The following is a 115,343-nucleotide window of genomic DNA, read 5'->3' on the forward strand; positions in this document are numbered from 1 at the left end:
CAGAAGCAGGGTATCCGTTGCGGAGTTTATCACGCCGGATTGTCCACTCAACAAAGAGACGAGACGCAGGATGATTTTATCAATGACCGGATTCAGGTGGTATGTGCCACGATTGCTTTCGGAATGGGTATCGACAAGTCGAATGTCCGTTGGGTAATGCACTATAACCTGCCTAAAAGTATAGAAAGTTTTTATCAGGAGATAGGACGCGCCGGACGTGACGGTCTGCCGAGTGACACTGTCTTGTTTTATTCATTGGGAGATTTAATATTGCTGACCAAGTTTGCCACAGAGAGCAGCCAGCAAAACATCAATCTTGAAAAGCTGCAACGTATGCAGCAGTATGCGGAAGCGGACATTTGCCGGAGAAGAATCCTGCTAAGTTATTTCGGGGAAACAACTACCGAAGACTGCGGCAATTGCGATGTTTGTAAAAATCCCCCTCAACGGTTTGACGGCACAGTCATCGTGCAAAAAGCGTTAAGTGCCATCGCACGTGCGGAACAGCAAATCAGTACAGGTGTATTGATTGATATTCTTCGTGGAAACTACTCCGCGGAAGTGACCGGAAAAGGATACCAGGAACTTAAGACTTTTGGTGCCGGGCGCGACATTCCACCTCGTGACTGGCAGGATTATCTGCTCCAAATGCTCCAACTCGGCTATTTCGAGATTGCTTATAATGAGAATAACCATCTCAAGATAACGTCAAGCGGAAGTGATATCCTTTTCGGAAGGACTCAAGCTACATTGGCAGTTATCCACCATGAGGAAACAGCTACCCGAAAAGGAAAAAAGAAAAAAGTGGTTATCGCCAAAGAGCTTCCTTTCGGTGCGGCAGGCGGCGAAAGCGAAGATTTGTTCGAAGCATTGCGCGGATTGAGAAAACAGCTTGCCGACCAGGAAGGCTTGCCCGCCTATATTGTATTGTCGGACAAGGTCTTGCATCTGCTCAGCATTTCACGTCCTACCACTATTGAAGAATTCGGAGAAATCAGCGGTATCGGGGAATATAAAAAGAGGAAATACGGAAAAGATTTCGTCAAGCTGATTAAGCAGTTCGTGGAATAAAAGAATAACATCACTTACACTGTTGAAGTTGCCCATGCAAATCGGCAGGTGGCACTCCCAAAGATATTGCTTTCTCAAAATCCGTTTTTGCCAATGCTTTCTTCTTTTGAGCCAGATAGATATTCCCGCGCAACAGATAGGCATCTGCCGATGACGCATCCAGCCGGATAGCTTCTTCCAAATCCACCAATGCCAAATCGTCGTGCTTCATCTCACGCTCCACGTCGGCACGGGCAATGTAAAGTGTTGCATCGTCAGGGCTTTCCACAATCATCTTGTTCAGAATCTCAAGAGCTTCACGGAATTTCCCTTCTTTCTGATCCAAGGTGGCCAGTCCGAGCCGACCGCTATAACTCTGAGGAGCAATCTCCAACAAACGGTTATAATCGATCCGTGCAGCCGGATAATCCCTGCGAACCACATAAATATATGCGCGCATCAACAACGCTTCCTTGTTCTTTTTATCCTCATCAAGCACCTGGCAGTAATCCGTGTAAGCCCTATCCGTCTTTCCCATCTCCATATAAATAGCGGCACGGTCAAGCAAAATAGGAACTGCCAACGGAGCAAAGTTCAGTGCAAAAGAATAAGATTCGAGCGCTTTGTCGAACTCTCCCATCCGACGCTGCACCAAGCCCAGATTAGAAAAAAGCAACGCATTCTTTGCATTCTTCGGTTCCATCTTCAAAGCCTTGATCAGAAGCTCTTCGGCTTGGGGAAGACTATCGTTCTCAATACATTCGATTGCTTTTTCAGACAACTGCTGATAAGTCTGCGCACAGATGGCAACCGGAAAACAAAAGAGTAATGCTATAATAATTCTTACCATATAATTCGGGGTATAATTAATGAATCAGTCCAACGGATACGCGTCAAATGCAAACAACTCGGTAGACAGATAACGCTCTCCCGTATCAGGTAACAACGCTACGATTTTTTTGTTCTTGAATTCCGGACGCTGTGCCAACTGGCGGGCTGCATACACCGCCGCACCCGAAGATATTCCGGCCAGCAAACCTTCCGTAGTTGACAGTTCACGTCCCGTACGAATCGCTTCATCATCGGGCACACCGATTACTTCATCCACCACAGAAGCATCATACAGTTTCGGAATAAAATTCGCCCCGATTCCCTGAATATGGTGTGGAGCTGCCTGCCCCCCTTCCAATATAGGAGATGCTGCCGGTTCCACCGCTACTATATAGACATTCGGGTTATGTCTCTTCAATGCACGGGCCACACCGCAAACCGTTCCGCCCGTACCTACTCCGGCAACAAAAACCGCCACTTCACCATCCGTATCCCGCCATATTTCTTCCCCCGTCGTACGCTCATGCGCAGCGGCATTGGCAGGATTCTCAAACTGTTGCAGAATCACCGATCCGGGAATACTGTCGCGCAACTCCTCTGCCTTGGCAATGGAAGCAGCCATCCCGCCCGGTCCGTCCGTCAACACAATTTCCGCACCGAGTGCTTTCAACAGGTTCCGGCGTTCCAGGCTCATCGTCTCAGGCATGGTCAATATCAGATGATACCCTTTGATGGTAGCCACCATCGCCAGTCCGACACCCGTATTTCCACTTGTCGGTTCAATAATTGTTGCACCGGGCTTCAATGCTCCGCGTGCTTCAGCATCCTCAATCATCGAAAGAGCCACCCTGTCCTTCACACTTCCCGCCGGATTGAAAGACTCCAGTTTGGCAATAATATTTTGTTCGAGACCATACTTTTCGCTATAACCGGAAAGTTCCATCAAAGGGGTATTCCCCACTAAATCTGTCAGTTTCTTTGCAATCTTTGCCATTTCACTACTTCATTTTTGTCACATATCGGGCAAAGATATGGAAAAAAAGGTATGTTTTACATCACATCATAAGAAAGATAAAGAAAAGTATAGTAACTTTGTATCCGTTCAATCTTTTTAAGTTTACAGATATGAAAAAGAGAATCATACAATTTCTCACGACCTATTTTTTATTTGTTCTTCTATTCGTTCTTCAAAAACCGTTCTTCATGGTTTACTACCATGACCTATATAATGAGGTGTCTTTCGGCGATTATTTCAGTGTCATGTGGCACGGCCTGCCGTTGGACTTATCCCTCGCAGGCTATCTCACCGCCATTCCGGGACTGATACTCATAGCTTCCGCCTGGACCCAATCGCCCATCCTGCGGCGCATCCGCCAAGGCTACTTCGGATTAATCGCTTTCGTCATGGCTTGCCTCTTTATCATCGACCTGGGATTGTACGGTTTCTGGGGATTCCGTCTCGACGCCACCCCCATTTTCTACTTCTTCTCTTCGCCCAAAGACGCTATGGCAAGTGTCAGCTTCTGGTTTGTCCTGCTAGGCATACTGGCAATGCTTATCTATGCCGCCCTCTTATACTACATATTCTATATGGTACTTATCCGTGAAAGAAAACCGTTGAAAATACCTTACCGGCGACAAAATGTCTCTCTCGCACTCCTGTTGCTGACAGCCGCCCTTTTCATCCCTATCCGTGGCGGTTTCACCGTATCGACCATGAATCTGAGCAAGGTATATTTCAGTCAGGACCAGCGGATGAACCATGCTGCCATCAATCCGATATTCAGCTTTATGTATTCCGCCACCCATCAGACCAACTTCGACAAACAATACCGCTTCATGGATCCGAAAGTGGCGGACGAACTATTTGCAGAAATGACCGACAAACCTGTCGCAGCGACAGACAGCATCCCACAATTATTAAATACCCAACGCCCTAATATCATCTTTATCATTCTCGAAAGTTTCTCCACACACTTGATGGAAACTTTCGGCGGACAGCCCAACGTAGCTGTCAACATGGATAAATTCGCCAAAGAAGGCATCCTATTCAGTAATTTCTATGCCAACAGCTTCCGCACCGACCGCGGACTGGCATCTATCATCAGCGCTTACCCCGGACAGCCGAGCACCAGTATTATGAAGTATCCCGAAAAGACGGACAAACTTCCCTCTATCCCGCGCAGCCTGAAAAACGCCGGATATAGCCTGGATTATTATTACGGCGGAGACGCGGATTTCACCAATATGCGCTCTTATCTGATGTCTTCCGGCATCGAAAAGATTGTTTGCGACAAAGATTTCCCGCTATCCGAACGTACAGGCAAATGGGGAGCACATGACCATGTCTTGTTCCAACGCCTGCTGAAAGACATGAAGGAAGAAGAACAAAAAGAACCCTTCCTGAAATTTGTACAGACTTCAAGCAGCCATGAACCTTTTGAAGTTCCGTTTCACCGGCTGGATGATAAAGGGCTCAACGCCTTCGCATACGCCGACAGTTGCGTAGGCGACTTTGTCAAACAGTACAAGGAACTTCCACAGTGGAAAAATACCGTATTTGTACTCGTTCCGGATCATCAAGGAGTTTATCCGTATCCGATAGAAAATCCATTGGACGGACAGACTATTCCTCTCATTCTAATTGGAGGTGCAATCAAGGAACCCCGTGTTATAGATACTTACGCCTCACAAATAGATATTGCCGCCACCCTGCTTTCCCAACTGGGATTGCCGCACGATGAATTTACTTTCAGCAAGGATATCATGAATCCGGCATCTCCGCATTTCGGATACTTCACCCGCCCGAACTTCTTCGGTATGGTGACTCCCGAAAACCAGTTGGTATATAATCTGGATGCCAATACCGTACAACTCGATGAAGGCACGGAAAAAGGAGCAAACCTGGAAAAAGGGAAAGCCTTTCTGCAGAAGCTCTATGATGACCTTGCCAAACGATAGGAACAGTGAATAATAGAAGATTTATAAGGTAATATAGGACAATTTCCTATTCTTTATTGTATATTTGCGACGTCTAAAATTTAACAATAAAGCATGATGGTAAATACCGGCCTCATTAAAATCCTGTCAGAGATAGATACAAATATCTTCCTGTTTTTCAATGGTATCCACTCCCCTTTTTGGGATTACTTTATGACCTCCTTCACCGGAAAGATAATCTGGGTACCTATGTACGCTACCATCCTGTATATCCTACTAAAGAACTTTCACTGGAAAGCAGTCCTGTGTTATGTAATAGCTATCGCACTTACCATCACCTTTGCCGACCAAGTGTGCAGCAGCCTTATCCGCCCGGTTGTAGCCCGTCTGCGCCCCGCCAATCTCGAAAATCCGATTGTCGATATGGTATATATCGTAAACGGTTACCGCGGCGGAAGTTACGGATTCCCCTCCTGTCATGCTGCAAATTCATTCGGACTAGCCTTGTATGTGGTATTCACATTCCGCAAACGCTGGCTAAGTCTTTTCATCATAGCGTGGGCTGTCCTTAATTGCTATACCCGCATTTACCTGGGCGTACACTATCCCGGCGATTTACTTGTCGGCGGTATCATCGGCGGATTCGGCGGATGGATGTTCAGTACCATTGCTTATAAAGCGGCTGTATATTTAGAACCATCCACCCGCACAAGAAGGAATGAAATCAAGCAAACGTCAGTCACCATTTATGCAGGACTGTTGACGGTGCTCGGAATCCTTATCTATTCCACGATTAAAAGCTGGTAAAACATAGAGCTATCCTCAAACAGAAAGCCCGGCACCATTTCCGATGCCGGGCTTTCTGTTTTGCTTTATAAGACTTTCTCGATTACCAAAGTTTTATCAAGCCTTTTTGATATAGTCAACAATCCACTGTCCTACTTCTTTCGTACCGTACTTGGCACCACCGGCAACCTGAATTTCCGGTGTACGCACATTCTCGTCCAAAGAAGCATCTACCGCCTTACGAATCAACGCACCCTCTTCCTTCAGGTCGAAATACTCGAACAACATAGCCACGGAAAGAATCTGCGCCAACGGATTAGCAATGTTCAATCCCTTAGCCTGCGGCCATGACCCGTGAATCGGTTCGAATACCGGCGTACTTTCACCCGTAGAAGCGGACGGAAGCAATCCCATAGAACCGCTGATTACAGAACCCTCGTCCGTCAGAATATCACCAAATGTATTCTCGGTAACCATCACATCGAAGAATGCCGGTTCCTGAATCATCTTCATGGCAGCATTGTCCACAAACATATAATCAGTAGTTACTTCCGGATAATCGGGAGCCATTTCCTGTGCAATCTGACGCCACAGGCGCGAAGAAGCAAGCACATTCGCCTTATCCACCACGGTCAGATGTTTCCTGCGTTTCATTGCATATTCAAAAGCCACTTTCAGGATACGTTCGATTTCCGGACGGGTATAGTAATTAGTGTCATAAGCCTTGTCGTTATCCTGATACTTCTCTCCGAAATACATACCACCGGTCAATTCGCGGATACAGATAAAATCAGCATTCTCTACCAGTTCCGCCCGCAACGGAGATTTGTGAATCAGGCATTTGAATGTCTGTACGGGGCGGATATTAGCGAAAAGTCCCAGTTTCTTACGCATAGCCAGCAAGCCTTGTTCCGGTCGTACCTTTGCGGTAGGATCATTGTCAAATTTCGGGTCACCTACGGCAGAGAACAAAACCGCATCCGCGTTCTTACAAGCCTGATATGTTTCTTCCGGAAACGGATCTCCTACCTCATCAATGGCATTTGCGCCACAAATAGCATATTCATAACTTACTTTGTGACCAAACTTCTCGCAAACGGCACTCATCACATCTACACCTTGCACAGAAATCTCCGGTCCGATACCGTCGCCTGCTAATACAGCAATTTTAAAATCCATGTTATTTAATGTTTAGTTTATTAGTGATTAGTGATAAACCGAAGACCGTAGTACAATTCGCTCTCCGTCAATCATTAATCGTTAATCATTAATCGTTATTTTTCTCATATTCATCTTCTATGAGATTCAGCATCTTCATAGTAGCTTTGATGGCGGCTTCCGTCTGGTCGGCATCCAGTCCGCGGGTACGGAACACCTGTTCGTCGTAGCTCCATGTGATTACCGTCTGCACAAACGCATCCGTACGCCCACCGGGCGGGATTGTAACCGCATAATTGGTCAGCATCGGGAATTTACGTCCCAGCGTCACCTTATATATCTTGCGCAACGCACGAACGAAAGCGTCATACTGACCGTCCCCTCCCGAACTCTCTTCATATTCTTTTCCGTTGATTTCTATCTTCAACGTTGCCATCGGCTTCAAGCCGTGAGCAAGATTTACAAAATAACTCTTCAGCCTGACCTTCTCGCCTATCGAACCATGCTTCAACACATCGGAAACAATATACGGCAAATCTTCCTGAGTCACCAATTCCTTCTTGTCACCCAGTTCGATAATCCGCTCCGTCACCTTGCGCATAGCCTCTTCGTCCAGTTGCAGCCCGAGGTCTTCGAGGTTCTTTCGGATATTCGCCTTGCCGCTTGTCTTTCCCAACGCATATTCGCGCTTCCGCCCGAACCGTTCGGGAAGCAGGTCATTATAATACAGGTTGTTCTTATTGTCACCGTCAGCGTGTACGCCTGCCACTTGCGTAAAGACATTCTCGCCCACAATCGGCTTGTTGGCAGGTATCACGATACCTGAATACGACTCCACCACCCGACTGACATCGTTCAGACGGCTTTCGTCGATATTGGTCACCGCATTGAAATGATCTTTCAGAATAGCCTGCACGCTTGCGAGAGGAGCATTGCCCGCCCGTTCGCCCAGTCCGTTGATGGTAGTATGCAGCCCTTTGACACCACTCAATACCGCTGCCAGCACATTGCTCACAGCCAAATCGTAGTCATTGTGCGCATGAAAATCGAAATGAGTATTCGGATAGCGTTTCTTCATCTTCCGCATATACTCTATCACTTGCAACGGATTCAGGATTCCCAGTGTATCGGGCAACATGAAACGCTTGATGCTCGTCTCTTTCAGTCCGTCCATCAACTGGAACACATATTCGGGAGAATCCTTTATACCGTTACTCCAATCTTCCAGGTAGACATTGACAGTGATATCCTGTTCATCGGCATAATGCACCACATCGATAACGTCCGCCAGATGTTCTTCCGGTGTCTTTTTCAGTTGTTGCGTACAATGTTTCAGCGAACCTTTGCAAAGAAGATTGATGACACGGCAGCCGGCACGCTGTATCCAGTCCACCGAAGTATGACCGTCTACAAATCCCAGCACTTCCACTTTTTGAAGCAGATTACGCCGGGCCGCCCAGTCGCAAATCATCTTCACAGCTTCAAACTCGCCTTCCGATACTCGCGCCGAGGCAACTTCTACCCGGTCTACCTTCAAATCTTCCAATAGCAAACGGGCGATCATTAGTTTCTCATGAGGCACAAAAGATACTCCGCTGGTCTGTTCACCATCACGGAGCGTCGTGTCCATGACTTCTATTTTCACGCCTTCTTTTCCCATTCTTCTATTTTGTCTTTATTGCTCAGCAGAAAATCTATATCATCCAATCCGTTCATCAGACAATGTTTCTTGTAAGCATTGATTTCGAAATGTTCACTTTTACCTGTCGCCTTATTGGTGATAGTCTGTTCGGGAAGATTCACTTCCACTTCCATCTTCGGATCCGCTTCAATCGAATCGAACAATTCCTGCAGGAACCCCTCGGAAACAACCACCGGAAGCACAAAATTGTTCAACTCGTTATTCTTATGAATATCGGCGAAGAAGCTGGACACCACCACACGGAAACCATATCCGGCAATCGCCCAGGCTGCGTGTTCGCGGCTCGAACCGGAACCGAAGTTCTTTCCTGCCACCAATACCTGTCCGCCATAAGTAGGATTATTCAACACAAAATCCTTATTCAGAGTACCGTCGGCATTGTAACGCCAGTCACGGAAAAGGTTATCACCGAAGAATTTCTCTTCACGGGTGGTCGCTTTCAGGAAACGTGCCGGAATAATCTGGTCAGTATCTACATTTTCTAAAGGAAGGGGTACACAAGTACTTGTTATGATATTAAATTTTGTCTTAGCCATCTTGATATTTACTATTTAAAGATTTACTATTTACGATTGGAATCACATCAGTTCTCTCGGATCAGTAATCACACCCGTCACTGCCGCAGCAGCCGCTACGAGCGGACTTGCCAGCAATGTGCGGGCCCCCGGTCCCTGACGGCCTTCAAAGTTACGGTTACTCGTAGATACCGAATACTTCCCTGCCGGAATCTTGTCATCATTCATCGCCAGACAAGCGGAACATCCCGGCTGGCGGATAGCAAAACCGGCTTCCGTCAATATCTTATCAATACCCTCTTTGCGAATCTGCGCATCTACCATCCAAGAACCCGGAACCAGCCACGCAATCACATTTTCCGCTTTCCTGCGACCTTTCACCAAAGAAGCGAACGCGCGGAAATCTTCGATACGACCGTTCGTACAAGCACCCAGGAATACATAGTCAATCTTCTTGCCCAGCAAAGACTCGCCCGGCTCGAACCCCATATAATCCAGTGATTTCTTGAAAGAAATCTGTGCGGCTTCTCCCATACCCTCAGTAGTAGGGATATGCTGAGTGATGCCCATACCCATTCCCGGATTCGTTCCGTAAGTAATCATCGGCTCGATGTCGGCCGCATCGAAACGGACTTCCTTATCAAATACAGCATTATCGTCACTCTTCAATGTTTTCCAATATGCTACCGCCTTTTCCCATTCTTCTCCCTTCGGAGCATTCTCACGACCTCTGATATACTCAAAAGTCACTTCGTCGGGAGCAACCATGCCACCACGCGCACCCATTTCAATAGACAAGTTACAGAGAGTAAGACGTCCTTCCATTGTCAGATTGCGGATAGCCGAACCGGCATATTCCACAAAGTATCCGGTGGCACCGCTTGTAGTCATCTTAGACATCATATACAAAGCCACATCCTTTGCAGTCACTCCCTTGCCCAATTCACCGTCCACAGTGATACGCATCGTTTTCGGCCGAGACTGGAGAATGCATTGTGATGCCAGCACCATTTCCACCTCACTCGTTCCGATACCGAAAGCGATTGCTCCCATAGCACCGTGAGTGGAAGTATGCGAGTCACCGCAAACGATTGTCATTCCCGGCAGTGTCAGACCACGTTCCGGACCTACCACATGGATAATGCCATTCTTGGGATGCATCATGCCGTAGTGTGTCAGGCCGAAGTCTTTCGCATTCTGCGTCAGCGTATCCACCTGAGTCTTGGAAACCGGATCTTCAATCGGTTTGTCCTGATCGTGAGTGGGCGTATTGTGGTCGGGCATACAGAATACCTTTTCCGGGCGTAACACCCCGATTCCGCGTTCACGCAATCCGGCAAAGGCTTGCGGGCTCGTTACTTCATGACAATATAAACGGTCGATGTAAAGCTGTGTAGGACCATCTTCCACGGTAGTCACCACGTGGGCATCCCATATCTTATCAAATAATGTATTCATCTGTTTATTTACTATTTTACTAATTACTATTTTCTGTTTTAACCAATCTCTGTAATGTTGATACGAGTGTCAACCTCTTTTTTTTTACGACTTGAATTTGTTGATACAGTCAATATAAGCTTCTACGGAAGCGGCGATAATATCCGTATTCGCACCAAATCCATAATAAATCTGGTTATCGTATTCCACCTGCATATGAACCTTACCTACATCATCGCTTCCCTTGCTGATAGCCTGAATAGTAAATTCTTTCAATGTCATGTGGCGGTCTACAATCTTCTTCAATGCTTTGATAGCGGCATCTACCGGACCGTTACCACTGGCGCAACCTTCAAACTTCTCACCGGCGATATTCAATCCCAGGCTGGCTACCGAACGAACACCGACACCACTTGTCACCTGCAAGTATTCCAGTTTGATGCGATGGTTCTGACTGCGGTCTGCACCTGCCAATACCAGAATATCATCATCATTGATGTCTTTCTTCTTATCAGCCAGTTTCAAGAACTCCTCGTAAACTTTATCCAGTTTCTCCTGGTCTAATTGGACACCTAAGATAGTCAGGCGGTTCTTCAGAGCAGCACGTCCGCTACGGGCAGTCAATACGATTGAATTATCATCAATACCTACATCGTGCGGGTCGATAATCTCGTATGTCTGCACATTCTTCAATACACCATCCTGATGGATACCCGAAGAGTGAGCAAAAGCATTGCGGCCTACAATAGCCTTATTCGGCTGTACCGGCATATTCATCAGGCTGGATACCATACGGCTGGTCGGATAAATCTTCTGAGTATTGATATTTGTCTGAATATCGATCTCGTGGTGACTCTTAATAATCATAGCGATTTCTTCGAGCGCAGTGTTACCGGCACGTTCGCCAATACCGTTGATTGTAACTTCCACCTGACGGGCACCATTCAAGACACCTGCAATTGTGTTTGCAGTTGCCATACCCAAATCGTTGTGGCAGTGAGTAGATATAATTGCATTATCAATGCCGTCTACATGGTCAATCAGGTATTTAATCTTGGCACCATATTCCGAAGGCAGACAGTAACCGGTCGTATCCGGAATGTTCACCACCGTAGCACCGGCTTTAATAACAGCCTCCACCACACGTGCCAGATATTCATTATCCGTACGGCCTGCATCTTCTGCATAAAACTCTACATCATCGACAAAACGGCGGGCATATTTCACAGCAGCTACCGCACGTTCGATAATCTCCTCACGGTTTGAATTGAATTTATATTTAATATGTGAATCGGAAGTACCGATACCGGTATGAATCCGTTTATGCTTTGCAAATTTCAATGCATCTACAGCCACATCAATATCTTTTTGAACGGCACGGGTCAGGGCGCAGATAGTAGGCCAGGTCACTGCTTTAGAAATTTCAATTACTGAGTTAAAGTCACCCGGGCTTGAAATAGGGAATCCGGCTTCAATCACGTCTACTCCCAGCGCTTCCAATGCCTTTGCTACCTGAATCTTTTCCACTGTGTTCAACTGGCATCCCGGAACCTGCTCGCCATCCCTGAGGGTGGTATCAAAAATAAATAACCTATTGTCCATATTCTTATTATATTATGTAATTATTAGCATTAAAAAAAGCCTTTCACACTTGGAAGTGAGAAAGGCTTTCGTATATCTTCATTATACACATTTACGCGCAGCACTCACTTCCACTAACCTTTGATAGTAGAATAATAATACCGCATAGTAGAATATGTATAAACATCTGATTCATTTCTTGTCTCTTTTTATAGGTTGACGGTGCAAAGGTAGAGATTATTTCGTTACCACCAAATAAAACGTTACTTTTTTATCGGATAAAATTTCATTTCATAAGCTAAACCCTGCTATAATCTAAAATATATCACTAACAGAAGAGTGTATTCCATCAAACAAAAAGAGGGAACAGAGTGTTTGATTCACTCTGCCCCCTCTTGTCTTATTGGTCTAAATCAATAGATTACTTCTTATTGCAGCATTCTTTCTTTTCTGCGCAATCAGCTTTCTTACCGCAATCTGCTTTTTTATCACAAGCAGCAGCACAAGAATCTTTAGCCTGGCAGCAAGAATCAGCTTCTACGACAGCAGCAGCTTCTACAGTTTCTACTGTTGTTGCTTCGCCTTCAGCAGCAGCGTTAGTGGTTTTGTTACCAGTACAAGACATCATTGCAAAAGAAAATGTTACGGCTACAGCAGCCAAAAATAATTTAGTTTTCATACCTTCAAATTTGCTTTAAACGTTTAATAAAATAATTGTCGGTGACAAATATAGCTAAATTTTCTCAGACTACCAAAAAACAGAAATCCCCTTGACTCTTAATGAATCAAGGGGACTCTTCAAAAAACGGCGGCTACCTACTCTCCCACTGTTACGCAGTACCATCGGCGTGACGAGGCTTAACTTCTCTGTTCGGAATGGGAAGAGGTGGAACCCTCGTGCTATAACCACCTGAATAAGGTTATGACATGATGAAAAAGTAAAATTAGCAATAGCTAAACGTATATATCGCGACCCGTACAGGTCCGAAAGAAAGTGAACGGGCAATTAGTAATGCTCGGCTATGATGTTACCACCTTTACACCTGCATCCTATCAACGTCATCGTCTTTGACGACCCTAAGAAATCTAATCTTGTGGCTGGCTTCGTACTTAGATGCTTTCAGCACTTATCCAATCCCGACTTAGATACCCAGCGATGCACCTGGCGGCACAACTGGTAAACCAGCGGTCAGTCCAACACGGTCCTCTCGTACTAGTGTCAGAGCCACGCAAATTTCATACGCCCACGATAGATAGAGACCGAACTGTCTCACGACGTTCTGAACCCAGCTCGCGTGCCACTTTAATGGGCGAACAGCCCAACCCTTGGGACCTTCTCCAGCCCCAGGATGTGACGAGCCGACATCGAGGTGCCAAACCCCTCCGTCGATATGAGCTCTTGGGAGGGATCAGCCTGTTATCCCCGGAGTACCTTTTATCCTTTGAGCGATGTCCCTTCCATGCGGAAACACCGGATCACTATGCTCTAGTTTCCTACCTGATCGACTTGTATGTCTCCCAGTCAAGCGCCCTTATGCCATTACACTCTACGGACGGTTACCAATCGTCCTGAGGGCACCTTTAGAAGCCTCCGTTACACTTTTGGAGGCGACCACCCCAGTCAAACTACCCACCAAACAGTGTCCTCCTTTTTAGGAGTTAGAACTCAAATAATCAAAGGGCCGTATTTCAACAGCGACTCCACACAAACTGGCGTCTGCGCTTCAAAGTCTCCGGCCTATCCTACACATCAATTACCCAAATTCAATGTTAAGCTATAGTAAAGGTTCACGGGGTCTTTTCGTCCCATCGCGGGTAATCGGCATCTTCACCGATACTACAATTTCACTGAGCTCACGGTTGAGACAGTGTCCAGATCATTACACCATTCGTGCAGGTCGGAACTTACCCGACAAGGAATTTCGCTACCTTAGGACCGTTATAGTTACGGCCGCCGTTTACTGGGGCTTCAATTCAATGCTTCTCTTGCGATGACATCTCCTCTTAACCTTCCAGCACCGGGCAGGTGTCAGGCTGTATACGTAATCTTTCAATTTTGCACAGCCCTGTGTTTTTGTTAAACAGTTGCCTGGACCTATTCTCTGCGCCCAACTCTCGTTGGGACCCTTTATCCCGAAGTTACAGGGTCAATTTGCCTAGTTCCTTAACCGTGAATCACTCAAGCGCCTTAGTATATTCAACCCGACTACGTGTGTCCGTTTGCGGTACGGGTACCTTAAAGATTAAGTTTAGCGGATTTTCTTGGAAGTATGTTTACACGCACTATTGGATTGTTCCGAAGAACGTTCCATACTATCAGGTTCGACTCTTGCGGTGGATTTGCCTGCCACAATCAACATCTACACCCTTCAACGGACTATTCCGTCAGTCCGCGGCGCTGTCACTGCTCCGTCTCCACGTCACTCCTTAAGGTAGTACAGGAATATTAACCTGTTCTGCCATCGGCATCACCGTTCGGCTGAGCCTTAGGACCCGACTAACCCTGATCCGATTAGCGTTGATCAGGAAACCTTAGTCTTTCGGCGAGGGGGTTTCTCACCCCCTTTATCGTTACTTATACCTACATTTGCTTTTCCACACGCTCCAGCAAAGCTCACGCTTCACCTTCGACGCAGAGTGGAATGCTCCCCTACCGATCATTACTGATCCCATAGCTTCGGTAAATTGCTTGATGCCCGATTATTATCCACGCCAAACTCCTCGACTAGTGAGCTGTTACGCACTCTTTAAATGAATGGCTGCTTCCAAGCCAACATCCTAGCTGTCTTAGCAATCTGACTTCGTTAGTTCAACTTAGCAATTATTTCGGGACCTTAGCTGATGGTCTGGATTCTTCTCCTTTAGGACATGGACCTTAGCACCCATGCCCTCACTCCTGGGATCGAACTACTGCGCATTCGGAGTTTATCAAGACTTGATAGGCGGTGAAGCCCTCGCATCTTATCAGTCGCTCTACCTCACAGTAGTAATTCCCAAGGCTGCACCTAAATGCATTTCGGGGAGTACGAGCTATCTCCAAGTTTGATTAGCCTTTCACCCCCACCCTCAGTTCATCCGGAAGCTTTTCAACGCTTATCGGTTCGGTCCTCCAGTTAGTGTTACCTAACCTTCAACCTGACCAAGGGTAGATCACTTGGTTTCGCGTCTACTCCTTCCGACTAATCGCCCTGTTCAGACTCGCTTTCGCTTCGGCTACACATTTTAAAATGCTTAACCTTGCCGGAAAAAGTAACTCGTAGGTTCATTATGCAAAAGGCACGCCGTCACTTCTTACGAAGCTCCGACCGCTTGTAGGCGCATGGTTTCAGGGACTATTTCACTCTTCTGTTCGAAGTTCTTTTCACCTTTCCTTCACAGTACTGGTTCGCTATCGGTCTCTCGGGAGTATTTAGCCTTACCGGATGGTCCCGGCGGATTCACGCAAGATTCCTCGTGTCCCGCGCTACTCAGGATACCACTACGCTTCGTTTAGCTTCGAATACCGGACTATCACCGTCTATGGTTTCATTTTCCAAAGAATTCTTCTCACTAAATGTCTTGCGACAACGTGGTCCTACAACCCCATATATGCCGTAACATACATGGTTTGGGCTAATCCCCGTTCGCTCGCCACTACTAGGGGAATCATTATTATTTTCTTTTCCTACAGGTACTAAGATGTTTCAGTTCCCTGTGTTAGCCTCTTGCTATGCAAGATGTCATTCCTTCAGAATGACGGGTTATCCCATTCGGAAATCTCCGGATCAAAGGTTATTTGCACCTACCCGAAGCTTATCGCAGCTTATCACGTCCTTCATCGCCTCCGAGAGCCAAGGCATCCGCCATGCGCCCTTGCTTACTTTCTTTCAAACTGACTTCTTTCCAACTTGGCACTGCCTGGGCAATGTTGATGAGGAAAGAACGTACGGTTCGATATATACTTTTAGCTCTTTACTAAAATTTTACTTTTTGTTATCATCATGTCAAAGATCGTTTTCTCTTTTCAGAGAGAGTGGAGAATAACGGATTCGAACCGTTGACCCTCTGCGTGCAAGGCAGATGCTCTAGCCAGCTGAGCTAATCCCCCAAGAGGTTATCAAGAATCTGGTTTTTGGCTTTCGCTTTTCCTCCTTCTTGAGCTTGGTAGTCCCAGGCAGAGTTGAACTGCCGACCTCTACATTATCAGTGTAGCGCTCTAACCAACTGAGCTATAGGACTAGTTCAACCTTGTCTACCTGATGTTAGACTCGGCTTCTTTTTTCTCTTGTTTATCTCTATCTATAATTCTATAGATGGTTGATCTATATTCTATAAATAAACAAGTACCAGTAGTACAAAAAACAGAACCTCAATAAAGTCATTTGTTACGACATCGCTCCAGAAAGGAGGTGTTCCAGCCGCACCTTCCGGTACGGCTACCTTGTTACGACTTAGCCCCAATTACCAGTTTTACCCTAGGACGCTCCTTGCGGTTACGTACTTCAGGTACCCCCGGCTTTCATGGCTTGACGGGCGGTGTGTACAAGGCCCGGGAACGTATTCACCGCGCCATGGCTGATGCGCGATTACTAGCGAATCCAGCTTCACGAAGTCGGGTTGCAGACTTCGATCCGAACTGAGAGAGGTTTTTGGGATTGGCATCCTGTCACCAGGTAGCGGCCTTCTGTACCCCCCATTGTAACACGTGTGTAGCCCCGGACGTAAGGGCCGTGCTGATTTGACGTCATCCCCACCTTCCTCACATCTTACGACGGCAGTCTCTCCAGAGTCCTCAGCATGACCTGTTAGTAACTGAAGATAAGGGTTGCGCTCGTTATGGCACTTAAGCCGACACCTCACGGCACGAGCTGACGACAACCATGCAGCACCTTCACATTTGCCTTGCGGCTATAATGTTTCCACTATATTCAAATGCAATTTAAGCCCGGGTAAGGTTCCTCGCGTATCATCGAATTAAACCACATGTTCCTCCGCTTGTGCGGGCCCCCGTCAATTCCTTTGAGTTTCACCGTTGCCGGCGTACTCCCCAGGTGGAATACTTAATGCTTTCGCTTGGCCGCTTGCTGTATATCGCAAACAGCGAGTATTCATCGTTTACTGTGTGGACTACCAGGGTATCTAATCCTGTTTGATACCCACACTTTCGAGCCTCAGTGTCAGTGACCAGTCTAGTGAGCTGCCTTCGCAATCGGAGTTCTTCGTGATATCTAAGCATTTCACCGCTACACCACGAATTCCGCCCACCTCTACTGTACTCAAGACTGCCAGTTTCAACTGCAATTTTACGGTTGAGCCGCAAACTTTCACAACTGACTTAACAATCCACCTACGCTCCCTTTAAACCCAATAAATCCGGATAACGCTCGGATCCTCCGTATTACCGCGGCTGCTGGCACGGAGTTAGCCGATCCTTATTCATATGGTACATACAAAATCCCACACGTGGAACATTTTATTCCCATATAAAAGAAGTTTACAACCCATAGGGCAGTCATCCTTCACGCTACTTGGCTGGTTCAGACTCTCGTCCATTGACCAATATTCCTCACTGCTGCCTCCCGTAGGAGTTTGGACCGTGTCTCAGTTCCAATGTGGGGGACCTTCCTCTCAGAACCCCTATCCATCGTAGTCTTGGTGGGCCGTTACCCCGCCAACAAACTAATGGAACGCATCCCCATCGATAACCGAAATTCTTTAATATTTCTCTCATGCGGGAGAAATATGCCATCGGATATTAATCTTTCTTTCGAAAGGCTATCCCCGAGTTATCGGCAGGTTGGATACGTGTTACTCACCCGTGCGCCGGTCGCCATCTCCAGTTTGCAAGCAAACTGAAATGCTGCCCCTCGACTTGCATGTGTTAAGCCTGTAGCTAGCGTTCATCCTGAGCCAGGATCAAACTCTTCATTGTAAAAGTATTGTTAATCAGCATTACTGCTGTTTTTTGCTCTGTTCAGGATGCCGTACAATTTATTGACTCTATTTCAAATACCTGTGTCTCACTTATATTACTATAGTTGAAAACAAGCATTGACGGTTCTATTTTTTAACTTGTACTACTTGTATTGTTTATCAATATTTCAAAGAACTTGTCGCTTTCGTTTCAAAAGCGGGTGCAAAGGTAAGAGGTTTTATTTTAACTACCAAACTTTTTCGGAAGTTTTTTTGTTTTTTCTTTTTAAACTCATTTCTCAGGCTCTCTTGCGAAAGGGAAAGAATAATTAAAAAAGAAGGACTAAAACCGTTTTCTTTGCGATTCGGACTGCAAAGATAAGAACTTTTATTTCTATTATCCAAACTTTTCTGGAAGTTTTTTTGTTCTTATTTTTAAGCCGGAGCTCGCTTTATCACTAAGTCATTGTTGCAAGGCTTTCTTCTCTTGGAAAGCGGGTGCAAAAATACTCCCTTTTAGTATATACTCCAAATATATCACACTCTTTTTTCTAATTATTTTTGCATATTTATGCTAACTCGCTGATTAATAATGATGTTGTAGAACATATTTTTTAGAATACGAGAAGGCGGGGGCGGGAAAGGGAAAGGAAGTACACCTTATTATATTCACGTGCGTGTATACGTGCGTACGTCATGCGCGCGAGAAGATTAAAAAAAGTATTTCTCATATTCTCATGGTTTATATAGTAATCACATACAAATCAATCAGAACACACAAAGCAGACATCAAGATGTCATCCCACTATTGTCCGGACATCTTTCCTTAGCCATCTGTACATCTTCCCTTAGTCATGTGAAAGGGCTCACTCCAGTAAACAAATAAGCTGACAGCCGTAGATAGATACGACCACATATATGAACAAAAAAGCCCACAATTGTGAGCCCCTACACATGATGAAGGGAAAACATTAGGATAACAAAGGATTGACATACAACATACAAAGAATGACATATAATATATAAGGAGATTACATATGATATATAAGGAACCGACATATAATATATAAGGGCTTTACGTATGATATATAGGAGAAAAAGAAGAAAAACGGGTACTTGAAACCGAAACAGGCATAAGATTAGAAGCAATATGAAGCAAATCAGGTACAAAAAGCAGGCGGCATGGGGTATACAGACTTAGCACAAGGAAATATATATCACACTGATTACAAACCAATTACTTATCAAAAGTAAAAAATCAGTATGAGGGCAAAAGTTACTATCAGGGGGATAAAACGACCTGACACCATAGAGGAAACAACGATGAACAAGGCGATTCAAGATATTTATGAGGGTATGAGGGCAAAAATGAATAAAAACTTTTTTAGGAGTTGAATATCTCGCATACTACTATTGAGCAAAATCTATCTTTAATTGTTATTCACACATAAAGATAATATATACACTAAAAGCCAATATCATGGAGAAGAATATTTTTAAGTTAGATAATGAGCAGCTCAAAGAGATTGCCTGCTCATTCAAAGAAAAAGTAGAAGAAGGATTGAATACAGAAAATGCTGAAATACAATGTATTCCTACTTTTATTACACCCCAAGCAAGTAGTATTAACGGCAAATCGTTAGTTCTCGATTTAGGTGGAACCAACTATCGGGTAGCACTTGTTGACTTCAATAAATCAATACCCGCCATTCACCCGGACAATGGTTGGAAGAAAGATATGTCGATTATGAAATCACCCGGTTATACCCGTGAAGAGTTATTCAAAGAGTTGGCGGATATGATCTTCGGAATAAAGCGAGAGGAAGAAATACCTATCGGTTATTGTTTTTCTTATCCGGCAGAATCCACTCCGAATGGAGACGCCAAGTTGCTGCGTTGGACAAAGGGAGTTGATATTAAAGAGATGATCGGAGAATATATAGGAAAGCCCCTACTCGACTATCTGAACGAAAGGAACAAAATCAAATTTACGGATATAAAAGTACTCAATGACACCGTAGCGAGTTTATTTGCCGGACTCACCGATAATGGTTACGATGCCTATATAGGTCTGATTGTAGGGACAGGTACTAATATGGCGACTTTCATCCCTGCCGACAAAATCAAAAAACTTAATCCGGCAGACAACATCCAAGGCTTGATTCCGGTCAACCTGGAATCCGGGAATTTCCATCCACCATTCCTTACGGCAGTAGACAACACTGTTGATGCTATCTCCGGTACTCCGGGAAAACAACGTTTTGAGAAAGCAGTATCCGGTATGTATCTGGGGGATATTCTAAAGGCAACATTCCCATTAGAAGAGTTTGAAGGGAAATTTGACGCGCAAAAACTTACCGCCATCATGAATTACCCGAATATTTATAAGGATGTATATGTACAAGTGGCGCAATGGATTTATGGCAGGTCGGCACAGTTGGTAGCTGCTTCACTTACCGGACTTATCATGCTGTTGAAATCATATAATAAAGATATACGGAAGATTTGTCTGGTTGCCGAAGGCAGTCTTTTTTGGAGCGAACACAGAAATGGTCAGGATTATAACGTTATCGTTGCAGAGAAACTACGGGAACTTTTCAAATTGTTCAGCTTGGAAGATGTCGAGGTCGATATTAAAAGTATGAATAATGCAAATCTGATAGGAACAGGAATTGCGGCATTATCCTGATAAAACAAATTCGATGCTGCATCAAAATCGTTGATACAGCATCGAATCGATTGACAATATGACACAAAATGTAATTAATATCCCCAAAGACACCCCGACAAGAAAGAATTATAAAAAAACTTCCTCGCCGAATTACGACATATGGAATAAAAAGTTATTTTTGCACCGTTTTTTTTAAATTTCATCTTAAGCTAGTATTATGTACAAGATTTTTCATGGCTTCCATCTGGTGGAAGCTTACCAGGAATTGAAAAAGGCCAAACGGTTGGCAAAGAATCAGACAGTGGGCCGATGTATAAAGTTAACCGTAGCTATTGCAATCTCCCTTATCTTATGGTTCCTCCCTATTGAAACATTTGGAATAGAAGGGCTGACTGTTATAGAACAAAGGCTTATTTCCATCTTTATTTTTGCCACGCTCATGTGGGTATTCGAAGCCGTCCCTGCATGGACTACTTCCGTATTGATTGTCGTATTATTGTTACTTACCGTTTCCGACAGTAGTTTATGGTTTCTCACTCAAGGTATTTCTACTGAAGAATTAGGGCAGACAGTCAAATATAAGTCCATTATGCATTGCTTTGCCGATCCTATCATTATGCTATTTATCGGTGGGTTCATACTCGCCATTGCAGCAACCAAAAGCGGACTGGACGTATTGTTGGCACGCGTCATGCTGAGACCTTTCGGCACACAATCACGCTATGTATTATTAGGATTCATTCTTGTTACGGCTGCATTTTCAATGTTCCTCAGCAATACGGCTACAGCAGCGATGATGCTTACTTTCCTCACTCCTGTGTTAAAGGCGCTTCCGGCAGACGGTAAAGGAAAAATCGGTCTGGCCATGGCTATTCCTGTGGCTGCCAATGTAGGCGGTATGGGAACTCCTATCGGTACACCGCCCAATGCCATTGCTTTAAAATATCTGAATGACCCGGAAGGACTGAACCTGAACATCGGTTTCGGAGAATGGATGAGCTTTATGTTGCCTTATACCGTTATCGTACTGTTTATTGCATGGTTTATTCTCTTACGGCTGTTCCCCTTCAAACAAAAGAATATTGAACTGAAAATTGAAGGTGAAGCAAAGAAAGACTGGCGTTCCATTGTGGTTTATATCACTTTTGCCGTCACAGTCATATTATGGATGTTTGACAAGGTGACGGGAGTCAATTCCAATGTGGTAGCCATGATTCCGGTAGCCGTATTCTGTATAACAGGAGTTATTACCAAGCGCGACCTGGAAGAAATCAGTTGGAGCGTACTCTGGATGGTAGCCGGTGGTTTCGCACTGGGTGTTGCCTTACAGGAAACAGGGCTCGCCAAGCATATGATTGAGGCTATCCCATTCAATACATGGCCTCCCGTACTAATGATTGTCGGCTCCGGACTGATTTGCTATGCTATGGCAAACTTCATTTCACATACCGCTACTGCGGCATTGCTCGTCCCTATCCTTGCCATTGCAGGAAGCAGCATGCGTGAGAACCTGTCGTCACTGGGTGGTGTGGAAACTTTATTGATCGGAGTAGCAATCGGCTCATCATTAGCAATGATATTGCCTATCAGTACTCCTCCCAACGCATTGGCACATGCCACGGGCATGATTCAGCAAAAGGACATGGAGAAGGTCGGCATAATCATGGGAATTATCGGACTGATACTGGGATATACCATGTTGATCATACTCGGCTCCAACAAGTTATTATAAAGAATCCCCTTTCCATACAAACAAGCCCTGTGAGAACAAGTCATTCTTACAGGGCTTTTTGTTAGCCAGCCTTATCTTGAAGACTGAAAAGTGTCTTTTTCGACATCTCTATCCGCTGTTTCAGATAGCGGCGGACTTCTTCCCACCGATAATATGGAAAACAAGATGTTGCCACCGGAATAGACACTTCTTTCTCATTCAAAAGTATTTTGACCCAGACCCGGTGTTTATTATCATGACAAAGAATCCATTGCACATTGGCAGCCATAGGAGCAATCTCATAATCTTTCCAATAAGTGGATACAGAATCAGGCGACGCTATCTGCATGTCAGTTTTCCCTATCCCCATCAGAGTCACAAAAGGAATGACTGTTTCCGCATGTGCAAAACGAAGATTCGCCCTGTTGTCCGATTGTCCGTTAATAGCTTTCTCCGTAGTTTGGATAAATTCCGAAAGTAACGGCCATGCAATCGCAACCGGCAACATTTTGCCGACCGGTGCCGCACTTTTGGTCATATATTGCCGCAAGTTCTGTGTTTGCCAATAACCGTACCATTCTTCATTAGTGAAAAAATCTTTCATAGCGAAAGGCAATCCCGTATCGGGTAATATGGCCGCTATCGAGAACAAAGCCATGACAAATTCCCGGCTTTCCTGACCTGTTTCGGGACTCGAGGAAAGAAAAATCCTTTTCATGACAGGCGTGACCGGCATCTTATCCTGTACAAATGACTCATACAATGGAATCCAACCGCCTTTCTCCTTATAATAGACATAAGGCTTGTTTACCGTAAAAAAACGGAGAAGAGTATCATATTGCTTTCCTGCACTTTGCCGTATGACCAATGAAGAATCCTGTTTCTTCATACCGGAAAGAAAAGCATCCATACTGTTAATACAACGGGGAACATAAGTGGCTATGGCTTCAATCCGCGCCGAATCAGCAAACATTTCAGGATAACGTGACAACATACGTTCCGCTATTTCCTTTTGCTCCTGTTCTCCTACCGCCGACAACTCTCCCCAGTGTCCTTCGAAAGCCTCGGATAACTGTAATACCGTAGCAAGCAGCTCCCGACCTTTCGCTGTCAACCTTTTCTCCTGTTCTGCCAATATAAGCACACCTTTAACTTTGTCCAATGCTTTTTCGGAAGTCGGGAACCGTGCTCCGTGCCTTCCCAAATGATTGATATAAAAAGGAACCATACCTTCATGGTTCAAGACAGGTGTATCCTTTATTGAAGGATATGGCATAGCCGTTCCCGCATACTTCTGAGTGGTACTTTGTCCAAGCAGAGAAGTAACAGGAAAAAGCAGAACGGCCCAAAATATCAATATTGATTTCATCCGGTTGAATATGTTTTTTGTTTACAGGACATAACAACCGAAGAGAGAACAATGTTTATTTGCGCTGCCTGCTATTCCTTCGCTTTCACATTAATTGCCGAAAAAGATATCTCCCTTCCCGACTCGGCATACTTACTCGGACTTACATCATAATATTTTTTAAATACCTCGCGGAAGTATTTTGCATCCGAGAACCCGACCATATCAGCAACCTCGGCTACTGTATGTTCACCTTGCTTTAGCAATTGCGCAGCATGTTGCAAACGTATCAGCCGGATATAGTCTGCCGGAGCATAACCGGTCAGCGCCTTTAGTTTGTTGAAAAAACTCGTACGGCTCATATGCTGCCGGCTGCTGAGTGTCTCCACATTAAAGTCCGGATCTCCCATATTCTGCTCTATACATTCTTTGACGGAAGCTATGAATTTCCAATCCAGGGTACTTGCACAATTGGCAGACAAATGCTGTTCTTCATCTTCGATACTATTATAAATCTGACGGAGCAAAGCGCGATTTGCAAGTAAGTTCTTAACCGTTGCTTTGAGTATACCCACACTGAAAGGTTTGGTTATATAAGCATCCGCACCGATTTCCAGTCCTTCAAGCATATTCTTTTCATCTCCAAGTGCAGTCAGCAGGATAATCGGGATATGGGACATCTCAAGATCACTTTTTATAGCCGAACACAGCTCATCTCCGCCCATCTCAGGCATCATGATATCGGATATGACAAGATCTGGGTTAAATTCCCGTATTATGACAAGTGCATCCTTTCCGTTCGGACAGGACTGGATATTATAGTCCGCCCTAAGCATATCAACAAGATAATTACGCAAATCATCATTATCCTCCACTATCAGAATACGTTGCAGGGAATCATTGCTCCGGGATGTCTCCATAGCCGAAAAATCCGGAATACCACCCGGTATGATAACCTCCGGACGTTTATCCGGTGCCTTGGGAGAAATAAATTTTGCTTTATGGAAATGGCTGTTTCCTTTCTGGAAAGTAACCTTTACACAAGTGCCCTGTTGTTCAGTACTTTGAATCTGAATCTTACCTTTATGCAACTTGACCAGTTTGTATACCAGCATCAACCCGATCCCGCTGCCCGTCACTTTCAGGTTGACGACATTACTTCCTCAAATATAAAGTATATTGATAATCAGTTAGTTACTGTTATCAAGATACAAATGATATGCAAATGTAAGTATAAAACCATATAGAAAAAGTACAAATGGACATTACTTTGTATGATAACATCCTTTTCTACAGATTAAGGGTTAACACAATGTTATACTACTGATATTCAGCATATTGAAGCTATTCTTCCTTGCATTCAACAAAGAGTGTTAAATTATATTAAATCCTACAGGGCAATTATGATTCGTGCAAAGATAATATTTTGCAGTCAAAGGAAGAAAGACTTCTTGAACCACTTCTATGGTTCTATACTTCTGTTTCTGACGTAAGCTGACCCGTACGGTTTTCGGGTTTTAGACGGACATATATACAGTTTACTTTAGGTTAGCATATATATAAGAGCTAACCAAGGTAAACTAAAGTGTTTTTGTCCTGTAGATACTGCACTTTGTGGACTCTTTTCTCCTTTGACTGCAAAAACCTCTTATAGCCTTATCTCCACCTATAACGTCACTTCACACTGCTGTACCATGCAGTCTGCCATGTACCACCCCATCGGGCTTTGATAAGAATTGTGTTGCAAAGGTACCTGTCATGGCGTTCATCCTGCAAGGTCGGTGCCTGTGGTTTGTCCGTGAAATCTCCACGCTCTGATTGTGGCAGAGGTAGTATTTGACGGCAAAACCTTGCATTGATGAGCCATAACACCTTTTGGGGCAACATAATTCTTTAATCAATCCCGATGGTAGTTGGTTCTACATAAGGGAAGAAAATAAAAATTTTATCTTATGGCTAACATTTGCGACACTCAGTACAAGGTGACAGGCTCACGCAAAGCCGTGGCAGACCTTTGGAACACACTCCAAGAGTTGGAGGTGAACAGTAATAATGTGTATCTGTATCTCTTGGCAGAACACTATGGCATTGACTACGAGAAGAAAGGCATCTCGGTGAGAGGACACATCTATTGGGCAGAGTATGAGGAGAACGTGGAAGACGATTATGCCCTCTTGTCCTTTGACACCGAAAGTGCTTGGTCTTCATGCGACTTGTTCTTTGAGGAGGTGAACAAGGCACTTGGCGATGAACTTTCAATCAGTTGGCGAGAGGTTGAGCCAGGTTGCGACATCTTCTATACGCACGATGAGAACGACTTCTTCCCCGAAGAGTGCTACGTCACTGCATACGGAGAACTCTTTGAGGATTGTGAGGGTGCTTACTCCACCTTTGGTGATGCTATCAAGTTGTGGTGTGAGAAGACTGGTGTCTCACAGGACGGAAGAAGCGAACAGAAGATGATTGACTTCATCAATGAATACGAGTATGAGGCAGAGGACACGAATTTCTGCATCAATCCAATCACATTCGGCTAACAAGGAGGAACGGATATGGCAACGATAGACATGGAGCAGTTGGACGGCGTTGTAGGGTGTTTCTGCACCTTGCTTTATCCCCGAAGAGGTCAGACAGAGGGAACGATTGTCGAGGACTTGGGTTGTGAGGTCATTGTCCAGCTCATCAACGGCAAGGAAGTGACGGAGTACAAGGATGATGTTGTCATCTGTGAATAATCAGGAGAGAGTCTGTTGGCTATGTGGCTTGCAGACTCTTTCTTCCTTTGACTGCAAAAACTCTTTTAGGACAATCCTCCAATGAGGTTATGGCTGTTGTAACTGAAATACCTTGGGAGCAAGTTGTGCGGTTTGCTCACTTGCTCCAGTCCTGTTATAGAAGCGATGCTTCGACACCTGTATAGCGATACGTCGCCAAAGTCCCTTCGCCGTTTTAAGCGTCTCTGTACCTTGTTATAGGAATGGTCATTTCGCCTTTTGGTTTTACTCGTCTGTCTTTTGCGACTCTTCCTTGTCGGACACAGAACTTGGTCTTAGCATGATGACAGTGCTATCGCCAATCCTCTGATGTCTGTCCTCTTTTGGCTTGATGCCTCTATTGCTAAGCTGACCCTTAGGCTTGTCGTTCATCGTGCATCAGTGTTCATGCTCCTCACTCTTCTGATGATACAGCTGTAAGGTCGGATTTCCCGCTTCGTTTCTCCAGGCATACAGCCATAGCAGTGCCCCTGTCTGTTGCATACGGATTGCCTCCTTGCTTACAACCTTTGTTCCATTGTTTGGCCCCGTCTTTTTCTGAATTGAGCTATTTGAAAGCCACTTATTTTTACCATGCAAAGGTAGCGTGATGCTGCGAAGGACTTCCTCCTTCTTGTGTGGCCGCTATCGCTGTGACCAATAAAATAGTGCGTAATCTTCCTTTTTCTCCCTTACCGCCAACGACAAAAAGAGTATTGCGAACGATTTTCATGGTGCTTCCCACATGGTGCCACATCCCTGCTTTTGAATGCATGTAAAAATTAAGTTTCACTTTTAAATTCAATTCAAAATGAAAAAGATCGAGAACAACTTCACAGTTTCAGGTTTCGTAGGTAAGGATGCAGAAATCCGTCAGTTCGCAAACGCCAGCGTAGCACGCTTCTCATTGGCAGTAGGCCGTCAGGAGAAGAACGGCGAGGAAACCAACCGCGTATCGGCTTTCATGAATATGGAGGCATGGCGCAAGAACGAGCACACCGAATCATTCGACAAGCTCACCAAGGGCACGTTGCTCACCGTCGAGGGTTTCTTCAAGCCAGAGGAGTGGACAGACAAGGATGGCGTGAAGCACTCCAGAATCATCATGGTTGCAACCAAGTTCTACGAGTGTCCCGACAAGGAGGAGACTCCTGCGGAAGAGCCGGCCAAGCCAGCAACCAAGAAAGGCAAGAAATAGCCTTTCCTCTCCATAACAAGGCGACCTTCGGGTCGCTTTTGTTTTGCTCAGGGACATCAATCTGCTGTTATAGCGTGTGATAATCTTCTCTAATAACAACCATGTGCATTTATTAACCATAACGGCAACGCCGTCTTCCTTTATTCTAACCACTTCGTCCCTCACCATTTGCGAAACGTCACCAAGATGGTTGGCATACAGATATTCCCGGCTGATGGCGACAAAGTCGCTATTAGCCAAGAAAGACAGTATGCCAAGGTCTGAACGCGAGAGGACTGCCATCTATGCCACAAGATGCCGAAGCCGAGGCTTCTGATAATTGTGTCCTTTACTGGCTATCCACTCGCCTTGATATTCAGACCGTCAATCTTGCGACAGCTTCACTACCCACCCACACCTGCTTTACTATTCTTCTTCTCTTTGACTGCAAAATATTTTCTGTTATAAGCGGTGGTTTCGTCCAAGTGCGTTGTATCGCTTCGCCCCACACCTTCAGAACGGCATTACTGTACGGACACCGCACGAATCCCATGTGACAGGCAGCCAACAATGTCACTATCAGAAACTGACACTTCTGATAACTGCCTTTATTGCTGTCTGGCTGTCCCATTATCGGGCTTCGGCAATGTCCGTGTAATGCCATTCTGCCCACCCATACCACCTTTACCACTAATCAACTGTTTTACAATTTCTCTTCTGCTATACAAGAGGCAGTTCTTGTCCACTCAGGCATATTGAATGTGGCAGACATGTCTGCTACGTCCAATCTGCCTCAGTGTCCTGCGGCAAGGACAAGGCACATTTGTCATGCTGACAGGAGTGCCCGATTTGTCCGTTGCGCAACTGTCTCTTCTTGCCTGATATACGTTACTATCTACTTCTAAATTATACTGCTTTGCCCCACGCCTTTGCGAAGCGTTACATGGTCTGTCGTCATACAGACATCCTTGGCTGATGGCAACACGTTGCTATTAGCCAAAGCTGACAGTATGCCGAAGTACCGACGCGAGAGAATTGTCTGTCCGTGCTACAAGCTATCAAGGCTGAAGCTTTGATGACTTGCATCCCGGTCAGCCAACACACTCGCTTTATGTCGGTACAGCAGACCTGCAAACACTTCACTGCCCACCCTTACTGTTTCAATCTTTCTTCTTACCTCTTTATATATAACACATCATTCCTCTTGCAGCCAATATCAATAATCTTCTTCCAATCAGCGCAGTGGTAGGCATATTTCCTGCAAAGTTAGCCGCGTCTGAGACAATCGTCAAATTCTGCTTGAGGTCTTGTGACTGTGAACAATCTTCCTTTTCCTCGGAAAAGAGTATTCTTCACACATAATTTGTCTTTATGTCTTTTCTTGCGGCTTGTGGGAGCAGAAAATATCCCTCCACAGGCTGAAAGGTCTCGAAAGGAGGGAAGAGAAAGAAACGGTTAAGCGAACGCAGAGGGAATTTATTCACTATGCTGAGCGTAAGTTTCTTCAACGTAGTTAAACAAGTCCAGCGACATGGGCGACAAACTTATTTGTATCACTAAAAATAGAAAGGCAATGAAGATTATCATCCTGCATGATGCTGACGCACGCATCGAGTATCTTGACGTAGCCGACCACCTTCTCGGCTCAGACATCGAGGAGTTCCTCACCAGACAGGGCTTCTCAGTGAACAACATCACATGGCTTGTCACATCGGCAGACCATATCCCAGTGGTTTACCACAAGTATGACATCGACTGCAAGACCGGCGAGGCAACCCACACCAAACGAGAGGCAGAACTGCAAGACCTCACTATCCACGGACAACTCCAGGCATTGCAGCACCGGGAGCAGGACGAGCTGAAAGCGGCTCTTCGCAAGTACGGCACGGAGGTGGACGGAGGCTTTGAGGTGCATTTCGAGGGAGAGCAGCCCATCGTGGCAGGTTATCTCTTTGACGAGCCTCGTGACATCGTCATAGACGCAGCACGTTTGGATGCCGACGGAAACTTGTCGCTTCTTGGAGAGGACAAGGAAGTGAGGGATGGACAATACGACATAGAGCCAAGCGACATATTTGGCGGTCAGTTGGACTATGTCACGTCGAGTATAGGTGCATGGATGAAGTAGGAGCATGTATGACCCAGTGCATCGTATATGACGAGACGACCAAGGAGAGCGAGACCTTTTGCTCATTGACCGCAGCCAAGAAGTGGATGCGAGAGCGCATCAAACAGAAGCATGAGGTAAGCGGACAGAAGTACAGAGTCTATTCCGACGGAGAGTTTGTTAATTGCGGCTCTATCAGTCTCACAGGCAGCAACAAGTCTTTTGTCGCCAATACAAGGCAGACGAAGAAAGGATATTAATAACAAGGTAACGGCAAGCCTAACCAACTTGCCACACATATATTGATATGGAAAAGCAAATATTGAGTTTTAATGACTTGCCATCAGCATTGTCATTAGTAATAAACAAGCTGGAGATTTTAGAAGAAAAGTTTTCCACACTAATGACTCAAATTCAGCCCGATAAGGGATTGGAATGGCTTAGTGTTTCCGAATTGAGTGAGTATCTCCCTACCCATCCAGTTGAACACACAATCTATTGTTGGACAAGCAATAAACAAATACCATTCCATAAGAAGGGGAAACGTATCATGTTCCTCAAATCTGAAATTGATGAGTGGATGCAAGATAACAAGAGTAGGTCACGAGCAGAAATTATGAATGAAGCAATAGCTTATGTTCAATCAACAAGAAAAGTCATTTAAATAACAAGGTAACGGCAAGTCTAACCAACTTGCCACTATAACATTTTCACATTATGATTTACACTCACACTATCGGACGCATCGGAGCAAAGGATTGCCGCGTCATCACAGGTACACACGGAACATTCATGGCTGTTGACATCGCAGTGGACGACTACAGTAAGGGCAAGCAAATCACCACTTGGGTAAGGGTGAAGAGCAGCAAGGAGAACCATATCCGTTTGGCTGAATACCTCACCAAGGGTCGTATGGTGCTTGTGGAAGGCACACTGACTTCTTCCATTTGGACAGACCGCAACGGAGAGAACCACATACAGCATAGCATCATAGCTGACTCCATCGCCTTTGTCAATGCAGGGAAGAAGGATGCAACCGACACACCTGCAACAAAGGCACGCAAGGCAGCCAAGGCAGAGGGCGAGGCTCCCGTACCGCCAGCCGATGCACCGCAGGACAAGAGCGAAGACCTTCCCTTCTGAGGGTAGTATCAACTGAGAGTAGTACGTACTAATCGTAGTAAATCCGCTTTTACTATGGTTAGTATGTACTATCAGTAGTAGAATAGTAAAGTAGTATTCACTAATAGTAGTATCATGTTATGACACAGATAATTGCAGTATTAAATCACAAGGGTGGTGTAGGGAAAAGTACGACCGCAGTAAGCCTTGCGGCAGCTCTGCAACTGAGTAAGAAGAACGTCTTGGCTATTGACATGGATGGACAAGCCAACCTCACGGAAGCCTTGGGATTGTCCATCGAGGAAGAACAGACAGTCTATGGCGCAATGTGTGGACAGTACACCTTGCCGTTGGTCAAGTTGCACAACGGCATCACCGTCTCACCCTCATGCCTTGACCTGTCTGCGGCTGAGTTAGAGCTTATCAGCGAGCCGGGACGGGAGCTTATCTTGAAGGGACTTATCACCAAAGCCATCGCCAAAGAGCATTTCGACTACATCATCATCGACTGTCCACCGTCATTGGGCTTGCTGACCTTGAATGCCCTCACCGCAGCCGACTACATCATCATCCCTGTTCAAGCGCAATACCTTGCCATGAGAGGTATGGCAAAGTTGATGGACATCATCCGCATCGTTCAGGAGCGGCTCAACTCCAACCTTAAAGTGGGCGGCATCGTCATCACCCAGTTCGATCGCCGCAAGACGTTGAACCGAAGCGTGAGGGAAATCGTCAATGACAGTTTTCACGAGAAGGTTTTCAAGACCGTCATCCGTGATAATGTGGCTTTGGCAGAAGCACCCATCAACGGCAAGACTATCTTTGAGTATAATCCCAAATCCAATGGTGCCAGTGATTATATGTCTTTGGCAAAAGAAGTGTTAAACTTAAAATAGCATAGCCATGAGCAAGAGCAGTATGTTGAAAGAGGGAATGAAAGGCGGTCTCAACGGACTCCTTTCTTCCACAAAGAAGCCGAGTAAGGAGCAGATAGTCACAGAAACTACACCAGCACCACCTGTGTCTGTTTCTGAGACTACCGAAGTGCCGGTGCATTGCAATTTCCTTATCAACAAGAGCATCCACACGAGGATGAAGTACCTCGCCATCAAGAAAGGGATGTCCTTGCGTGATATTGTCAATGAGGCAATGACAGAATACCTAAAGCGGCATGACACATGAGTGCCGCGCGGTATCATCGCCGAACAGACGATGATACCGCTATCTCTTCTATAAACAGACTTTACTATCCGTAGTATGGTAGTAAAAACTATTCGACTATTATACTATTCGTAGTCGATACTACTTTTAGAAAATACTATCCAACTCATTTTTAGGGCAATAGTTTTCTCTGCTTGTAGGACTGTCTCCATGCTGATAAAAGGCAATGTCGTTCCCTATTACAAGATTTTCTCTTTTTCCCTCATATCAACTATCGTCCTTCCCCATATACAGCTTCGCCCCACGCCATCCCGCCCGTTTCCTCTTTTACATAACAGATTTCTTTTCGCCTGCCTTGCCGCTGCGGATATTGTTTTGCAAAGGTAATGCTGGCGATTGTTCAAACACCAAATCGTCCATTGCATTTGACCGAAAAATCTTCCTCTGCGTGCAGAGCGTATTTTTCGCTCCCGATTTGGCTTTTTGATCGCCATCACTCTTGGAAAGCAAAAAATATCCCTTGGGCAGGCAGGAAAAGCCTCCGAAATAAGGGAAGAAAAAACATAAGAGCAATGGCACACAAGAATGACTATCAAATCCAAAAGCAGTTAGACAAGCCTCAGACTTGGTTCTGCAAATACTATCCCGCACGCATCCGCAATGTGGGTGAGAAGGAGATTGCCGACAGACAATTAGTGTTTGACTTCAAGGACGGAAGAGCCTACGAGGAAGTGGCGCAGCGCACCGCAGAGAATATGCTGACACTCTACGGCAAGGGTTGCGTGAACATCGTCTTCGCCCCCGTTCCAGCATCCACAAGCGAGAGCAACGAACTCCGCTACAAGGCTTTCTGCCACAGGGTGTGTGAATTGACAGGAGCGGAAAACGGCTACGAGCACGTGAGGGTATGCGGAGAGCGTAAGACCATCCACGATAACCGCAAGAACGAGGATGAAGTCCGCAAGGCGAATGTCGTTGAGTTTGATGAGCCGTTCTTCGACAACAAAATGGTGTTGGTCTTTGACGATGTGATAACCAAGGGTCTCAGCTATGCCAAGTATGCCAACCAACTCGAAAGGCTCGGGGCATGTGTTATTGGCGGTATGTTCCTCGCACGCACACATTATAAAGTAAGGTAAAGTATGACAAAGTACGACAAGGCAGTGTCCGTATGCTTCAGCGGACACCGCAGCGTACCTTTCGCCAAGCGGAGGGAGTTGAAGCAATGTCTCAAATCGGAGATAGCCAAGGCGTATGCCGACGGCTACCGGTATTTCTATTGTGGCATGGCAATGGGATTTGACCTGCTGGCGGCAGAAGCCGCCCTTTCGTTGCAATGCGAGTTGAAGGACTTGCAGGTGATAGCCGTTGTGCCGTTCCGTGGTCAGTCTGACCGGTGGAGCAAGGAAGAGCAAGCCAAGTATGATGCCATCCTGCGCATCGTGGATGACGTGGTCGTATTGAGCGAGCAATACTACAATGGCTGCCTTCTGAGGCGCAACGACTATATGGTCAACCGCAGTTCACGTCTCATAGCCTACTTCGATGGCAATCCCAAGGGCGGCACGTTCTACACCGTCAGAGAAGCCAAGAGGCAGGGATTGGACATAGTGAATCTTCATAATAGTGTATAACCCATAAAACAGAAAATGCTTATGGACGATATTGTTGCAATCATCGTTTGCTACTTCGTGTTCGGAGCTTTGGGCAATGTGCTCAGAGCTTTGTTCGGCGGAGAGAGACGAAACGACTTCCGCCGTGACCGCTAAGCGTCTTTAAACCAAGATACGCTGACAGCCATACGTCTGCACCTTACCCCAAAAAGATGCAGCGGATAATTGTGTCCGTAGGCAAGGATATTCAGATTCCTCACCTTAACATTTTGATAAAAATAAAGATACTGCTGCCTATATTTCAAGACAGCAGTATAAACCTTACTCTGCAGGTGCCCATTTGCAACGCACAGGAGAGACGATTGCACCCTCTGCTTTCAGCTGCTTCATGGCTGCATCTACCTCTTTGCGGTCGAGACCGCTGAGTTCTGCGATTTTACCTGCGTTGAGAGGCTGACCAGCCTCTTTCATTGTTGCCAATACTTTTTCTTTTGCGTCCATTGTTTTGATGATTTGATGTTTTGTTTATAATCTTGTTATTAACTCTTGTATTTTGTCTTCCCTTATAATCTTCGGTTGTGCCTTACCTGCCAGAACGAGAATTTTCTTCCCGTTTCTGTAGATGTGCAGCTGTCTGCTTCGTACCACTGCTGTCAAGGTCTCATCATCCTGCATGGCTTGCCATATAGGATAATACACACCTTCTGGTTCAAACAACTTCTTCTGAAGGTGTGAGCACATGTTGGTTGTATCTATTGTCATATCGTTACGTCATATCATTAACATGATTCTGCCAGCTTCTTTTGTGAACATTTCAGGGAAACGGCAGATTGTTGCATACACCTGCTTGCTTGTCACAGGCTGACCGTCCTTTCTCAGGTGCAGCCTATGACGATTGATGGCATCGGCAATCTGGTCGGTTGTCATGCCGCCATTTCGCTTTACCATCACATATACTATGGCTTCTTCTATCTTCATCCTTTATTCATCTGTTTTTCAATCCATGCCATCAATACGGCAACAGCATATTCCTGTTCTTCCTTGGTCAGTGCCCTGCCTGCTGAGATGTGATGCCACTTGAAGAAGCATCCCCGGCAACAACAGCCAGTGGCATGTTGAGCCAGGAAAACAGGATGCCCACGCATGGGAGTCTGCTTGCCGTCGTTCGGTATGACAGCCGGAGCAAGTCTTTTTGCCACAAAGTCCTCTGCGTGTTTTCGTATCGTCGGCAATCCCTTTTCCATTACATACTCCCTGTCTTGCTTGGACAGATGGAACCGGCTGCGAAAATCAGACTTTGCCAATCTCTCAAAGAGATTCGTCAGGTCATACTCTTTCTTATCACCAGGAACGCTTTCTTGCGGCTCTTCCTCTTGGAACAACGATGGATATATGTATTTCTGTGACATCATTATCTGTTGCTTCTGATTTCTAATGTTATATCCATATATGACCGCTTGCCGTCTATATAGTCTGCATAGAGTATTTCTTCGCTTCTGCCTTTCAGAATATGGCACTTACCGCACAGCTCACAGTTGTGCAGACATCTCCATTCATTCAGAACGTAATCCAAACGTTCCTCTCGTGTAGATGATTCAATAGAGGGTGTGCTCATAATCAGTGTCTCCCACAGCGTGGTCAATCAGTGCCTGAAACTCTTCTTCCGTATAGTCTTCTTCCCAACCATACGTTACGTCCTTTATGCCCAAAGTAAACCCTAATGCCTCAGAATAGGATATGCCAATTTCAGCTGCAAGGTCTCTTGCCGCTTGAAAAATCTGCTCTTCTTTGCTTAAGGGCAGTTGTTTCGCTTTCTTATGTTTTTTCTTTGGTTTCCCCATTTGAGTATATTCGTTTAATAATCAGCGTTGATGGGCATCTTGAAATTCCTGTATTTCTTTCGGAGTTCCTCATTTTGCGCCTTCATTTCCTCATACATATCATTCAGTGCGTCAGGAAATCCCCATCCACAAGGGCTTGCCCAACGAAGGCATTGCTTGATTCGGGAATCATACTTGTCCCAAAGGTCATAAAGCACGATGTGGCGCAATGTCTTGTCGAAATTACTCTCAACAGAATCATAGAATTGCTCCCACATGTCTCCATAGTCATAAGTGAACTGACAGGCATTCTCCATATAGAACACCATCAATTCTGCGACTGAATCTTCCGAAGGCTTCAGTTTCTTGAAGTCGGACAATGCCTTGCGGCACACTGAGAAGCGTGTCTTTGGCTCTCTGTTTCTGCTCGGATAGAACTCTTCCCGTATGATGTGCTTATACTCTTCCAGCTTCTGGCCCTCATTCGGCTCTGCATAGAAGTCAAGATATTCCTTTGCCTCTTTCCGTGCAGAATAAAGTTCCAATACCATTTTTATTATTTCACTCTTGTCCATGGACATGAGGACAGACTTTAATTTAGATTTTGACATTTCTGCTCTTTTATCTTAAAAACGGGTCAATCGTTGCCAGCAACTCTGATTTCTGCATCACACCGCTCGTCCTCCACAACACTTCGCCGCGTCTGAACAGCATCAATGTGGGCACAGACTGTATGCCATACTGACTTGCAGTCACCCCATACTTGTCCACATCTACCTTGATGATGCGGATTCTGTCACCCAACACTTCCTTCACCTGCTCAAGGATGGGGTGCATCATCTTGCATGGCTGGCACCAGGTGGCGAAGAAATCGACCAAGACAAGTTGGTCACTTGATATAACGTCTTTGAATGTTTCCATTACGATTTTCTGTAAAATTATGCTATTTTCTTTCCTGTTATCTTACAATACTGCCCTGCAAATGTTAAAATCGAGAAGAATTCAATGAAAAACCTTCGTTATTTCAAAGAATATTCGTACCTTTGCAGCGCTCATCTATAGATAGAAGGAGTTTCGAGACCCGGTTGCCTTTGATGCAATTCGGGTCTTGCGTTTTATAGTGGTGTCTGCAATCTCTTTTTCATCTTCTTTTCCAAAGCCTTTAGTCCATACTCTTTGTTAAGATGGTATGCTGTCAACAGATAGAATCCGTTGCTACGTTGTTGTTCCAAGACAATAACATACTTTTCCACTTTATCATAGATGTATGTTTTCTTGACCTTACGCTTTTTGCCGTCCCTCTCTTCTATGGTAAATACATCCAGATTGTCTGGTGTCAATTCTCTCACATGGTGATTTATCCAATGAAGCCTTTGTGAACGAGCCATCTCGAATACTCGCTTTGGATAAGTCGTACCGTCTTCGTTCTCAACCATGATTTCTTCACAGGTAAGATGCTTGAACAATCTTGCCATGTCAATCTCGCCATCTGTCTTTATAGGATAGATGCGCCACCCTCTGAATGAGAATTGACAGTTATCTTCTATATCACGCTTGAATATTGCATGAAGATCATGCTCTCTTTCTCGTTCACTGAGATATGCCAGTTCCAGCAGCTCAGGGTATTTCTTGATAATATTCAAACTGCTCATTGGCTATTTCAGTGCGATAAAAAACAAATTAAACTTCTTTCTAAATTTGGGAGTTGTGGTGTTGAGACTGATATTACTGTGTTTTTTTATCTTTTCAATCAGCTTCATTTTGGCTCTCACCCTTCCTTCAACTTCTCCCTTTTCATATCTAAGGTTGTAGTTGATGGCTCCCATTAGAACATCTGCCAATTGGATGAAGACACTTTCGTGTGAACGTATAAACTGAAACCTGCCAATGGAAGAGTTGTATTCCATTATTTTTCTGAGCCTCTCCAGCTTATCGCTACTGCATGTGTCCTTGATATCCATATATATGTTATATGTATAATCCATGTCCATCTTGTGATGCAGCAATTGGTAGTACATGCGAAAGTAGAAATCATTAAACGTATAGTCTTCTCGTTTCTCGTCAATCTGACTCTTGTCAACAACCACAGCCCTAAATTCCATGTCATTCATAAAGAACCAGTCTATAAGCTCTGCATAGACTTTATACGTGGCCTCGTGGACATTTGTCCATTTCAGCTCATCACTATAGCCGTGCTTCTTCTTAATATCTTTTATGGCATCTTTTGCCATGCGGATTTGTGTGTATGCTATACTTGTACATCCCAAAAGCATGTAGGGATGACCGTCATGCACCATGTGGGTGCTTTCATCACAGTAGATGTTGAATGTCTTATTCATTGTATCTGTTTTTTGTTTATTCTTTATTCCTTTTCTTCAGCGGTCCACTATGAGGTCCACGGTTCAGCGTCACACCATGCTTGTTGAGTATGCGGAACACGGAACTTCGGCTTGTGAAGCCGCTGATGGCAAAGATGTCATCTATGCTGTGCCCCTCGTTGTACATGTTCACGATATTCTTCTCACGCTCCAGTTTCGACAGTGCCCTTTCCGACTTCTTGGGCGGCCGGATATTCTGTTGCAGATGGATGATGTGTGCCGATGCCTTGCGCAGCACGGCACACTCCTCAGAGAGTGACCCGAACATACGGATGACCTGTGAGGGCTTGGTGTCGGGGAAAAGTTCGTCAAACGTATCGATGCGGTCTTGGATGGAGATGATGCGAACCACCTTCACACGGCAGTATTCTATGAATGTAGCCAGTTCACGGGTGCCACGCAGTGCGTTACTGAACCTCGACACCACCAGCTCGTCGCCGCGCTCCAGACTCGATATGAGCTGCTTCCACATCGGGCGCAGCCTCTCGTGTTCGGACAGTTCCTCTATCACCTGAACACAGCCGTATTGCTGCATCCAAGCCTTGTCTTCTGCATACTCTTCGCCATTGGTGGCGATAAAGATGTAACCTACTTTTGCCATACTGTTGTACGCTATTAAATGAAATCAAGTGCAAAGGTACACTATTTTTCCGAGAAACAATCATACTTGAACGAAAAATCATACTTAAACACGATAATTTGCCATTTTCTTTTCACTTGATTTCATTGAAAATCATACTCGCAAGTATGATACACAAATAAGATTAAACTTACTGTCATTCTTGCAAATATATCGCTGAAACGCATTAACTTTGCACCGTCAATTTCAAAATCAGACTCAAAATAATGACAACAATGAAATATGAAACCCAACTTTTCGGAGGACAAACCAACCTCCATTGCATGAAGCAAATATTGCATAATGCAAAATCAAACTCGCATGGCTGTATCAGACTTGCCATTTGTATTGCCACTGCGTTTGCCGTAGTCATGCTGACAGCATGTTCAGACGGAAACGGCACGAAGTCGTTCCATTCGAGCGATGAAGCCATCAGAGAGTATCATGGCTTTCTGACCACTCTTCGACAGAACGGCAAGGTCTCAATTCAGACATTAGTTAAGATTGTCAACGAATGGCGCGTGTTGGACGATTCCGTGACATCGTGCATCTCACGTGACACTGTCAGGAAAGCCCACTCATACCCGTTCACGGTATATCATGAGTTGAACGACTCCATCCACATCGAGCTGTGCCGTATGGCGATGTCTAAGCAACGCACCTTTCACGACCTGCTCTATCTCAGAGAACAGACCTCTTCCCATGTTGGTGATGAGGAACTACAGCAAGCCGTGAAGGAAGCACAGCCATTCTTCGCTTCCTTGGATAGCCTGCCTATATATAATAAAGGTGGTAAACAGGCGGTACTGAAGCGTTACCTGCTGTTCCTGCAAAAATCCGCCAAGCAAGGCATTCACGGCAAGGAAGACCTGCTCGCTTTCATCAAGGAAGAGCATTTGTATTTCAAATCCTTCCTGCAATACCTGCCGGATTTTGCTGACGATGACATCGGTGACATCAGACGAAACACCGAACACTGCTGTCGGGAGATACTCCGTGCCGCCGACCGCAAGGATTTGTCCCACAAGGATGCAATGATATACCTCTCCATGCGCACCAACCACCGTCTGCTGCGCAACGCACAAGCGGCTATCGAGGATCTGAATAGTGGCAGGGTAAAGGACGAGCACACCATGCACGCCTACCTCCTGATGATGATGCAGCCGTTCATGACGATGGATGACCTTTCCGTGAGCGTGCTCTCCGACAAGGACAAGGCAGACCTCTACAAAATAGCCGATGCGCTCCCCAAGGAGATGGACGGTCTGGCCAAGAAACTGCACCTCGACAAGCAACGCCTGTCGGATATGCCCATGCTCATGATGAAGATTTATGTCACAAGATTATAAACACCCCAAACAGAGAATACGATTATGTTAGAACAGTTTTGCGATGATTTCCTTGCCGTCGTGCCTTTGCAGTTGCCAGAACTGCTGGACAAGCGCAAGATGGAGAAGCCTGTCAAGTATGACGATTACGTGCTTCTTACTTTCCAGTTGAACACCCCTTTCACGATAGAGGAGGTGATGGATATGCTCGAAGACGAGATGGAAATGATAATCCTCTATCACCACATTCCAAGCCGTCATACGGAGTTCGGACACAGCTGCTGTGCCTATTCCAACCCTTCTTTCGGACGGATGTTCAAGGTCAACGGCTCCACAGATGAGCGTGGCATGGTCAGCCAGATAAAAGTGACCATCTATGACTCGCTGGAGCACATGTCGGCAGATGTATGCCTCGACCTCAGTCTGCATTGCAAGAACGGGTTCTTCAAATACATGAAGCCCAAGGAGGAAGTCCTGCTCGACTTCATTTGAAAGTTACATTTGCCAGATGACAGTCCTGTTCTACCGCAACAACGCTCCATTCTGTTGTCCACAACAAAGGCCAAAGTCATGCCACAAGCTCCCGACCATCTGATGAAGGAAACGCTTTACATGAAGATTATCCATCTTCTCGACCGTCACCGCACATGGCTGGAGATTGAGAGCATCGCCACTGTCCGCAACCACACGATAGTCAGGAACGGCAGAATGACCGACATCCTCAGCCGTGTGCTTGTGGTCAAGGCCATCCACCATCATTTCCCCTACACGAGAGGGCAAGTGTGGCAGATAGCCGAGTACGACTTGGAACAGGCTATCAAGAGCCTTCGGACAACCGACGGAGCTTTCCGTCAGAGAATAATCAAGGGAGAACTGACACTGGAGGATGTGGAGCGTATCATATCCACTGCCACACACGGTGTCGTCCAGCCCGACCTGAGTCCACTTCCATTATTCACATGCTATACATATTATGACAAGTAAGATACTGTTTCTCATCCTGATGTCAGCGTTCTTCTTTGTGACGATGATTCTGCACAGAAGCCGCAGACAGTTTATGACACGGTTCTATCTGCGCATGACCGCGCTTGTGACAGCAAGGAAGCTCTACCGGTTGATGCTGCTCATCCTGCTGTACGTGTTCCACTTCCTCTACCTCTGTGTACACTATAACGACATAGGCGTAGTGGCTTCCACCATAGCGTTTGCCATATTCTTTGTCTTTATGGATGTGGAGAGGTGGCTACAGCGTCTGCACGAGGAGCGGACACCCTTCTGCATCGCCGCGTTGGCGGCAGTGGTGTTTGTCTTCACTCCTCATCTGTTCACGCTTGCTGTCACCATCTCCTTTGTCCTTCTGGCATCACTGTTCTATCCCTCGCGCATAGTCATATCGCTGTGGAAGAACAAGGCTGACCGCAAGATGCTCCTCGAAGACACAGAAATGCTCATCATATACTACTATTAAGTATCACCTGTATCATGCCGTTCCTTTTGTATAATGGAGCTGGCGACAAACAACAGTATTCACCAAACAGATTATTGAAATGAAGAAACAGAAACATAGAACGAGTTCCGGCAAGATGTCTGAACGGATGTCCCTGTTGGAGTTCTTGAAAGAGAGGTCCGGGATAAGGCTGTCGAAGCTCGAAGCCTACCTTGACCTTGTAGACAAGGCTTCTGTACAGTACATCCCCAAGGATCTGTGCAAGCAGGAGTTCAGCCTGTCCAACGGGCAGTTTGTAATCACCATTACCGAACTGGCAGGATGCTGGCATTGGCACCGCGCCACTGTCCGCACCTTCATCGAGCAGTTGGAGAAGATGAACCAGATTTCCGTCACCCGTCTCACGAAGAGCCAAATCATCACCATCCCGATGTTGGCTGAGACACCTGCCGTTTCTCCGATTGACGCAGCCTTGGATGTGTTCCGCCAGAAGATGTGTACCGCATTGGACGAATGGCGAAGCGGCAAGATGTCCGCATCGGCTTGCGCCTCGGAATGTGAACAACTCTACGAAGATGCAACAGAGGAAGTAGCCATTATCTTGCAGAAAGCCGACAATGGCAATTCAATTGGCAAGGTGCCATGCGGAAGAAACATTCCCGAATCTGTAGGACACGCCTTTTGTATGACTGCACTCACAGCTGTCTGCGAAGCCACCTTCCATCAGGTGCTTTCGCAGGAAACAGATAACGCCCTCGTTACCTCCCTTCTTCCCTTCTTTTACAAAGACCTGGGAGGAGACTGGCTCTCATTCATCGAGGCGGCAAAGGCAATATCAGAATTGGCATTGGATGGCAGCTCACCAGCCTTGCATCAGGAAAGCGCAGCCATCAAGTCACAGTTTCAGTCACTCTGCCGACCGTTCCTTGCCATTGTAGCCAACCAAGAGGGCTCCTGTCCATCAAAAGGCTGTATTAACCTCTAATAATCACCGTACAACGCTTCTTCTTTTCTACTGGCACAGTGTTTACACGTCTGCCATTGCTGTAAAATAATCGGGCTTGCCCGTTGGTCGGAAATGAGGGAATTTGGGTAGCCTAATACCCCTCTTGGTCTCCGACCATCGGGAGGCTGTCCTTACAAGCAGCAAGCTGGAGACAGGAGAGTTGTACACACATAAAAGGAAATAGGTTATGGCAACACCAAAACAGGTTATGGATTTCCGACCATCTAAGGGAATCACCACAGCACAGAGCAACGAGCACCAACGCCGTTGGACGGAAAAGGGTTGGGGATCCGCTGAATCAACAGGCAACTACGACCGCAGCCGTGAGCGGCTCAACTTCGAGGTTCGGGGCGGCAAGGTTTGTCCTATAGACAAGAGCCGAAGCATCCCGGAGCGCATGGCAGACATCCTGCGGAGCCGTGGAATCAAAGACCCCAACGAGGGACTGGCAGAGCCACGCTTCCGCACAGTGGTCAATTTCATCTTCGGAGGCTCACGAGAACGTATGACAGAATTGGCATTCGGTGACCAGAAGGTGAATCTCACTCACGGAGCGGACAATTCGCATCTAACCCGATGCAAGGACATTGAGGAATGGGCAAAGGATGTTTACCGCTTTGTTGCGGACAAATACGGTGAGGAGAACATCGTCGCTTTCATCTTACACTTGGACGAAACCAATCCGCACGTTCACTGCACCCTCTTGCCAATCAAGGACGGCAAGTTTGCATACAAACAGATATTCGCCGGAAAGGACAAGTACGAGTTTTCTGCCAGGATGAAAGCCCTGCACAGCGAATTTGCCGATGTCAACAAGCGTTGGGGCATGGAGCGCGGAACTTCCGTCTCAGAGACGGGAGCACGCCACCGCACCACCGAAGAATACCGCCGCCAGCTGTCAGAACAGTGCACCACCATTGAGCAGTCCGTCGCCACCCATCAGCGGACACTCGCCTCGCTCCAATCGGACATCCGTCTGGCAGAGCGGAGAGTAAAAGGACTCACCTCAATGGTCAACAACCTCTTGCAGGAGAAGGCTGAGAAGGAGGCGGCACTTGCTGAATTGCATCGGCAGATTCTTGCAGGTCACGACAATCCTGATGCTCTCCGTCAGCAAGTCCAAGAGCTGGAGCAGGAACTGTCCGCTATCCAGTCGAAACTGGACGACAAGCAGGAGAAGCTCTCAGAGGCTGACCGCAAGCTCGATGCCCTGCGTGAGGAGATGACCGCCATGAAGGAGCGCACGGAGGAGTTGCGGCAGGAGGCACACAGATATTCCGATACTATCCGACAAGGTGCGGACACCGTTCTCAGAAATGCCCTTCTCGAAAACATGGTCAGCGAGTTCTCCGAACGTGTGGCACGGCTTTCCAATGAGGGCAAGGACGTGTTTGACGGTTCCCTGCTTCAGGCCTTTGCGGAGAATGGAACGGAGGTGATGTACTGTGCCACGCTTCTATTCCTCGGCTACGTCGATGATGCCACCACCTTTGCCGAAGGTCATGGCGGTGGCGGCAGTTCGTCCGACCTCAAATGGGGACGTGACGATGACGAGGATGAACGCGCTTGGGCACGCCGTTGCATGATGAAAGCTGCACGCATGATGCGCCCCTCTTCCGGCAAAAGGAAGAAACGATAAGCGGCACTGTCACGTATCACCTGTTATAGTATTCACCAGATTAAATTGAACAACATGAGAAAAATACTTATTCTATCCCTTGGCTTCGCCCTTTCATTGGGTGCGCAAGCCAAAGACTATCACCGCACGGCGGACACCACCACCGTTGTATGCAGACTTTCGGCAGACGGTATGCTTCGTCCGCTTAAACCTTCCTACATGAAAGGGGCATTGGTAGCTTCGCCATGGACGGACAACTGGTTTGTCCAAGCGGCAGGAGGAACTACGGTCTTCCTCGGCAAACCGCTCGGATGCAACGACCTATTCGGTCGCATGAAACCGGCATTCTCCGTGTCGATCGGCAAATGGTTCACACCTTCCGTCGGCGGTCGTCTGAACTATGGCGGTATGCAGTTCAACGACTGCAACAACTCCTCGCAGGACTACCAGTACCTGCGTGCTGATTTCATGTGGAATGTCCTCGGCAACCTCTACAAGGACGATGTACACACTCTTGCCAGATGGAGTGTCATTCCATACGTGGGCGTGGGTATGCTGCACAACAAGGTGAATGCCCACAAGCCCTTTGCCATTTCCTACGGCATACAGGGGCAGTATCATCTCTCCCCACGCATTGCTGTTACGGCAGAGATAGGCAACATGACCACCATGCAGGATTTTGACGGCTATGGCAAGGCACACCGCCTTGGCGACCATCTGCTGTCCGCATCCCTCGGCCTCTCTGTCCGCATCGGCAAGACTGGCTGGAAGCGAGTGATAGACGCTCGCCCGTACATCGCACAGAACGAATGGCTTTCGGCATACGCCTCATCCCTTTCTGACAGCAACAGCCGCTATCACGCCCAGCACGATCGAGATTGTCAGACTCTGGAGCAGCTGCGCAAGATTCTTGCCATCGAGGGACTTCTGGACAAGTACGGCCACCTCTTTTCTGACGATGCCGCTTCTTCCGTCACAAATGGCTATCCTCGAAACGACTACAGCGGTCTCAACTCGCTGCGTGCAAGAATGAGAGACAAGTATGGTAATGGTCAAAAGACAAAGGTCATGGAGTCCGCCTCTTGTACAGAAGAATATGGCAATGCTGAAGGTGAGCCGGAAGACGATTACCTATCGCTCATCCACTCAGGAAAGGCTTGCATAGGTGCGCCCATCTATTTCTTCTTTGAACTTGGCACTGACAGGTTGCTCAACAGGTCACAGCTCGTCAATCTCGACGAAGTAGCACGCATCGCCAAGAAATATGGCTTGAAAGTTAAGGTCATCGGCGCTGCCGACAGTGCCACAGGCAGTGAAGCCATCAATGATAACCTCAGCCGTTCCCGTGCCAGATTCATTGCAGAGGAACTGATGAAACGTGGTATGGAAAATGGCACCATCTCTCAGATTTTCGATGGCGGCATTGACGATTACTCGCCCAATGAGGCGAACCGCCATACCAGAATCCTGCTGTATCTATAGCCAGACATACAGCTCCGAACAAGAGCACTAAAACTTTTTTTTCATTGATAAATTTTAGAAAGGGAGGGCTTGTCCGTGATGGATAGGCCCTCCCTTAATCATATATGTATTAACGCATATTCTATGCGCATATCTTTTTTTTATCCGTGTTTCTCAGTACTTGACCAGTCAAGCAGGAAGTCATATATACTCATTATCTGTATGCCGTTTTCGTCGCTCCACTGCTTGGTATGTTCTCCCACGATCAGCAGTTTGCGGAAAGAGTCATCTACAAGACGCAACGACCGTTTCTCCTGTTCCATCTTTTCTGCATCGGGCATACGCCACGCCGACTGGATGTAGATCCGCTCGCTCCCTTTGTTGCAGACAAAATCCACTTCCAATGTCACCCTCTGCTGCTTTCCTTCCGTATTCCTCACTCGATGATAGACGTTACCCACATCCACGAGCCATCCTCGCATACGCATCTCATTGTAGATGACGTTCTCCATGATATGTGTCGGCTCGCTCTGACGGAACGACAGAATAGCATTCCTCAGACCTACGTCCTGGTAATAATACTTGGACAACGAACCTATGTATTTCCGTCCTTTGATGTCGAACCTTTCGGATTTTTCGATAAGGAAAGCATCCTGCATATATTCCAGATAAGCCGACACTGTCTTGTCGGTTATGCTCTGCACATTGCTTACGGACTTGAACGTATTGGCTATATTCAGTGCATTGACAGGTGCTCCTATACTGGATGCTACGGTCTTCGACAATTCTTCAAATTCAGGTCTCAGTTCTATGTTGTTCCGCTCGTAGATGTCACGTAGATATACCGTGCGATAAAGGCGACGCAGGAAATCAGCCTTCTTCTCATCCCCAACCTGTGTAAGTAGTTGCGGCAAACCTCCGTACAGTCTGTATTCAGCCCAACCGTCTTCTTTCGAACCATCATACACCGTCATGAACTCCTTGAAGGATAGTGGCCACACATGTATCTCGTCACCTCTGCCTCGGAATTCCGTCACCAGGTCAGAGGACAGGAAACGCGAGTTGGAGCCTGTGACATACACATCCGCCCCTTCGGTAACTGACAAGGAAGAGAGCACCTCTACAAAGTCTTCCACCTCCTGCACCTCGTCGATGATGATATAATAAGTCTCATAGTCAATCATCATCTTTTCCACCCAGTCCAACAGGTAGTCCGGGTTCTTGAACTCTCTGTTCTTCCTACTCTCCATGTCGATGACGAGAATATGGTCTTCTCTCACGCCCTCATCCAATAGATGCTGATGAAAGAGTTTCTTCAGAAGGAACGACTTGCCTGAACGTCGCAATCCTGTGATTATCTTTATGAGCCCGTTGTTCTTTGAACGGCTCAACTGTTCTATGTATCTATATCTGTTTACTATCATATTTTACGAAAAACTGTCACTTGTGACACTTTTTCGGAGGCAAAGTTATATATTTTATCCTAAATCAAAGAAAGAAATAAAGAAAAATGCACTAAAAATCAATGATTTTCCTGTTTTGTAGTGTCTATTCCACTTGCCGATGCCCATTTTTCTTTGCAAAGTTACTGCCCGGGCGAATGGTCAAGTACCGCCATGCTAACAGGCAGAGGACTGAACGACAGCTTTCCGCAAATCAAAGATTTGGGTATTTCATTAACTCCTCCGTCTGTTTTCTTGCCTTATCGCCCTCATTCCGCAGTCTTTTGATGCACGAAAAATCAGTTCCCGACAAGAGGAGCCGAAAGGCTTCAAAAGGAGGGAAGAAAAACAAGTTGAACAAATAATTTCTTTGCGTATGGAATTACACAGATTATCAGAAAACGAGCAGGCATTTGTCGAGTGCTTCTCACGGTTCGTAAACGGTCAGATGGGGTCAGCCGCCAAGGTAGGCAATGCCCTTGCAGATGACCATCGCTATCTTATCAACGAAAAGGGCAAGGTGGTGTTTGCCTTCTTGGAACGCCTTGCCAACGACTATCAAAAAGGTCGTTATGACCAGCGTGACGAGTGGGTGTGCCGATTGGCAGCAGAGGCCATCGAACACCTTGTAGAGAACAGAATGTATTACAGAACACTTAACAACGATTGACTATGGCAAGCAGATTGATTACACCCGTATTGGAGGAGATACTGAAATCCTATCCTCTGTATTCACAGGACGGCAAAGGCAAGGATGCCGTTTGTGTGGCAATATTCTTCATCGGACACGTCCGTTGGTTCGTACTTGAAGGACAGCCGGAAGGTAACGACACCACGTTGTTCACCATCGTATGCGGTCTGCATGAAACGGAGTATGGCTATACCTCCGTCAATGAAATGGAGAGCGTAAAGGTGGATGGCTCCAAATATGGAGTGGACGAGATATTTCAAGTGGAGCAGTTGGACGGCTTCAAGCCGGTGAAACTGAAGAGCATTCCAGACGAGGATTTACAAGCATTCCTTCATAATATGGAATGACCCCAAATTAAATCAGCCGCAGGGACATTACTCCTTGCGGCTGACTATTGTTAGTACCTACTATGAGTAGTAAAGCCTACGATTAGTATATACTACGATACTACTCTCATCTTCGGAAAGCGGACTTGGCAACGTGCTCCTCTTGTACCTCTTCCTTCTGGTACTCCTCCATGTCAAGCAGTTGCTCATACGCAGAGCTGATGTTTGCGTCCATAGAATGGTTGTGGCTGAAAGGGAAGGTATGCTTCACAGAGAGTCCTGCATTGGTCACAGTCCCCACATCCAGGCTATCCTTATCCTTGTTATATTGCAGGTTCAGCAAACCACCATTCGGCATTTGGAATATCGGCATTTTTCGCTGCGCCAATTCCGAAAACTCTTCGGCGGTCATCTCCCTCGCCACAGCCTTCACGTCCTCACTGGCACGTCCTATGCCATAGCGAGTGATATGGTCACGCACTTCTTGCTCCGTATGCTTCAGGAACACCTCATACGTACCGCCGACACTCCCGTTATAGACCACTGCAAAGTCCTTGTCCTCTATTAGCAGGTCATCGCCTCTGTTCTGGCACGGCTTCCTGTAGGTCTGCTCCTCGTCCATGCCGTTCCCGTCATAGTATTCCTTGGCAAGCGTCAGCAGTCCTTGATAGTCACCTTTCTCCTTTAGCTTATCCAGTTCCGATGTGTCATCCGTTGATTGGAGATAGGCGATGGAGGCATAATAGACGTTTTCTTTCGATTGTGAAGGCTCTGTCAGGCTTTTGTACTGGGCAAAAGCCTCCTGATAATTGGTGTCAAGGTCTTTGCCGTGGTCGTAAGGAACAGAGAGTTTCACTTCCAGACCGTTACTCGTCGGCACAGCAATCTTTACAGAGTCCTCCTTCTCATGATGCTGGATATATACAGCAGAACCATTATATGCCAAGACTGCATGGTCGCCGTCATCTATGGATAGATAACTTTTCCCTTGCCCGTTTTCCTGCTCAGCCTTTTTCTCCTGGTCTATCTCCATAGCAATCTTGTCGATATGCTGCGTGAGCATTGAGGTAGCTTTTTTCACATCGAGTAGCGTGGTCTTGATGAACTGCGGCGACTCCTTCAGCGAATCCAGCCAAGACTTCAAATAGGCAGCCGAATCTCCTTTCAGATGCTTTGTCATGCCATACCGCTGAGCGGTCAGCGCAGCCGTCAGTTCTGCCACCAGTTCCTCGCGTGCATACTCTGCCGAGCCGAAGGTAGCGGGCTTGATGCGGTCTAACTGTCCCTCCGCACCCGTGGAGTGTCCCATCTCGTGGAAAAGGTTCGAGTAGAAAGACTCCCCATCCTTGAACTGCCTTTTCTCAGGCATCACAATCTCATTCTTGCTGATGGAGAAATAGGCGGAATCACCGAACATCGGTTTGATGGGACATATCCAACGGTTGTCCGCTATCATCCTATCCACGGGTTCAAAGGCAAACTGCTCGTCCTTCTCTACCTTGGGCATCGAGTATTCCTGTTCCAGTTTCTCCCAAAACTCTGGTCTGACCTCCTTCAGGTTGGTCTGCGCCACATTGAAGACATGGTAAGTCTGAAGCTTTGGATATACATTGTACTTTTCGCGCTCTTCCTGAGAGAGCAGTTTGTAGTCCTCCCACTTGATGTGTTCCTTTGTTTCCTTATTGACCACCGTAAACGTGGTGAGCATCACGGGGAAAGAATGCTCACCTTTCAGTACTGACACACGGGGCTTCTGTTCCTCGTCTTTCTTGCCAGTTTTGTTAAACTGCTGTATGCGGTCGAAGGTACAGAAGCGAGGAATCTTGTAACCCTCCTTCTCGCAATGCAGGAGCAACATCATAGCGTTCATGCCATTATATTCTCGTCCGTTCAGGTTTTTCGGCCATTGCAACGCACCTTCAGTAAACCAGGGCTTTTTCCATCCGTCTTTGCCCGACAGCGACTGAATACGCTCAATCATCATATCGGCAAACAGGTCGAGTGCCTTGTCTTCGGCACTCGGACCTTCCTTAGCATAAGGCTTTCCCATAGTCAATTAACCATTATAGGGCTGCGGAACATATTCGCTCATTTCAGACACTCGGCAGGAGAAGTCCAGTTTGTCATTGAAGACACTGACAGACAATGCCCCTTTGATGTTCGCTTTCACGCCTGGTTGCAGCCATGCCTCGCATTTGCCATCGAATAGGAAGAAACTTACCCAGATGTATTCAAATCCGTCCTGTACTTTCTCTGCGCTGAAAGCGGAGAACTGGCAGTACGGCACACCATTCTTGTCCGTCTTGTCCTCAATGCTCTTGCCCACCTTGCCGCGGAACTCCATCACGCCCTTGATGCAGTCCTCTGCCTCGTCAGGCTGGTGGCTGATGCTGCTTGCCGACAGGTTGAAATAAAGGACATCGCCCCATTTTCTTGGTACCAATACACCGGCTACCTCAATGCGTTCGCCGATGTTGCAGCTGCCCACCTCCGTCAGTGTCCCATCTTTGATGACCGACACCTCGATGGTCTTGTTAATCCCGCTCTTCGCTGGAATGACTACGTTCATGGCAAAGCTCACGAATGCCTTGCCCTCCTTGTTCGTGCGGCAGGTCGCAGCCTTGCTGACCGTTCCGCACACTGTTACATTACATTTGATCATTGCTCGATACTATTTGAATTATACATATCCATCGTCCAAGTGAAATGTCTTAGCAATGACAATAATCTCTTTTCAATCATCATATACTAGCGCACGTATCAGTTCATAGACTATCCACGCTGCTATGATAAGTTGGAAGCCGAGATAGATGATGGCCACGGTCTGACCGAAAAGCCATTGGGTAAGCATGAAGTGTCCTGCCACAGCTACCATACCCACCAGCAATGTACACAGATGACTTGCTATCCTTTTCATTTCCTTTGCAGATTTTGTTGTTGACTCTCAGCCTCCATCCCTTGCTCGAAGTTCTGCGAAGCCTGCTGTGTCGCCACGATGCCTGTCACCATTCCCGCAATCTTCGTCCGTTTGCTTTCTTCCGACAGATTGGCATTGCCCAAAATGAGCGACAGGCGGTTCATCTCCGAGGAGGTCAGTTCACGGTCAATCTTCACCGTACCGCTCTCTGCATGAAGCACAGTCTTGCCGTTCTCACCCACAGTAATGGTGCATTGCCTCATGCCTGGAAGAAGCGAGGTCAAATCTACGAGCCGGTTGGCTGCCATGGCAGAGATAAGTCCTTTTTGTCGTTCCTCATCATTGCTGTCAATCTGCGCTGCCAACATCATCAGCGACATGAAGGTGGTCATCGCCATGTCGAGTATAGGGTCATTCGTTCCCGAAATGCCCACGCCGCTGTCCTCCGAGGAAAGGATTTTCTTCATCCAGTCCTCCGACGAAACCTTCTGCTCCTGTGGCGCATTGCTCTTGTATTTTGCCAACAGGTCATTGCCGTTATGCAGGGCCTGTAGCTTGATGTTGCCTTTCTGTCCGATTTCTGCCAGATAAGCGGCTGGATCCATATCCCTTTTTGAGCCGTCAGCCGATACACTCTTCACTCCGAAATGCAGATGCTCGCCAGTGGTTCTGGTGCCGGTATTTCCCGACACCCCCAACTTCTGACTGGCATTAACCACGTCACCTACCTTTACTGCTATGTCAGACAGATGCAGGTAGGAGCATTGCACCTTGCTGCCATCCTCACGGCTGTATTCCACGGTGACGGATTTCCCTCCTGCCGTGTTCGCATTATGGTTCACCGCCACCACCTTGCCGCCGTTCTCCGTGGCCAACACCGCCTCATGGTTCGTCTTGATGTCAATGCCCTTGTGCATCTGCTGCTTGGTGGCATCCATCGGATCCTGGCGATTGCCGAAAGGCGAGGTGATGAAGAGAAACTCCTCTCGCTCCACAGGAAAGGAATACCCGGCAGACTGCGGTACATGGGCAGCAGGCATTTCTCTACGAGGATTATTCTCCACCCCGAACGACCGACCTTCTGCCCGCATCTCAGCCATCACCTCACTGTCATACTTGTCCAGTCCGTTGGCTTCAATGATGCGCTGCAGACTTGCAGCATAACCGCCGCCCGTGGCATAGCCGGCACGCTCAATGCCCTTCGTCCATCCCTTGTAGTCGTCAGGCGACAGCGTGAAGCACTGCGCATAACGCTTGTTCTGCTTCAGGAACTGCGAGTGATGCTCATAACTGTCACCCACGCTTTTGTACTTACAGAATTTCTCGTTGGGCCTATCATCCGTATAGACTCCATACTCTCCGCCATTCTTCAACCACGATGCCGTAGCCTTGATGCCAAAGTGGTTGTTGCATTCGCGCGACAGTTGGCTCTGTCCGTTGCTGCTCTCCAGTATGGCTTGCGCCAAGATGACGGAGGCAGGAATCCCATACATCCGCATCTGTTCTTTGGCTTCCTCCGCATATTGTGCGGCATACGCTGCGTTCTTTCCCATAAGCCTATCTCCTTAGACTGGTGTGTTGTTCTGTTTCTTGACTTTCCTGTGCCATCTGCTTTCCTGTCTCTTTTCCAGGTGACACCATCTCCGTAATTCCACGCTTCGATGATGTTGTCTGCTTCGGCATTTCCAACTGGTCACAGATGGACACCCGTTCACCAGCACGAATGAGCTTCGGCAGATAGGTGTCGAGGGCATGATATGGGAATCCTGCCATTGCCAACGGCTTGCCTTCATCATCCTTGCGCCCATTGCTCTTTGTCAGCGTAATACCCAATATTTTGGATGCCTTCACCGCATCATCCTTGTAGGTCTCATAGAAGTCACCGCAGCGAAACAAAAGAATGGCATCAGGATGCTTCTTCTTCAAGTCAAGATATTGTTGGACAAGGGGAGAGACAGCAGCCTTGACAGCCTTTTCATCCTTCTTTTCTTCTTTCTTTTCCTCTTGTTTCTTCTCTTCCCTTTGTTCAGAGCTTTTATCTTCCTTAAGTACCACTTCCTTCTGTTCATCATGCTTATCGACAATTGCCGTCTCCGCTTGCTTCACCTCCGTCGCTTCTTCCTGCTTCTCTTGTGTACTTTGCTCGACATTGTTGTCTTTCTGCAATACATCAGCAAACAGCGAGGCGGCAAGGTTCTGCTTGTAGGAATCCCTGTCAGGAGCCACCCACAATCGTTGCCATTGTGACGGACTGACACTTCTCGGCTGCAACTTCTTGCCGTCAATAGTGGCTGCACACAGGCATTCGCCCGATTTGGCACGGAATACTGCCACACGCTGGATGCGGTTCAAATCAACCTCCTGCTCATTACCTCCGAAGATGTCCACCTTCAGGTCGGGTTTCGCCTCTGCCATAGCATAATACTTCTGTGCCAGTTCCTCACGCACACGCTCGATGTTGTCCATCGACTGCTTCAAGGTGGTGAAGAAATGATTGAGGTCTCCTTTGTCGGGATAGACGGCAAAGCCCTCCTTACCTTCGGGCTTGATGTACAATGCCCACCGCTCCTTGTCATCCTTTACCAACTGCACATTGTCGAAACCGATGTCACGGCTGTGGGTTACGGCCTCAGAAGCATCCAACGAGGATAGGTCTTCGATAGACCAGTTGCGCAGTCTTGATACCGTGATTTTCTTGTCGGCGAAATAACTGTCGTCGGGACGGAAGCCCAAGGCTCCGTCGGGATTGTAGAAACGCACGTTGTCATAACCCTCTTTCTGCAAGGCATTGGTGAAGCGTTGCTTGTTCATGCCCTTGATCTCGTTGTTCACCTCCAACGATGCACCCTGTGGCAGCACCACATCGGCGGTCTTGCTGGCATCATCACGCACGATGACCACAGTACGCTGCTCCTCGTTGGGATGCTGCTTGATTTCGTCTGCTACGAAGTAGTGGTTGGGCAACTGCACCTGTATCTGCGCCGTCTCTCGCTGATGCTGGTCGGTGGCATACTCCACCTTTTCACCCAGTTCGGCTTTCTTCAACACCTTCAGCGCACCGTTCACCTCACTCTCGATGGCATCAATCAGACAAGGGTCTTCCTTCAGTTCCCTCGTCCAATAGTCCACCATGCTAAGGCTGTCCTTTGACAGACGGGCAGGCAGTCCCAGTTCGAGCATCTTCACGCCCGAAGCTATCTCAGTGATGAGTCGTTCCTTCTTCACGGCATCCTCCGACGGGGCTTTGCCGTTCTTCATGACCATGCCCTCACGTGCCAACCGCTGCTGATGACCGGTGGCAGACACCAACTGACGCATCATCTCCTGTACATAGTCATTGTAGTGCTCGAAGTCACGCTGCCGTGGCAGGTAGATGACATCCTTCTCGGTGTCGTAGTGCGCCACACCCGTGCCGTCCTGACGTACATTCACGAGGTTGTCCTTCATCTTCTGAAGGAATCCGTTGACGCACCCATGCAGCTGCTTGTCCTCCTTGTCGCCATAACCTCTATCCTCCACCGTGCCATCCTTCTTCAATGCCGTAGTGTAGGCTGTTTCGTTAGCCATAGGCAGTAGCGTCTGGTCGATATTGAACAGCACACGGATCTCACGGTTTTTCACTCCCTTGTACTGCTGTTTGTCCTGTTCCGACAGTTCTGCGTATGCCTCCTTGGTGATGACATCGTCGGGATTGTTGCGGTTGACGTACTTATTCCAATTGTAATACAGGAACGGCACACCTTTCTCATGCTCCCTCACGCTCTCACCCCGTGCCTTCGCTTCGGAGAACTGCGTAAACAGATTGCTCTTGCAACCCTTGGCATCGGAGTCAAGGGCAAGGACAAGGGCATTGAACGGACTGACCGAAAAGCCCTTGGGATAGAGCTTCGGATAGAGTTTGCCGCTTGCATTCAACCAATGTCCCTTGGCATCCACCGCACTCGTCAGTGCCTCAGTGAGCAGCGACACCTGCTTCTCCGCCGTCCGCTTCTCAAATTCTGATTTCTCTTTCATGCTTTTATCTTTTTGTTTATCTCAATCACATTCTATAATTGGCTTACCAAGCCACCGTTCCCGACAATTTTGTTGTCGGGCTTCACTGTATTCCCCTCGGTCGCACCACGCTCTCCCGTGCCTGCTCTTCGTACTGCATTGCTGCCATCTGTCGCATCTGGTCGTTCTTGGCAAGTATGGCGTTAGCCAATGTATTCAGCGGCAATGCCCCCGACTGATGCGCCCCAATCACACTGTCAGGCAGTTGAATGGTACAAGGCACATGGTCAATGTTGGCAACGAGACACCGCCCTTGCAGCATCGGGTTGCTGATACGAGGATTGAGTGGTTCATCAGGATATTGGCGGTACTGAATGCGAGATGCAGCAGGACTAACTGTAGGTGCAATGCCTTCCTGCTGTTTCCTGCCCAGCACCTCATGTCCCGCTTTGTTGAGCAGATTGGCACCTCCCATACCCATCAACAGCATCTTCAGTATAGGATTCTTCACGAACATTCCAGCCACGATAGAGGCCAAAGGAAGGAGGCTATTGTCCATATTCAGCGATTTTGTCTTGCCAGTGAACAGTCCCACCAGTACATCGGGCAGCATCGCCAACACATAACCAAGGTTCTTGCCGATGTCTGAAAAGCCGTTCAGTCCAAAACTCTGCAACAGCCCGTCCCATCCATTTTCGTTTGTTTGTAAGGCTGTTTCCTCCTGCTGGACTACAGATGGTGTTGCCTCTTCAGTCGATGAATCAGGAGTTTCTTTCGGTTCTGCCTTCTTCTCCTTCTCAGCCTCTGCATCCAGTCTCGCCTTAACCTCCAGATACTCGTCTTCCTGTCCAGGCGCAACTATCAAGGGCACATCCTTGTACTTGCCTGTACGTTTGGTTGCTTCGTTTCTCTGAGGGTCAAGGAACGTACCTTTGTTCCAAGGAAAAGAGGTCTGCTCGGTTTGTTTCGTCCAATCCATAAAAGTGATATTGCTCGTGGGAATCTTGTTCTTGAAATGGCTGTTGGTAGCCTTGATATAGCTGTTCTCGTGGTTCTTGATGACTTTTGCCTGTTTGCGGAATGAGGCGAAGACGTTGGTGCCCGTACCGAAAACTCCCTTGCTGATACACTCCTCGACACAGACCTCTTGGCTGCTACCTTTCTTGCTTAGGTGCTCCATGCCGACATTCATCACCATATCGATACCGACAAACTTGGCGAAGGTTGCCCATGAGCCAATCCCTCCCATGGCCACGACATCGGCACCCGCTCCGGCTGCCCATCCCGCTGCCTTCTCTGTTCGAGAGGGCTTATAGGCTGCCTCTCCTTTGGCTTCTATCTCTGCGGCAAGGGGTGACTTGTTCAGTTCGTAGGGCAGACCGAACAGACTGCTTTGTGCCGCCTTGCGGATGATATAGTCGGCAGAAGATGTTGGCATACGGTCTTTCACCATTTTTTCTATCATCAGCTGCTCCATGCGGTGATCGATATAGGCGTATGCCAAATCACAACCGAGTTGTTTAGAGAGTGCATCGTACCGCTCTCGTCCTATCTCCGTCACCACCGCCTTGCGCCATTCCTCAGCCATCACGGCAAGGTCACGCTGCATATCCTTGTTGCCGACAATAGCCTCCTTGCACATCGCCAGATAGTCTTCGGTGGTCTTGCTGTTCCACTTGCCTGTAATCTTCAGCGTGGCGTATGGGTCATCACCAGGCATATTGGCAGTGGCCAATGAGCGTAGGATGCCAGCCGTACTGTTGGAGTAGGCTCGCATCTCGTCTGCCTGTCTGTTGGACAAGTCCCGTTGCACCCTGCCCATCACGGGGGCAAGGTGACACCCGAAGTAGTCGCCCATCAGACGCTCTATCTCTGCGAATCGCTGACTGTTCTTAACTGCCATATACCTTGTTTATATATTATACTGCTGTAATATCTGTTCCTTTGTCTGCTCGATGGCATTGTGATATATCTCCATCTGCTTAGGATAGTGTTCCTCCAACCATGCGTCCTTGTCCACTTGGCAGTGGATGAACTGCACGGCCATACGTTCCTCAATCTCCACGGAGGGTTCCCCCTCTTCCTTACCATTGAACCATGCCTTTGTCCACCATCTCACGCCAGCCCGGTCGGGATAGACGCTCACTATCCTCGGAATGTCGAAGCTCTGGATATCCACGTCCAAGTCGGCAAGAGGGTCGATGATGCCGTCATGCGTCAGGGCTTGCTCTTGGAGTTTTTTTTTAACACCTCGTCCATCGTGGAGAGATATACCTGATGTCGCATGGCAAGATAGTTGAGAAAGTCGGCAATGAGCAGGTTCTGCACCTTAGTCGCCAAAGGCATACAGCGGTTGCCGATGCCCAAGGGATTAGCCATGCTCGGCATGGTCTCGTAGAAATAATGCTTGCTCGCTCCCAACGAGAAGATGTTTCTCAACGACTGCTCCGTATGTTCGGGCAGAGAGTATGCTCCTTGTTGAAGGTCCTCGAAGTAGGAGGGAAGGAAGCGGAGCATCAATGCCTCTATCTCCTGACGGTCGGTGTCGTAGGGTGAAGGGATGTTCATGTCCAGTTCATTGATGCCCATTTGGGAATTGTGCTCCAATGCCTTGATATTGCCGTAGAGCATGGTGAGGAACTCCAACGGATTGATTTCCTCTCCGTCAAACCTCACCTCCATGTGCAGCAGGTCGCCACTGATGGCGATGGTCTGACCGGCCTTGACGCTTTGGGAGAAGTTGGCGAAGACATTGGAGAGATGCCTGTAAGTCACTTCGTATTTGCCGTAGCGGATGGTCTGGTAGATGCCATGCTCCGCGTCCGACCCAATGGCAGAGACGGTTCCCGTTGCCACCGCCGACAGCAGGTAATGGTTCACTGAGAAGTCTATGCCGTGATGGAAGAATGTTTCTCCCGTCACGGGATTTTTCTGCTCTCCGTAACCCAAGGACATCTGCACGTCCTGCTTTATAGGCTCCTCAAACGGCATACAGTAGCCGCTCGATGAGCGCAGTATCATTTCTTCTGTATATCTCATATCACTGTATATTGGTTATCGTTTCATCCCTCTGCTTTGGGTCTCTGCTTCTTTCATGTTCTGCCCATGTGAAGACGTACCGCCTCTGTTAGGCAGAGTTTGCGCCACCTTAGAATTGTTCCCGATGATCATCGCTCCAAGCAGGGCACCCGCAATCTTGCTCATCCAACCAAAGCGTCCGAATACCATGAAGGCGGCAGCCACCAGTCCGACGATGCTCATACCCGACACGTTGCCCTTGCCGATATTGCCAAAGAGATTGCCTATCATGTCGCATCCTACGCCTCCGAACATATTCCTAAAGAAATCACTGATGCCGCTGAACTGGGTGTCCATCTTTCCGGCTACAGTGTTCACCGCATCAACGGCTTCACCAGCCTTGCCCGTCAGACGTTGCACATCGTTGGCGGTTTGTGCCACCGCTTCCGTGGCATTCTCGCCGATGACAGCATCACCTACGATGCGTGCCACGCTCTTGTCTGTGGTCAGCTTCTCCCATGTCACATAGCCTGCGGCACTACCCACTGCGGCCGTCTGCATAGCCTTGCCGGCTCCCATAAGGGTGCGTTGCGGGTGGAGTGCCGCACTGCCTAAGGTCTTTCCAGTTACTCCGATGACATGGCCAGTACCTCGTGCCGCCTTGCCACCATATTTCAATAATGAACTCCAAAATCCCATATCTTATCGTTTTTTAATCACGGTTTGACTTCGTCTTCTTCTGTCACGACTCGGCATAGCTCGAACAAGTTCGGCTCTGCTCTCGCTGCTCCATCAGTTTACGTTCTTGCCCACCTGCTTCCACCGCCTCTTGGCAGCCGCTGCTATCTCGGCTTTGTTCGCTTTGGTGGGTCTTGCCCCTTCGTCTATCTCCATCCAAACATCGCCCATGGTGGTGTATTTCACCGCCCTCGTCAGTCGCTTCAACTGCTTGTTCATCTTCTTCAGTTTGGGTCGGATGCCGAAGACTATCTCCACACGCTCCTTCTCGGTCATCTTGTTGCCCGACAGGCATACCGTGCGTATGTCATTAACTATCTCGATGCTGTTCATAATCAGCTCGCGGTATATCTTGTTGCGCTTGGCTGACAGGGCTACGGCAAGTCCGTTGGCAGGATGGGCATCCAACTGCGCCACCAATCCACCCATATTGTCCACCAACTGACCTATCTCGTGATAGAAACCATATATCTGTGCGGCATAGCTGACGATGGAACGGAAGGAGTCCAGATAGTTGTTGAACTCCCGCTGCAGGTCGGTAGTGGCTTCCACTTCCTCCTTGGTCCAGATATGGCCGGTGGATTGTAGCAGCATCACTTTCTCCTGATTCTTCAGTTCTTTCTCCGCCTTGTTGGTGTACATCAGAATCATCCCCGCAAGAGTCGGGTCGTTCTGCGCCCGCACTCCTGCAAAAGATGATATAAACATAAAAATGGCAATTGATATGAAATACTTCATGACTGATTCCTTTATCGTTAATCACTGATGGTCATACGTCCTGCTCTGCGCCATCTGCTAAGGGCTTGGGTGGCTATCTCTCCATTGCTTCGGTCTATCATCCCTGCCGTCACGCCGTTCCACACATCGGTCATGGTGTAATATCGTATAGACAGATAAAGACGATGCAGCTTCTTGCTGAAGGCACTCAGCTTGTCGTTCAGTGCCCACAGCGTCTTGCTCCTTTCCGCACCAGTCAGCATGTTCTCTTTGCCTCCTTTGGCGACTGCATCTTTCAGCAGTGTGAAGACGGACACCAATTCCGTGGCGGTCTCCATATACAGGTTGTTCATCGAGAGGGTGGCAACGATGCCTTGCGGATTATTGTTGATGGCCTTGCGCATCTTACACAAGGTGATGAATATCTTCACTCCATCGTCGTACAGATAGGTACAGGCTTTGAGGGAAGAGGCATAACCACTGGCGGTTTTCAGATAACTGTTGTACTTCTTCTCCCATTCGTGTATCTTGGTGAACTCTGCGGCGATGGTATTCTGCAACAGGGCAGTCTTGGTCTGACCTTTGATTTCCTTCTCTATCTCACCGTTGATGGCTTCGTTGCCCTCTGCTAATGCCATCCATTCCAAAGGGTTGGCAGTCACAATCTGTGCATGGGCTGACGGCACGCTCAGTACCAATGCCACGACAATGAACCAAATCTTATCTATTCGTAATCTCATATACGCCCTTTCTTCGTTTGTTCGTTTCTACTCTTGTTCGTATCACACTCACCACGTCATAGCTGTTGCTGATGCCGGTCATTTCCAGTTTCGGTGTCGTTCTATCCATCGACAACACGGTCACGCTTTTCAGTCCGCATAACTGTTGTATCAATGTCTGATGCTCGGCAAAGTCCACCACTCGGTACAACTCCATGTAGTTCACGCTCCGCTGAAACACTCCGTGCTCACAGATGAGTTGCTCGCTCCCGATATGGTAGCGGATACTCCTCAGATAGATGAATCGGTAGAGTAAACAGAGGGAGAACAGGAGGCTGAAGACAAGCAACAGGGTACTATATGCACAACCGGGCAATCCTCCGATTAGGAGCATTGCCACGCACAACAGCAACAGAGGCAGTTCGTTGATGAAAAACTGTCCGATGCTGGGGCACAAGGTGATGATGCTATTATCTTCTTGTCTCATACGCTTCTATGATATGTGTTCTTTTCTTCTTTTTCCCTTTGTTTCTCTGCCTTGCCGGCTGCGATAAACTCGGCATAGTCGAAGGTATCTGGTTCGCCCTTGGCAATCAGTTCTGCTGATTTCTTGTTGAGCAGCGCATCGTTCCAGTCCTTGTAGCAACCCAATGGATGATAGGCTTGCACATGCTCGTGACGGAAGCCCATCTCTGCTGCCACCTTCCTGAAGTTTGCAACAAACTGCCGCCCTGCATCGTCCTTGTCAAAACCCAAATAGTGCCGTGCGTTGGGAGTAACGGACAGAAGTCCTCGCATCTGTCCCTCGGTGGGTGTGCCGCCCGTAGATACATACACCATCTTTACAGGATTTATCTGATACTCTGCCATGGCATCGTAGGCACTCTCAAACCATACAATTTCGCTTGCTTTATCCAACGGCTCGCCCGTGAGGTTGGCAATCCACAGTCCTTCACTGCTGTTGCTTCCTTCTGCCTTGCCCTTGTAACCGCCGCTACCGTCCATCTTCGGTCGTCCTCGTTCCTCAAAGCCCACAGTCTTGTCGGGTGTCTTGGGCAGTACAAGCGGAAAGGCAAGGTTGGCAAAGGTAAGTCCATCCGTCCGATGCTTAGTAGCCAGACAGAAATGCCGATGAAAAGCATACTGCGTATAGAGGTCGATGCCTCGGAACTTAAAATAGGGATAAAACCTTTTCTGCGTTTCCCTGTCCTGCGGATTGAACTTGTGGATGTCGTAGTCATTCAGGTTGAATGGCTTTCCGTCCTTTCTTGGTTCTGTAATCTTCGATGGTCTGTCCTCTATGGGTTGGTTGAGCAGTCGGTTGCAGACGAGGTTGACGAGTCGGTCAGGAGACATTCCCACCTTGTTCTCTGAAAACATTTCTGGATGCTCCTTGATGAACGAAATGACATTATACACCTTCTGCTGCGGTGGTTGGAAGCAACATTTCCCATTCTGCGTGACAATGAACTTATCACCACGCACCCGTCTGCCCTCACTGTCAGTACGCACATACGACGGATAACGCAAGCCATCTCTCTTGTTCAGATGATACCCTGCGTCCACCAGTACTTCCTGTATGCTCAACCTGTCCAGAAAGTCATCGTATGTCAGTTCACTACTCATTATAAATTATAAATTGTAAATTATACATTGTTAATATCCTCTCCTTATCTCCGTGGCAACATGATTTGCTTCTGCCTCAAAGTACCTTGCCGCAATCTCCTGTGGCGAATCCACTCCCGGTTTGAAGTAAGGACGTGGACCGCCATGATGCTCTGCATAGAACTCCGGGGCTGGATGGTGATGATGGTGGCTTATGTCATGCGCCACCTCTGCTGTAACGACTGCTCCTGCCGTCAGAGCCGCCAATATCTTCGTGCCCAGTCCGGCGTTGGTTTCGGGGCGTGTCTTCATATCCACTTCACTGAAAACCTTGGAGAAGAGTTTCATGCGATGGTAGTCATCCACCGCCAAGAACTTGTCGTAGTCCTTCTGCTTGATTTCGTGCGTGATGGCTTCTCCATTGATAATGGCGGTCATGCGATACTTATCTTCGCCTTTCTTATCTCCCTCCATCGGAGGCACTTTCTCCACCATGATGTCACCGACTTTCACTTCACGCCCATGCGCTCCCTCACGATACCAACCCTTGTTCTCATTAATCAAGGCAAGGTCTTCACCTCTCACCATGGCATCGCCTTGCAACACGTCACGTCTGACAGTCTCGTCCTCTTCCAACGGAAGCAACCGTTCCTCGTCTTGTTGCTGACGCTGCTGCAACTCCTGTTCAAGTTCGGGATGCAGATGCAGGTCGATGCGCTCCTTGCTATTCAGTGTGTCCATCAGGATTTTGTCAGCAAAGTCGTCCTTGATGATGCCATTCAGCAGTTCCAAGCGTTGAACGACGGGCACTTCCTTGATGGAGTTGGAGGTGAGTTTCTTCAGTTCCTCATCTGTCAGGTCATACACCATGTCGGCATTGACGCTGTTCGACTGAATGGTCAGCGTCTTCGCATTCTCATCAATGATGATGCCATGCGATGCCAGACACTCCTGCCACTTCTCATTGGTGAAATAGACAGGCGAGGTAATCAGTTCCTTATAAGGCTTGGCTGGCTCCGTGCTTCTCGTGCGGCTGATGGAAGGCATTATGATTCCCTCCAAATCTTTCAGCACATCCTGTTGCTGAGGGCTATAACTCTGTTGCTGTCCCTTATAATAGAACCCATAACCGCCGCTCTGCAATTCGCCAGGCTTCATTCTGCCGTCCCAACGTTCAGGCACAATCGGGGCTTCGGGGAAGAACAATCGTCCTCCAACTCTGCGAAGATGGAATCCCTCCTGACTGCGTGGTGTCCAACCTAAAAAGGGTGGTGGCATATCGATGCGCCCCATCCGTCCATACTCGCCGATACCAACACGATAGCCGTGCAGCCCCATAGCTACACGACCGTTGGCATTGCGTGCATGAACGAAGTTCTTGGGCATATAGAAGTCGTTGCCCACAATGCCCGTAAAGGTATTGTAGGCTAACTTGTTGGCATGATTCGTACCCCAGTCGGTCAGAGCCAACATCTGCTTCTCGGTGATGTTATAGGTAAGCAGCGGACTGTCATGCCCTTGCACCACAAGCTGATAGCCGCTGCCATTACTCACCACATGAGCCTGCATACCATTGCGCATGAGCAAGTCACGCATCTCTGGTTGCAGGTCCATCTGTTGGGGATTCGTATTCTTTCTTATCGCCATACTTATTCTTCACTCTTCATTCTTCACTCTTCATTTATCATGCTTCACCGTTCTCTATTGCCTTCTCCAGTTCCTCATCTTTGTGATGGACAAACTGCTCCGCACTCTCTTCACAAATGCAGAGTCCGTTGTTCAGACAATAGCTCTCATATTCTTCCTGCCATTCAGCAGAATGATGGTTGACATACTCCAACCAACCGTACTCGCCGCTCTGTATCTTCTCGACGAGCACATCCTTTGGATAATATTTATTTGATGCCATATACTTATTATATTATGTGTAGATTATTTGTGCATGGAAAAAGAGGCGCGGTTGCGCTCTCCATTCTTCTTCTGCTCATTCCAAAGTTCTTCCGTGTATTCCTCTTCAGGCACATAGTCAAGATTACCGTCATCGCCCATTACCCAACAGCCATAGCACCCGAAGGTGTATTTGTCCCACTCTCGCTTGGTGTTCTCCTTCCACTTCTGACTGTCGCCTTGATTAATCCTTATGCCGGTCTTATCGTTCAGGTCAATACCCACCGTCACCTGTTCGTCCTCCATGATGAGCGTGAGCGGCTCACCCTTCTGCATCACGGTCAGTTCTGCCGAACTCAGTTTCAGTTCATCCTTCAGCACCTCCAAGTTGCGCCCGATGACAGGCGTAGGTACCGACATCACCTGATTGGTCTCCGTGTCAATCTGCACGAAAGCCTTGCTGCTCCTGCCATCAGCATCCTTAACATCGGCAAGGATAGCCTTTCCAGCCAGCAAGTCCTCCTGCTGTTCCTGAGTAAAAGCCTCCAATGGTGATTTCTCCAACTGCGGATAGAAGACCACATCCACCTTGCCGTCCTCCATACGGACCAACGCAAATCGGGTGCGGCTCTTCAATGTCTCGCCCTCATCATTATTCACCTGAATGGGCAGCAACGGTGAACGTCGTCCCTGACCAATATCTTCCAACGCCCACATGGGCAGGTCTTCAATCTTCTCTTGTGTGAGACCAAAACGAGCCAGTGTCTGATAAGGCACCTCGCTCTCTTCAAATCGTACTTGCTTCATACTTTAACTTTGAATTTGAAATTAAACTCATGCAAAGTTATATACCTATTCAGAGACAAGCAGAATTGCATAAGATAATGCGTGTTATTTTTGACGATTATTATTATTTGAGTTTGATTTCTGCTCAAAAATCAAACTCGATTGCTATATTATGTTACAATCTTCTTGTCTTCCCTTTGTTCTTTATGCCAGTCAAAGAATTGCTTGTTACTTTTGCACCATGAAACGATTTCTACTCATCACAATAGCAGCAATATTCTGTTCATCAGCAACAGTATGCGCTCAGTTCAATACCGTCACACAGACTAAGGTACACCGCAAGGCTGTGCCAAAAACGACGCAGTCCGCAACATCCGAACAACTGCCTCCGTGCTCGCCGCATCAGCGGCGAGACTCTCTTGCCTTTGCCCCATTACAAACCCAAACGGAGCAGACCGACCGCCACACGGCACTTGTCAGTCCACTCCGTCATATCTCTGTCACCAGCCCTTTCGGCTACCGCAGAGACCCATTTACAAAAAGAAAAGCCCTACACAACGGGCTTGATTTGAAGGCAAATTACGAACCCACATACGCCATGATGCACGGCGAGGTCATCAAGGTAGGCAAGGACAAACGTTCAGGCCTCTATGTCACCCTCCGTCACGGCGACTTCACCGTCAGCTATTGCCACCTCTCCCAAACTCTCGTCACCAAAGGCACCCACGTCCGTCCCGGCATCATCATCGCGCTGACAGGCAACAGTGGTCGCAGTACTGGTCCCCACCTGCACCTCACACTCAAAGACACAAAAAAAGGACGAGCCATCGACCCGTCCATTCTTCTCAATCTTATCAAGCATCCACTCTAATAGAACGCCTTGTCTTTTGTCGTTCACATCACCCCTTCCGCATTGCAATAATGTCTTAAATATCTAATCCTCAACAATTTCTATTCTTGAAAAACAAGTGTTTTATTCACGAATATAATATGATTTCGTGAAAGATGTCATAAGATGATACTAATATCTATGCTATTTGTCAATAAAGAACCCGTTTCTATGCAGATATTCTGAAACGGTTAGTGTTCCAATCCCTATCTGCTCACACAACAAAGGAAGTTTCTTGAACAACTTACCGTCATTCTGCTGCCTTGTTTCCTCCGTCATTACTTGCATCTCTTCCAGATGGATAGCGTCCGAGTGTCGTACATTCAGTGCATAAATGATAATCTTAGCATCACCTGTTTTAAGGTATTCTTCCTTTTGCTCTATGTATTCTTCTTCAGTCAGTTCCTGCTTCTTCAGTCTTACACAGAAATTGTTGTCTATCATGTTGCTGAATCTCTCTGGGGCACATGGAAATAGATCCTTTGTCGGAATGACCAATTTCTTGTCTTTGAGGAAAGGCATCTTTTCAACTGCAATTCCTTTGGAGGTGCGTTTTGATTCATCCAGAATCACATCAAGTAGCATCAAATCCTTGCGGGAGAACGCCTCTTCCAGGAATGAGTACAACTGTCCGTCCTTATCCAAGGGAAGATAATTCTTGGCAATCATCACCAATGAGCATGTATCAACAACTATCGCCATAACTCCCTCTCAAAATTTGCTGGTTTGACATTGAGTCTCGAACAGAAAGTGGTCTCGTTGACCACTCCATTGAAATAGGCATATTGCATGGTTTTCAAGAATAGCGGAGAAATGATGGGCTTTGGTGTTCGCCCGCCTCTCTTCTCAGAGTTTTTCAACTTTTCCTGTTCCTCTCTTCTTCTGTATTCCTCTGCCAATTCACTCTTGACATTGCTGTAGCTCGAATAGCTGATTTTCCTGTCGATATACATCCTTGTATATAAGGCAAGACGGCTAATGTGCGTCCGTGCACTGATAGCCTTGAAGAGGTCAATGCAGTAGTCGTTACGGGAATCTACACATGCTATGTTAGCAAGTGTTTCTGCTTCTTGTCCCATAATGAACTGATATGCAAAATCATTGCACCATCTTTCGACATCACTGTATGAAGTCTGTGCCGAGATGTCCATCATGTCCACCGACTCCACTTCTTCAATCCCCAATAGACAATGCCCCAATTCATGCGCCAGAGTGAATATTTCTCGCTTGTAATGCTTATGATGCTTAAGCACTATCACATTGGGCTTAAGGTAAAAACCGTCAATGTTGGTTTTCTCTTTCTTGTTCCATGTCTCTATGTATTCAAAGACAAAAATGCCATGATCGGCGATTTTTTCTATCATCTTCACAAGAAACTGCCTATGATTGACAGTTTCCCCGGGATAAAAAAAATCTCTTGCACGTACGGCTACTGTCTTAGGGTCATCTTGTAGGGTGTAGTGTTCTATGTCAAACTTCACATCCAGTTGCGACAGTTTGTTGTATGCATCCAAAGCGTTTTTCAGACTCTCGAATCGGTTTACAGTACGGATCGACTCCAAGTTCAGCTCTGTTCCGAATGAGGTCTTGCGGAAGAAGATACTGCTGCTTGCATTGGTTGACAACTTAGAATAGTCTTGAAAGAAACTGACTTCTTTGTCGAATATCTCACCTATACGCTTCAACACCCCCAAATCAATAGAATCTCCACTGATGTCTGCGGCTCCTGTTATCCGTTTCCTGCCTTTGTTCAGAAGAGACAACAAGTCATCCACCGACATCTTGTATAATGCCAGCAGGTATTCTAAACGTTTCTTGTTAATCTCTACTTTCATATCAGCCTCGATTGAACTATTGTTGTTTTGATGCAAATGCTTAGGCACAATTTTGCGTTGCAAAATTACACATTTTCACTTAAATGGGCGAATTTTCATGCTGAATATCACTGGAATTTATGTTTATTTTGCTAAATCGCTACATTTCGCCACCAAAAAGACACAAAAATAGGACGAATCATCGACCCGTCCTTTTGTTTTTAGCCTTTTTCGTTCTAACCACAGCCTGCAATGTTATTCATCAACTGGTTCATCACTCGCATGTCTCATTTCGTAAACTGTCCATAAGGCTAACACACATTCAATGGCTATCACGGTAATGGCCGCAGTCATGCCCCACCAGTGGGCAATAAGCATAAAGATGCCAGCCTCAATGCACAACGCAAAGAGGATGGTAACAATAAGTGATAATATTCTATTCATTCTACGGTAACTGATTTAGCAAGGTTTCTTGGCTGGTCAACATTCCTATCCTTGTTGATGGCGATGTAATAGGCCAGCAACTGCAATGGGACGGAAACAACGAGAGGTGTAAGGCATTCGGGTACGTCGGGCACTTCAAGGCAATGGTCGGCGATGTCCTTCATTGCGTCATTGCCCTTGGTAATGATGGCGACAACCGTACCGCCACGCGCCTTCACCTGCCTTACATTACTGATTATCTTGTCATACAGCGAGTCCGTTGGAGCAATGACCACCGTGGGCATCTCGCTATCTACAAGTGCAATCGGTCCATGCTTCATTTCCGCAGCAGGATAACCCTCCGCATGGATATAGGATATTTCTTTCAGCTTCAACGCACCTTCAAGGGCGGTGGGGTAGTTGTACCCACGACCGAGATAAAGGAAGTTGCGGGCATAGGTGTATATCTTCGACAAGTTCTTGATTTTGTCAGCAAGTCCCAACACATCTTTTATATACCTTAATTCCGCAACACTATTATAAATATAACTTTTTAAGTACCTGAGCAACAAAAAGTTGCTCAGGATTTTGTCATGTCAGATTTTTCACCTATCTTAGTGTTGCAAATCAAAATATGTATCAAACCCGACAGACATGGCAAAGAAAGCAATAAAATCTGAGAAACTCACTCCTTTTGGAGGAATATTTGCAATGATGGAGCAATTTGACTCCACATTGTCATATGTAATTGACACAACCCTCGGTCTAAGATGCAGGCTGTATGGTTATCAATACAGCGAAATCATCCGTTCTCTCATGAGCATCTACTTCTGTGGCGGCTCATGTATTGAGGATGTCACAACTCATTTGATGCCCCATCTCTCGCTTCATCCGACACTTCGTACCTGCAGCTCTGACACTATCCTCAGAGCGATAAAGGAACTGACGCAGGAGAACATTTCATACACGTCAGATACGGGTAAGAACTACGATTTCAATACGGCTGACACCCTCAATACCTTACTGCTCAATTGTATGTGTGCAGCTGGTCAGCTGAAAGAGGGTGAGATGTATGATGTTGATTTCGACCACCAGTTCATAGAAACAGAGAAATATGATGCAAAGCATACATACAAGAAGTTCCTTGGTTATCGACCAGGTGTGGCGGTTATTGGAGATTTGATTGTCGGCATTGAGAACAGCGACGGCAACACAAACGTCCGTTTCCATCAGAAGGACACGCTGAAGAGATTCTTCGAAAGGTTTGAACAGAACAATCTTGTTATCAATCGTTTCAGAGCTGATTGCGGCTCGTGCTCTGAAGAGATCGTGGAAGAGGTTGCCACCCACTGCAAGACCTTCTATATCCGTGCCAACCGCTGTAGTTCGCTCTACAATGACCTCTTCGCTCTCAGAGGCTGGAAGAGGGGAGAAATCAACGGCATTGAGTTTGAGCTGAATTCCATTCTTGTAGAGAAGTGGAAAGGCAAGACATACCGGCTTGTGATTCAAAGGCGGAAACGGATGGACGGTGAGCTTGACCTCTGGGAAGGAGAATACACATACCGCTGCATCCTGACCAACGACTACGAGCCTTCCGTAAGAGAGATTGTCGAGTTCTATAACCTCCGCGGAGGAAAGGAGCGCATCTTCGATGACATGAACAATGGTTTCGGATGGTCCAGATTGCCCAAATCCTTCATGGCAGAGAACACAGTGTTCCTTCTTCTTACAGCACTTATCCGTAACTTCTACAAGGTCATTATCCAAAGACTTGACGTAAAGAGGTTCGGACCCAATAAAACAAGTCGCATAAAAGCGTTTGTCTTCAGATTTGTCTCTGTACCAGCCAAATGGATCAGAACATCAAGGTGGTATGTGCTGAATATCTATACCTGTAATAATGCTTACGCAGATGTATTCCAGACTGATTTTGGATGACGACTACAACTTATGGGTATGATACTGCGTATTGTCTCAAGTCGCATTGTGGGGTAAGGGGGTATTGTAGGCAGAAGTGGGTATTTCAGCCTCAATTTATCTAATAATTCAGTAATGAGAGAACGTGTACACGTAAATAGGACGATGAAGGACTTAGTTGCGGATTTGAGGCTTATGAAAAGCGTATTGCTTTCTCAATACATGCCGTTCCTCTTCGCTCAGCGACAGGAAATAGGCTTTCCATCCCGGACAGAAATTGATGTGCCATCGCCAAAAACGACCCAACAATGACTTGGGTGAACGGTCGTATCGCCGCCTCAGTGGGCACTGCTGACAGTTATGTTTCTTTTCCAATACTTTATCTATTTATCTTTCGTAAAACTCTCGTGGCAAAAATAAGGATTATTTTCAGTGATCAAGCACACAGTTCATTAAAAAAGAGAGGATTTGCTAAGATTCAGAATAACGACGAGCCATCGACCCCAACGGGAGTCGAACTTCAAGTAACCGCACATGATACAATGTGCGGGTCGAAGTGCCTTCCCAATCCACGACCCCAACGGAGGTCGAACCTTTCTACAGATTATATGGTTCGACCCCGTTGGGGTCGGATGTATAGGAGTCATCTGGCCATCCGCAAGTCTTTGACATTGCGGTTAACGGGGGTGAGACCCTTTTCAGGGTCTGTTTGTTTGCACACCTTCATTCTACATAAACGGCTAAATTCAAATATTAAAAGCGTTTACATATTGCAACGTATTTATCTGTTATGCTCCTATTAAATTGTTCTATATCCTTATACTTTTCAACTAAATCCTTTATCACAGGCGCATTTAAATCGACGTTTAGGGTATATTGAACAAAAGCACGTAGCATCTCATAATTATAATTTACTCAAGTTTCGGATTTAGGTTGAGAGGATAGATTTGGGCATAAAAAAGGCTTTGAGGATTTCCGTATGTCACGGAAATTTAGTAATTTAGAGGTGCCCAAACAACTAATTACAATCACTCAAAGCCATGAGCAAAATTACAAAAATTCCATCGGAGATCCGCAACTTTTTCACGGGAAAACGAATCAATCCCGCATTTTCCAAGTTTATGACCCTCCTTGAGGGGATGAGGATTTCAGACAAAGATCTCGGAGGGAAAAAACGTGAGAACTGTCAGCTTACCAACCTTCAACTTTTCCAGATCATATTGATTCTGCCGTTTATGGCCGTCCCGGGTTTTTCTCATTATGCCGGATCGTCAATCTCGAAACTGTTCGGGGGTAAGAAGGACCTACTCTATTCGTTTATGGCCAAGGACAATATAGACTAGCAACATCATCTGGCACATCGCCTGTCATCTCATCAAGGCCGTGACCATAAGGAAAGACTATCAAAAGAGCCATCTTCCGGCAGTGCTTATTGTGGATGATTCCGACCTGCCGAAGACCGGATTGAGGATGGAGTGTATTGGCAAGATATTCTCGCACGTGTTTCAGCGGTGCATTCTCGGCTACAAGCTGCTGGCCCTGTGCTGGAGCGACGGCCGCTCTCAATTTGTCGTGGACTTCTCGATTCACGGCGAGAGAGGGAAGGTCGATGGCAAGGAACAAGGTCTTACGGCCCGGCAGCGCGAGAGGCGCTACAACCGCAAGCGTGACAGAGACTGCCAGACCGAAAAACGCAAGGAAGAGTATTTCGTATCCAAGCTTGAGCGCCTGAAGAGCATGGTGAAGAGACCATTGGAGGATTGTTCGCCGATATATATGAAGGCGTACACGAGCTCACCGTCGTGGAAAAGATCTGGTCAATCATTATTGATGTAATAGCAATCGTGGCTGAGATTTTTACCATTGACGAGAACGAATTGATGGAGCAAATTATACGGGATAACCGCAGGTTCAAGGCCATGCAACTGATCGCTCAGACTGCATAAAACCTAAATCCGAAACTTGAGTAAAATACATAACTGTAATAATCTACTACTAATCTAAAATAAAGCGATTATAAGCTATCCTTTTTCCTGTGTTTGTTTTAAAGTTTTCACCTATACACTTTTTTATCTTTTCCTGTTCTTTTTCTTTATCCATAACCGTTAAATTTTCAAGCAAATCAGCTTCCCATTGTATTTGAAAATCAAGTCCATCAATTTTAGATGGAGTATGATGGTTGCCTATTATAAAGCATATTCTATCAATATTTTTGTTATAGCCTACCTTTTTTAATATTTCTTTCGCTACTGCTGGTCCTTCCTTTTCTTGATAGACACCATCAATAGAACCGTATTTTTTTTGTGCTTCAACCGCACCAATATCATGTAGTATAGCAATAATACTGATGAATTCTTTTTCTTCCTCTCCGATATTTTCTCCGTTCATTATATCTTCTGCATTTTTCAAAACTTTAAGAGTATGCTCTATGCCAAAAGGAATTTCTTTGAACACTTCTTTCATCTCTATAATAATTTTTTCTTTAAACATAAATTGCCTCCATTTATACCTTATAGGTGTTTTAGTTCTATCTATCCATTTTTTTGTTGGCCGATACAATCAGCATCATGGGACGGCGCATTTCATCCTGCATCCCCGGAATATCCATCATGTTTTCCGGCGGCTGCGGCTCCACAATCTGATTTATTATAAAACCATTTGAAAGCAGTGTATTTAGATATGTGGTCAGTGTTCTATGATATTTTGTAACCTTTTCTCCCAAAAACACAGCTGTCCGTTTGCCCTCATAATAATAATTATCCACCGGAAAATGCAGTATTTCTCCTTTTTCGTTATAATGCCAGTCTTGTGTTCCATAGGCAGTAAAAACAGGATGTTCAACCGTAAAAACTAGCTTGCCACCAGACTTCAGTATTCTATATATCTTTTTTACTAAAATCTCATAATCTGCTACATAGTGAAACGCAAGTGAACTTAATATTACATCAAAACTCTCCTCTGGGAATTCCACATCTTCTATAGCACAGCATTTATATTCAACCTGGGGAAAATGTGTTTTTTCTTTGGCTACCTCGAGCATTTTATGAGAAATATCAACACCTACAACAGAAGAAGCACCGTGTTCCATCGCATAAATACAGTGCCATCCATAGCCGCATCCTAAATCAAGCACACGCTTATCTTTAAAATCCGGCAGCAGCTTTCTCAATGTTTCCCATTCTCCTGCACCGGCTAGTCCCTGCTGTGAGCGACTCATTTGACTGTATTTTTGAAAAAATATATTATCATCATATTTGTTTTCTTTCATCTGAATTCCCCTCGTTTAAAAAGTTATTTATCTCCGTTGCAATTTTTTTCACTTCTTTATAAAGCTTCTCGGTCATATCGTAGCATTCAAAAAGTGAAAGACCGAGTACTTCAAAAATATGATTAACCCTTTCGGCATATTTTTCAGGTTTATATTCAAAAGTTTCAAGCAGTTTTATAGCTTTCTTTTCGTTAATGCAATAAGCATTATTGCATGCAAATAGTACTTGATTTAAGCATGAAATAATACGAAAAACATGGCCTGCAATATAATATTTATCCTCTGCTCCCGCATTTGCTTTTACAAACATTAAAGAGAACTCTGCTTCAAATATAAAAAAGTTTATCAAGCTCTTCTTTAGAGCACCAGGGTAAATTTCTGCCTGATTTTTTAATTCGCATAAGCTTTCATTCTTAGCATATTGTATCTTGCTGATCGCCAATTCTCCACGATACATAGCACTTATATAACCATGGGGATGCCCAGTCTGATAATTGGCAGTAACAATTCCTTGCTCCGTATCTTTGATTATTTGTTCCACCCGTTTTATATCACGTAAAATCAAGTCAACATGATACCCGTTTATAACTAACCATCCGCCGCCATTAACCCAATCACCCCACGCTCGGGGAGGTACAACAAGGTCGTTTCTATTCTCATCATCCAATTCTGTAGCAATTTGATTAATCGCTGTCAGGTCAAATGATTCTGAATTGTAATAGATTCCGATATCTATATCAGAATCCTCTGTATGGGTGCCTCTTGCACGTGAGCCCCCTAATACAATGCCTTCTATGCAAGGCAAAGAAGATAATTTCTCTGTTACTATTTGAATTACATTATCTACCATACGAACACACTCCTTTTATCGATTAAAGACAAAATACTTTCTTTCCGTAGTTCTTCGGGAAGTAATCCTTCCCGATCTGCCAAACATACTGGTCGATTTGCTTCAAGCTAAATTTATCCAAGCCATAGAAGGCACGGAAATCAATCAGTATATAAGTCTGAGCTGCTTCTTTCATAACCTCATTTGCAAATACAACCTTAATCCCGGGTCGTTCAAAGCCTACATCCATGCCACCGGCTTCGGTAAACAGGGAAACGGCTATAAGTTTTTTACTCATTTTCAGACTTCTCCTCATCGTGGATTTTAAATATTAAGCAATGCTCTTTTGAGTCCAAATAAATATCAAACTTTGTTTTTCCTTTTACGACCCCTAAATTGGAGATTACCGACTTCGGCAAGCGAACTCGCATGTCCTGCTGCAAAAGATAGGTGTCTAAGTATATTCTCTCATCCATATCCCATTCTCCTTCTAGTGATTGACTAATTTTACCCTATTTTTAGTCTAAGGTCAATCGGTTTGCTACTCTGGACAGTATAATAATATCAAGCCATCTGTACCAAAAAACGGACTTTAACCTGACAATAGTCCTATTGTCTCAATCGTCAAAAAAGTAATTTCTTGTCTCAACCTATCAAAAGGCAGACTATGACGCTATTGTCAAAACACGAAAAAAGGGTTCCCAGGAGACTGCCAAAATCGGCAAATCTCTCGGAATCCCTTATTTTAAGCCTATTTCTGTACTTTTTTACTTGTTCCGTGACAGTAGACATACCGTCTCCACATGGCTCGAGAGGACAGAATGAATGTCATTTGAGCGTATCCGTTCTCGGAAACATATCCACTACGTTTTTGGCACTATCGGTAGGCGGGAACATATCCAATCTCTCTCTGGAATGTATACCATACTTTTAAAAGGCAGAATAGCATTTTAACTTATGCTACCCTACCTATAACTAAACATTTACAGTTGCATGTGGCCTATTGTTTTTAGCCGTTAAATATTTTATAACTATTAAATAGCGATACAAATTGTTCGAAACTAATATTGTTTATATCATATATTCTCGCATATTTTAAAGCTTTATTAAATTGATTTTTTGTAAACAGTTTTTTATACTCTTTGTTAACCCATTTCATTACAAAAGTTTCATATTTTTTTCTCTCTTTAAATGCCATTTTTGCTGGCTTTCTTTTTAATACAATTAATGCGCTATCCACTTTAGGTTTTGGATGGAAATAATACCTGGGAATTTTTGCTAATATAGAAATATCTACCTCTGCCATTAACAGCAATGCTAGTGATCTGTTTGTATCTAATAACATTTTAGCAAAACCATATTCCACTATTAAATAACTTATTGTGGCTGAACTTTCAAAAACAATTTTTCGAATTATATTTGTGCTTATGTTGTAAGGTATGTTGCCAAATATTTTATATGGATTGTGGCTAGGAAATGTAAATTTTAGTATATCATCATTTACTATTTGATAGTTAGGATAATTTAAGAGCTTATTACGAGTTACCTCACATAATTTAGAATCAATTTCTATCGCCGTAACAAAATTACATCTCTTTACCAATTCAGCAGTAAAATGACCTTTCCCTGCACCTATTTCAAAGATGTTATCTTTTTCATCTAAACTTATGCAATTCATTATTTTTTCTATGTGATATTTTGAAGTAATAAAATTTTGACTATCTTTTATATTTACTTTGTTCATTATAACCCCTCCTTAATTTATTTCATCTCTTTTCGAATATTTATTCATTAATTCCTCTAACCCTGCTTCGGATGTTAGATTAATTTGTTTTTGCATACTAAATTACTTATTTATAAGTTTATGACGACTGAAATATAAAAATTACACAACATGGTTCAGTATTAGGTTATAATTCTTGTAAAGTTACATTCCTCCTCCCAACGCATGGTAAAGTTTAATTATACTTTGTATGCGTTCAAAACGAGTTTGTAACTGTTGCACTTCCGCTTCGAGAAGAGACTGTTTGGCGGTCAGCACTTCCAGATAGGTGGTATTGGAATGACGCATCAGCGATTCTGTCTTTCGCACAGCGTCGCATAATGTTTCAACCTGCCGAGCATTGATTTCAATTTGCGATTTTGCCGTCTGCCATGCGGTCAGAGCATCGTTCACTTCCTTTCCTGCGTTCAGTAATGATTGCCGGAACAACAGTTTGGCTTCTTCCTGACGGCTTTTGGCTATCTTCAAGTTGGCGATGTTTACGCCCCGGTTGAATAACGGCTGTGTCAGGGAACCGATGGCATTAAGTAACCATTGTCCGGGATTTACGATTACGCCACCGCCGTTATTAGTCCATCCAAGAATTCCCGAGAGGGTAATATTGGGATAGAAGGCGGCACGGGCCGCATTGGTGGCGTAGAATGCTTGCGCCAGTTCCATTTCAGCCTGACGCACGTCGGGACGGTTGGAAAGCAGTTGCAAAGGGACTCCGATCGAGACAGTATCGGGGAAAGCAGCCTCGGCCAGATCACTTCGTCCAATCGAGTGTGACGGCATGGCAAGTATCGCAGACAGGGCGTTTTCTGTTTCGGAAATACTCTTGCGTATGGATAACAGGGATGCTTCGAGTCGCATCACGTTCGCCTTTGCCTGCAATACGCCAGCCTCGTTTGATTTCCCCACTTTTTTCAACGCTTCAAGAGTGCGTACGGTAGTCCGCCAGTTCTCCAAAGTCCGGTTACTTATTGTCATTTGTGCGTCAAGCATGGCAAGGGTGTAGTAACTGTCTGCAATAGTGGCGACAAGCTGTGTCTGTACGGCCTGCCGGTAGGCACGGCTTCCTTGTAATGCGGCGGCTGCGCCACGCTTTGCCGCCGTAAGTTTGCCGAAGATGTCCAGTTCCCAGCTTGCCGACGCTCCCACATTATATGTCTTTGCCGTTGCTCCGTCATGTTTATTGGCATTACCTTCGGCAGTCAGTCCCAGTGATGGAAGATATGATAGTCTGGCAGTCATCAGGACGGCTTCTGCCGCTTCCACGCGTAACCGTGCCACATTGAGGTCTGCGTTCCGTTCAAGTCCGGTTTCAATCAAGGACTGGAGTTTCGGGTCGGTAAACATTTCCCGCCACGACAGGGACGCGATGGTCATTGTATCAATGTCCGCCGGCATGTCCCGATACAGATTCTCCGTTGAGAGGTCAGGGCGATGATACCGGCTGTATGTGCCACAGCCGGCAAGCATCCATCCCGACAATATGATATATATTACTGTCTTCTTCATTTAATTATGCTTAACACGTTCTTGGATATATTGGAATACAATAAACAATGACGGCACAAGGAACAACAGAGCCAAAGTACCTACAATCATTCCACCGATTACACCTGTGGCAAGCGAACGGCTGCCGTTGGCACCCACTCCGTGCGCCATCATCAGCGGGACAAGACCGAACACCATGGACAACACAGTCATCAATATGGGGCGCAGGCGGACTTTTGCCGCACTGTATGCCGCCTGTGCCAGCGTCATGCCTTCCGACCGCCGTTTACCGGCGTATTCGGTAAGCAGGATCGCTGTCTTGGCAAGCAGGCCTATAATCATGATAAGTCCGGTCTGCATGTAGATGTTGTTCTCCAGACCGAAGAGCCACGCAAACAGGAAACTGCCCATCAGTCCGCAAGGCACCGACAACAGAACCGCGAAGGGTATGAACACGCTCTCATACAAGGCGCACAGAATCAGATAGACCAGAACCATGCAGAGCAGGAATATAAGCGTGGCATTGTTGGTCGTCTTGCTTTCCTCACGCGAAATGCCGCCAAACTCGTATGTGTAATTTGACGGAAGCACTTCACGTGCCGTCTCGCCGATGGCTTCGAGCACCTGCCCCGAACTGTAGCCCTGAGCCGGAGACCCGCTAATCGAGATGGCGTTGAACAGGTTGAAACGGGTGAGGTCTGACGGGCCGTTGGTCTTGGTCAGGCGCACGAACCGGCTCAAAGGCGACATGCCGCCATCGGTGGCACGCACATACATGTGGTGCAGGGATTCCGCATTCACACGATATTCCGCCGGAGCCTGCATGGTCACATGGTAGAGCTTGGAGAACCGGTTGAAGTCGGAAACATATTGTCCGGTATAATAGCCCGACAATGTGGAAAGCACATCTGCGGGCGACACACCCGACTGTTCGCATTTGGCGGCATCGATATCCACCCAGTATTGCGGATAATCCGTGGCAAAGGAGGAATAGACTTCGCCGATTTCGGGTCGCTGCGACAAGGCTTCGACAAACTTGTCTGCCTCTTCCTTGAAGGCGGCGATGTTTCCGCCCGCCTTGTCCTGCAAATAAAGCTCGAAACCGTTTCCCATGCCGTACCCGGCAATCATCGGAGGCGACATGGCGAACACCGTGGCATCGGGAATATCCGAAGTGGCGGCATAAATCTTTCCGATGACATCATTGACCGACTGCCCCTCTCCCTTACGCTGCTCCCAGTCTTTGAGTGTCACGAAATACATCGCCTGCGAGGGACCGGAACCGCTGAAAGAGAAACCGGCGACCGCACCGCTGTATTCAATCTCGCCGATGCTGTCGAGACGGCTGTTGATACGCTCCATCACCTTACTTGTCTGAGCCATGGATGTGCCGGGCTTCGTGTTCATGCTCACCATGACCGTCCCGGTGTCCTCTTCGGGAATAAGTCCCGTCTTTGTGACATTGACCAGCAGCACCAGCAACCCGAAAGAAATGCCTATGATGCTCCACAACAGCCATCGGCGATGGATAATGAACATCACTCCACGTACATAGCGTCGGCTCAGACGGTCGAAGACGGCATTGAACGCTTTACGGAAACGGGCTGCAAAATTGTTCTTGGTGTTGCCCTGCTCATCGATATAGGGTTTCAGCAGCAGCGCGCAAAGTGCCGGTGAGAGTGTGAAGGCATTGACTGCCGAGATTCCCACGGCAACAGCCATCGTGATACCGAACTGCGTGTAGAACGCTCCCGAAGTCCCGCCCATCATGGCAACGGGGAAAAACACTGCCATAAAGATGATGGTAGAGGTCAGGATAGCCGACGAAACGCCTTTCATGGCATCATCAGCCGCGAGAACCGCAGACTGATAGCCCTCGTCGAACTTCGCCTGCACCGCTTCCACCACCACAATGGCATCATCGACCACAGTTCCGATGGCAAGCACAAGCGCGAACAGGGTGAGCAGGTTGACGGAGAAGCCGATCATGGACATCACGGCGAACGTACCGATAATGGAGACGAAAATGGATATCGTAGGAATAAGCGTGGACTTAATATCTTGCAAAAATACATATACCACCACGATAACCAGAAGTATCGCTTCAATAAGTGTCCGGATAACAGAATTGATGGAAGCATACAGGAACTTGTTGGTATCGGTAAGCACCACGAATTCCGTCCCTTCGGGCAAGTCCCGGCTGAGGTCGTCAAGCACTTCGTGAATCTCCTTGATGGTGCTTGAAGCATTGGACCCGGCTTTCTGGTTGATGAGCATCATGGCTGCCGGATGCCCGTTCACTTCGGAGGAATAGTTGTAGTATTCATCGCCCAGTTCCACATCGGCAACCTCCTTCAGCCGAAGCACATTGCCGCCCGGCAGTGACTTGATGACCAACTCACCGAACTCTTCCGCGCCGGACAAGCGTCCGCGGTATTTCATCGTGTATTCATTGGCGGTAGGATGATTGGCACCGAAGGAGCCGGTGGCGGCCTCGATGTTCTGTCGTGCGAGTACGGTGGATATGTCATCGGGGATAAGCCCGTATTGCGCCATCTTGTCGGGACGCAGCCAAAGTCGCATGCTGTAGTTGGAACCGAACAACTGTGCCTTTCCCACGCCGCTGATACGTTTCAGCCTCGGCTCGACATTGATTTTCACGTAATTGTTCAGGAAGGTCTGGTCGAAGCGGTCATCGGGCGAATAGAGCGCGAAAGTCATCAGTTCGGCATTCTGCTGCTTTTCAGTGGTGACACCGGTCTTGGTGGCTTCCGCCGGAAGCTGGCTCAGCGCGCCGTTCACGCGGTTCTGCACGTTTACCGCCGCCATGTCCGCGTTGGTTCCCTGCTTGAAATAGATGTTGATGGAAGCATCGCCCGTATTCGATGCCGTGGAAGTCATATAGGTCATGTCTTCCACGCCGTTGATGGCTTCTTCCAGAGGGGTTATCACTGCCTTCTGCACAGTTTCAGCGTTTGCTCCAGGATAAGTTGCGAATACGTTGATGGTCGGAGGTGCGATGTCGGGGTATTGTTCCACCGGCAAGGAAAACATGGAAATCATGCCCAACAGTACAATCACCACCGAGATAACGCCCGAAAACACCGGGCGGTCTATAAAAAATCGCAGGTTCATTTCGTTTCGTTTTTAGGGGTTATGCTCATGCCTTCTCTCACCAGTCCCACGCCTTCGGCGACAATGGTGTCACCGACCGAAAGACCTTCTTTTACGATAAACCGGTTGCCGTCGTTCAGGCGGTCCACCGTGAGATAGGCGGCTTCCGCCTGTCCGTTTTTCAGACGGTAAGCGATAATCTTGTCCTGCAGTTCCACGGTGGCGGTCATGGGAATGGTTACGGCCTCCGTTTTCGGGTTTTGAAGGATGACATTGCCGATGCTGCCACTCAACAGTTCGCGGTCGGGATTGGGGAACAGGGCTTTGATTTGTACCGTTCCGGTAACAGGATCCACCACGCCGCTTACGGTTTCAATACGTCCTTTCGCCTTGTACAGGCTGCCGTCGTTGAGTTGCAGGCCCACTTCCGGCATCCCGGCTATCATGCTGTCAATCGAGCCATAGCGAGCCAAATATCGCCGTAGCATATTCTCCGAAATGGAGAAATAGGCATACATCTCCGCATTGTCGGACACGACCGTGAAAGGCTGTGCCATATTGGGACCGACAAGCGCACCGATGCGATAGGGCAATGTGCCTACTACTCCGTTGCTCGGGCTTTTGATTTCCGTATAGGAGAGATTGTTGCGTGCATCCGATTCTTGTGCCTTTGCCTGTTCGAGTTCAGCACACGCCACTGCCAGTTGGTTCCGGGCGAGAGAAAGCTCGTAGTCGGATATGACCTTCTCGTCAAACAATGCCTGCTTGCCCCGCAGCTCGATTCTTGCCGTTTCCACTTTTGCCTGTGCCGCGCTGACATTGGCCTGCGCCGTGCGTAATGCCGCCCGATAGGGCACTTGGTCAATTACAGCCAATACTTGACCGGTCTTCACCCGTTCACCCTCTTTCACTTTCAGACGGATAATGCGCCCGGATATTTGCGGCAGGATGTCCACATCCTGCCGTCCGCGTATGGCGGCGGAATAGGACTCGGAGATTTCCACCGGACTTGCCGCGACCTTTATGACCCGATAACTCTGCACCGCATCCTGCTTGCCGTCCGCCTGCCTGCATCCGGTCGGCAGGAACAGCATGAGAGCAAATGCGGCGAAATTCGTGATAATGAATTGCTTGTTCATATTTTCTTCTTGTTTTGTATTAATTCATAATAGGTTTGGTGTGTCACCACTGACGGATGGTATTCCACTCTTTTTCGAGAATGGCATAAACACAGGTATCTTCATATTTTGGGGAGCCGTCAGGATTGTTTACGAATGTCACAAACTCTTTGAAACATCCTTCGCGGCGCATACCAAGACGTTCGCATAAGCGTTTGGAGCGGATATTGTCATCTTCCACAAATCCATAGATACGCCGTGCGCCCGCCTCTCGGAAAAGATAATCCAACAATCCGGCTGCCGCTTCACAAGCGAATCCTTTGCCTTCAAAACGTTTGTTGAAATGCCACCCCACATTATAAGTGTCTTCATTCTCACGCAAAGCGAACACGTCACCGATAATAAAGTCATCTTTTTTCAGACTCACCGCATAGCGCAGCATGTCTTTCGGGGAATACTGCATATATGCCCATGCCGCCTCTCTGGAACAAAGGCGGTCTCCGGCAAAGCAATTCACACGCGGATGGGAAAGATACTCCAACAACCCTTCGGCATCCTTCTGTTTGAAATTTCGAATGATAATTCGTTCGGTTTCGATATATATTTCCTTGTAATAATAAAATGGTATGAGTACGCCCAAAGTAGCGAAGGCAAGCATGGCATAGAGATACTGGTGGAACCAGATGAAGGTCATCCCGTAGAACAGGAAGGCAATGCTGCACAGCCCAGAGGCCAGTCCGTCGATGCCGTCGATGAGGTTGATGGCATTGATGATGAAAACCGTAACGAAAACGGTGAGAGGGATGCTAATCCACGACGGCATGGAATGGATGAACAGCATTCCGTGAAGGTCGGACAGTTCCACTCCGCCAGCCACCAGCATGATGCCGCAGACTATCTGGATAAAGAACTTGGCACGGTAGCGCACACCGATAAGGTCATCGGCAATGCCGACAAGGTACAACATGATGATGGCGCAGAAGGCGTATGCCAATGGCAACGCTTCTGCGCCTATTTCCTTAAGCAGCTCATCATGTCCGGTTGAGACATTGACCGCCAAAAGCAGGACAAAGGAGAAGAACACTACGGGCTTGAAGGCCATACCGCCAAGGCGAGGCACTACACACTGATGTATCTTCCGCTCGTCCGGCTCGTCGAACAGTCGCCTGCGGAAGGCGATGAGCAGAATCTGCGGTATCACGATTCCTGCGAAAAACACGCACAGGAAGAATACCGACAGGATGTTGACAATCCAAATTAAACTCATTCTCTATCTAACTTTAATAGGCCGTTTGTGTCGGTCTGTCCTGTACTAATCCCTCTGTATCAATCAATTCGGGGGGGGTAATTCGTGTTTCCATAATCTCAGTCTATGATTTGAATATATTCCGGCTTCACCTCAGCTGAAACCGCCAGTAGGTCGGGAATAATGACGACAAGCTGCCGACCTCTCTTTTTTGCCACTTTTATGAAGTAGCCCTCCACCTGGTCGAACGGTCCGCCATGTACCCTTACTCTTTTACCTTTTTCAATGTTGATTTTATCTTTTTCCTTGTTGATTTCGCTGATTTTGTAGAAGTGTACCTCTTCATCTGCCTGCTTGCACACCTTGATGAAGTTGGTCATGTCTTCATCAGGTACAGTCAGATAGACAAGTTCTCCGCCACTTTTCCATGTGACAAACTGTAGGTCGTAATAATAATTGTGTTTGAAATCAACAATCTTCTGATGACTTGCATGCACAAACACCAGACTATGGATGACGGGTACCATGAAAAAGACTTTCTTGCCCTTGACAGTGCGAAGGACTTTCTGCTTGGGTATGAAATACTCTAAGCCATACGTTTCATTAGAGAGCCGATCTTCGGCAGTATTCTCGTTCTTGTAGACCCGCATGACATACCACAGTATCTTATCCTTGTCCAATACATTCACCATACTGTTTTGACATGTGTTTTTTGAGAAAAGAACGTACTCATAGTTCATCCCGATATGCGTATCGGTCTGTATATCAGCAACTTTCTATGTGTTTCAACTACAATAGTCATCTATTCTCATCTTTCTGAGTCCACCCCCTGCAAAGCCCCTCTTTACGACATAAAAATTCGGTCGGAAAAGGTATGCAAAAGATGTTTCTCTCTTTAAGAGAAATATCGTTTTGCTAAACAGTTGATATTGAGGTATCATTTTATCGTAAAAGACATATTTGCTCAACAATTGCTTGACGGAAATCAACAAATTTTAGCATTTTTGTAAAAAAGTCGCTATATAATTTGGTGAATTGGAGTTATTTTCATATTTTTGCATCCCGAAGAGTTTCTCTTAAAGAGAGAAACACCTTTTTGCTCAACAATCCCCGACTTTTTTATTATAGTTGCGGTATCACACCGCAATACAATAGTTATAAATATTGAAATAAAGGTGCAGTGAGACGCTGCACCTCCTAAAGAGAATTGATGATGAGATTGTTGGCGTTGTCAACGACAGAGGTGTCCAATGAGGAGAGGTATATCTGTGTGGTTTTCTCGGAGTCATGCCCCAATGCCTCGCTGATAGTAGATACGGGCACGTTCTTGCTCTTGGCTATGCTTGCCCAGGAGTGGCGGGCTACGTAGGTGGTCAGGGGTACGGACAGGCCTATCATTTCTCCGATTTTCTTCAACTGCTTGGTGATACGGCTATAGGCATTCTTGTACTGTCTCCAGAATATGGCTCCCTCTCCTTTTGCTATAGGGAGCAGGTAGGGAGAATCATCTGTTTTGTACTTCGCCACTATCTCCTGCATGGCAGGTTCCCATTTGATGTGCAACTGTTGTGAGGTCTTCTGACGGCGGTAAATGAGCGTACTGCCATGCAGATTGCTTGGTGTAAGTTGTGCCATATCGATGAACGACATCCCACGGGTATAGAAACTGAACAGGAACATATCCCTTGCAAGCTCCAAACGGGGGTTCAGACTCAAGTCCAGCTCTTTCAGTTGCTTGATGATTTCCAAGGGGAGTGCCCGCTTGACGGTCTTGTCGATGCCGGTATATACATGCTTGAACGGTGAGGAAGAGATGACCAGTCCGTCATCTACGGCATGATTGTAGATGGTGCGCAGGTTGCGGATGTAGAAAGAGGTGGTGTTGCGGCACAGTCCGCTGTCTTTCAGCCACTGTTCATAGCCTTGTATCGTTGTCCCATCGACTTCCTCCAATGGCACATCGCCTCCTTTCAGGTAACGCTGGAGGCTGTTGAGGGTGGTTTTGTACCTTGCTACCATCCGCTTCTTGCCGATGCGTCTCAGTTTTTCGTTCAACTCCAGCGTATAGCCGATAATGCCATGTAATTCTTTTCCCTCATGGAAGTTGTCAACGACGGTGTCTGCTGTATATGACTGCCCTTCCTTGTCCAACCGTGCAATGACCAACAGCAGTTTCTTCCTGTCAGCATCCAATGTATCTTTCAAGGAAAGAAGATAGGCTTGACGTTGTGGAGTGACGGAAGTTGGCAAAATGATGTTTGAATGGTCCGCATCCCACTCTGAGGAATAGATTCTGTACTCTGTATGGATCTGACGTGCCACACGATTGTGTATCACCTGATAATACAGGCGACCCTCTTTCTCTTGAACAGATGATGTTCTGAACTTTAATTTGATGGATGCCATAATGCTCTGACTTTAACATTGAAATTGCAATTATTACCTTTATATATAATATAAGTGACAGACAAACAGGTATAGGAGGGATGGTGCCTCACCGCTCGGCATACAACAGCTGATATTCCACCCACCTCCGTTTCCTAATGGATGCCACTGCTTTTCCCCTCCATTTGCAATAGCTCAGATAGAGTGGCAGGATGTCCCTGTCGCCACGTTCCAATCGGGTGAGCAGGGACGCTTTCGGGTATCGTCCATTGCCTAACAACTTGGCTGGTCCAATCTGGTACGAGAGGGTGGCAAGCAGATAAGCATCCCTGCCATAACGGGCATATAGGCGCAGGTGCCGGAGGAGGTCTGTCCGTAACAGCAAATCTGCACGCTGACGTGTCAGTGTTTTCGGGAAACGCTCTCCCTTCTGTAGCTGGTGACCATAGCCCACATAGCCCGGTGTGGTCTTTGGGTCGTGCCAACCCTCGAAGTGTTTGGTAATGGCTACCATCCGTTCAAACAGTGCCCTGTCAATGGTTTGGCTTTGACAGGGCACGCTACAGATGGCCAACATGCTCAATAGTACGATGATGTATCTTCTCATTACATTATTTTATATAGGAGGTGCGATGTCTCACCGCACTCTAATCAATATCACTACATCATAGTGCGGAACTGCTGAATCTCTTTAATCATGGCTTTCACGTCCTCCCCAACCTGAACGAAGTTCTTGTAGAGGATGCGCTCTCGCTCTTCTTTCGACTTGAACTTATAGAACTTAGGGAGAGGGACATACTCCGATTCCTCCTTCTTTATTTCCGTCATATCGAAGTCGGTCTTGCAGTAGAACTTGGATGTCTTGAACTCCTCGCTCTCCTGGATGTTCATGCTTCCGTTCATCCCGGTCTTGGTGACTACGAAGTCACGGGCGGTCTGTCCACATATCCAACCTGTGGGCATATCGGAGATTTTGCTTGCAGGCACCAGGCTGTCCATATTCTCATTGAGGTTGATGGAGGTCTTGTCACGGTCGATGGTCACGCCCTTTTTGAGTTGCACTACTTTACCGAAGATGTCACTCGACAGCCATTCGAGGGTTTCCTTGGCTCTTGCCGAACCGCTCACCACATTGCCCACGGTGGTGATGATTTTCTGCATACCCACCTTGCCATAATCGGCTTCCAACTGCGGAAGTTCCTGAAAGCCAAGTGCCACGCTCACCTTGTTGCTTCGGGCTGTGCCTATCAGTCGGTCTATCTTGTGGAAATACAAGGTCGGCAACTCATCGACGATGATGCTGACAGGAACGTTCTTGCCCTGTCCTGTATTCACCCTCGTTACAAGGCGGTTGAGAATCAAGGCATTCAGTGCACCGATGATGCTCTCCATCTCGGGGTCGTTGGCAATGAGCAGATAACTTGGATTCTTCGGGTCACTGACCTTCAGGTCGAAGTCATCGCCGTCCTTGTGGAATATCCAGTAAGATTCCTTGGTGGCGAGACGGGAGGTATAGACACGTAGCGTGCCAATCATACCTTCCAACTGCTCCATGGCTTTGTTGGCAAAGGCAGTCTGGAACGGGCCAAGCAAGGGGGCTACCTCGTTGTCGGTCTGAAGTACCTCGAAGATGGTCTGATAACTCTCATTGAGGAACGATAGGATATGTGGCATGTCGCTGTACTTGCCCAACCAATAAGCGGGCTGCACCTCCGCGCCCGAATGGTCGAACACCCGTCCTGTGGGTATCAGCCTTTTCGTCTTTGGGTCTTCACGCCGCTCGGCAATCAGCATCTTTCCGTCCTTGTCGTAGGGCTCCTTGCCGTAGTTGCAGAAGAAATAGATGCAGGCGGCAAGGAAGTTGACGGCAGAGGTCTGGAAGAACTGGTCGCTGCCACCGCCGCCTTCCTTCTTGCCTTTTTGCAGGGATTCAAGCAGGGTCTCGGCGGTCTCGCTCGCTGCGGCAAGGTTGTTGATGTACTTCAACTGGATGGGGTTCACACGGCGCGAATACTCCACATCCACAAAGTTGATGATGTTGAACTTCATGCCATGGGGCATCTTGCTGTCCTTGGCATTCTTGTTCTTCAAGTAATGATAGTAGAGTTTGGTGGCGAGAGTGGGAAACTTATAGTCGTACACCACCATGGCAAAGCCCTTCTCGCTGTGCTGCCTGATAAACGGCTCGATGATGGAGAAGGTCTTACCAGAACCAGGAGTACCCACAACCCATGTGCCACGGAACGGATTGACGATGTTCACCCATCCCTTGCGGAACTTGCCCTTGTAATAATAGCGCATAGGGATGTTCACGCTGTACTTGTTCTCCTGCAACTCCCTGCATTGCTCAAAGCTCTCATTCTCGAAGTTGAAGCGGTCTTTCAGCAGCCCTTCCTTCAGGAACTTAGAGATATTGTCGAGGGCGATATGCACCAATACGACACCGACGATGGAAGTGAGCATATAGAGCCAAGTGTTCAAACGGAGGGTATAGAAACAGGGCATTATCGAATGACCGAACAGCCATACGGACTGCACAATCAGCAGCACTCCCGACAGCAGCGGATAGAGCACCTGCCTGCGAGCGTCAAACTCCAGATGCTTCTTGTTGCGCGTTCCCACACAGGTGATACATATCAGCAGGAACGTAGCCACCTTGCTATACACGAGGTTGCCGTCATGGTAAATCATCCACCGCTTGATGCGAGTGTGGATATCCGTCACTACGCCGCCCAAGAAGTCCAACTGCTCCGGCTCCAGTGCGTAGGCGAAGAACTCCATCAGGATGGAGACATAAATCACCGCCCTGAATATCTTGTAAAAACCCTGTAACTCTTTGCTTTCTTCCATTTACTTTACGATGATGTTGGGTGATAATGAGAAAAGATGAAGGATGCCACGGTGGACACCCTCCAATCCTCTTATGAGTTTTATTCGTAGCCGTTGATGGTCTTCTCAGACTCTACTGTCCACGGAGAAATAGTTGCAGATATGACCTCCAAGGTGTTGCGTACAGGCTTCAATGAATAGCTGTAGGAATGACCCGCTTTCCACGTGTCGTTTGTGAGGAATACGAAGTTCTCCCCATTGCTGAGTTGCAATGTCATGTCTGGCATAACCTGTGCAGGAACATAAAGCGTATATTCCATGTGGTCACTTTGTGGGTCGCCGAAATAATAGGTCGTCACCGACTCGTCACTGCATTCTACCTTTCCGGTCTTGATGTTGAAAGTACCGCTGTCAAAATAACCGACGAACGTGAGTAGGCTTCCTGCAAAATCATTGGTGGTGAAACCGTATTCTGGTGAGGTATAGACCTTGATGATGACACGCACCATCTGATGGGTGAAGTTCAATGTAAGGCTCGGATTGGCGTATGATGCCGCTCCACTGGCAAACAGAAAATCATTGACCTTCTGCTCACTCTGTACAGCTGCCTCCGGCACTTGGAACTCTATGAGGTCGTTGGTAGGATTTGCCGTATAGGGATAGTAGGCATTGAAGGTGTGAGTGTCTGTGTCCGTGAAAAACACCTTGTTGGCTGACACAAACTGATTCGTGCCGCCGCTTCGGGTGAACTTCATATTGTTGATCATCCCTGTGGAAGAGATGCCAATCATATCATTGAGTTCCCACTGGTTGTCAACGGCTCGTGTGGAAACGGCAGGTTGCAGCATCTCCAGATTGGTGAATACCTGAAGCTGCTTGGTTGATGTGCTGTCGGTCACGACCACAGAACCTCCGCCACCGGGCAGGTAAATCTCATTGACGATGTCTTGGTCACAGGACGTGAGGAGCATGGCTCCAAGTCCCAACATTAGAAACAAATTCTTTTTCATGCTTTTTCTTTTTTAATTGTTGTACTTTGATGATGATACGGGTGATACTCGATGTCTGTATATGGGCTAATCCATAATCGTGATGATGGGTCTCGCCTTATGCGGCTGCCACTTGGGAGTCTCCTGTATGGCACCGCTTCCCAGTGAGTAAAGCCATGCCTTGGCGGTCGCTTGTCCTTCTACCTCCGTTGAAGTCCAATACCAACAGTCATCATCCTCATCGGGGATAGGTGTGCCGCCGCATTTCAGGATGTATGGGTTGATGATGTCCTTGGCATGATAGAGCAGACGCATCTGTGCCACACTGGGGATATAGGCACTTTGCCCGTAACGCCACATGTCGAAGACACGCTCAGCCAAAGGCGACTTCACATCGGTCGTGCCATAAAGGGCAAAAGTGTTCTTGTTGCCGTCGTAGGCGGTGAGGTCACAGGATGTGTCCTGTTCCACACCGATACTGTCAGCAAAGGCTTCGGGAGCGATGTCCCACAGATAGACGGCATATCCGTTTCCCTCCATTTCTTCCCTCTGATTGACGTTGAACACCACTGCAATGGCTTGCTTGCACGATTGCTCGTAGGTTTCGTAGGGCATCACCTTGCCGTCAGTGGTCAAGATATGGGTGACCTTCATGGCTGTGTCGGGAAAGTCCTGATGCTCGTCACAGGCAGTCAGCAACACCGTTGCCGCAACTGCCAAGATTGAAAACAGTTTCTTCATACGCATAGTCATTTTACAGGAAGTTTCACACCCAGGACAATACCCGTTCTGAACAGGTCTTCACCCTTGATCATCACATCGGTCTTCACCTGCCAGAAGAGCTTCCAGCCGTGTCTGAGTGTATAGTTTTGCTCATAGCCGAGGTGGATGCCACCCAAGAACCTGTCAGTATCGCTACCTGCCGATGCTCCTATGCGCATGTTGCCATGGTGGTTGCGTCCTCTTGCCACACAGGGCTTATAGGCAAAGCCGAAACCATAACTGCGGTAGTTGTTCCAAAAACTCTCAGGACAGACATGACCGCACGATGCGCACTCGTTCCACTTGATATATCCGTTTGCAAAATACTCCCACGCATTGTGGTACTTCGTCTCATACTCGTAGGACAGCGTCACGTCCAGTCCTCGCTCATACAGGCATCCGAACCCCAAGGATATGCGGTCGCTATTCTGCTGCGCCATTGCCGGAGTCATGCTTGCCATAAAACAGATGACAACGAGTAAGGTATGCACAAGCCAATTCCTCACTCCTAATTCCTCATTCCTAATTCTCATTATTCCTCCTCCAACAGTATATGGTTAAACGAATCGGCAGACAGCACATCCTCATAGTCGATGCTGAGCGAGATGGTGCGTCCACTTATCTGTTTTTCCGACAGCTCGATGGTCAGCACCTTGTCGTTGGGGAAGGTCATCTTCTTCACCACAATCACGTTGCGATAGCCATACTTGAAGGTCTTCGCATCGTCCAACACAAGAGATGGGGTCAGTTCCACTATCTGCGCATTGGTAGCCTTGCTCTGCTTCTTGTCCGATAGTTTGATGCGCATCTCGTCGATGTCGAAGCGGATGTTGGTCTTGTTCTCCACGGAGAAGTCGATGAAGAAATATTCGCCCACGCTGTAGATGTTGTTCAGGCGCATTACCATGCGGTGCATCTTCGTCGCCACGTTGCGGTATTTGGCAGACGATGACCATATCTGACGTGCATACTTGGTCATGTCGGCAGTGGACAGGCTTACAGCGGGATTGTTGTAGGCATTGCGCTCCGAGCATTCTATTTCCTTATCGGTTACTGCCTCCTGCATCCTCGTGGTATAGAGCAGTGCATACTGCGTGCGGTAGCGTTCCGTCACGATTGTCACTATCGCCAACACCTCACCGTCGGCATACACGTTGTCCTTCGGCTTCAGGCGGATGGTGTTGTTGATGGGTTGGTCGCCCACCACCTTGTCTGTGGATATATCGACAAAGCGGATGGGTTCGGAGGCGGTGATGACGGTGGTCACTTGGTCGTTGACCGTCAGCTGCTCCATCTCCATGTAGGTGGTCTGCGCCTTGGCTGAAAGCACGCTCAGCGAAAGCAATGCACAGACATTCATTTTCTGAAAACAATTCATATTAGTTGATTTTTTGATGTTTATACTCTATGAGCCACCGTTCCCGACAATTCCGTTGTCGGGCAGTGTCTATTTCCTTTTCTCTTTCCCATTTACAAGGTAAACAAACGTCCCATACTTCAGCTTCACTTTGTTCTTCTTGATAGCCTTGCTGATGGCATTGCTTGTCTTCTGGTAGGCATTGGTCACGGCTTGCATTCCCCATTGCGAGAAACTGTTGTTCGCTCCACTCTGGTCGATGTTCATGTTGCTCTGCATAGCACCGCTCGCCACATCTTTCGTGGTCTCACGGAACTGGCTGCCGGGGACATACAGTCCCTCCAGTCCGTCCGTGTCATAAAGCGAAAGCGAAACCTTTATCAGCTCGTCATCCACAAGGATGGAGTTGATGCTACCCTTCACTCGCTGCGAACCGAAACCGCTCATGGTGGCATAGAGGTACGACCCTTTCTTCACCACGGTCTCACCAATCTCAATATCGTCCAACAGTCTCAGCCGCACCCTCGACCCGTCCGTAGCCTTCACGTCCTCGTCAATGATGGCCTTGATGAGCTTTGGCTCATGCTCGTTCTGCGTCAGGGTGTTGAAATAGTCCGAAGTCACCTTCACCTTCTTCACCACCTCCTGTGCCTTGTCCTCCTCGTCCAGTGCCTTCACCGCCTTGCTGTCCTCGGCAATCTGACCTTTCACCTCAATCTGCTCCTTGGGAGGCCCAGCCTGTGTGGTATCCTGGGCCACGGGGGCAACTGCCGCCTGTCCTCTCAGCCTCGCTTCGGCGAGTGCCTTGTTGAGTGCTTCGAGTGCTTCCGCTTCTCGCGCCTTGGCATCGGCCACTTCGGCTGCATCGTCCTTCTCTTCTGCCTGACGGACGAGTTCCGCAAGGTCTTCTTCTGTGTACTTGGATTCATACGCTTCTTTCTCTTCTTCGTTGTCACGCTCAATGTTATCAACAGCCGAATAGTCTGCTATGCGACCATACGACTTCGCCATGTTCTCATACTTGCCACCGATGCCGTCACCATTCTTAATCTGCGCTCCGGGCAGGTTGGGGTTCAGAAACTCGGTGGTCTGCAGGTTCTTGTCCTGCGTTTCCGCCACCTCCGTATTGAACATGTCAAAGACAAAATAGCCTGTGGCAATCAACGGGATGTACACGATGGCTGGCAGCATGTACTTCGGCTGACGGAAGTTTATCTTATCTGTTATTCTCATCGCTGTCTGATTTTGATGTTACTGACTTGTCTCGATTCTCCTCGTTGGTTCGATGCGTCACGGGAGGAGTGATGCAATGGGCTGCATTCATCATCTGCTTCATGCGCCCTTCCTGCCGCTCGATGGCACTTGCAGCCTCCGTCCGATGACCGTAATACCGCACCATCCTGTAGATGTTGATGCCGAAGCACGTGGCGACAAAGCCGAAGACGATGACGAGAAACAGCGTCTTGTGGGCATTGGCAAAGCCTTGCACCTTAGCCGCCGCACGGTCTATCCTCGCGGTCTTGGCAAACTTGCGCCCTGCCGCCACCTCCTTCTCATACCGCTTCTTGTACTTGGGGTCGTTCTTGTCGGGCATATCCTCGCCCACAAGCATCCGTCTGATTCCTTTTACACTCATACCGCTAGGATATTAGAAGTTTGACTTCGACTTCTGCTCAATATCCTTGTTGAGCAAGGTTCTCCAGTTCGTGATGAGCAGTCCATGAGGATTGTTCTCCGTCCTCGGCACGCGCTTCACCTGTCCCGCCGTCACCAATTCACGCATCAGAATATTGCTCCTTCGCTCTATCCTTTGCCTACCGTAGTAGGTGAACTCCATCTTCTCCTTGTTGAACTTGATGCTGTCGCAAAAGATGCTGAACACGGCACTCGTACCCATGATATTGTTGTAAAAGCCCTTTTCCTTCAGCGTATTGTACTGCGCCAAACCAGTTTCATCGACCAAATACATCGCCTTCTCCATCGAATAGCGGATGTACTTGTCATCGGGAGCAAGCGTAAAGAAGTAATGGTGGAACATCTCGATATGGCTCTTTGCCTCCACATCCAGCGTTTCCTCCATCGTGGTGCGGTTCACCAGTATGGGCACGTTGCCGTCCAATACATACACCTTTTGCTGCGCGTCCGTCACCATGCAGCGCGCCGTCCAGATGCTCGACACCGAGATGATGATGCAGCCCATGAGGAACGCAGAGCAGATGATGCCCACCAGCTTGATTTTGTTTTCTAAGTTCTTGATTACCATACGTTACTGCTTGTTTGAGGTCTGATTTCTCTTCATTCTCACATATTCACGGTGCAGGATGGTGTATATGTCCTTCTCAACTTCTTCCACCAGTTTGGCGTAATACTTGATGCAAGCCTCTACGTAGATGCCTTCGTATTTCAGTTGGATCCACACCCACCAGATGTCACGTTCACGTCTCCGTCGATTTCTGTAGATTTTGGCACGATGCAAGCGATAACTCAGGTAATCTACCATAGGCACTACATACTCGTCGTTATCCTCAAAGCCTTCTGCCATCTCCTCATACTGTGGGTCGATGTAGTTGTTTTCGGAATTGAAAAACTCTTCCTTTGCACGCTTGTTGGCAAACGCCATGAATTTCTCATCTTTGAGCCAACGCTCAATTTCATTTTTTGCTTTCATTTTTCTTGATGGTTACTTTTATTTGTTTCAATAGGAGGTGCGGTGACTCACCGCACACTCACATGTTATCTCATCACGGTCGCCATGGTTCCCGTAGCCGTCATCTTGGCTTGTTGTGCCACGCCCTCGCCGAAGTTTCGGGTTGAGAAGGCGGTGTCGCCCTCTGGTATCATCCATGCCGCAAGGTCGGGCACGAGGTTCAGGCATTTCAACGCCACGATGCTCGCTGCCATCAGATAGCCTGCCGAGAAGAACGAGTTTTGCAGATAGGCTGCCATCGTCTGCTCACTGGCGGTGATGGCCGTCAGGTTCTCTACCTGTATGCAGAGCACAATATCAAACAGCAACAGGACGTAGAAACCGACGAAGTAGAGCATGGCTCCGTAGAAATGAACTGTCAAATAACGGGTTAGCCACTTCGCCCACGCTCCTTCCCACTTGGGCAGCAACGAAAATGCCCATTGTATTGGACCGAATATAGTGAGCATTCCGAGCAATATCTGCTGACAGTATATCGTCGCCCACCAACCGATGCGGAACACGATCAGGGCTATCAGCATCACTATCTTGTCGATGCCCACCACGGCCCCTGCCGTCAGTGAGGTGAACCACAGTTTGCTGGCATCCTTCTCCATGTTGGTCACTTCGTCCACGCCCGTCTGCTCCATCGTCGCCTCTATCAGGTTGGGGTCTGATGTGCCCTTATGCGCCACGTCTGCCTGTGCCTGGAGGTCAGTGTACATCGAGTCCCTGACATATACCAACTGCTGCACCTCCTCAAACTTGTCGGAAATTTGGGTCGCCTCTGCCTCATAGAGGTCGTGGGTGTAACTGCCGATGCAATTGGGAATATAGGATAGAAAATCCAATACGCACCAGCTGCTGCCGCTGTTGGTCATGCCTGTGTCAGCAGGTGGGTACCACCAACAGAGGATGATGCTCACCACCAAGGGCTTGAACAGTTTCATCACGTCCAACGGTTCGTTCTTCACCATCATCTTGTAGGCCATGCTTGCCGCCACGATGATAGAGAACAGTGCCGCCAATGCCATACACATTTGGAGGATCCACCAGAACGGCCCTTGTGAGCCTGTGAAGGTGGCATCGGTCAGGAACTCGTTGGTCTGGAATATCACATCGTCAATCTCCTCTTCGAGGATGTTGATGCCGAAATCGCTGAGTATGTTGTCTGCCATCAGTGCCTGGTTCTATTGTTGATAATCTCTTTGATAAACTCTATGCCTTTCGGTGTCCATGACAGATAGAAGTGGTAGAAGCAGCGCATCCTGCCTGTGACATATACCGCAATGCCCTTGTCCTGAAGGTCTTCACGCAGTTTCCACATTCCATATTCCTTGGTGATGATGCCTTCCTCTTTGAGGGTCTTCACAATCTTGCCGTAGTAACTTCCGACATATTTGTGAAGCTTTGACATTGAAACTACCTCTAAATCAGATGGCATATAATGCTCATCAACGATGGGTGTCCTGCCGATAACGCTGATTCGCTTCGGCATCCTTGACATCTCCAACTGCCACTTGCCGTTTTTCCTCTTGGCGGCATAGAGACGTAACTGTATTTTTGATATTGATTCCATAGCTATTTCTTTATTTTATGTTCTTTCGATAACAGGAATGACTCCCACGCTCTTCAGTTTCTCATAGAGGAAGCGGCGACCTTTCTGTGTCCATTTGGTGTTCATGCGCACATCCTCCGTACCGTCCTTGTGTTTAATGAGGTAGGTCTCGCTGGTCACATAACCGCAGTCCTTGTAGTCGGCATACAGAATCCACTGCTTGCCACGCTGATACTGGATGTTCATCTCCTTCAGACGTCGGTTGAAGCGGATGGACGACTCGCCATAGTCCTGTGCTATCTGTGTGACCAGGACACTGCTCTTCGTGGCAAGGATGATGTCAAGGTAACTCACCTTGTCCTTCATCTCCGTCACCTCCTGTTGCAGGTCATCCACCTTGGATCCCAACTCAACGATGCGTGTCCTTTGGTGTTCACACTCCTGTTCGACAAGCAGACGCTTTTGTCGTTCTTCCTTCAGATTGACTGCTAACCGTATCAGGAAGTCTGGCTCTGCCAATGCCTTCTCGATGGTCTGCTGTGTCATATAGGCACCATGCTTGCGGATAGAGGGGAGCACCTCCGATGTCACCCACTTGCGGAAACGTTTGGCTTCGGGTTTGCGACTGTCAAGGATGACATCATACAGTCCGTCTTCATTGATAAAGTTTGTAACCTGTTCTCTTCCAAGACTATCCGAGATGGGGTACTTTGAAAGTACATCATCCGAAAGTCGTTGTACCAACTTGCTGGTTTTTAGTCCAAGAACTCTTGCCACATCAGCCAAACAGAACAAGGGTTGCTCTGGTGTTCCTGTGGTTCGGACTGCTCCAAATTCCTCGTTGTTGAAAATCTGAATATCGTTCATATCTCTATGCTGTTTTGTGATTATTTCTTCTCTTCCCTTATTTCTATCTGTTCACACTTTCTTCACCCTCACCGCTGTTGGCATCATCGCCGTCAGTGCCTGTCGAGCTCCTCACGCCCTTCATGTTTTCCTGCCAACGGCTCTTGGCATCGCTGATGATGCTGCCTTTATGTACTACACGGTCGTTGGTGGCTGCCAAGAGGGCGGTAGTCTGGCTTTGGGTGTTGAGCTGCACAAGGTATTTCAGTAGTGTCTCGTTCTGTGTCGTCAGGTCGGCATAGATGCTAAGATACTGCCGCTTTCTCTGTGCATTGGGCATATAGGCATCCTTGGTGGCTTTCACGGCACACTGGTACATATTGTACAGTTCCTCCCACCGACGCTTGTCGTTGATGGTGCCTCCTGTAGGGATGATATGGTCTATGTTCGCCTTCATCTTGTCCAACTGACCGTTGATCTTGCTGCTTTCGGCAAGCCAGGCGAGGTCTATCTGTCGGTCGGCTACGTTCAAGGCTTCCACCTCAGCACGCTTGGTGAGGGCAGAGTCTATCTTCTCCGCATCATCTACTTGGTTGTAGAGGTTGATGCCGGCAAGAGTGCGGAAACCTAACTTGTTCTTCTCTGCCGCTGTCTTCTTATAGTTGTTATGTAACAGCCAATAATAGAACTCAGGGGTGAGAGAACCGCCACCTGTCTCCATCACCGTTATCTGGTTCTGCTTGGAGGAGTCGTGGTTGTAGGTCACGCTCTGGGCTGTGGCTTTGATGGTGGTTGCTACCGCCATGATGAGTATCATTGTCTTCTTCATGTCCGTTCTTCTTTTGTTTACAATCCGTCAATAGTCAAGTTTTCCTGCCACTTTCCATCGGCTGAAGGCATCTTCCAGTATCTCTTCCTTCGTCCTCGTCCGATACACCTTCTCCTTCCAATAGCCCATGCGCAGCTGCACATACCGCCATGTCTGGAAGTAGGCTTGGTTCAGATGTTTTTCTATCAGGTCCAACGAATTGTTGATATTGTCCAACACCATCAGCAGGTCGGAAGTTGAACAGGCTGCCGCTCCTGTGGCATACAACACGAGGTCGTTGACGCTATGGTAGAGTTGGCTTCCTTCGTTGTATATGTTGTCGATGGCTTTCTTGTTGATGCTGATGAGCATCGTGTCAGCCAGTTCGATGTGTTTCCGCTTGATGACCTTATCATTGAAGTCCTCCAACAGGTTCTTGTAGTCACTGATGCGGTCGCTCACCGTCTGGTAGGTGCTCTTCACGTTCAGCACCGTGCGCAACGACTGGTACATCACATCGATGATGTCGAAGGCCCGGGTGTATTTGTCCAAATCCACATTCAGTTCCTTGTATTTGCCCACCTCTTCACTGCTGTATTCATGCAGCAGTTGATTGCTGTACTCCAAAGTGCTGCGTGCCAGCAAGAGGCTGCGCTGCTTCTTGTGGTCGTTGATGTATGCTTCCACCGATACCGCATCGAATCCCCATTGCGCCAAGGCTGTATTGGGGAAGAGGGTAATCAGCAGGAGAGCTATGATGATGGTATGTCTCATTCTCCGTTCCTCCCTCAGTTTTCGTTCTCGTTATCTTCACCATTCCCTCTGTTAGGGTCTGCATTCTCTCTCCATCGCTCGTAGCACTCTTCAATGAGTGTCCTTCTGCGACCTTGGTCTGCGTCGATTGAAGGAAGAATGTCCTTCAGCACGTCAATGATGCTGCGCTTGTAGTGCATCATTTTTTCTAATGATACCAAGTCGGCGTAAATCTTGGTGATACGGCTATCTACTTCACGGGCTATCTCCAGACGGTCGCTCGACCAGAGCAGGTGTATTACATCGTCATTGTCGGCGGTCTGGGTTGCCTCGCTCTTGGCATATTCTGTGGTGATGCTGCACGACGGGAACTCCTGGGCTATCTCCGAGATACGGCTGTTCACCTGCCTCGTCTTCTCCTCGTCAGAGGCATTCGGGTCAAGGGTCAGCACATCCACCACCTGTGTGTCGGTGTATTCCGAGGTCAGCTCCCACGATATTTGCAGTATCGCACGGTGTATCTTGATGCCAAGGAAGTACTTGGGCTTCCTTGCAATGGACAGTGTCGCCTTGAAGGTGATAATGCCGTTGATGTTGGGCATGGTGGCAGTTCGGACGTAGGTGTAGCCGTTCCACGAACCGGCACCTTGCCACGTGAGATTGTAGGCTGACTTCACATCCTGCATGATGGCAGGGATGCGGTAGTAGTCATCGGTGGAGGTGGCATTGTCGTTAGCCGCCTCGCTCTTGGCATTCTGTATGTCTGCCAACTGCTGCTGCCATGTCGCCAATTCCTTCTTCAGGTTGTCTATCTTCGTCTTGTTGACATTATGTTGCTGCCGCAAGGCAGGGGCTTCCTCCACAGAGGCATTGGCTATCTGCGTGAGCAGGTTCCTGTTCTCTGTCTCCAACTGGCTTATCTGCGCCTCCAACAGGGCTATCTTGCTATTCGCCTCACGTTCCTTCTCGTCCAGTTCCGATAGGTCGAGATTATTTTCTGATACGCTTGTCCTCATGGCGCATTCCTTGCTGTGGGCATTGAGCGAACCGCCGCACTCACGGCACTTGTACTGCGTGCTGCCCTGTCCGAGGGTGACACCGTCCGAACAGGTGACGCTGATGGTCACGCTCTCCACGCCCTTCAGTTTGGCGGCATCGGTGGCTTGATAGTAACGGCGTGCGTCACTGCCGATGTAATAGACATAGCCCTCCTCGTTGTCGTTATACTCCGAGAGACGTGCCTGCAACTGACGCTTGAAGGTATTCAAGTCCATGCTGTAGGAGTCGAAGACATCCTCATACACCTCTTCCACGTTGTTCCAGCTCTTGGTAACGTGTATCTCGTAGGCGTAGGCCTTCTTGGTCTGCTTGCCGCCACGGCTGATGATGTACGACGACATCCAATAGTTCATCGTATAGGTGAAGCCGTCGCTCTGGGCGTTGAGCTGCTGCACACGGCTGCGGCTCCATCCGGCATGGTTCTCCGAGTTGGCCAGTATCTGCTCTCGCTGCGTGCTGTTAGGGTAGAAGTTGGGGTCGGAGGTGTTGATACGATACCAATGGTCACCGTTCAGAATACTGTTGTCATCGGTCGGCGGATAGTAGTCACAGAGGCTTACGCTGCCTTGGTCTCGTCGGGCAATGTACCAACGCTGTGTATAGTAGTTGCCCTGCGTCTCGCTCAGATAGTCTGTCATCCACGAGGTGATGTTGTAGTTGGAGAGGTCGAAGAGGGCTGCCACGTTGTCCTCGCCACCCACCAGACTAAGGAGTGTGCTGCCGATGCCGTTCTCTGCCTGTTCATAGAGGTCATGGTAGTTGTCATAGATGTCGATGATTTTACTCACCTTGCCATTGAAAAGGTCGTTGAAGGCACTCTGCTGCAAGAGTGCGCCTGATGCCCCGTTGATACCTGCCGTCGCCAACGATGCTCCCATATTGTAAAGCGTCTCGATGTCGGCGGTGAGGTTCTCCACGGTGAAGTTGCCGGGCACACTGGCGATGTCATCCAACAGCTGCTGCCAATCTACATTGCCTATCTCCGAGAGTTTGAGGATGGCGGCTATCTCTTGGTTGATTTCCAAGAACTGAATGTCGGCAAAGGTCAAGCTACTGTTGGTCACGACACTCTCAAACTGCATACACAGCGACTTTGTGTCGGCGCATATCTTCATCAGGTAACTGCCCCAGTAGAGGGCGGTCTGCGGACTTTTCAGCATCATTCCTGCCACCGTCCATATCTTGGGCATAATCTTGTTCGCCACCATATTGTGGATGCGGCGGTAATAGTAGTTCTCCGTGCTACTGCTCCAAATGCCGAGGTCGGTGAATGCCTTGCGCTCCAAGAACTTGGCAGCGAAGATGCCGGCAGTGGCAACCTCTGCGGCATTGTAGTGCTTCAAGATTTCGCCCACCTGCTCGTTATAATAGCTCTCTGCCATAGCTCCAGCACCGAATGCGGCAGCCATGGCGGCAACGATCTGCTTGTCGTAGTTCACGCTGTAATACTGCGCATGAACCCTTCCCACGACAAGTGTAAGACACATATATATTATAATAAGGTATAAACGTCTCATTGCTTCACTACTTTACGTTTTTACTACTTTCAGTTTCTACTATTCCACTACTTTACTACTTGTAGTATTTACTATTGGTAGTATTCACTACTAATCGTATTTACTACTAATCGTAAATACTACCCAGCCACCGTTCCCGAAAGTTTTGCTTTCGGGCATCTGGGCTTTACGTCTATTCCGGGATTTCCGTTTCCATCAATCAGCCCCCGTGCTCGCCGTGTCAGCGGCGAGTGGCTCCATCGTCCGTCAAATTGAGCACATGCCCCGCCTCATTGACCTTCTGCGCAAATGCCAACGACTTCCCGATGCCACTGGCATCCCAATCTCTGCAATACCGCTCGATAGCCTCCTGATGTCTGCACTTCAGTTCATGCTTATAGAGTTTCAATGCCTCCTTCTCAGCTCGCTCGGTGGTGTAGGTCATATAGCACTCGTGCGGCTCCTCCACACCATACACTCCGCTCGTCGATCCACGTCGGATAAACACCTCACGGAAGAAACTTCTTCCCTCCTTGTTATCCAAGCGGTTGACAGTGAATATCTTCTTGCAATCCACATCCGTCAATCCTAATATCGCCTTGATCTCGTCGAATCGCTCACGAAATTTGCTTTGGTCGAGCAGCATCACCACGTCGGAGTTGTTGATGATGGCTTCCTTCACGATGGGACTGCCGATGATGTCCTGTATCTCCTGTGTCACTACGCCCACGCTCGCCCAGAACTTTCGGGCTGTCTTGTATAGGTACTTGATGTACTCGGCCATCAGCGGCGAGGCGATGGCTTTCCATGCCTCCTCGATGACAAGGCACTTGCGGTTCTTCTTCAGGCGCATCTTCTGCAGGAACACGTCCATGATGATGAGCGTCACGATGGGGAAGAGCTGCTTGTTCTCCTTGATGGCATCCACCTCGAAGACGATGAAGGTCTCGTCGAACAAGGTGCTATCCACGTTCTCGTTGAGAATCTTGTCGTACTTGCCGCCACGGTAGAAGTTTTGGAGCATATAGGCGAAGTTGTCGCAGTCGATGGTGGTGATGTTGTTCTCGATGCAGATCTGGTCGAGACGCTCACAGGCGAACTCATAGAATGAGTCGAAGGAGAGGGTCTTCACGCTCAATGCCATGCGCCGTTCCTCCAGTCCCTTGATGAGTTTCTCCACCTTGTCGTGTATCTGCGTCAGCTCCGTGCCGCGCCGCTTCTCCATGGTGGAGAGGTTTTTTCTCAGTGTCTCCTTCTGTGAGGAAGGATAGGGCTGCACACCGTTGAAATAGAAATCGTAATACTCCGTCACCAACTGCTCCACGACACGGAACTCCAGTTCGGGTATCTGCGTCTCCGAGCCTTTCCATATCAGCAGTATCAGGTTCTTCAGGAAGTCTATCTTCTCAATGTTCAGCTCCCGCTTGCTGATGTTGAAGGGGTTCATGGTGATGGGCTTGTCCTCCGTATAGGCGATGTACTTGCCGCCCACATACTCGCAGAGTCCCTCATACGAGTTACCCGTATCGACCATGACGATGTCGGTGTTCTGCTCCCACAACTGACGCACCACGCTGTTCATGTGGAACGACTTGCCGCTGCCCGAAGGACCCAAACAAAAAAAGTTCGAGTTGTCGGTCAGCTTCTCCTTTCCCTCCTTTCCTGTGATGTCGATGGCTACGGGCACACCTTGGCGGTCGGTATAGTATATCTTCAGCGGGGTGTCCTCATTATGCACGATGCGCTCCTTGTACATCAGACAGGTGGCGGCATCGCCGAGGGTGAGGAATCGGTCGTAGTCGGCATTCATGCCATAGCAGTTGCCGGGGAAAGAGTTGACGAACAGCTCCAACTGGTTGTAGGCCCGCTTGCTGATGTGGATGCCCATGCGCGAGAAGGAGTTTTCGAGATGGTTGGTGCATTTCTGTATGTCGGTGTCGCCGCTCACTGCCACCACGAGGTTGTAGTGGGTATAGACGAGCTGCTTGCTCTCACGGGCTATCACCTCCTGCACACGCTTGATGTCCTCTACAGCCATCAGGTTGCTGGGGTTGGGCATGGAGGCATGGCGGTTTTTCTTCTTGTCGAGTAGGGCAAGCTCACGCTTCTGGTTGGGCACGAACACCATCTGGTTGAACACCACGCAGTCGGCTCCGGGCACGCTATCGACGATGCTCACGAGATCAACGGGCATACTGGTGTTGTTCACCTCGATATTTGCGTAGGGACGGATGACCGACGGCAAGTTGGCATAATCCACATCCACAAGGCTATACACCTTGCAGCTACGGTCCCCCATGCCGATGGTCTCGTCATCGACCTTGAAGTTGGTCATCGACACCACCTTGTCACGGAAGTTCATGGAGAAGAAACGGTCCACATACTCGCAGGCTTCCGTTTTGCCGAGGAATCGGGACTTCACGCCGGCATCCCTCAGCTGGTCGTGCACCTTGCGTATCTTCACCAAGAAGTCACGCCATTTCTTGTTGTCGAACGACATCAGACGGCTCTTCTTGTTCTCCTGTGTGATGGTGAGGTAGCAGACGCTGTCGGTAAAGGGTCTGCCGTTGAAATAGCGGAAGTAACTCTCGCTCAGGAACTCATGATTTCCACCGTTCTCTTCCTTGAATGCCTTCCTCACAAACACGTCCTGCTTGTGCAGCGCATAGCCTTCGCCCAAGGTCTGGGCAAGGGCGGCGAAGAGGTGGGTGAACTCATAGTAGGCCTCGATGTTGGCGGAATACTTCTGCACAGGGTTCTCCATCTTCAGAACAGCGGAGTATTCGCCCGTCTTGGTATAGAGCACGCCGATGCCATCCACTTCCTCGATGGAGAAGTAGATGTCCTGGAAGATGCGCTTGCGCTTCCCTCCCGTGCCGAATGCCTTGACACTGATGGCCATGCCCACGCAGATGGCTGAGAATATGAGTATGATGTATAGGGTCATTGTTCTTTTTCTTTTTTAATCGCAAAAAGGCGGGCGCACCCTCATGCGTGATGCCCCCACCTCCATTCACTTACAATCATTGATAGCTTTCCACTTGGACATAATGGATTCTCTTTTTTGTTTTACACTTTCTTTGAATAGGCATAGATGAATATGCCGTTGTCACTCTTCTTGCTGTGCAAGCCCTTGCGCTGCTTCATGACGATGAGAACGCCACCGACAGCTACGGCGAGGACTAGCAGCACGAGTCCTGCCACGAAACCGAAGATGCAGTAGCCGAGGATGAAACCCGCAACGGCTCCTCCTGCGGTGGCTGCCGCCCAGTAGATGTAGCGTCCCTGCAACCCGAAGAACTCCAATGGACGTTGCAGTCCCTTGAAAATGGGATAATCCGGAAAACGCTCTTGCTTTGTATCTGCCATAACTGTCAGTGTTTTAACGTTCTACATACTCACAATCTCACGCTGCGTTTAACCTCCAATGCCGAAGAACAGAGGCAGTGCCTGGGCTGCTGCAATGAGGAAAATACATGCGCCGACGACCATCATGATCTTCTTTTTCACGTCCTGTTCCTCGTTGTTCATGGCGATGTAAACGCTTATGGCTCCGACAATTGCAACGACACCTGCAATGGCATAGCAGAGCTTCACCACGATAGGTACATACTTGGCAATCTCCTCCGTCACTGTGGTAAGCGCGGTCGTTCCTGCCGAGTAGTCGCCGGCTGCGTTCTGTGCCATTGCTGCGGTGGTGCCGACAAGCAACATCAGGGCGAGCGTTTTCATGCGCTGTGAAGAGAAGAATCCCTTCACCTTCTTGTTAATCCTTTCAAACATTCTTTTTACCTTTTAATTTGTTACACTTTGAGTTATCTTATCTCGTATCACCTGTATCTCAAATCTGATAACCGAAGAAAGCGGGGAAGACGATGGTCGCTCCTATGAGGAACAGGCAGGCTCCCACCAGCATCATGATGTTCTTCTTCACTCCTTCTTCGCCCGTATTCATCTTTATATATATCTGCAAGGCGCTGACTATGACCACGATGCCCGCCACTGCATAGCACAGATAAACGATATAGAGCATCATCGTCACGGCATAGTCATGGGCACTCGCAAGTGCGTCCGCTCCCCAGCTGTAGTCCACGTTGCCACACTTAGCACTGGCCAGAGCTGGGGTTAAAGCGGCATATAATGATAGAAATGCACTTCTTGTTTTTGACATCATATCTCATTATTGAGTGATTCCACCTTGACCATGTCACGTCCATTGTGACGAAGACCGCGGGCGATGATGGTGTTGTTCAATTCTTCCGAATACATGGGGTCGGAATAGGTGGTATTCACTTCCTCCATCTTCTTCTCGATTGCGCTTTGTATCTTTTCAAGCACATGAGGCTTGCTCTCTTCCGCAGTGGCGGCTGCCTCCTCTGTAGGCTCTGCAAGCTGCTTCTCCTCGTAGGCTGTCTCATATTGGTTGTCGCCTACGCTGAAACCACCGTCGCTCTCGCTGACCGCTATCGACTCTTCCTCGTCGGTCATGTCACTGACATCAAACGACTCGCCCTGTGACTTCTCGTCCTTGGGCTTTCCGTACAGATCCTGCACGATGATGACCGTATAGTAGATGACATAGATTATGGTCACGACAATGGCGAATATTACAAATGACTTCATATTTTCAAGTTTGATTTTACTATGGTTTGGCTTATTGCCGATGCAAAGGAACTACCTTTTCTTCAATCTTAAACCGAAATGACTTTCCGCGGAGCCAAATCTTAACTCTAATTTTGATTACACTCGCAATCATACTCAAAAATCAAACTCGAAAGGCACAAAAAAAGCCCTTCCGATAGGGAAGAGCTTGTAAAGAGGGTGGATGAAAAAAATGTGGATGGCTATATGGTCAGGTACTTGCCATGGGAGAAGTCCTGATGTTCGTTAGAGAAAACATAGCCCAACTGGTTGGACAAGCATTGGGTGTTGCCTATCCTGGCATCGATGTTGGTGTGCGAATGTCCGTATATCCAATAGTCTATGCCGCTATCGGTGATATAGTCCTCCAACTCTACGGTGAACGCCACGTTTGCCTTGCTGCCTTGAAACTTTGGGTGGAGCATACGGAACGATGGTACATGATGGGTGACAACAATCTTATGGGCTGCTTGCGAATATGCCACTGCATCCTTGATAAAGGTGAGGCAACGTTCATGCTCAGCATTGAATTGGGCATGGGTCATCAGCTCACCTTTATATAATATACGGCGGAAGTCGCTTATCACTTGCTCGGTGAAGTAAGCGTCCTCCAAAGGAATCCTCGACCAAAGGGTGGAGAGGATGATGTCGGTGTCGCCAATCCTCGCAATACCGTTGTAGTGGCTGAATACATTGGGACGTACCTCCAAGAGATAGCCGTCGGGCAGTGTCGCCACATCATAATATTTGTAGAACTCATGGTTGCCCATGCAGCAATGCACCTCCTTGTAGTTCTCCGATGCCCAGTCCCAAAAGGGATGCTTGGAGTAGTTGTCATCGCCGAGATAGCCGATGTCGCCGGCAAGCAGCAGTATGTCGCCCGTCACCTCCAAGGGGTGGGCTTTCAGATACCGCCAATTGTCGGCAAACTCCAGATGCAGGTCGGATGCGTATTGTATCTTCATATTGGTCATGCTTCTATAAACAATTCATCCAGTTGATCTAACAGTCCGGTCACAAATGCCTCGTCTTGACCGAGTGACTTTGACAATGGTTCTGCGAGAGTTGACCAGTCGGCTCTGATGGAGGCGACAAACTCCCTTATACATGCCACTATTGAAGCAGGAGCCTCAATGTTGTCCTCAGTCATTATGACCACATTTTTCAGGATGTCCGAACGGTGCTTCTTGATGTCTTTGGTGTTCACATGCTTGCCGTCCCGCTTGTCTGCCATGAGATTTAGGTAGGCTCTTGCCTTCAGTGCTATCAAGGCAGCGGAATTGGCATGGCGTATGCCATCAGTCAGTTGGCTGTGTGCGATAGTAAAGTGATAGTAATCATCGTCCATGATGATGGCACTAAGACTCGACACATCTTCATCGGTCGGGATAGGTTCTATGACAAATCCCTTTGGCTCTCCAAGCACGTCGGGGTGGCGTGACAGCAGTTCTATCATCTCGGGATAGCCGTCTTTACCATCAAGGAAACGATACATTTCATACCTTGGTGGCTCACCAGCCTCCTGTTTCCTCTTTTCAGGTCGATAGCCAGCCTCCCGCACAAACTGCCAGAAGCGATTGGCGAAAGCCTCGGTCATGTTCTCTACGATGACTATCATGTCGATGTCGTGTGTGGCGCGTGGACGCACCACGGTATTGGTCATGGTGATGTCACAGGCTGCTCCGCCTATCACCACATAGTTTTCTGAGTATTCCGCAAATGCTTCACGGAACTTGACTAATCCTTCCATTTCTGTTCACTGATTATTCGTTCTACTTCTTTTTCTACTCTCGGATCATCATCATCTCTCAACGAAAGGACAAGGGAAAGGCGATCAACCCACTGGCTTTTGTCGCCCATTTTGCTGACAACAGGGTATTTCCATACCTCTATGATATAGTTGCCGTCATAGATGTTGGGATTCTCCATGACATCAGCCGACTTGACGGCACGATATTCCTTGCTTGTCATCATTATCATCTCTTCCCGGTCACGATTAAGCATGGAATAATGTGCCAGGGCATTGATGCCGCATACGGGGTATTCCGCATCCAAGCGTATGTCATCGCAAAAGATGCGGTTCTCCACAGGTGACAGCAAGACGTTCTGAGCCTTGTCCCACAGTTCCTTGCCCTTCAACTCGAAGTGTACCACCTTGCTGCGCTGTCCGTTCTGAATCTTTTGACACAGTCCTACATCTTCAAGACAGGTGACACCCAACGTGACGCTTTCGTAAGAATATGGAAGCAACGGTGCAATATCCCTTGGCGACATTCCTTCAATACTGCCCACCTGTAGGTGATAGAGTAGTATGTATTGCGCCACAGGGGTCAATACTTCGGCAATCTTCCTGTTGCTTGTCTTCTCCAATGCTATGATGCCTGGCAGATGGGCATATTCCTCGGACATGACAAAGAAGACTCCTTTGTCTGCCAGTCTGTGTCGCTCGTAGGTGGGTCCGGGCGCAAGGATAAACACCGCAGGCAGTCCCAGGGCTTCGGTCAACCGCTTGCCCGTGATGGCGCAAGTCCGTGGAGAGGGATTGCCCTTCTTGGGCTCAACGAACAGCAGGGGCGTGCCTTGGTATGTGCCATCATAGAAACGGTATGAGAGTTTCTCGCCAACCGTGATGCCTTTCAGGCTTTCCTTGGCACGAGGTTCCACCTCAAAGCGTCTGCCCAATATCCTTATTTCTTTTTTTAATTCCATTCTGCTACATTTTAATAATGTATTAAAACGATGCAAAAATAAGGATAATAATTGAGAATCAAGCATGTTTGGGCGAAAAAGTGCAGATTTGATATGTAATTTCAATGCATTTGAGCCATTTTTGCATCAAATGATGGTGTTTTCGTCTTTATAATGTCATTCAGATGCCGTTCGTTTCTTCCTCATCAGATAGTCGTTGACATCCTTGTAGTCGGCATATCTGAAGGACTCGTCCGTCACCCTGTACTCGAATACATTGCTGATGCTCTCAACCGTCTTGCGTCCTGCCTGGTCGTTGTCGAGGAAGCAATGGATGTGGGTGTAACGGTCAAGGTAATGCAATGCCTGTTTGAGGTTGGCGACTGAGTTCAGTATCATATAGTCGCAAGGGCTTTCAACGACAAACCATCGGTCTTGCTGTTTAACGAGGGTCATATAAGCAAGGAAGTCCATGAAGCCCTCAAAGACCAGACAACCGTTTTGCCACTCGTTGAACGTATGGGCAAGCAGGGTGATGTCCTTATGCCCGATGCAGCCCTTGAAATAGGGATTGCGCACCTCATGTCCTTCACTCAGATTGCCAAAGGCAATGCCATAGTAATGTTTTTGCTCAACCTTGTAGTGTATCTCCCTGCAATACATCCTGCCAATGGTGATGTCTATCCGTCGGCTACTGAAATAGGACAGCAGAGAATGGTTGCTCAGTGGGAGCAGCTTCACATCGTTCATCTTGGTTGTCGTGTATTCCTTGGCTGCGATAGCGGTCTCGATTGCCTTATCCACAGTGGCAATACTCTTGGACGCAAGGTAGGCAAGGGCATCGGAAACGGATTGTTTGTTATACATACGCTTTACCAGCTCCACAAGGTCACCGCCCTCCTTAATGGCGTAGTCGTACCACAGGTTCTCCTTCTTGCTGACCTTGAACGATGCGGTCTTCTCGTCCCTGAAGGGTGACAGATACCAGTAGGCATTGCCCTTCTTCTTTTTCAGCGTTACATTCTCCTTGTCTAAGAAGTCTATAATGCTCAGTTTCTTCGATTGTTCAATATTCATTGTACTTTCATTTGTTCGGTTTTACTTTGTCCATGGAAACAGTTTACTTTACCCTTTCTCCTATATAGGCACACCCGTAAACTAAACCATTTGCTAAACTACTTTTCCGCTTCCCAATTCAGCCTCCGATTTCGGTTTACTTTGGCCTTATTTCTTATATATAGGTACGGACGTAAACTAAACTGGTTTCTGAACTGTTTTTATTCCTCTTCATGGAACAGGTCAATCTCGGCAGGTGTATATCCGAAATAGTAATGATTATCCCGCTTCACTATGAGCTTTTGCTCGTTAATCAGGTATTTCAGCATTTTGATGATGACGCTTCTGCCACGCTTAAAGCCAATGTCTGCATAGGCTTGCGTTAATTCCTCCACCATGCGATCGAATCCTTTGATAGGTTTCTCCTTGAATGCAGCCGTCAGCGCCTCGTTATGCTGTTCGGATGTCAAGTCTTGGTAAGTAAACCTTGACGGTTGCTTGTCACCTTCTTCCTTCTCCGGCGTGTGCTCGACAATCTCTGGCAACCCTTCCTCATTGACTGTAAAGGCAAACGGCTTGAACTCCTTCTCACGGATGTGCATCGCCTTCACCTCGCTGATGTCGGGATTGGTGGTGCTCTTGGTGATGACAAGCACCGTCTCTGCCTTGTTGTTCATCTCCGTACCGATATGCCCGCGCACGTTATTGTCGCCCTTGTTCTGATGCAATACGCAATGGATGTGCAGGTCATACTTTGATGACCATTCCATCATCTTGTTGATGACCTCGACCGATTCTCCCGCATTGTTGATGTCGAGAAGCAGGTCTCTGATTCCGTCGATGATGACCAGTCCATAGCTTTGGTCTTGGGCAAGCGCATAGTCTATGACCTCTATCCTGACGGAGGGCGTGTACTCTCTCAGACAGATAAAGTCAAGGTTCTCGTTGTCGATGCTTGTAGGTAGACCAGCGAGCTTCAGGATGCGCTCCAGCACATTATGGCAGTGATAGCGGCTCTGCTCCGTATCTACATACAGTATCTTGCGTTTCCCCTCTGGCAGACTGGCGCGATAGTTCAGTACCTTGCCGTTGGCGAGGGAAGCGGCTACCAAGGCAGACACGTTGAAGGTCTTTTTCGCCTTTGCCTTACCAGTAGAAGCACTGAAGTTGCCCAATGTGGCTATGCTGGAATTATCAACCCATATAATCTGAGGAGGTGTTTTATAAGTATCTGTTGCCTTTATCAACGATTCGCTCAATATGCGATTGAGACGCTGTACTCCTTCCTCTTTTGAGTTAGGCTGTACATGTTTGTTATTTTCTTCCATTTTCATTCTTTCGGATTATCAATTTCTATTTTCGTTACCATTCCAATGACCTCTTGTTTGTTTTGGAGCAGCCACTTGTCGATTTCTTCTCTATTAAAATACAGCATTTTTCCCCTTGGCTTATAGTGTGGAACTTCTTTTGCGGCTGTAAGTTTGTATAGCAGGCTTTCAGAAACACCAATATACTTACATGCTTCGTCAAACCCCAAGACGGTTTTGGTCTGCTTGACCATCTTCTCCAATTCCTCGATTCGCTCTATTAGTTTGTCAATAGGTCCCAAAGCCTCCAAACTGTCTTCTATTGCGACAATTCGCTCATAGAGTCTAAAATGTCTTTCATTCATGTGTCACGTACCTTAATTAAATTGTTTACAGACAGTAGCACGGTTATATTAGCCGTCTATTCTTTCTTTGTGTAGATAGTACATATTCCTCTGCTTCTCTTTGAATCTCGTTCTTCGATTTGCCCTTGGTTCCTTGAAGCCATTCATCTATCTCAGATTTGAGGAACATGATGCGTTTGCCTCTCTTGTGAAACGGTATTTCCCGATTGCTTGTCCAGCAATATATGGTATGCTCTACCGGATGTGTTGGGAGATAAGCACATAATTCAGCAACCGTAAACCATGTTTCTTCTTTTTCTGATTGAACAAGTTCATATATACCATCAATCTTGTCTTCTAATGATGACAGCTTTTTCAGTACCCCCGTTATAGCGTTGGGAATATCTTCAAATCTTATACTATTTTCTTCCATGCTAATTATTTTTTATGATTTTTGATGCAAAGTTATGGGGAGACTGTCACTAAATAGAAAAAGTAACGTGATAGTAAGGCAGTATCAACCAAACTATCACGTTTTTACTTTCATTTAGCAGAATTATTGTGATTTATTCCTCTCTTAATATCTGTTCGATGGATTTGCAGATGGCATATTGACTTGCTGTCATGGAAACGTTTCTTCTTATCCTTGAAAGAGAAGAGGAAAGACAACTTGAAGTTATGAATTTCTCTGTTCCATCCTTTTTGATACTGGTTAAGAAGCGACCTTCTCCCATGACATATTGCCAATTATTGTTTATCAAATGGTATTGAGCCATAGCGTCAAACAGTACGGCTACATTACGTACATTCTTTACACGGATAGATGCGTCCAAGTCGCACTTGAATAGGCGACACAACTCGCTACGCACATCACTGTTGTCGGCAAAATCAAATATGTCGTGACTTTGGACAAGTTCTACCAACAAATCCATCTGTCTGTCTGACAATTGGCATCCCAAAGTGAGGATGGACGATTTCTTTCGGGTAAGGATTGGCAGACCAGTACCCACATGTTGAAGAAACAACTCAATAAGTTCCTGCTTGGAATAATCTTCTTTTTTCTTGATTATTGACACACACTTAGAGTCTCTAAACAAAGTACCAATAATGCCAATTGCCATCTGTCGCGAGTTCTTACAACGTGCACAATCACAGTCAATATATTGGTGACTGCGCTCAAATAGTTCTATGAAGTACTCTGTCTTCATATGATTCTTTTCAGCTTGAAGATACCAACTTCTTGCGATCTCAAACAACTCATACAGTTCTCTGTAGAAGTCTTCTGTACACTCCACATGTTTGTGGACACGCTTGCTCTCTTCAAAAAGAGAGAAGCCAAAAAAGGCTGTCTTTTTTCATTTTTATCTGTTTATTGTTATAAATGTTTGGTTTCCACGAAAGGTTAAAGTGCCAAAACAATAGCATCATTACATAGAATGTTGAAAATGAAAGGCACTAAAAACCACCTGTACAATAAAGGACTTATTGATACAAGTGGTCTTCTATACTAAGTGCTTACAAATGATAATCACTATTCATCTATGTCCAACTTAAAAGCTTCTGTAGCTTCATCTTTCTTCTTGTCAATTACTTTTGCGTAGATTTGCGTGGTTTTTACATTGGTATGCCCTAACATTTTGCTTACGGTATATATGTCTGTACCGTTAGCCAATTGTAACGTTGCATAGGTGTGGCGGAAGCAATGAAAGGTGATGTGCTTGGTAATCCCTGATGCTTTTACCCACCGTTCCAAAGGCCTAGATATCCATGAAGGGTCAGGCAGTCCGGCAAACACCAACAGTTCTCCGTCTTTCTTGCGCTCACCGCAAAGCTTGTATGCCTGTGGCGATATAGGCATGTATTCAACGCCCTTAGTCTTCTGCTGAGTGAAATTGAGACGGTACCCACCATTGTATTCTTCAACCTCTGACCATTTAAGCTTTTGAATATCGCTATGTCGCATTCCTGTCAGTGCAGAGAACAAGGCTGCCCGTTTTAGTATATCATCACACGGAGTCTTTGCCAATATATTAAGTTCTTCCAGTGACAGATACTCTCTTCGAGCACTCTGAAACATGATATTTTTAGCCTTGGCAGCAATATCACAATTCAGATAGCCATCCACGAAAGCTTGTTTGAGTGCCGCCTTGAAGATAGAGAAGTACGTCGATGCCGTATTCCTTGAAATAGTTCCTTTCTTAGAACCACCCTGCGGTGCCTTTATCAAGAAGGAACGGAATGCCTCAATATACTTCATGTCAATCTGCGAGAACTGTATGTAGTCACACTTGGCAAACATTGACAACAGTGTGTGCAATCTGCGCCAGTTGACAACTATCGATTCTGACGCAGTTTCCTCTCTTTCTTTGATTAACTTCTCAATATACTCCAGAACATTGCATTTTGAGCGTTCGCTTTGTTCTGCCATTTCCATTTGCTGGTCAGTAAAGAGAGCCATGTTGTCGTACTCTTTTTGACGCAGGACTCGAACGCCATCCGCATAAAGGCAAGTTTCCATATCTTGCTTGGATTTACACTGAATAACGCCATTGTCATCTCGCTTGGGCTTGTACTTTATTCTACCAGCAACGGCTCGCTCGCTTCGTCGTTTATCCCATATAGGGGTAGTAATAGACCTCCTGAGATATTCACGCACTCGTTTGGGTTTGTCATTTCCCGTCTCATAAACAGGATAAGCTTCAAGATAGATGAACCACTCATCTCTCCACTCACTTTTCTTTAATTTGACGGAGACTTTAGTATAATCTAATCTTTTCATAATGGTTTTATATCTTTATAAAGTTTGTCTATTGATTCCTTGTGAGCATACACATAATTACCGATTTGCCGGGTCGGTATTGAGTATTTTCGTATATGAGCATACACGGTGCTGTCATCCAGATGAAATTTCTTGGAAATCTCACCTATTGTATAGCAATCCTCTGGTTCCATGCGGTACATGGTAACTGGTTTCCTTGGCTTGGTGTCAAGCGGAGACTGTCTTAACGGAAACAGATTCATTAGTTCTCCTTTGCATACAAGTCGTATTCCTTTCTCTGGCTCAATGAAGGAAATCTTTTTCATGTAGATGAGCCTATAAATGGTTGAGCGGCTTGCACCAAACATAGCATACGCTTCCGTTATGCTGATATACTCTTTAGACTTGGGCATATTGCTTACAATCTTGTCCAGTTCAAGTTGGCGTTTTTCTTCATCATGCTTACGCTTCCACGCCACCTTGGAGCATTTGGGTGAACAATACCAGGACTCCAAAGTCCTTGCGAAGAACTCTTCTCCGCACACAGGACATTTCCGTACTATCTTATACTTTGCTACTGCCATAATTCATTCATTTTGTAGTTCTTAATATCTATTCTTCTCATCATATCTACTTTTTCTTACAGGTACAAATAAGGTACAGATGTTTATAATAATAACGCAAAGATAGCAATATTATTGTGTACGGCCAAAAACAAGAAAAGCGTGTAACTCATTGAGCTACACGCTTTCCATTTGATATTGTATTCTTATTTCTCTATGTGCTTATTTCACTCCCCCGAAAATAGTTTCTGAACAATTTCTTCTGTTCACATGAGGGAATACCGATTCCTGTATCTTTCACTTCGATACTCCAAGTGTTACCTTCATCATAAGCACAAATACATACGCTGCCATTTCCCGGAGTGTATTTCAATGCATTTGACAAGATATTCTTCAGAATGGAACTCATCTTGTCACTGTCAAACCACACATTCAGATAGTCAAAATTACTTTCACAAACAAATCTGACGTGTTTCATCTCGGCATATTTGCGAAAAGTGGCACAAACATCATTTATATAGGTATTCAGTTCATGCTCGGAGACGTAAAGCGTAGAAGAGTAGACATCTACCCGTTCGAAGTTTATCAGGTTTGTTGTCAGTTGAAGTAATGTATTCACATTCTTTAGAGCCATATTCATATGGGGTAATGCCTGTTCGGTCACCATATGATTTTCTACGACTTCCTCCAACGGCGCTTTTATCAATGTAAGCGGCGTACGTATATCATGGGCCGTATTAATGAAGAATCGTGTCTTCTCATCCGAGACTTTCTTCTGTTTGTGCAGCATGATGATACGGAAAATGATAACCATAACCAGCACCAACAGGATTGCATACCCCACCATAGCCCACACACTGGCCCATGCCGGAGGCGTTATGACGATGTGAATGTTCCTTGTCTCATAGGTTTTATACTTTTCCTCATTGGATATGGCACGAATTTGTAACGTATAATTGCCGGGAGGTAGATTTCGGACAAGAATCCGGTTATCCTGGCTCGGACGGCTCCACTCTTTATGATACCCGTCGATTTTCCATGAATAAAGAATGTTGGAAGGATAATCATAATTAATGGAGGCCACATCAAGAGAGAAAGTGTTTTGTCCGTAGGCCAGCTCCAGCCGGTCAGTCTCGTCAATGTCCCTCTCCAAGGGTGAACCGTCATCTCCCGGATAAACGGGATGATAGGCAATCATAAAATCACGCAGTAGCAGACGTGAATAATGCGACTCCGGGATCTGTATGTCTGCAGGAAACTTAATTGCACCGTCATTACCCCCGAAAACAAGCGTACTTTTACAGTAAGTTGTGGCAGAACCTGCATTAAAATTGACACTCATCAATCCTTGTTCACGCGTCCAGTTGCGGAAGGAGTGTTCCTTGGGTGAATAAATTGTAATCCCATTCTCCGTACCCATGAGGACGCTCTCGTCCTGACGTGGAAGAATCGTATAGATATTGTCGGAAATCAACGCACAATTGTCAGTTCGGTACTGATGTATAAACTTATTCTTATTGATGTCATAAACAAGAAGTCCGGCTCCACGGGTACCAATATACAGGATGCCGTCTTCTCTCTGATATAATGCGCATATATATAGAGATTCAACAGGCAGGTCAATATACTGGTAAGCTCCGGACTGCTTGTCAAGCAGATAGAGTCCCATCCGCGTACCAATCCACATCTGCCGGGCGTCTTTCTCATGAATGGTAGTGATAGAACTCACTCCCGGATACAAACGTACAGTTTTAGTCTCAAGATTGATGCGTTTCAGATGAAAATACCCTCCGGACCATATATCACCGTTCGAGTCTTTTTTAATGTCAAAAATATATTGGTCGGGGCGGACTCCTGCAATAGCTGCAGGGGTAATATAACTGATCTTAAATCCTTTCCTCTTTTCTATCTTATAGATACTGGATGTAAAACCGCCGGCCCATATCACACCGGGAGAGACTTCACAAAGCGCTAGAAATATGTGATTCTCATCATCCGGTACCGAATCAAAGGAGCTGAAGAAGGAACGCCATTCTTGTGTTTCAGTCTGATAGATACTGATACCGTTACTGGTTGCAAACCAAAGGTCGCCGTCACTATCCTCCATCACATCATGAACCTGATCGTTCACCAGTGACCGGTTGTTGCCGAGTGAATGTTTTATCAGATCGTAACTCCTATAACGGTTGTTACGGACTGTAATGCCGGAGGGGTAATTGGCAAGCCAGATACGTTCTTCCTCATCCACATAGATGTCATTGATATTGTTTCCGTTCATCCCATTATAACTGTTGTAATCGGCCGTTATATAAGGTTCACTCATGCAGGTATTCACATCCAGTTTATAGACTCCTTTTCCACCCGTAGCTACCAGTAGTTCATGGGTATTCAAGGAAACAATCCGGTTCACTTCTACATTGTTTGGTGAATGGCAGGAAATGATTTTTCCTGTTCCACTCATGTCATAGATAAGTATTCCTTCTTTATAATTCCCGACAAAC

Annotated in this window: 114 protein-coding genes, 2 tRNA genes, 3 rRNA genes and 3 pseudogenes (2 of these 122 cut by a window edge); 28 read left to right on the forward strand and 94 right to left on the reverse strand. The window is 47.2% G+C overall.

Features of this window, described 5'->3' with window-relative positions; all coding sequences use genetic code 11:
* Positions 1-1,071, forward strand: the 3' portion of a protein-coding gene (gene recQ / locus ACGHVY_RS13375; protein ID WP_390599452.1) for a DNA helicase RecQ. The gene continues 738 nt to the left of window position 1, outside the view; only the last 1,071 of its 1,809 coding nucleotides appear in the window; its start codon lies beyond the left edge, outside the window; its stop codon occupies positions 1,069-1,071.
* Between the two features lie 10 nt (positions 1,072-1,081).
* Here the strand turns inward: recQ and ACGHVY_RS13380 are convergent, their stop codons facing one another.
* Complete coding sequence (locus ACGHVY_RS13380) at positions 1,082-1,900, reverse strand: tetratricopeptide repeat protein (protein WP_390599453.1); 819 nt, start codon at positions 1,898-1,900, stop codon at positions 1,082-1,084.
* Between the two features lie 24 nt (positions 1,901-1,924).
* Positions 1,925-2,875, reverse strand: coding sequence for a cysteine synthase A (gene cysK / locus ACGHVY_RS13385; protein ID WP_390599454.1), 951 nt, complete (start codon positions 2,873-2,875; stop codon positions 1,925-1,927).
* Between the two features lie 131 nt (positions 2,876-3,006).
* Here cysK and ACGHVY_RS13390 point away from each other — a divergent pair, with 131 nt between their 5' ends.
* Together ACGHVY_RS13390 and ACGHVY_RS13395 are read left to right on the forward strand one after the other, a co-directional pair.
* On the forward strand, positions 3,007-4,842 hold the full coding sequence (locus tag ACGHVY_RS13390) for a sulfatase-like hydrolase/transferase (RefSeq protein WP_308746189.1): 1,836 nt from the start codon (positions 3,007-3,009) through the stop codon (positions 4,840-4,842).
* A gap of 96 nt (positions 4,843-4,938) precedes the next feature.
* Positions 4,939-5,628: a phosphatase PAP2 family protein gene (locus tag ACGHVY_RS13395; protein ID WP_390599688.1), complete on the forward strand. Its 690-nt coding sequence runs from the start codon at positions 4,939-4,941 to the stop codon at positions 5,626-5,628.
* Between the two features lie 96 nt (positions 5,629-5,724).
* Here ACGHVY_RS13395 and leuB read toward each other — a convergent pair whose 3' ends face one another.
* The 11 genes from leuB to ACGHVY_RS13450 all read right to left on the reverse strand — a co-directional run bounded on the left by leuB (position 5,725) and on the right by ACGHVY_RS13450 (position 17,911).
* Positions 5,725-6,786: a 3-isopropylmalate dehydrogenase gene (gene leuB / locus ACGHVY_RS13400; protein ID WP_308746190.1), complete on the reverse strand. Its 1,062-nt coding sequence runs from the start codon at positions 6,784-6,786 to the stop codon at positions 5,725-5,727.
* Between the two features lie 88 nt (positions 6,787-6,874).
* Positions 6,875-8,425: an alpha-isopropylmalate synthase regulatory domain-containing protein gene (locus tag ACGHVY_RS13405; protein WP_390599455.1), complete on the reverse strand. Its 1,551-nt coding sequence runs from the start codon at positions 8,423-8,425 to the stop codon at positions 6,875-6,877.
* Complete coding sequence (gene leuD, locus ACGHVY_RS13410) at positions 8,407-9,003, reverse strand: 3-isopropylmalate dehydratase small subunit (protein ID WP_308746192.1); 597 nt, start codon at positions 9,001-9,003, stop codon at positions 8,407-8,409. The genes ACGHVY_RS13405 and leuD overlap by 19 nt, the downstream gene beginning before the upstream one ends.
* Positions 9,004-9,045: 42 nt before the next feature.
* Entirely contained in the window at positions 9,046-10,440 is a 1,395-nt protein-coding gene (gene leuC, locus ACGHVY_RS13415) for a 3-isopropylmalate dehydratase large subunit (RefSeq protein WP_308746193.1), read from the reverse strand.
* Between the two features lie 84 nt (positions 10,441-10,524).
* Positions 10,525-12,021, reverse strand: coding sequence for a 2-isopropylmalate synthase (locus ACGHVY_RS13420; RefSeq protein WP_308746194.1), 1,497 nt, complete (start codon positions 12,019-12,021; stop codon positions 10,525-10,527).
* Positions 12,022-12,421: 400 nt separating this feature from the next.
* Positions 12,422-12,679: a hypothetical protein gene (locus ACGHVY_RS13425; RefSeq protein WP_308746195.1), complete on the reverse strand. Its 258-nt coding sequence runs from the start codon at positions 12,677-12,679 to the stop codon at positions 12,422-12,424.
* A gap of 124 nt (positions 12,680-12,803) precedes the next feature.
* A 5S ribosomal RNA gene (rrf, locus tag ACGHVY_RS13430) occupies positions 12,804-12,914 on the reverse strand.
* 72 nt (positions 12,915-12,986) lie between these two features.
* A 23S ribosomal RNA gene (locus ACGHVY_RS13435) occupies positions 12,987-15,866 on the reverse strand.
* A 147-nt stretch (positions 15,867-16,013) separates the two neighbouring features.
* Positions 16,014-16,087: transfer RNA gene (locus tag ACGHVY_RS13440), tRNA-Ala, on the reverse strand.
* A gap of 54 nt (positions 16,088-16,141) precedes the next feature.
* A tRNA-Ile gene (locus ACGHVY_RS13445) sits at positions 16,142-16,218 on the reverse strand.
* Positions 16,219-16,381: 163 nt separating this feature from the next.
* Positions 16,382-17,911: ribosomal RNA gene (locus tag ACGHVY_RS13450) — 16S ribosomal RNA — on the reverse strand.
* Together the 16S, 23S and 5S rRNA genes with 2 tRNA genes alongside form the textbook arrangement of a ribosomal RNA operon.
* A 1,461-nt stretch (positions 17,912-19,372) precedes the next feature.
* Between ACGHVY_RS13450 and ACGHVY_RS13455 the strand changes: the two genes are divergently transcribed.
* Positions 19,373-20,581 (forward strand): hexokinase, encoded by a 1,209-nt coding sequence (locus ACGHVY_RS13455; RefSeq protein WP_390599456.1) that lies wholly within the window; start codon positions 19,373-19,375, stop codon positions 20,579-20,581.
* Positions 20,582-20,780: 199 nt separating this feature from the next.
* Positions 20,781-22,295 carry an SLC13 family permease gene (locus tag ACGHVY_RS13460; protein WP_390599457.1) on the forward strand — a complete coding sequence of 505 codons (1,515 nt, stop codon included), beginning with the start codon at positions 20,781-20,783 and terminating at the stop codon, positions 22,293-22,295.
* A gap of 61 nt (positions 22,296-22,356) precedes the next feature.
* On the opposite strand, the gene ACGHVY_RS13465 is transcribed toward ACGHVY_RS13460, so the two are convergent.
* From ACGHVY_RS13465 to ACGHVY_RS13475, 3 genes and pseudogenes are all read right to left on the reverse strand, one after another.
* Positions 22,357-23,643, reverse strand: a complete 1,287-nt coding sequence (locus ACGHVY_RS13465; RefSeq protein WP_390599458.1) for a histidine-type phosphatase — start codon at positions 23,641-23,643, stop codon at positions 22,357-22,359.
* A 71-nt stretch (positions 23,644-23,714) separates the two neighbouring features.
* Positions 23,715-24,785: pseudogene (locus tag ACGHVY_RS13470) on the reverse strand (response regulator); the annotation flags it as partial.
* Between the two features lie 511 nt (positions 24,786-25,296).
* Complete coding sequence (locus tag ACGHVY_RS13475) at positions 25,297-25,509, reverse strand: hypothetical protein (protein WP_007837487.1); 213 nt, start codon at positions 25,507-25,509, stop codon at positions 25,297-25,299.
* A gap of 65 nt (positions 25,510-25,574) precedes the next feature.
* Between ACGHVY_RS13475 and ACGHVY_RS13480 the strand changes: the two genes are divergently transcribed.
* Together ACGHVY_RS13480 and ACGHVY_RS13485 are read left to right on the forward strand one after the other, a co-directional pair.
* Entirely contained in the window at positions 25,575-26,159 is a 585-nt protein-coding gene (locus tag ACGHVY_RS13480) for a hypothetical protein (protein WP_005816332.1), read from the forward strand.
* A gap of 15 nt (positions 26,160-26,174) precedes the next feature.
* Positions 26,175-26,357, forward strand: a complete 183-nt coding sequence (locus ACGHVY_RS13485) for a hypothetical protein (RefSeq protein WP_004319908.1) — start codon at positions 26,175-26,177, stop codon at positions 26,355-26,357.
* 607 nt (positions 26,358-26,964) lie between these two features.
* On the opposite strand, the gene ACGHVY_RS13490 is transcribed toward ACGHVY_RS13485, so the two are convergent.
* Positions 26,965-27,108: a hypothetical protein gene (locus ACGHVY_RS13490; RefSeq protein ID WP_007897403.1), complete on the reverse strand. Its 144-nt coding sequence runs from the start codon at positions 27,106-27,108 to the stop codon at positions 26,965-26,967.
* Between the two features lie 78 nt (positions 27,109-27,186).
* On the opposite strand from ACGHVY_RS13490, the gene ACGHVY_RS13495 reads away from it, so the two are divergent.
* Positions 27,187-27,573 (forward strand): single-stranded DNA-binding protein, encoded by a 387-nt coding sequence (locus ACGHVY_RS13495; protein ID WP_004319910.1) that lies wholly within the window; start codon positions 27,187-27,189, stop codon positions 27,571-27,573.
* Between the two features lie 355 nt (positions 27,574-27,928).
* On the opposite strand, the gene ACGHVY_RS13500 is transcribed toward ACGHVY_RS13495, so the two are convergent.
* Positions 27,929-28,243: a hypothetical protein gene (locus ACGHVY_RS13500; protein WP_224204806.1), complete on the reverse strand. Its 315-nt coding sequence runs from the start codon at positions 28,241-28,243 to the stop codon at positions 27,929-27,931.
* Between the two features lie 882 nt (positions 28,244-29,125).
* Here ACGHVY_RS13500 and ACGHVY_RS13505 point away from each other — a divergent pair.
* The 6 genes from ACGHVY_RS13505 to ACGHVY_RS13530 all read left to right on the forward strand — a co-directional run bounded on the left by ACGHVY_RS13505 (position 29,126) and on the right by ACGHVY_RS13530 (position 31,963).
* Positions 29,126-29,680 carry a hypothetical protein gene (locus tag ACGHVY_RS13505; protein WP_005816324.1) on the forward strand — a complete coding sequence of 185 codons (555 nt, stop codon included), beginning with the start codon at positions 29,126-29,128 and terminating at the stop codon, positions 29,678-29,680.
* 8 nt (positions 29,681-29,688) lie between these two features.
* On the forward strand, positions 29,689-29,919 hold the full coding sequence (locus ACGHVY_RS13510; protein ID WP_004319914.1) for a hypothetical protein: 231 nt from the start codon (positions 29,689-29,691) through the stop codon (positions 29,917-29,919).
* A 47-nt stretch (positions 29,920-29,966) separates the two neighbouring features.
* Entirely contained in the window at positions 29,967-30,323 is a 357-nt protein-coding gene (locus ACGHVY_RS13515; protein ID WP_007837478.1) for a helix-turn-helix domain-containing protein, read from the forward strand.
* Positions 30,324-30,376: 53 nt separating this feature from the next.
* Entirely contained in the window at positions 30,377-30,802 is a 426-nt protein-coding gene (locus ACGHVY_RS13520) for a single-stranded DNA-binding protein (RefSeq protein WP_005816321.1), read from the forward strand.
* A 119-nt stretch (positions 30,803-30,921) separates the two neighbouring features.
* The gene (locus tag ACGHVY_RS13525; RefSeq protein ID WP_005816319.1) at positions 30,922-31,677 is read left to right on the forward strand and encodes a ParA family protein; all 756 of its coding nucleotides are present in this window, start codon (positions 30,922-30,924) and stop codon (positions 31,675-31,677) included.
* 7 nt (positions 31,678-31,684) lie between these two features.
* Entirely contained in the window at positions 31,685-31,963 is a 279-nt protein-coding gene (locus tag ACGHVY_RS13530; protein WP_005816317.1) for a plasmid partition protein ParG, read from the forward strand.
* 306 nt (positions 31,964-32,269) lie between these two features.
* Here the strand turns inward: ACGHVY_RS13530 and ACGHVY_RS13535 are convergent, their stop codons facing one another.
* Positions 32,270-32,521 (reverse strand): hypothetical protein, encoded by a 252-nt coding sequence (locus ACGHVY_RS13535; RefSeq protein WP_225494525.1) that lies wholly within the window; start codon positions 32,519-32,521, stop codon positions 32,270-32,272.
* On the opposite strand from ACGHVY_RS13535, the gene ACGHVY_RS13540 reads away from it, so the two are divergent.
* Together ACGHVY_RS13540 and ACGHVY_RS13545 are read left to right on the forward strand one after the other, a co-directional pair.
* Positions 32,515-33,081 carry a hypothetical protein gene (locus tag ACGHVY_RS13540; protein WP_005816315.1) on the forward strand — a complete coding sequence of 189 codons (567 nt, stop codon included), beginning with the start codon at positions 32,515-32,517 and terminating at the stop codon, positions 33,079-33,081. The genes ACGHVY_RS13535 and ACGHVY_RS13540 overlap by 7 nt on opposite strands.
* 3 nt (positions 33,082-33,084) lie before the next feature.
* Positions 33,085-33,576 (forward strand): SLOG family protein, encoded by a 492-nt coding sequence (locus tag ACGHVY_RS13545; protein ID WP_005816313.1) that lies wholly within the window; start codon positions 33,085-33,087, stop codon positions 33,574-33,576.
* Positions 33,577-33,876: 300 nt separating this feature from the next.
* Here ACGHVY_RS13545 and ACGHVY_RS13550 read toward each other — a convergent pair whose 3' ends face one another.
* The 10 genes from ACGHVY_RS13550 to ACGHVY_RS13595 all read right to left on the reverse strand — a co-directional run bounded on the left by ACGHVY_RS13550 (position 33,877) and on the right by ACGHVY_RS13595 (position 38,354).
* Complete coding sequence (locus ACGHVY_RS13550; protein WP_005816310.1) at positions 33,877-34,056, reverse strand: transcriptional regulator; 180 nt, start codon at positions 34,054-34,056, stop codon at positions 33,877-33,879.
* A 24-nt stretch (positions 34,057-34,080) separates the two neighbouring features.
* Positions 34,081-34,317, reverse strand: coding sequence for a hypothetical protein (locus tag ACGHVY_RS13555; protein ID WP_005816304.1), 237 nt, complete (start codon positions 34,315-34,317; stop codon positions 34,081-34,083).
* 9 nt (positions 34,318-34,326) lie between these two features.
* The gene (locus ACGHVY_RS13560) at positions 34,327-34,533 is read right to left on the reverse strand and encodes a hypothetical protein (RefSeq protein WP_005816302.1); all 207 of its coding nucleotides are present in this window, start codon (positions 34,531-34,533) and stop codon (positions 34,327-34,329) included.
* The gene (locus ACGHVY_RS13565) at positions 34,530-34,967 is read right to left on the reverse strand and encodes a DUF4186 domain-containing protein (protein WP_005816300.1); all 438 of its coding nucleotides are present in this window, start codon (positions 34,965-34,967) and stop codon (positions 34,530-34,532) included. The genes ACGHVY_RS13560 and ACGHVY_RS13565 overlap by 4 nt, the downstream gene beginning before the upstream one ends.
* 183 nt (positions 34,968-35,150) lie before the next feature.
* Entirely contained in the window at positions 35,151-35,396 is a 246-nt protein-coding gene (locus ACGHVY_RS13570) for a hypothetical protein (RefSeq protein WP_005816298.1), read from the reverse strand.
* Positions 35,397-35,410: 14 nt separating this feature from the next.
* Positions 35,411-35,986, reverse strand: coding sequence for a DUF6155 family protein (locus ACGHVY_RS13575; protein ID WP_007837469.1), 576 nt, complete (start codon positions 35,984-35,986; stop codon positions 35,411-35,413).
* Between the two features lie 10 nt (positions 35,987-35,996).
* Positions 35,997-36,296 carry a thioredoxin gene (trxA, locus tag ACGHVY_RS13580; protein ID WP_005816294.1) on the reverse strand — a complete coding sequence of 100 codons (300 nt, stop codon included), beginning with the start codon at positions 36,294-36,296 and terminating at the stop codon, positions 35,997-35,999.
* Between the two features lie 194 nt (positions 36,297-36,490).
* Positions 36,491-37,027: a hypothetical protein gene (locus ACGHVY_RS13585; protein ID WP_005816292.1), complete on the reverse strand. Its 537-nt coding sequence runs from the start codon at positions 37,025-37,027 to the stop codon at positions 36,491-36,493.
* 3 nt (positions 37,028-37,030) lie between these two features.
* On the reverse strand, positions 37,031-37,714 hold the full coding sequence (locus tag ACGHVY_RS13590; protein WP_005816290.1) for a DUF3800 domain-containing protein: 684 nt from the start codon (positions 37,712-37,714) through the stop codon (positions 37,031-37,033).
* 16 nt (positions 37,715-37,730) lie between these two features.
* The gene (locus ACGHVY_RS13595) at positions 37,731-38,354 is read right to left on the reverse strand and encodes a recombinase family protein (RefSeq protein WP_005816288.1); all 624 of its coding nucleotides are present in this window, start codon (positions 38,352-38,354) and stop codon (positions 37,731-37,733) included.
* A 254-nt stretch (positions 38,355-38,608) separates the two neighbouring features.
* On the opposite strand from ACGHVY_RS13595, the gene ACGHVY_RS13600 reads away from it, so the two are divergent.
* The 7 genes from ACGHVY_RS13600 to ACGHVY_RS13630 all read left to right on the forward strand — a co-directional run bounded on the left by ACGHVY_RS13600 (position 38,609) and on the right by ACGHVY_RS13630 (position 45,253).
* A complete protein-coding gene (locus ACGHVY_RS13600) occupies positions 38,609-39,721 on the forward strand; it encodes a hypothetical protein (RefSeq protein ID WP_005816286.1) in 1,113 nt (370 codons plus the stop codon).
* A 24-nt stretch (positions 39,722-39,745) separates the two neighbouring features.
* Complete coding sequence (locus ACGHVY_RS13605) at positions 39,746-40,192, forward strand: hypothetical protein (RefSeq protein WP_004319947.1); 447 nt, start codon at positions 39,746-39,748, stop codon at positions 40,190-40,192.
* Positions 40,193-40,270: 78 nt separating this feature from the next.
* Complete coding sequence (locus ACGHVY_RS13610) at positions 40,271-40,684, forward strand: hypothetical protein (protein ID WP_005816283.1); 414 nt, start codon at positions 40,271-40,273, stop codon at positions 40,682-40,684.
* 73 nt (positions 40,685-40,757) lie between these two features.
* Complete coding sequence (locus tag ACGHVY_RS13615; RefSeq protein ID WP_008766906.1) at positions 40,758-41,168, forward strand: hypothetical protein; 411 nt, start codon at positions 40,758-40,760, stop codon at positions 41,166-41,168.
* Positions 41,169-41,247: 79 nt separating this feature from the next.
* Positions 41,248-42,132, forward strand: a complete 885-nt coding sequence (locus ACGHVY_RS13620) for a hypothetical protein (protein ID WP_005816280.1) — start codon at positions 41,248-41,250, stop codon at positions 42,130-42,132.
* A gap of 208 nt (positions 42,133-42,340) precedes the next feature.
* Positions 42,341-43,792: a MobV family relaxase gene (mobV, locus tag ACGHVY_RS13625; RefSeq protein WP_005816278.1), complete on the forward strand. Its 1,452-nt coding sequence runs from the start codon at positions 42,341-42,343 to the stop codon at positions 43,790-43,792.
* Between the two features lie 54 nt (positions 43,793-43,846).
* A complete protein-coding gene (locus tag ACGHVY_RS13630; RefSeq protein ID WP_005816276.1) occupies positions 43,847-45,253 on the forward strand; it encodes an OmpA family protein in 1,407 nt (468 codons plus the stop codon).
* 140 nt (positions 45,254-45,393) lie between these two features.
* On the opposite strand, the gene ACGHVY_RS13635 is transcribed toward ACGHVY_RS13630, so the two are convergent.
* A complete protein-coding gene (locus ACGHVY_RS13635; RefSeq protein ID WP_005816273.1) occupies positions 45,394-46,656 on the reverse strand; it encodes an ATP-binding protein in 1,263 nt (420 codons plus the stop codon).
* Between the two features lie 394 nt (positions 46,657-47,050).
* On the opposite strand from ACGHVY_RS13635, the gene ACGHVY_RS13640 reads away from it, so the two are divergent.
* Both ACGHVY_RS13640 and ACGHVY_RS13645 read left to right on the forward strand, forming a co-directional pair.
* Positions 47,051-47,344 (forward strand): hypothetical protein, encoded by a 294-nt coding sequence (locus tag ACGHVY_RS13640; RefSeq protein WP_005816271.1) that lies wholly within the window; start codon positions 47,051-47,053, stop codon positions 47,342-47,344.
* A 2-nt stretch (positions 47,345-47,346) separates the two neighbouring features.
* Positions 47,347-47,712, forward strand: coding sequence for a DUF2958 domain-containing protein (locus tag ACGHVY_RS13645; RefSeq protein ID WP_005816269.1), 366 nt, complete (start codon positions 47,347-47,349; stop codon positions 47,710-47,712).
* Between the two features lie 106 nt (positions 47,713-47,818).
* Here the strand turns inward: ACGHVY_RS13645 and ACGHVY_RS13650 are convergent, their stop codons facing one another.
* The 16 genes from ACGHVY_RS13650 to ACGHVY_RS13725 form a co-directional block, all read right to left on the reverse strand.
* A complete protein-coding gene (locus tag ACGHVY_RS13650) occupies positions 47,819-49,741 on the reverse strand; it encodes a zincin-like metallopeptidase domain-containing protein (RefSeq protein ID WP_005816267.1) in 1,923 nt (640 codons plus the stop codon).
* A 6-nt stretch (positions 49,742-49,747) separates the two neighbouring features.
* Positions 49,748-50,353: a hypothetical protein gene (locus ACGHVY_RS13655; protein ID WP_005816265.1), complete on the reverse strand. Its 606-nt coding sequence runs from the start codon at positions 50,351-50,353 to the stop codon at positions 49,748-49,750.
* Positions 50,354-50,425: 72 nt separating this feature from the next.
* The gene (locus ACGHVY_RS13660) at positions 50,426-50,608 is read right to left on the reverse strand and encodes a hypothetical protein (RefSeq protein WP_005816263.1); all 183 of its coding nucleotides are present in this window, start codon (positions 50,606-50,608) and stop codon (positions 50,426-50,428) included.
* Positions 50,605-52,161: a glucosaminidase domain-containing protein gene (locus tag ACGHVY_RS13665; RefSeq protein ID WP_390552357.1), complete on the reverse strand. Its 1,557-nt coding sequence runs from the start codon at positions 52,159-52,161 to the stop codon at positions 50,605-50,607. Before ACGHVY_RS13665 ends, ACGHVY_RS13660 begins: the two co-directional genes overlap by 4 nt.
* A gap of 4 nt (positions 52,162-52,165) precedes the next feature.
* Entirely contained in the window at positions 52,166-54,622 is a 2,457-nt protein-coding gene (locus tag ACGHVY_RS13670) for a zincin-like metallopeptidase domain-containing protein (RefSeq protein WP_390552356.1), read from the reverse strand.
* Between the two features lie 82 nt (positions 54,623-54,704).
* A complete protein-coding gene (locus ACGHVY_RS13675) occupies positions 54,705-56,504 on the reverse strand; it encodes a hypothetical protein (protein WP_005816255.1) in 1,800 nt (599 codons plus the stop codon).
* A gap of 9 nt (positions 56,505-56,513) precedes the next feature.
* The gene (locus ACGHVY_RS13680) at positions 56,514-56,786 is read right to left on the reverse strand and encodes a hypothetical protein (protein WP_007897422.1); all 273 of its coding nucleotides are present in this window, start codon (positions 56,784-56,786) and stop codon (positions 56,514-56,516) included.
* Between the two features lie 32 nt (positions 56,787-56,818).
* Positions 56,819-57,640, reverse strand: a complete 822-nt coding sequence (locus ACGHVY_RS13685) for a M23 family metallopeptidase (protein ID WP_005816253.1) — start codon at positions 57,638-57,640, stop codon at positions 56,819-56,821.
* Between the two features lie 15 nt (positions 57,641-57,655).
* Complete coding sequence (locus ACGHVY_RS13690) at positions 57,656-58,318, reverse strand: hypothetical protein (protein WP_005816251.1); 663 nt, start codon at positions 58,316-58,318, stop codon at positions 57,656-57,658.
* 93 nt (positions 58,319-58,411) lie between these two features.
* A complete protein-coding gene (locus tag ACGHVY_RS13695) occupies positions 58,412-59,095 on the reverse strand; it encodes a hypothetical protein (protein WP_005816248.1) in 684 nt (227 codons plus the stop codon).
* A gap of 17 nt (positions 59,096-59,112) precedes the next feature.
* Positions 59,113-59,814, reverse strand: coding sequence for a hypothetical protein (locus tag ACGHVY_RS13700; RefSeq protein WP_005816246.1), 702 nt, complete (start codon positions 59,812-59,814; stop codon positions 59,113-59,115).
* The gene (locus ACGHVY_RS13705) at positions 59,795-60,280 is read right to left on the reverse strand and encodes a PH domain-containing protein (protein ID WP_005816244.1); all 486 of its coding nucleotides are present in this window, start codon (positions 60,278-60,280) and stop codon (positions 59,795-59,797) included. The genes ACGHVY_RS13700 and ACGHVY_RS13705 overlap by 20 nt, the downstream gene beginning before the upstream one ends.
* Positions 60,277-61,419 (reverse strand): toprim domain-containing protein, encoded by a 1,143-nt coding sequence (locus ACGHVY_RS13710; RefSeq protein ID WP_005816242.1) that lies wholly within the window; start codon positions 61,417-61,419, stop codon positions 60,277-60,279. The genes ACGHVY_RS13705 and ACGHVY_RS13710 overlap by 4 nt, the downstream gene beginning before the upstream one ends.
* Positions 61,420-61,449: 30 nt before the next feature.
* Positions 61,450-63,045: a hypothetical protein gene (locus tag ACGHVY_RS13715; RefSeq protein ID WP_005816239.1), complete on the reverse strand. Its 1,596-nt coding sequence runs from the start codon at positions 63,043-63,045 to the stop codon at positions 61,450-61,452.
* Positions 63,046-63,082: 37 nt separating this feature from the next.
* Positions 63,083-63,307 (reverse strand): hypothetical protein, encoded by a 225-nt coding sequence (locus ACGHVY_RS13720; RefSeq protein WP_390552354.1) that lies wholly within the window; start codon positions 63,305-63,307, stop codon positions 63,083-63,085.
* 23 nt (positions 63,308-63,330) lie between these two features.
* Positions 63,331-64,092 (reverse strand): DUF4099 domain-containing protein, encoded by a 762-nt coding sequence (locus ACGHVY_RS13725; RefSeq protein WP_005816235.1) that lies wholly within the window; start codon positions 64,090-64,092, stop codon positions 63,331-63,333.
* Positions 64,093-64,312: 220 nt separating this feature from the next.
* On the opposite strand from ACGHVY_RS13725, the gene ACGHVY_RS13730 reads away from it, so the two are divergent.
* Positions 64,313-64,942: a M23 family metallopeptidase gene (locus ACGHVY_RS13730; RefSeq protein WP_007837448.1), complete on the forward strand. Its 630-nt coding sequence runs from the start codon at positions 64,313-64,315 to the stop codon at positions 64,940-64,942.
* 162 nt (positions 64,943-65,104) lie between these two features.
* On the opposite strand, the gene ACGHVY_RS13735 is transcribed toward ACGHVY_RS13730, so the two are convergent.
* From ACGHVY_RS13735 to ACGHVY_RS13750, 4 genes and pseudogenes are all read right to left on the reverse strand, one after another.
* The gene (locus ACGHVY_RS13735) at positions 65,105-65,662 is read right to left on the reverse strand and encodes a DUF4411 family protein (RefSeq protein WP_005816230.1); all 558 of its coding nucleotides are present in this window, start codon (positions 65,660-65,662) and stop codon (positions 65,105-65,107) included.
* On the reverse strand, positions 65,653-66,795 hold the full coding sequence (locus tag ACGHVY_RS13740) for an ImmA/IrrE family metallo-endopeptidase (RefSeq protein WP_007897423.1): 1,143 nt from the start codon (positions 66,793-66,795) through the stop codon (positions 65,653-65,655). The genes ACGHVY_RS13735 and ACGHVY_RS13740 overlap by 10 nt, the downstream gene beginning before the upstream one ends.
* A gap of 234 nt (positions 66,796-67,029) precedes the next feature.
* The gene (locus tag ACGHVY_RS13745) at positions 67,030-67,218 is read right to left on the reverse strand and encodes a hypothetical protein (protein ID WP_005816226.1); all 189 of its coding nucleotides are present in this window, start codon (positions 67,216-67,218) and stop codon (positions 67,030-67,032) included.
* Positions 67,215-67,712 (reverse strand): annotated as a pseudogene (locus ACGHVY_RS13750) (SIS domain-containing protein); the annotation flags it as partial. The pseudogene ACGHVY_RS13750 and the gene ACGHVY_RS13745, both read right to left, overlap by 4 nt.
* A gap of 139 nt (positions 67,713-67,851) precedes the next feature.
* Here ACGHVY_RS13750 and ACGHVY_RS13755 point away from each other — a divergent pair.
* Positions 67,852-69,138: an IS1380-like element ISBaov1 family transposase gene (locus ACGHVY_RS13755; protein WP_007664617.1), complete on the forward strand. Its 1,287-nt coding sequence runs from the start codon at positions 67,852-67,854 to the stop codon at positions 69,136-69,138.
* 153 nt (positions 69,139-69,291) lie between these two features.
* Here ACGHVY_RS13755 and ACGHVY_RS13760 read toward each other — a convergent pair whose 3' ends face one another.
* A complete protein-coding gene (locus tag ACGHVY_RS13760; protein WP_007837439.1) occupies positions 69,292-69,492 on the reverse strand; it encodes a hypothetical protein in 201 nt (66 codons plus the stop codon).
* A gap of 1,008 nt (positions 69,493-70,500) precedes the next feature.
* Between ACGHVY_RS13760 and ACGHVY_RS13765 the strand changes: the two genes are divergently transcribed.
* The gene (locus ACGHVY_RS13765) at positions 70,501-70,953 is read left to right on the forward strand and encodes a hypothetical protein (protein WP_007664626.1); all 453 of its coding nucleotides are present in this window, start codon (positions 70,501-70,503) and stop codon (positions 70,951-70,953) included.
* Positions 70,954-71,112: 159 nt separating this feature from the next.
* Here ACGHVY_RS13765 and ACGHVY_RS13770 read toward each other — a convergent pair whose 3' ends face one another.
* The 43 genes and pseudogenes from ACGHVY_RS13770 to ACGHVY_RS13980 form a co-directional block, all read right to left on the reverse strand.
* Positions 71,113-71,607: an HD domain-containing protein gene (locus ACGHVY_RS13770; RefSeq protein ID WP_007897426.1), complete on the reverse strand. Its 495-nt coding sequence runs from the start codon at positions 71,605-71,607 to the stop codon at positions 71,113-71,115.
* Positions 71,608-71,644: 37 nt separating this feature from the next.
* Positions 71,645-72,385 (reverse strand): class I SAM-dependent methyltransferase, encoded by a 741-nt coding sequence (locus ACGHVY_RS13775; RefSeq protein WP_005816203.1) that lies wholly within the window; start codon positions 72,383-72,385, stop codon positions 71,645-71,647.
* Positions 72,366-73,235 carry a nucleotidyltransferase domain-containing protein gene (locus tag ACGHVY_RS13780; protein WP_117981252.1) on the reverse strand — a complete coding sequence of 290 codons (870 nt, stop codon included), beginning with the start codon at positions 73,233-73,235 and terminating at the stop codon, positions 72,366-72,368. The genes ACGHVY_RS13775 and ACGHVY_RS13780 overlap by 20 nt, the downstream gene beginning before the upstream one ends.
* 22 nt (positions 73,236-73,257) lie before the next feature.
* Positions 73,258-73,512 (reverse strand): DNA cytosine methyltransferase, encoded by a 255-nt coding sequence (locus ACGHVY_RS13785; RefSeq protein WP_117981251.1) that lies wholly within the window; start codon positions 73,510-73,512, stop codon positions 73,258-73,260.
* A 711-nt stretch (positions 73,513-74,223) separates the two neighbouring features.
* Complete coding sequence (gene erm(G), locus ACGHVY_RS13790) at positions 74,224-74,958, reverse strand: 23S rRNA (adenine(2058)-N(6))-methyltransferase Erm(G) (RefSeq protein ID WP_117981249.1); 735 nt, start codon at positions 74,956-74,958, stop codon at positions 74,224-74,226.
* 183 nt (positions 74,959-75,141) lie between these two features.
* The gene (locus ACGHVY_RS13795) at positions 75,142-76,500 is read right to left on the reverse strand and encodes an efflux transporter outer membrane subunit (RefSeq protein ID WP_005816221.1); all 1,359 of its coding nucleotides are present in this window, start codon (positions 76,498-76,500) and stop codon (positions 75,142-75,144) included.
* Positions 76,501-79,614: an efflux RND transporter permease subunit gene (locus tag ACGHVY_RS13800; protein WP_007837417.1), complete on the reverse strand. Its 3,114-nt coding sequence runs from the start codon at positions 79,612-79,614 to the stop codon at positions 76,501-76,503.
* Entirely contained in the window at positions 79,611-80,732 is a 1,122-nt protein-coding gene (locus ACGHVY_RS13805; protein ID WP_005816213.1) for an efflux RND transporter periplasmic adaptor subunit, read from the reverse strand. The genes ACGHVY_RS13800 and ACGHVY_RS13805 overlap by 4 nt, the downstream gene beginning before the upstream one ends.
* Before the next feature lie 43 nt (positions 80,733-80,775).
* Positions 80,776-81,978: a GNAT family N-acetyltransferase gene (locus ACGHVY_RS13810; RefSeq protein WP_008021343.1), complete on the reverse strand. Its 1,203-nt coding sequence runs from the start codon at positions 81,976-81,978 to the stop codon at positions 80,776-80,778.
* Positions 81,979-82,076: 98 nt separating this feature from the next.
* A complete protein-coding gene (locus tag ACGHVY_RS13815) occupies positions 82,077-82,649 on the reverse strand; it encodes a UpxY family transcription antiterminator (RefSeq protein WP_007837407.1) in 573 nt (190 codons plus the stop codon).
* 505 nt (positions 82,650-83,154) lie between these two features.
* On the reverse strand, positions 83,155-84,363 hold the full coding sequence (locus ACGHVY_RS13820) for a putative resistance-associated DNA invertase (protein WP_005816149.1): 1,209 nt from the start codon (positions 84,361-84,363) through the stop codon (positions 83,155-83,157).
* An 88-nt stretch (positions 84,364-84,451) separates the two neighbouring features.
* On the reverse strand, positions 84,452-84,949 hold the full coding sequence (locus ACGHVY_RS13825) for a hypothetical protein (protein ID WP_005816141.1): 498 nt from the start codon (positions 84,947-84,949) through the stop codon (positions 84,452-84,454).
* Between the two features lie 53 nt (positions 84,950-85,002).
* Positions 85,003-87,192, reverse strand: coding sequence for a type IV secretory system conjugative DNA transfer family protein (locus ACGHVY_RS13830; protein ID WP_005816140.1), 2,190 nt, complete (start codon positions 87,190-87,192; stop codon positions 85,003-85,005).
* A gap of 80 nt (positions 87,193-87,272) precedes the next feature.
* Positions 87,273-88,181: a fimbrillin family protein gene (locus ACGHVY_RS13835; protein WP_005816138.1), complete on the reverse strand. Its 909-nt coding sequence runs from the start codon at positions 88,179-88,181 to the stop codon at positions 87,273-87,275.
* 66 nt (positions 88,182-88,247) lie between these two features.
* Positions 88,248-88,901, reverse strand: a complete 654-nt coding sequence (locus ACGHVY_RS13840; RefSeq protein WP_005816136.1) for a hypothetical protein — start codon at positions 88,899-88,901, stop codon at positions 88,248-88,250.
* 8 nt (positions 88,902-88,909) lie between these two features.
* Positions 88,910-89,455, reverse strand: coding sequence for a hypothetical protein (locus ACGHVY_RS13845; protein WP_005816135.1), 546 nt, complete (start codon positions 89,453-89,455; stop codon positions 88,910-88,912).
* On the reverse strand, positions 89,455-90,300 hold the full coding sequence (traN, locus tag ACGHVY_RS13850) for a conjugative transposon protein TraN (protein ID WP_005816133.1): 846 nt from the start codon (positions 90,298-90,300) through the stop codon (positions 89,455-89,457). Before traN ends, ACGHVY_RS13845 begins: the two co-directional genes overlap by 1 nt.
* A gap of 69 nt (positions 90,301-90,369) precedes the next feature.
* Positions 90,370-91,512: a conjugative transposon protein TraM gene (traM, locus tag ACGHVY_RS13855; protein WP_005816128.1), complete on the reverse strand. Its 1,143-nt coding sequence runs from the start codon at positions 91,510-91,512 to the stop codon at positions 90,370-90,372.
* Positions 91,496-91,915: a hypothetical protein gene (locus ACGHVY_RS13860; RefSeq protein ID WP_005816127.1), complete on the reverse strand. Its 420-nt coding sequence runs from the start codon at positions 91,913-91,915 to the stop codon at positions 91,496-91,498. The genes traM and ACGHVY_RS13860 overlap by 17 nt, the downstream gene beginning before the upstream one ends.
* 12 nt (positions 91,916-91,927) lie before the next feature.
* A complete protein-coding gene (gene traK / locus ACGHVY_RS13865; RefSeq protein ID WP_005816126.1) occupies positions 91,928-92,542 on the reverse strand; it encodes a conjugative transposon protein TraK in 615 nt (204 codons plus the stop codon).
* Between the two features lie 3 nt (positions 92,543-92,545).
* Entirely contained in the window at positions 92,546-92,947 is a 402-nt protein-coding gene (locus tag ACGHVY_RS13870; RefSeq protein WP_005816123.1) for a hypothetical protein, read from the reverse strand.
* Between the two features lie 65 nt (positions 92,948-93,012).
* Positions 93,013-94,143, reverse strand: a complete 1,131-nt coding sequence (locus ACGHVY_RS13875; protein WP_005816122.1) for a hypothetical protein — start codon at positions 94,141-94,143, stop codon at positions 93,013-93,015.
* Positions 94,143-94,544 carry a hypothetical protein gene (locus ACGHVY_RS13880; protein ID WP_005816121.1) on the reverse strand — a complete coding sequence of 134 codons (402 nt, stop codon included), beginning with the start codon at positions 94,542-94,544 and terminating at the stop codon, positions 94,143-94,145. The genes ACGHVY_RS13875 and ACGHVY_RS13880 overlap by 1 nt, the downstream gene beginning before the upstream one ends.
* 15 nt (positions 94,545-94,559) lie before the next feature.
* The gene (locus tag ACGHVY_RS13885) at positions 94,560-95,390 is read right to left on the reverse strand and encodes a phage antirepressor (protein WP_005816120.1); all 831 of its coding nucleotides are present in this window, start codon (positions 95,388-95,390) and stop codon (positions 94,560-94,562) included.
* Positions 95,391-95,433: 43 nt separating this feature from the next.
* The gene (locus ACGHVY_RS13890; RefSeq protein ID WP_005816119.1) at positions 95,434-96,198 is read right to left on the reverse strand and encodes a DUF5045 domain-containing protein; all 765 of its coding nucleotides are present in this window, start codon (positions 96,196-96,198) and stop codon (positions 95,434-95,436) included.
* Positions 96,199-96,225: 27 nt separating this feature from the next.
* On the reverse strand, positions 96,226-96,951 hold the full coding sequence (locus ACGHVY_RS13895) for a hypothetical protein (protein WP_005816118.1): 726 nt from the start codon (positions 96,949-96,951) through the stop codon (positions 96,226-96,228).
* Positions 96,952-96,965: 14 nt separating this feature from the next.
* Entirely contained in the window at positions 96,966-99,506 is a 2,541-nt protein-coding gene (locus ACGHVY_RS13900; protein WP_005816117.1) for a hypothetical protein, read from the reverse strand.
* A gap of 220 nt (positions 99,507-99,726) precedes the next feature.
* On the reverse strand, positions 99,727-102,432 hold the full coding sequence (locus tag ACGHVY_RS13905; protein ID WP_008021336.1) for a TraG family conjugative transposon ATPase: 2,706 nt from the start codon (positions 102,430-102,432) through the stop codon (positions 99,727-99,729).
* Between the two features lie 122 nt (positions 102,433-102,554).
* A complete protein-coding gene (locus ACGHVY_RS13910) occupies positions 102,555-102,854 on the reverse strand; it encodes a DUF4133 domain-containing protein (protein WP_005816074.1) in 300 nt (99 codons plus the stop codon).
* Between the two features lie 48 nt (positions 102,855-102,902).
* Positions 102,903-103,268, reverse strand: coding sequence for a DUF4134 domain-containing protein (locus ACGHVY_RS13915; protein ID WP_007837354.1), 366 nt, complete (start codon positions 103,266-103,268; stop codon positions 102,903-102,905).
* Positions 103,269-103,326: 58 nt separating this feature from the next.
* Positions 103,327-103,659: a DUF4134 domain-containing protein gene (locus ACGHVY_RS13920; protein WP_005812854.1), complete on the reverse strand. Its 333-nt coding sequence runs from the start codon at positions 103,657-103,659 to the stop codon at positions 103,327-103,329.
* The gene (locus tag ACGHVY_RS13925) at positions 103,656-104,108 is read right to left on the reverse strand and encodes a hypothetical protein (RefSeq protein ID WP_005812857.1); all 453 of its coding nucleotides are present in this window, start codon (positions 104,106-104,108) and stop codon (positions 103,656-103,658) included. The genes ACGHVY_RS13920 and ACGHVY_RS13925 overlap by 4 nt, the downstream gene beginning before the upstream one ends.
* Before the next feature lie 221 nt (positions 104,109-104,329).
* Entirely contained in the window at positions 104,330-105,100 is a 771-nt protein-coding gene (locus tag ACGHVY_RS13930) for a metallophosphoesterase (protein WP_007837351.1), read from the reverse strand.
* Complete coding sequence (locus ACGHVY_RS13935) at positions 105,097-105,777, reverse strand: hypothetical protein (RefSeq protein WP_225710357.1); 681 nt, start codon at positions 105,775-105,777, stop codon at positions 105,097-105,099. The genes ACGHVY_RS13930 and ACGHVY_RS13935 overlap by 4 nt, the downstream gene beginning before the upstream one ends.
* Before the next feature lie 86 nt (positions 105,778-105,863).
* Positions 105,864-106,835, reverse strand: coding sequence for a hypothetical protein (locus tag ACGHVY_RS13940; protein ID WP_005812863.1), 972 nt, complete (start codon positions 106,833-106,835; stop codon positions 105,864-105,866).
* A gap of 156 nt (positions 106,836-106,991) precedes the next feature.
* Entirely contained in the window at positions 106,992-107,891 is a 900-nt protein-coding gene (locus tag ACGHVY_RS13945) for a toprim domain-containing protein (protein ID WP_005812865.1), read from the reverse strand.
* 200 nt (positions 107,892-108,091) lie between these two features.
* Positions 108,092-109,198 (reverse strand): AAA family ATPase, encoded by a 1,107-nt coding sequence (locus ACGHVY_RS13950; protein WP_005812867.1) that lies wholly within the window; start codon positions 109,196-109,198, stop codon positions 108,092-108,094.
* Positions 109,199-109,200: 2 nt separating this feature from the next.
* Positions 109,201-109,542, reverse strand: a complete 342-nt coding sequence (locus ACGHVY_RS13955; protein WP_005812869.1) for an AlpA family transcriptional regulator — start codon at positions 109,540-109,542, stop codon at positions 109,201-109,203.
* A gap of 43 nt (positions 109,543-109,585) precedes the next feature.
* Positions 109,586-109,954, reverse strand: a complete 369-nt coding sequence (locus ACGHVY_RS13960; RefSeq protein ID WP_004320284.1) for a helix-turn-helix domain-containing protein — start codon at positions 109,952-109,954, stop codon at positions 109,586-109,588.
* A 133-nt stretch (positions 109,955-110,087) separates the two neighbouring features.
* Positions 110,088-110,729, reverse strand: coding sequence for a hypothetical protein (locus ACGHVY_RS13965; protein WP_005812872.1), 642 nt, complete (start codon positions 110,727-110,729; stop codon positions 110,088-110,090).
* 323 nt (positions 110,730-111,052) lie between these two features.
* Entirely contained in the window at positions 111,053-112,300 is a 1,248-nt protein-coding gene (locus ACGHVY_RS13970; protein WP_005812874.1) for a site-specific integrase, read from the reverse strand.
* The gene (locus ACGHVY_RS13975) at positions 112,297-112,863 is read right to left on the reverse strand and encodes a hypothetical protein (RefSeq protein WP_005812876.1); all 567 of its coding nucleotides are present in this window, start codon (positions 112,861-112,863) and stop codon (positions 112,297-112,299) included. The genes ACGHVY_RS13970 and ACGHVY_RS13975 overlap by 4 nt, the downstream gene beginning before the upstream one ends.
* Before the next feature lie 202 nt (positions 112,864-113,065).
* Positions 113,066-115,343, reverse strand: a pseudogene (locus ACGHVY_RS13980) (two-component regulator propeller domain-containing protein); its annotated part runs 692 nt beyond the window's last position; the annotation flags it as partial.

The organism is Bacteroides sp. f07 (genome assembly GCF_042854785.1).
GTDB lineage: Bacteria > Bacteroidota > Bacteroidia > Bacteroidales > Bacteroidaceae > Bacteroides.

What these genes read in the sequence shown, in the direction of transcription:
- ACGHVY_RS13705 (WP_005816244.1), bottom strand. Translation starts at nt 60,280, where the DNA reads ATGAGACAAGAAGATAATAGCATCATCACCTTGTGCCCCAGCATCGGA.
- ACGHVY_RS13890 (WP_005816119.1), bottom strand. Translation starts at nt 96,198, where the DNA reads ATGAAGAAGACAATGATACTCATCATGGCGGTAGCAACCACCATCAAA.
- ACGHVY_RS13685 (WP_005816253.1), bottom strand. Translation starts at nt 57,640, where the DNA reads ATGAGATATACAGAAGAAATGATACTGCGCTCATCGAGCGGCTACTGT.
- ACGHVY_RS13520 (WP_005816321.1), top strand. Translation starts at nt 30,377, where the DNA reads ATGATTTACACTCACACTATCGGACGCATCGGAGCAAAGGATTGCCGC.
- ACGHVY_RS13730 (WP_007837448.1), top strand. Translation starts at nt 64,313, where the DNA reads ATGAAACGATTTCTACTCATCACAATAGCAGCAATATTCTGTTCATCA.
- ACGHVY_RS13600 (WP_005816286.1), top strand. Translation starts at nt 38,609, where the DNA reads ATGAAATATGAAACCCAACTTTTCGGAGGACAAACCAACCTCCATTGC.
- ACGHVY_RS13950 (WP_005812867.1), bottom strand. Translation starts at nt 109,198, where the DNA reads ATGGAAGAAAATAACAAACATGTACAGCCTAACTCAAAAGAGGAAGGA.
- ACGHVY_RS13815 (WP_007837407.1), bottom strand. Translation starts at nt 82,649, where the DNA reads ATGGTGAATGTATTGGACAAGGATAAGATACTGTGGTATGTCATGCGG.
- ACGHVY_RS13915 (WP_007837354.1), bottom strand. Translation starts at nt 103,268, where the DNA reads ATGTTTGAAAGGATTAACAAGAAGGTGAAGGGATTCTTCTCTTCACAG.
- ACGHVY_RS13610 (WP_005816283.1), top strand. Translation starts at nt 40,271, where the DNA reads ATGCCACAAGCTCCCGACCATCTGATGAAGGAAACGCTTTACATGAAG.
- ACGHVY_RS13560 (WP_005816302.1), bottom strand. Translation starts at nt 34,533, where the DNA reads ATGAAGATAGAAGAAGCCATAGTATATGTGATGGTAAAGCGAAATGGC.
- ACGHVY_RS13745 (WP_005816226.1), bottom strand. Translation starts at nt 67,218, where the DNA reads ATGAATAGAATATTATCACTTATTGTTACCATCCTCTTTGCGTTGTGC.
- ACGHVY_RS13860 (WP_005816127.1), bottom strand. Translation starts at nt 91,915, where the DNA reads ATGAGTGTAAAAGGAATCAGACGGATGCTTGTGGGCGAGGATATGCCC.
- ACGHVY_RS13895 (WP_005816118.1), bottom strand. Translation starts at nt 96,951, where the DNA reads ATGAGACATACCATCATCATAGCTCTCCTGCTGATTACCCTCTTCCCC.
- ACGHVY_RS13925 (WP_005812857.1), bottom strand. Translation starts at nt 104,108, where the DNA reads ATGAAGTCATTTGTAATATTCGCCATTGTCGTGACCATAATCTATGTC.
- ACGHVY_RS13460 (WP_390599457.1), top strand. Translation starts at nt 20,781, where the DNA reads ATGTACAAGATTTTTCATGGCTTCCATCTGGTGGAAGCTTACCAGGAA.
- ACGHVY_RS13975 (WP_005812876.1), bottom strand. Translation starts at nt 112,863, where the DNA reads ATGGCAGTAGCAAAGTATAAGATAGTACGGAAATGTCCTGTGTGCGGA.
- ACGHVY_RS13805 (WP_005816213.1), bottom strand. Translation starts at nt 80,732, where the DNA reads ATGAACAAGCAATTCATTATCACGAATTTCGCCGCATTTGCTCTCATG.
- ACGHVY_RS13740 (WP_007897423.1), bottom strand. Translation starts at nt 66,795, where the DNA reads ATGAAAGTAGAGATTAACAAGAAACGTTTAGAATACCTGCTGGCATTA.
- ACGHVY_RS13405 (WP_390599455.1), bottom strand. Translation starts at nt 8,425, where the DNA reads ATGGGAAAAGAAGGCGTGAAAATAGAAGTCATGGACACGACGCTCCGT.
- ACGHVY_RS13645 (WP_005816269.1), top strand. Translation starts at nt 47,347, where the DNA reads ATGGCAAGCAGATTGATTACACCCGTATTGGAGGAGATACTGAAATCC.
- ACGHVY_RS13830 (WP_005816140.1), bottom strand. Translation starts at nt 87,192, where the DNA reads ATGGAAGAAAGCAAAGAGTTACAGGGTTTTTACAAGATATTCAGGGCG.
- ACGHVY_RS13820 (WP_005816149.1), bottom strand. Translation starts at nt 84,363, where the DNA reads ATGGCATCCATCAAATTAAAGTTCAGAACATCATCTGTTCAAGAGAAA.
- ACGHVY_RS13590 (WP_005816290.1), bottom strand. Translation starts at nt 37,714, where the DNA reads ATGAATAAGACATTCAACATCTACTGTGATGAAAGCACCCACATGGTG.
- ACGHVY_RS13525 (WP_005816319.1), top strand. Translation starts at nt 30,922, where the DNA reads ATGACACAGATAATTGCAGTATTAAATCACAAGGGTGGTGTAGGGAAA.
- ACGHVY_RS13530 (WP_005816317.1), top strand. Translation starts at nt 31,685, where the DNA reads ATGAGCAAGAGCAGTATGTTGAAAGAGGGAATGAAAGGCGGTCTCAAC.
- ACGHVY_RS13455 (WP_390599456.1), top strand. Translation starts at nt 19,373, where the DNA reads ATGGAGAAGAATATTTTTAAGTTAGATAATGAGCAGCTCAAAGAGATT.
- leuC (WP_308746193.1), bottom strand. Translation starts at nt 10,440, where the DNA reads ATGAATACATTATTTGATAAGATATGGGATGCCCACGTGGTGACTACC.
- ACGHVY_RS13635 (WP_005816273.1), bottom strand. Translation starts at nt 46,656, where the DNA reads ATGATAGTAAACAGATATAGATACATAGAACAGTTGAGCCGTTCAAAG.
- ACGHVY_RS13720 (WP_390552354.1), bottom strand. Translation starts at nt 63,307, where the DNA reads ATGGCATCAAATAAATATTATCCAAAGGATGTGCTCGTCGAGAAGATA.
- ACGHVY_RS13480 (WP_005816332.1), top strand. Translation starts at nt 25,575, where the DNA reads ATGGCTAACATTTGCGACACTCAGTACAAGGTGACAGGCTCACGCAAA.
- ACGHVY_RS13725 (WP_005816235.1), bottom strand. Translation starts at nt 64,092, where the DNA reads ATGAAGCAAGTACGATTTGAAGAGAGCGAGGTGCCTTATCAGACACTG.
- ACGHVY_RS13540 (WP_005816315.1), top strand. Translation starts at nt 32,515, where the DNA reads ATGGCACACAAGAATGACTATCAAATCCAAAAGCAGTTAGACAAGCCT.
- ACGHVY_RS13490 (WP_007897403.1), bottom strand. Translation starts at nt 27,108, where the DNA reads ATGAAAATCGTTCGCAATACTCTTTTTGTCGTTGGCGGTAAGGGAGAA.
- ACGHVY_RS13420 (WP_308746194.1), bottom strand. Translation starts at nt 12,021, where the DNA reads ATGGACAATAGGTTATTTATTTTTGATACCACCCTCAGGGATGGCGAG.
- ACGHVY_RS13510 (WP_004319914.1), top strand. Translation starts at nt 29,689, where the DNA reads ATGACCCAGTGCATCGTATATGACGAGACGACCAAGGAGAGCGAGACC.
- ACGHVY_RS13595 (WP_005816288.1), bottom strand. Translation starts at nt 38,354, where the DNA reads ATGGCAAAAGTAGGTTACATCTTTATCGCCACCAATGGCGAAGAGTAT.
- ACGHVY_RS13475 (WP_007837487.1), bottom strand. Translation starts at nt 25,509, where the DNA reads ATGTTGCCCCAAAAGGTGTTATGGCTCATCAATGCAAGGTTTTGCCGT.
- ACGHVY_RS13555 (WP_005816304.1), bottom strand. Translation starts at nt 34,317, where the DNA reads ATGACAATAGATACAACCAACATGTGCTCACACCTTCAGAAGAAGTTG.
- ACGHVY_RS13785 (WP_117981251.1), bottom strand. Translation starts at nt 73,512, where the DNA reads ATGAGTAAAAAACTTATAGCCGTTTCCCTGTTTACCGAAGCCGGTGGC.
- ACGHVY_RS13585 (WP_005816292.1), bottom strand. Translation starts at nt 37,027, where the DNA reads ATGAGCAGTTTGAATATTATCAAGAAATACCCTGAGCTGCTGGAACTG.
- ACGHVY_RS13875 (WP_005816122.1), bottom strand. Translation starts at nt 94,143, where the DNA reads ATGGCAGACAACATACTCAGCGATTTCGGCATCAACATCCTCGAAGAG.
- ACGHVY_RS13665 (WP_390552357.1), bottom strand. Translation starts at nt 52,161, where the DNA reads ATGGGAAAGAACGCAGCGTATGCCGCACAATATGCGGAGGAAGCCAAA.
- ACGHVY_RS13700 (WP_005816246.1), bottom strand. Translation starts at nt 59,814, where the DNA reads ATGAGATTACGAATAGATAAGATTTGGTTCATTGTCGTGGCATTGGTA.
- ACGHVY_RS13655 (WP_005816265.1), bottom strand. Translation starts at nt 50,353, where the DNA reads ATGATCAAATGTAATGTAACAGTGTGCGGAACGGTCAGCAAGGCTGCG.
- ACGHVY_RS13775 (WP_005816203.1), bottom strand. Translation starts at nt 72,385, where the DNA reads ATGAAAGAAAACAAATATGATGATAATATATTTTTTCAAAAATACAGT.
- ACGHVY_RS13735 (WP_005816230.1), bottom strand. Translation starts at nt 65,662, where the DNA reads ATGGCGATAGTTGTTGATACATGCTCATTGGTGATGATTGCCAAGAAT.
- ACGHVY_RS13770 (WP_007897426.1), bottom strand. Translation starts at nt 71,607, where the DNA reads ATGTTTAAAGAAAAAATTATTATAGAGATGAAAGAAGTGTTCAAAGAA.
- traN (WP_005816133.1), bottom strand. Translation starts at nt 90,300, where the DNA reads ATGAATTGTTTTCAGAAAATGAATGTCTGTGCATTGCTTTCGCTGAGC.
- ACGHVY_RS13695 (WP_005816248.1), bottom strand. Translation starts at nt 59,095, where the DNA reads ATGAAGTATTTCATATCAATTGCCATTTTTATGTTTATATCATCTTTT.
- ACGHVY_RS13900 (WP_005816117.1), bottom strand. Translation starts at nt 99,506, where the DNA reads ATGAGACGTTTATACCTTATTATAATATATATGTGTCTTACACTTGTC.
- ACGHVY_RS13955 (WP_005812869.1), bottom strand. Translation starts at nt 109,542, where the DNA reads ATGAATGAAAGACATTTTAGACTCTATGAGCGAATTGTCGCAATAGAA.
- ACGHVY_RS13755 (WP_007664617.1), top strand. Translation starts at nt 67,852, where the DNA reads ATGGCAAAGAAAGCAATAAAATCTGAGAAACTCACTCCTTTTGGAGGA.
- cysK (WP_390599454.1), bottom strand. Translation starts at nt 2,875, where the DNA reads ATGGCAAAGATTGCAAAGAAACTGACAGATTTAGTGGGGAATACCCCT.
- ACGHVY_RS13835 (WP_005816138.1), bottom strand. Translation starts at nt 88,181, where the DNA reads ATGAAAAAGAATTTGTTTCTAATGTTGGGACTTGGAGCCATGCTCCTC.
- ACGHVY_RS13380 (WP_390599453.1), bottom strand. Translation starts at nt 1,900, where the DNA reads ATGGTAAGAATTATTATAGCATTACTCTTTTGTTTTCCGGTTGCCATC.
- traM (WP_005816128.1), bottom strand. Translation starts at nt 91,512, where the DNA reads ATGAGAATAACAGATAAGATAAACTTCCGTCAGCCGAAGTACATGCTG.
- ACGHVY_RS13505 (WP_005816324.1), top strand. Translation starts at nt 29,126, where the DNA reads ATGAAGATTATCATCCTGCATGATGCTGACGCACGCATCGAGTATCTT.
- ACGHVY_RS13845 (WP_005816135.1), bottom strand. Translation starts at nt 89,455, where the DNA reads ATGAGAATTAGGAATGAGGAATTAGGAGTGAGGAATTGGCTTGTGCAT.
- ACGHVY_RS13885 (WP_005816120.1), bottom strand. Translation starts at nt 95,390, where the DNA reads ATGAACGATATTCAGATTTTCAACAACGAGGAATTTGGAGCAGTCCGA.
- ACGHVY_RS13810 (WP_008021343.1), bottom strand. Translation starts at nt 81,978, where the DNA reads ATGAGTTTAATTTGGATTGTCAACATCCTGTCGGTATTCTTCCTGTGC.
- ACGHVY_RS13710 (WP_005816242.1), bottom strand. Translation starts at nt 61,419, where the DNA reads ATGAGTAGTGAACTGACATACGATGACTTTCTGGACAGGTTGAGCATA.
- ACGHVY_RS13930 (WP_007837351.1), bottom strand. Translation starts at nt 105,100, where the DNA reads ATGACCAATATGAAGATACAATACGCATCCGACCTGCATCTGGAGTTT.
- ACGHVY_RS13905 (WP_008021336.1), bottom strand. Translation starts at nt 102,432, where the DNA reads ATGACCCTATACATCATACTCATATTCTCAGCCATCTGCGTGGGCATG.
- ACGHVY_RS13605 (WP_004319947.1), top strand. Translation starts at nt 39,746, where the DNA reads ATGTTAGAACAGTTTTGCGATGATTTCCTTGCCGTCGTGCCTTTGCAG.
- ACGHVY_RS13485 (WP_004319908.1), top strand. Translation starts at nt 26,175, where the DNA reads ATGGCAACGATAGACATGGAGCAGTTGGACGGCGTTGTAGGGTGTTTC.
- ACGHVY_RS13565 (WP_005816300.1), bottom strand. Translation starts at nt 34,967, where the DNA reads ATGATGTCACAGAAATACATATATCCATCGTTGTTCCAAGAGGAAGAG.
- leuB (WP_308746190.1), bottom strand. Translation starts at nt 6,786, where the DNA reads ATGGATTTTAAAATTGCTGTATTAGCAGGCGACGGTATCGGACCGGAG.
- ACGHVY_RS13840 (WP_005816136.1), bottom strand. Translation starts at nt 88,901, where the DNA reads ATGAAGAAACTGTTTTCAATCTTGGCAGTTGCGGCAACGGTGTTGCTG.
- ACGHVY_RS13630 (WP_005816276.1), top strand. Translation starts at nt 43,847, where the DNA reads ATGAGAAAAATACTTATTCTATCCCTTGGCTTCGCCCTTTCATTGGGT.
- ACGHVY_RS13640 (WP_005816271.1), top strand. Translation starts at nt 47,051, where the DNA reads ATGGAATTACACAGATTATCAGAAAACGAGCAGGCATTTGTCGAGTGC.
- ACGHVY_RS13795 (WP_005816221.1), bottom strand. Translation starts at nt 76,500, where the DNA reads ATGAAGAAGACAGTAATATATATCATATTGTCGGGATGGATGCTTGCC.
- ACGHVY_RS13880 (WP_005816121.1), bottom strand. Translation starts at nt 94,544, where the DNA reads ATGGAATCAATATCAAAAATACAGTTACGTCTCTATGCCGCCAAGAGG.
- ACGHVY_RS13550 (WP_005816310.1), bottom strand. Translation starts at nt 34,056, where the DNA reads ATGGACGCAAAAGAAAAAGTATTGGCAACAATGAAAGAGGCTGGTCAG.
- ACGHVY_RS13570 (WP_005816298.1), bottom strand. Translation starts at nt 35,396, where the DNA reads ATGGGGAAACCAAAGAAAAAACATAAGAAAGCGAAACAACTGCCCTTA.
- ACGHVY_RS13920 (WP_005812854.1), bottom strand. Translation starts at nt 103,659, where the DNA reads ATGATGTCAAAAACAAGAAGTGCATTTCTATCATTATATGCCGCTTTA.
- ACGHVY_RS13495 (WP_004319910.1), top strand. Translation starts at nt 27,187, where the DNA reads ATGAAAAAGATCGAGAACAACTTCACAGTTTCAGGTTTCGTAGGTAAG.
- ACGHVY_RS13910 (WP_005816074.1), bottom strand. Translation starts at nt 102,854, where the DNA reads ATGGCAGATACAAAGCAAGAGCGTTTTCCGGATTATCCCATTTTCAAG.
- ACGHVY_RS13715 (WP_005816239.1), bottom strand. Translation starts at nt 63,045, where the DNA reads ATGGCGATAAGAAAGAATACGAATCCCCAACAGATGGACCTGCAACCA.
- ACGHVY_RS13960 (WP_004320284.1), bottom strand. Translation starts at nt 109,954, where the DNA reads ATGGAAGAAAATAGTATAAGATTTGAAGATATTCCCAACGCTATAACG.
- ACGHVY_RS13390 (WP_308746189.1), top strand. Translation starts at nt 3,007, where the DNA reads ATGAAAAAGAGAATCATACAATTTCTCACGACCTATTTTTTATTTGTT.
- leuD (WP_308746192.1), bottom strand. Translation starts at nt 9,003, where the DNA reads ATGGCTAAGACAAAATTTAATATCATAACAAGTACTTGTGTACCCCTT.
- ACGHVY_RS13465 (WP_390599458.1), bottom strand. Translation starts at nt 23,643, where the DNA reads ATGAAATCAATATTGATATTTTGGGCCGTTCTGCTTTTTCCTGTTACT.
- ACGHVY_RS13945 (WP_005812865.1), bottom strand. Translation starts at nt 107,891, where the DNA reads ATGAATATTGAACAATCGAAGAAACTGAGCATTATAGACTTCTTAGAC.
- ACGHVY_RS13940 (WP_005812863.1), bottom strand. Translation starts at nt 106,835, where the DNA reads ATGGAATTAAAAAAAGAAATAAGGATATTGGGCAGACGCTTTGAGGTG.
- ACGHVY_RS13650 (WP_005816267.1), bottom strand. Translation starts at nt 49,741, where the DNA reads ATGGGAAAGCCTTATGCTAAGGAAGGTCCGAGTGCCGAAGACAAGGCA.
- ACGHVY_RS13780 (WP_117981252.1), bottom strand. Translation starts at nt 73,235, where the DNA reads ATGGTAGATAATGTAATTCAAATAGTAACAGAGAAATTATCTTCTTTG.
- ACGHVY_RS13675 (WP_005816255.1), bottom strand. Translation starts at nt 56,504, where the DNA reads ATGGCAGTTAAGAACAGTCAGCGATTCGCAGAGATAGAGCGTCTGATG.
- ACGHVY_RS13515 (WP_007837478.1), top strand. Translation starts at nt 29,967, where the DNA reads ATGGAAAAGCAAATATTGAGTTTTAATGACTTGCCATCAGCATTGTCA.
- ACGHVY_RS13660 (WP_005816263.1), bottom strand. Translation starts at nt 50,608, where the DNA reads ATGAAAAGGATAGCAAGTCATCTGTGTACATTGCTGGTGGGTATGGTA.
- ACGHVY_RS13425 (WP_308746195.1), bottom strand. Translation starts at nt 12,679, where the DNA reads ATGAAAACTAAATTATTTTTGGCTGCTGTAGCCGTAACATTTTCTTTT.
- ACGHVY_RS13545 (WP_005816313.1), top strand. Translation starts at nt 33,085, where the DNA reads ATGACAAAGTACGACAAGGCAGTGTCCGTATGCTTCAGCGGACACCGC.
- mobV (WP_005816278.1), top strand. Translation starts at nt 42,341, where the DNA reads ATGGCAACACCAAAACAGGTTATGGATTTCCGACCATCTAAGGGAATC.
- ACGHVY_RS13965 (WP_005812872.1), bottom strand. Translation starts at nt 110,729, where the DNA reads ATGAAGACAGAGTACTTCATAGAACTATTTGAGCGCAGTCACCAATAT.
- ACGHVY_RS13395 (WP_390599688.1), top strand. Translation starts at nt 4,939, where the DNA reads ATGGTAAATACCGGCCTCATTAAAATCCTGTCAGAGATAGATACAAAT.
- ACGHVY_RS13970 (WP_005812874.1), bottom strand. Translation starts at nt 112,300, where the DNA reads ATGAAAAGATTAGATTATACTAAAGTCTCCGTCAAATTAAAGAAAAGT.
- ACGHVY_RS13690 (WP_005816251.1), bottom strand. Translation starts at nt 58,318, where the DNA reads ATGGGATTTTGGAGTTCATTATTGAAATATGGTGGCAAGGCGGCACGA.
- ACGHVY_RS13575 (WP_007837469.1), bottom strand. Translation starts at nt 35,986, where the DNA reads ATGTCAAAATCTAAATTAAAGTCTGTCCTCATGTCCATGGACAAGAGT.
- ACGHVY_RS13620 (WP_005816280.1), top strand. Translation starts at nt 41,248, where the DNA reads ATGAAGAAACAGAAACATAGAACGAGTTCCGGCAAGATGTCTGAACGG.
- ACGHVY_RS13800 (WP_007837417.1), bottom strand. Translation starts at nt 79,614, where the DNA reads ATGAACCTGCGATTTTTTATAGACCGCCCGGTGTTTTCGGGCGTTATC.
- ACGHVY_RS13870 (WP_005816123.1), bottom strand. Translation starts at nt 92,947, where the DNA reads ATGAAAGCAAAAAATGAAATTGAGCGTTGGCTCAAAGATGAGAAATTC.
- ACGHVY_RS13615 (WP_008766906.1), top strand. Translation starts at nt 40,758, where the DNA reads ATGACACGGTTCTATCTGCGCATGACCGCGCTTGTGACAGCAAGGAAG.
- ACGHVY_RS13670 (WP_390552356.1), bottom strand. Translation starts at nt 54,622, where the DNA reads ATGAAAGAGAAATCAGAATTTGAGAAGCGGACGGCGGAGAAGCAGGTG.
- ACGHVY_RS13825 (WP_005816141.1), bottom strand. Translation starts at nt 84,949, where the DNA reads ATGAGAAGATACATCATCGTACTATTGAGCATGTTGGCCATCTGTAGC.
- trxA (WP_005816294.1), bottom strand. Translation starts at nt 36,296, where the DNA reads ATGGAAACATTCAAAGACGTTATATCAAGTGACCAACTTGTCTTGGTC.
- traK (WP_005816126.1), bottom strand. Translation starts at nt 92,542, where the DNA reads ATGGTAATCAAGAACTTAGAAAACAAAATCAAGCTGGTGGGCATCATC.